The sequence below is a fragment of the Pseudomonas sp. LS.1a genome (assembly GCF_022533585.1).
Classification (GTDB): domain Bacteria; phylum Pseudomonadota; class Gammaproteobacteria; order Pseudomonadales; family Pseudomonadaceae; genus Aquipseudomonas.
Genome location: NZ_CP092827.1, coordinates 943,924 through 1,056,852, shown reverse-complemented (window position 1 = coordinate 1,056,852; position 112,929 = coordinate 943,924). Strand labels below are relative to the sequence as shown.

109 protein-coding genes (2 of these 109 cut by a window edge) are annotated in these 112,929 nt (G+C 63.6%); 45 read left to right on the top strand and 64 right to left on the bottom strand.

Going from position 1 to position 112,929, the window contains the following annotated elements:
• On the bottom strand, positions 1 to 297 hold the 5' portion of the coding sequence (gene lptF / locus MKK04_RS04900) for an LPS export ABC transporter permease LptF (protein ID WP_063911380.1). Its footprint begins 819 nt before the window's first position; 297 of the gene's 1,116 nt are visible here — the first part of the coding sequence; the start codon lies at positions 295 to 297; the stop codon falls past the left edge of the window.
• A gap of 301 nt (positions 298 to 598) precedes the next feature.
• Between lptF and MKK04_RS04895 the strand changes: the two genes are divergently transcribed.
• From MKK04_RS04895 to rlmF, 5 genes are all read left to right on the top strand, one after another.
• A complete protein-coding gene (locus MKK04_RS04895; RefSeq protein WP_207836054.1) occupies positions 599 to 2,092 on the top strand; it encodes a leucyl aminopeptidase in 1,494 nt (497 codons plus the stop codon).
• Between the two features lie 49 nt (positions 2,093 to 2,141).
• Positions 2,142 to 2,573, top strand: coding sequence for a DNA polymerase III subunit chi (locus MKK04_RS04890; protein ID WP_233693888.1), 432 nt, complete (start codon positions 2,142 to 2,144; stop codon positions 2,571 to 2,573).
• Positions 2,574 to 2,578: 5 nt separating this feature from the next.
• Positions 2,579 to 2,938, top strand: coding sequence for a hypothetical protein (locus MKK04_RS04885; RefSeq protein WP_063911378.1), 360 nt, complete (start codon positions 2,579 to 2,581; stop codon positions 2,936 to 2,938).
• A gap of 210 nt (positions 2,939 to 3,148) precedes the next feature.
• Positions 3,149 to 5,995: a valine--tRNA ligase gene (locus MKK04_RS04880; RefSeq protein ID WP_241106299.1), complete on the top strand. Its 2,847-nt coding sequence runs from the start codon at positions 3,149 to 3,151 to the stop codon at positions 5,993 to 5,995.
• 178 nt (positions 5,996 to 6,173) lie between these two features.
• Positions 6,174 to 7,127 (top strand): 23S rRNA (adenine(1618)-N(6))-methyltransferase RlmF, encoded by a 954-nt coding sequence (gene rlmF / locus MKK04_RS04875; RefSeq protein WP_207836064.1) that lies wholly within the window; start codon positions 6,174 to 6,176, stop codon positions 7,125 to 7,127.
• 50 nt (positions 7,128 to 7,177) lie between these two features.
• On the opposite strand, the gene MKK04_RS04870 is transcribed toward rlmF, so the two are convergent.
• Positions 7,178 to 7,459 carry an HU family DNA-binding protein gene (locus tag MKK04_RS04870; protein ID WP_003257928.1) on the bottom strand — a complete coding sequence of 94 codons (282 nt, stop codon included), beginning with the start codon at positions 7,457 to 7,459 and terminating at the stop codon, positions 7,178 to 7,180.
• Between the two features lie 369 nt (positions 7,460 to 7,828).
• On the opposite strand from MKK04_RS04870, the gene yejK reads away from it, so the two are divergent.
• Positions 7,829 to 8,836 carry a nucleoid-associated protein YejK gene (gene yejK / locus MKK04_RS04865; RefSeq protein WP_207836067.1) on the top strand — a complete coding sequence of 336 codons (1,008 nt, stop codon included), beginning with the start codon at positions 7,829 to 7,831 and terminating at the stop codon, positions 8,834 to 8,836.
• 13 nt (positions 8,837 to 8,849) lie between these two features.
• On the opposite strand, the gene MKK04_RS04860 is transcribed toward yejK, so the two are convergent.
• Positions 8,850 to 9,164, bottom strand: a complete 315-nt coding sequence (locus MKK04_RS04860; RefSeq protein ID WP_207836086.1) for a GIY-YIG nuclease family protein — start codon at positions 9,162 to 9,164, stop codon at positions 8,850 to 8,852.
• A 61-nt stretch (positions 9,165 to 9,225) separates the two neighbouring features.
• Here MKK04_RS04860 and MKK04_RS04855 point away from each other — a divergent pair, with 61 nt between their 5' ends.
• On the top strand, positions 9,226 to 10,074 hold the full coding sequence (locus MKK04_RS04855; protein WP_207836070.1) for a hypothetical protein: 849 nt from the start codon (positions 9,226 to 9,228) through the stop codon (positions 10,072 to 10,074).
• Here the strand turns inward: MKK04_RS04855 and MKK04_RS04850 are convergent.
• From MKK04_RS04850 to MKK04_RS04790, 13 genes are all read right to left on the bottom strand, one after another.
• Positions 10,053 to 10,538 (bottom strand): nuclear transport factor 2 family protein, encoded by a 486-nt coding sequence (locus tag MKK04_RS04850; RefSeq protein ID WP_241106298.1) that lies wholly within the window; start codon positions 10,536 to 10,538, stop codon positions 10,053 to 10,055. The two genes, MKK04_RS04855 and MKK04_RS04850, sit on opposite strands and share 22 nt — an antisense overlap.
• Positions 10,539 to 10,717: 179 nt before the next feature.
• A complete protein-coding gene (locus tag MKK04_RS04845; RefSeq protein ID WP_241106297.1) occupies positions 10,718 to 12,001 on the bottom strand; it encodes a CynX/NimT family MFS transporter in 1,284 nt (427 codons plus the stop codon).
• Positions 12,002 to 12,014: 13 nt separating this feature from the next.
• A complete protein-coding gene (locus tag MKK04_RS04840; protein WP_207834665.1) occupies positions 12,015 to 12,665 on the bottom strand; it encodes a FadR/GntR family transcriptional regulator in 651 nt (216 codons plus the stop codon).
• A 151-nt stretch (positions 12,666 to 12,816) separates the two neighbouring features.
• The gene (gene hisC / locus MKK04_RS04835) at positions 12,817 to 13,863 is read right to left on the bottom strand and encodes a histidinol-phosphate transaminase (RefSeq protein WP_233693883.1); all 1,047 of its coding nucleotides are present in this window, start codon (positions 13,861 to 13,863) and stop codon (positions 12,817 to 12,819) included.
• Positions 13,864 to 13,865: 2 nt separating this feature from the next.
• The gene (gene hisD / locus MKK04_RS04830) at positions 13,866 to 15,191 is read right to left on the bottom strand and encodes a histidinol dehydrogenase (RefSeq protein ID WP_241106296.1); all 1,326 of its coding nucleotides are present in this window, start codon (positions 15,189 to 15,191) and stop codon (positions 13,866 to 13,868) included.
• A gap of 134 nt (positions 15,192 to 15,325) precedes the next feature.
• The gene (gene hisG, locus MKK04_RS04825; RefSeq protein ID WP_003257924.1) at positions 15,326 to 15,961 is read right to left on the bottom strand and encodes an ATP phosphoribosyltransferase; all 636 of its coding nucleotides are present in this window, start codon (positions 15,959 to 15,961) and stop codon (positions 15,326 to 15,328) included.
• Positions 15,962 to 16,063: 102 nt separating this feature from the next.
• Positions 16,064 to 17,329: a UDP-N-acetylglucosamine 1-carboxyvinyltransferase gene (gene murA, locus MKK04_RS04820; protein WP_207834682.1), complete on the bottom strand. Its 1,266-nt coding sequence runs from the start codon at positions 17,327 to 17,329 to the stop codon at positions 16,064 to 16,066.
• 23 nt (positions 17,330 to 17,352) lie between these two features.
• Complete coding sequence (locus tag MKK04_RS04815) at positions 17,353 to 17,592, bottom strand: BolA family protein (protein ID WP_003255121.1); 240 nt, start codon at positions 17,590 to 17,592, stop codon at positions 17,353 to 17,355.
• A gap of 117 nt (positions 17,593 to 17,709) precedes the next feature.
• Entirely contained in the window at positions 17,710 to 18,012 is a 303-nt protein-coding gene (locus MKK04_RS04810) for an STAS domain-containing protein (RefSeq protein ID WP_063911368.1), read from the bottom strand.
• The gene (locus MKK04_RS04805; protein WP_063911367.1) at positions 18,009 to 18,656 is read right to left on the bottom strand and encodes an MlaC/ttg2D family ABC transporter substrate-binding protein; all 648 of its coding nucleotides are present in this window, start codon (positions 18,654 to 18,656) and stop codon (positions 18,009 to 18,011) included. Before MKK04_RS04805 ends, MKK04_RS04810 begins: the two co-directional genes overlap by 4 nt.
• Before the next feature lie 9 nt (positions 18,657 to 18,665).
• A complete protein-coding gene (mlaD, locus tag MKK04_RS04800; protein WP_003257921.1) occupies positions 18,666 to 19,151 on the bottom strand; it encodes an outer membrane lipid asymmetry maintenance protein MlaD in 486 nt (161 codons plus the stop codon).
• A complete protein-coding gene (mlaE, locus tag MKK04_RS04795) occupies positions 19,151 to 19,948 on the bottom strand; it encodes a lipid asymmetry maintenance ABC transporter permease subunit MlaE (protein WP_063911366.1) in 798 nt (265 codons plus the stop codon). The genes mlaD and mlaE overlap by 1 nt, the downstream gene beginning before the upstream one ends.
• Positions 19,948 to 20,757 (bottom strand): ATP-binding cassette domain-containing protein, encoded by an 810-nt coding sequence (locus MKK04_RS04790; RefSeq protein ID WP_012270662.1) that lies wholly within the window; start codon positions 20,755 to 20,757, stop codon positions 19,948 to 19,950. Before MKK04_RS04790 ends, mlaE begins: the two co-directional genes overlap by 1 nt.
• A 248-nt stretch (positions 20,758 to 21,005) precedes the next feature.
• Here MKK04_RS04790 and MKK04_RS04785 point away from each other — a divergent pair, with 248 nt between their 5' ends.
• The 10 genes from MKK04_RS04785 to MKK04_RS04740 all read left to right on the top strand — a co-directional run bounded on the left by MKK04_RS04785 (position 21,006) and on the right by MKK04_RS04740 (position 28,019).
• A complete protein-coding gene (locus MKK04_RS04785) occupies positions 21,006 to 21,980 on the top strand; it encodes a KpsF/GutQ family sugar-phosphate isomerase (protein WP_063911365.1) in 975 nt (324 codons plus the stop codon).
• A gap of 12 nt (positions 21,981 to 21,992) precedes the next feature.
• Positions 21,993 to 22,517 (top strand): KdsC family phosphatase, encoded by a 525-nt coding sequence (locus MKK04_RS04780; RefSeq protein ID WP_207834684.1) that lies wholly within the window; start codon positions 21,993 to 21,995, stop codon positions 22,515 to 22,517.
• 8 nt (positions 22,518 to 22,525) lie between these two features.
• On the top strand, positions 22,526 to 23,098 hold the full coding sequence (lptC, locus tag MKK04_RS04775) for an LPS export ABC transporter periplasmic protein LptC (RefSeq protein WP_207834686.1): 573 nt from the start codon (positions 22,526 to 22,528) through the stop codon (positions 23,096 to 23,098).
• Positions 23,085 to 23,609, top strand: a complete 525-nt coding sequence (lptA, locus tag MKK04_RS04770; RefSeq protein ID WP_063911362.1) for a lipopolysaccharide transport periplasmic protein LptA — start codon at positions 23,085 to 23,087, stop codon at positions 23,607 to 23,609. Before lptC ends, lptA begins: the two co-directional genes overlap by 14 nt.
• Complete coding sequence (lptB, locus tag MKK04_RS04765; protein WP_003255132.1) at positions 23,610 to 24,335, top strand: LPS export ABC transporter ATP-binding protein; 726 nt, start codon at positions 23,610 to 23,612, stop codon at positions 24,333 to 24,335. It abuts the gene before it with no gap.
• Between the two features lie 176 nt (positions 24,336 to 24,511).
• Positions 24,512 to 26,005 carry an RNA polymerase factor sigma-54 gene (locus tag MKK04_RS04760; RefSeq protein WP_063911361.1) on the top strand — a complete coding sequence of 498 codons (1,494 nt, stop codon included), beginning with the start codon at positions 24,512 to 24,514 and terminating at the stop codon, positions 26,003 to 26,005.
• A gap of 79 nt (positions 26,006 to 26,084) precedes the next feature.
• Complete coding sequence (hpf, locus tag MKK04_RS04755) at positions 26,085 to 26,393, top strand: ribosome hibernation-promoting factor, HPF/YfiA family (protein ID WP_003255135.1); 309 nt, start codon at positions 26,085 to 26,087, stop codon at positions 26,391 to 26,393.
• Between the two features lie 12 nt (positions 26,394 to 26,405).
• On the top strand, positions 26,406 to 26,870 hold the full coding sequence (ptsN, locus tag MKK04_RS04750) for a PTS IIA-like nitrogen regulatory protein PtsN (protein WP_015269060.1): 465 nt from the start codon (positions 26,406 to 26,408) through the stop codon (positions 26,868 to 26,870).
• 2 nt (positions 26,871 to 26,872) lie between these two features.
• The gene (rapZ, locus tag MKK04_RS04745; RefSeq protein ID WP_207834688.1) at positions 26,873 to 27,727 is read left to right on the top strand and encodes an RNase adapter RapZ; all 855 of its coding nucleotides are present in this window, start codon (positions 26,873 to 26,875) and stop codon (positions 27,725 to 27,727) included.
• 19 nt (positions 27,728 to 27,746) lie between these two features.
• On the top strand, positions 27,747 to 28,019 hold the full coding sequence (locus MKK04_RS04740) for an HPr family phosphocarrier protein (RefSeq protein WP_013971075.1): 273 nt from the start codon (positions 27,747 to 27,749) through the stop codon (positions 28,017 to 28,019).
• A gap of 365 nt (positions 28,020 to 28,384) precedes the next feature.
• Here MKK04_RS04740 and MKK04_RS04730 read toward each other — a convergent pair whose 3' ends face one another.
• The 4 genes from MKK04_RS04730 to pmbA form a co-directional block, all read right to left on the bottom strand.
• Positions 28,385 to 28,996 carry a superoxide dismutase gene (locus tag MKK04_RS04730; protein WP_207834691.1) on the bottom strand — a complete coding sequence of 204 codons (612 nt, stop codon included), beginning with the start codon at positions 28,994 to 28,996 and terminating at the stop codon, positions 28,385 to 28,387.
• 75 nt (positions 28,997 to 29,071) lie between these two features.
• A complete protein-coding gene (locus MKK04_RS04725) occupies positions 29,072 to 30,448 on the bottom strand; it encodes a class II fumarate hydratase (RefSeq protein WP_207834693.1) in 1,377 nt (458 codons plus the stop codon).
• Positions 30,441 to 30,842 carry a hypothetical protein gene (locus MKK04_RS04720; protein WP_063911358.1) on the bottom strand — a complete coding sequence of 134 codons (402 nt, stop codon included), beginning with the start codon at positions 30,840 to 30,842 and terminating at the stop codon, positions 30,441 to 30,443. The genes MKK04_RS04725 and MKK04_RS04720 overlap by 8 nt, the downstream gene beginning before the upstream one ends.
• Before the next feature lie 227 nt (positions 30,843 to 31,069).
• The gene (pmbA, locus tag MKK04_RS04715; protein ID WP_039612741.1) at positions 31,070 to 32,416 is read right to left on the bottom strand and encodes a metalloprotease PmbA; all 1,347 of its coding nucleotides are present in this window, start codon (positions 32,414 to 32,416) and stop codon (positions 31,070 to 31,072) included.
• 108 nt (positions 32,417 to 32,524) lie between these two features.
• Between pmbA and yjgA the strand changes: the two genes are divergently transcribed.
• Entirely contained in the window at positions 32,525 to 33,046 is a 522-nt protein-coding gene (gene yjgA / locus MKK04_RS04710; protein WP_207834694.1) for a ribosome biogenesis factor YjgA, read from the top strand.
• A 138-nt stretch (positions 33,047 to 33,184) separates the two neighbouring features.
• On the opposite strand, the gene tldD is transcribed toward yjgA, so the two are convergent.
• From tldD to mreB, 8 genes are all read right to left on the bottom strand, one after another.
• Positions 33,185 to 34,624, bottom strand: coding sequence for a metalloprotease TldD (tldD, locus tag MKK04_RS04705; protein ID WP_207834703.1), 1,440 nt, complete (start codon positions 34,622 to 34,624; stop codon positions 33,185 to 33,187).
• Positions 34,625 to 34,626: 2 nt separating this feature from the next.
• A complete protein-coding gene (locus MKK04_RS04700; protein WP_015269054.1) occupies positions 34,627 to 35,478 on the bottom strand; it encodes a carbon-nitrogen hydrolase family protein in 852 nt (283 codons plus the stop codon).
• Positions 35,479 to 35,486: 8 nt separating this feature from the next.
• The gene (locus MKK04_RS04695) at positions 35,487 to 39,320 is read right to left on the bottom strand and encodes a YhdP family protein (RefSeq protein WP_233693879.1); all 3,834 of its coding nucleotides are present in this window, start codon (positions 39,318 to 39,320) and stop codon (positions 35,487 to 35,489) included.
• An 82-nt stretch (positions 39,321 to 39,402) separates the two neighbouring features.
• Entirely contained in the window at positions 39,403 to 40,860 is a 1,458-nt protein-coding gene (gene rng / locus MKK04_RS04690) for a ribonuclease G (protein WP_207834714.1), read from the bottom strand.
• A gap of 54 nt (positions 40,861 to 40,914) precedes the next feature.
• Positions 40,915 to 41,616 (bottom strand): Maf family protein, encoded by a 702-nt coding sequence (locus MKK04_RS04685; RefSeq protein ID WP_241106295.1) that lies wholly within the window; start codon positions 41,614 to 41,616, stop codon positions 40,915 to 40,917.
• Positions 41,617 to 41,649: 33 nt separating this feature from the next.
• Positions 41,650 to 42,138, bottom strand: a complete 489-nt coding sequence (gene mreD, locus MKK04_RS04680; RefSeq protein ID WP_063911352.1) for a rod shape-determining protein MreD — start codon at positions 42,136 to 42,138, stop codon at positions 41,650 to 41,652.
• Positions 42,138 to 43,124: a rod shape-determining protein MreC gene (gene mreC, locus MKK04_RS04675; RefSeq protein WP_063911351.1), complete on the bottom strand. Its 987-nt coding sequence runs from the start codon at positions 43,122 to 43,124 to the stop codon at positions 42,138 to 42,140. The genes mreD and mreC overlap by 1 nt, the downstream gene beginning before the upstream one ends.
• 226 nt (positions 43,125 to 43,350) lie before the next feature.
• Entirely contained in the window at positions 43,351 to 44,388 is a 1,038-nt protein-coding gene (mreB, locus tag MKK04_RS04670) for a rod shape-determining protein MreB (protein WP_003255163.1), read from the bottom strand.
• Between the two features lie 205 nt (positions 44,389 to 44,593).
• Here mreB and gatC point away from each other — a divergent pair, with 205 nt between their 5' ends.
• From gatC to MKK04_RS04640, 6 genes are all read left to right on the top strand, one after another.
• The gene (gatC, locus tag MKK04_RS04665; protein ID WP_003255165.1) at positions 44,594 to 44,881 is read left to right on the top strand and encodes an Asp-tRNA(Asn)/Glu-tRNA(Gln) amidotransferase subunit GatC; all 288 of its coding nucleotides are present in this window, start codon (positions 44,594 to 44,596) and stop codon (positions 44,879 to 44,881) included.
• Positions 44,882 to 44,896: 15 nt separating this feature from the next.
• On the top strand, positions 44,897 to 46,348 hold the full coding sequence (gene gatA / locus MKK04_RS04660) for an Asp-tRNA(Asn)/Glu-tRNA(Gln) amidotransferase subunit GatA (protein WP_207834723.1): 1,452 nt from the start codon (positions 44,897 to 44,899) through the stop codon (positions 46,346 to 46,348).
• 11 nt (positions 46,349 to 46,359) lie between these two features.
• A complete protein-coding gene (gatB, locus tag MKK04_RS04655; RefSeq protein ID WP_207834725.1) occupies positions 46,360 to 47,805 on the top strand; it encodes an Asp-tRNA(Asn)/Glu-tRNA(Gln) amidotransferase subunit GatB in 1,446 nt (481 codons plus the stop codon).
• A 144-nt stretch (positions 47,806 to 47,949) separates the two neighbouring features.
• A complete protein-coding gene (locus MKK04_RS04650; protein ID WP_207834728.1) occupies positions 47,950 to 48,330 on the top strand; it encodes a septal ring lytic transglycosylase RlpA family protein in 381 nt (126 codons plus the stop codon).
• Positions 48,331 to 48,390: 60 nt separating this feature from the next.
• A complete protein-coding gene (locus MKK04_RS04645) occupies positions 48,391 to 49,434 on the top strand; it encodes a calcium/sodium antiporter (RefSeq protein WP_233693979.1) in 1,044 nt (347 codons plus the stop codon).
• A gap of 10 nt (positions 49,435 to 49,444) precedes the next feature.
• Complete coding sequence (locus MKK04_RS04640) at positions 49,445 to 49,816, top strand: carboxymuconolactone decarboxylase family protein (RefSeq protein WP_063911346.1); 372 nt, start codon at positions 49,445 to 49,447, stop codon at positions 49,814 to 49,816.
• A gap of 117 nt (positions 49,817 to 49,933) precedes the next feature.
• Here MKK04_RS04640 and MKK04_RS04635 read toward each other — a convergent pair whose 3' ends face one another.
• The 4 genes from MKK04_RS04635 to MKK04_RS04620 form a co-directional block, all read right to left on the bottom strand.
• Positions 49,934 to 51,292 carry an amino acid permease gene (locus MKK04_RS04635; protein ID WP_207834730.1) on the bottom strand — a complete coding sequence of 453 codons (1,359 nt, stop codon included), beginning with the start codon at positions 51,290 to 51,292 and terminating at the stop codon, positions 49,934 to 49,936.
• Positions 51,293 to 51,348: 56 nt separating this feature from the next.
• The gene (locus tag MKK04_RS04630; protein ID WP_241106294.1) at positions 51,349 to 52,290 is read right to left on the bottom strand and encodes an AEC family transporter; all 942 of its coding nucleotides are present in this window, start codon (positions 52,288 to 52,290) and stop codon (positions 51,349 to 51,351) included.
• A 263-nt stretch (positions 52,291 to 52,553) separates the two neighbouring features.
• Positions 52,554 to 53,114 carry a response regulator transcription factor gene (locus MKK04_RS04625; protein WP_025337806.1) on the bottom strand — a complete coding sequence of 187 codons (561 nt, stop codon included), beginning with the start codon at positions 53,112 to 53,114 and terminating at the stop codon, positions 52,554 to 52,556.
• Positions 53,114 to 54,370 (bottom strand): ATP-binding protein, encoded by a 1,257-nt coding sequence (locus MKK04_RS04620; RefSeq protein WP_087502527.1) that lies wholly within the window; start codon positions 54,368 to 54,370, stop codon positions 53,114 to 53,116. The genes MKK04_RS04625 and MKK04_RS04620 overlap by 1 nt, the downstream gene beginning before the upstream one ends.
• Positions 54,371 to 54,571: 201 nt before the next feature.
• Here MKK04_RS04620 and MKK04_RS04615 point away from each other — a divergent pair, with 201 nt between their 5' ends.
• The 13 genes from MKK04_RS04615 (at position 54,572) to MKK04_RS04555 (ending at position 70,469) form a co-directional block, all read left to right on the top strand.
• Positions 54,572 to 55,288: an SIMPL domain-containing protein gene (locus MKK04_RS04615; protein ID WP_015269044.1), complete on the top strand. Its 717-nt coding sequence runs from the start codon at positions 54,572 to 54,574 to the stop codon at positions 55,286 to 55,288.
• Positions 55,289 to 55,674: 386 nt separating this feature from the next.
• The gene (locus MKK04_RS04610) at positions 55,675 to 57,300 is read left to right on the top strand and encodes an ABC transporter substrate-binding protein (RefSeq protein ID WP_207834734.1); all 1,626 of its coding nucleotides are present in this window, start codon (positions 55,675 to 55,677) and stop codon (positions 57,298 to 57,300) included.
• A gap of 146 nt (positions 57,301 to 57,446) precedes the next feature.
• A complete protein-coding gene (locus tag MKK04_RS04605; protein ID WP_241106293.1) occupies positions 57,447 to 59,039 on the top strand; it encodes an ABC transporter substrate-binding protein in 1,593 nt (530 codons plus the stop codon).
• A gap of 219 nt (positions 59,040 to 59,258) precedes the next feature.
• The gene (locus tag MKK04_RS04600; protein WP_063911341.1) at positions 59,259 to 60,638 is read left to right on the top strand and encodes an OprD family porin; all 1,380 of its coding nucleotides are present in this window, start codon (positions 59,259 to 59,261) and stop codon (positions 60,636 to 60,638) included.
• Between the two features lie 77 nt (positions 60,639 to 60,715).
• Complete coding sequence (locus tag MKK04_RS04595) at positions 60,716 to 62,326, top strand: ABC transporter substrate-binding protein (RefSeq protein ID WP_172827466.1); 1,611 nt, start codon at positions 60,716 to 60,718, stop codon at positions 62,324 to 62,326.
• A gap of 91 nt (positions 62,327 to 62,417) precedes the next feature.
• Positions 62,418 to 63,428: an ABC transporter permease subunit gene (locus MKK04_RS04590; protein ID WP_012316108.1), complete on the top strand. Its 1,011-nt coding sequence runs from the start codon at positions 62,418 to 62,420 to the stop codon at positions 63,426 to 63,428.
• A 10-nt stretch (positions 63,429 to 63,438) separates the two neighbouring features.
• Entirely contained in the window at positions 63,439 to 64,365 is a 927-nt protein-coding gene (locus MKK04_RS04585; protein WP_063911340.1) for an ABC transporter permease subunit, read from the top strand.
• A 10-nt stretch (positions 64,366 to 64,375) separates the two neighbouring features.
• The gene (locus MKK04_RS04580) at positions 64,376 to 65,344 is read left to right on the top strand and encodes an ABC transporter ATP-binding protein (RefSeq protein WP_144170662.1); all 969 of its coding nucleotides are present in this window, start codon (positions 64,376 to 64,378) and stop codon (positions 65,342 to 65,344) included.
• Positions 65,344 to 66,312: a peptide ABC transporter ATP-binding protein gene (locus tag MKK04_RS04575; protein WP_024086321.1), complete on the top strand. Its 969-nt coding sequence runs from the start codon at positions 65,344 to 65,346 to the stop codon at positions 66,310 to 66,312. The genes MKK04_RS04580 and MKK04_RS04575 overlap by 1 nt, the downstream gene beginning before the upstream one ends.
• 371 nt (positions 66,313 to 66,683) lie before the next feature.
• On the top strand, positions 66,684 to 67,493 hold the full coding sequence (locus MKK04_RS04570; protein WP_144170661.1) for an AraC family transcriptional regulator: 810 nt from the start codon (positions 66,684 to 66,686) through the stop codon (positions 67,491 to 67,493).
• Positions 67,494 to 67,556: 63 nt separating this feature from the next.
• Positions 67,557 to 68,963 (top strand): NAD(P)/FAD-dependent oxidoreductase, encoded by a 1,407-nt coding sequence (locus tag MKK04_RS04565; RefSeq protein ID WP_207834748.1) that lies wholly within the window; start codon positions 67,557 to 67,559, stop codon positions 68,961 to 68,963.
• A gap of 32 nt (positions 68,964 to 68,995) precedes the next feature.
• Positions 68,996 to 69,337: a cupin domain-containing protein gene (locus MKK04_RS04560; protein WP_063911335.1), complete on the top strand. Its 342-nt coding sequence runs from the start codon at positions 68,996 to 68,998 to the stop codon at positions 69,335 to 69,337.
• Positions 69,338 to 69,389: 52 nt separating this feature from the next.
• The gene (locus MKK04_RS04555) at positions 69,390 to 70,469 is read left to right on the top strand and encodes a polyamine ABC transporter substrate-binding protein (protein WP_241106292.1); all 1,080 of its coding nucleotides are present in this window, start codon (positions 69,390 to 69,392) and stop codon (positions 70,467 to 70,469) included.
• Between the two features lie 133 nt (positions 70,470 to 70,602).
• On the opposite strand, the gene MKK04_RS04550 is transcribed toward MKK04_RS04555, so the two are convergent.
• Positions 70,603 to 72,186: a peptide chain release factor 3 gene (locus MKK04_RS04550; protein WP_003257876.1), complete on the bottom strand. Its 1,584-nt coding sequence runs from the start codon at positions 72,184 to 72,186 to the stop codon at positions 70,603 to 70,605.
• A 557-nt stretch (positions 72,187 to 72,743) separates the two neighbouring features.
• Between MKK04_RS04550 and MKK04_RS04545 the strand changes: the two genes are divergently transcribed.
• The 4 genes from MKK04_RS04545 to MKK04_RS04530 are packed head-to-tail and all read left to right on the top strand — an operon-like array spanning position 72,744 to position 76,189.
• Positions 72,744 to 73,457, top strand: a complete 714-nt coding sequence (locus tag MKK04_RS04545; protein ID WP_063911333.1) for an ABC transporter permease — start codon at positions 72,744 to 72,746, stop codon at positions 73,455 to 73,457.
• Between the two features lie 13 nt (positions 73,458 to 73,470).
• Complete coding sequence (locus tag MKK04_RS04540; protein ID WP_144170657.1) at positions 73,471 to 74,385, top strand: glycine betaine ABC transporter substrate-binding protein; 915 nt, start codon at positions 73,471 to 73,473, stop codon at positions 74,383 to 74,385.
• Positions 74,382 to 75,035 (top strand): ABC transporter permease, encoded by a 654-nt coding sequence (locus MKK04_RS04535; RefSeq protein WP_063911331.1) that lies wholly within the window; start codon positions 74,382 to 74,384, stop codon positions 75,033 to 75,035. The genes MKK04_RS04540 and MKK04_RS04535 overlap by 4 nt, the downstream gene beginning before the upstream one ends.
• Positions 75,032 to 76,189 (top strand): osmoprotectant ABC transporter ATP-binding protein OsmV, encoded by a 1,158-nt coding sequence (locus tag MKK04_RS04530; protein WP_144170656.1) that lies wholly within the window; start codon positions 75,032 to 75,034, stop codon positions 76,187 to 76,189. The genes MKK04_RS04535 and MKK04_RS04530 overlap by 4 nt, the downstream gene beginning before the upstream one ends.
• A gap of 104 nt (positions 76,190 to 76,293) precedes the next feature.
• Here the strand turns inward: MKK04_RS04530 and MKK04_RS04525 are convergent, their stop codons facing one another.
• From MKK04_RS04525 to MKK04_RS04515, 3 genes are all read right to left on the bottom strand, one after another.
• The gene (locus tag MKK04_RS04525; RefSeq protein WP_241106291.1) at positions 76,294 to 78,723 is read right to left on the bottom strand and encodes a TonB-dependent siderophore receptor; all 2,430 of its coding nucleotides are present in this window, start codon (positions 78,721 to 78,723) and stop codon (positions 76,294 to 76,296) included.
• Between the two features lie 108 nt (positions 78,724 to 78,831).
• A complete protein-coding gene (locus MKK04_RS04520) occupies positions 78,832 to 79,794 on the bottom strand; it encodes a FecR family protein (RefSeq protein ID WP_144170654.1) in 963 nt (320 codons plus the stop codon).
• A 20-nt stretch (positions 79,795 to 79,814) separates the two neighbouring features.
• Positions 79,815 to 80,312, bottom strand: coding sequence for a sigma-70 family RNA polymerase sigma factor (locus tag MKK04_RS04515; protein WP_144170653.1), 498 nt, complete (start codon positions 80,310 to 80,312; stop codon positions 79,815 to 79,817).
• 493 nt (positions 80,313 to 80,805) lie between these two features.
• On the opposite strand from MKK04_RS04515, the gene MKK04_RS04510 reads away from it, so the two are divergent.
• On the top strand, positions 80,806 to 81,969 hold the full coding sequence (locus MKK04_RS04510) for a type III PLP-dependent enzyme (protein WP_054901082.1): 1,164 nt from the start codon (positions 80,806 to 80,808) through the stop codon (positions 81,967 to 81,969).
• Between the two features lie 155 nt (positions 81,970 to 82,124).
• Here MKK04_RS04510 and MKK04_RS04505 read toward each other — a convergent pair whose 3' ends face one another.
• Complete coding sequence (locus tag MKK04_RS04505) at positions 82,125 to 82,874, bottom strand: tetratricopeptide repeat protein (RefSeq protein ID WP_207834756.1); 750 nt, start codon at positions 82,872 to 82,874, stop codon at positions 82,125 to 82,127.
• Positions 82,875 to 82,877: 3 nt separating this feature from the next.
• Positions 82,878 to 83,558, bottom strand: a complete 681-nt coding sequence (locus MKK04_RS04500; protein ID WP_063911325.1) for a Fe2+-dependent dioxygenase — start codon at positions 83,556 to 83,558, stop codon at positions 82,878 to 82,880.
• Between the two features lie 222 nt (positions 83,559 to 83,780).
• On the opposite strand from MKK04_RS04500, the gene MKK04_RS04495 reads away from it, so the two are divergent.
• Both MKK04_RS04495 and MKK04_RS04490 read left to right on the top strand, forming a co-directional pair.
• On the top strand, positions 83,781 to 86,063 hold the full coding sequence (locus MKK04_RS04495; protein ID WP_207834758.1) for a TonB-dependent receptor: 2,283 nt from the start codon (positions 83,781 to 83,783) through the stop codon (positions 86,061 to 86,063).
• A gap of 254 nt (positions 86,064 to 86,317) precedes the next feature.
• A complete protein-coding gene (locus tag MKK04_RS04490) occupies positions 86,318 to 88,873 on the top strand; it encodes a PepSY domain-containing protein (RefSeq protein ID WP_241106290.1) in 2,556 nt (851 codons plus the stop codon).
• A gap of 129 nt (positions 88,874 to 89,002) precedes the next feature.
• Here MKK04_RS04490 and MKK04_RS04485 read toward each other — a convergent pair whose 3' ends face one another.
• From MKK04_RS04485 to trmJ, 21 genes are all read right to left on the bottom strand, one after another.
• Positions 89,003 to 89,794, bottom strand: coding sequence for an amidohydrolase (locus MKK04_RS04485; protein ID WP_207834762.1), 792 nt, complete (start codon positions 89,792 to 89,794; stop codon positions 89,003 to 89,005).
• Positions 89,782 to 90,930, bottom strand: coding sequence for a pyridoxal phosphate-dependent aminotransferase (locus tag MKK04_RS04480; protein WP_241106289.1), 1,149 nt, complete (start codon positions 90,928 to 90,930; stop codon positions 89,782 to 89,784). The genes MKK04_RS04485 and MKK04_RS04480 overlap by 13 nt, the downstream gene beginning before the upstream one ends.
• Positions 90,931 to 91,142: 212 nt before the next feature.
• Positions 91,143 to 92,606, bottom strand: coding sequence for a ribosome biogenesis GTPase Der (gene der, locus MKK04_RS04475; RefSeq protein ID WP_013971029.1), 1,464 nt, complete (start codon positions 92,604 to 92,606; stop codon positions 91,143 to 91,145).
• A 117-nt stretch (positions 92,607 to 92,723) separates the two neighbouring features.
• Positions 92,724 to 93,866 (bottom strand): outer membrane protein assembly factor BamB, encoded by a 1,143-nt coding sequence (gene bamB / locus MKK04_RS04470; RefSeq protein ID WP_063911321.1) that lies wholly within the window; start codon positions 93,864 to 93,866, stop codon positions 92,724 to 92,726.
• Entirely contained in the window at positions 93,867 to 94,505 is a 639-nt protein-coding gene (locus tag MKK04_RS04465) for a tetratricopeptide repeat protein (RefSeq protein WP_207834772.1), read from the bottom strand.
• 39 nt (positions 94,506 to 94,544) lie between these two features.
• Entirely contained in the window at positions 94,545 to 95,834 is a 1,290-nt protein-coding gene (gene hisS, locus MKK04_RS04460) for a histidine--tRNA ligase (RefSeq protein WP_063911319.1), read from the bottom strand.
• Positions 95,835 to 95,859: 25 nt separating this feature from the next.
• The gene (ispG, locus tag MKK04_RS04455) at positions 95,860 to 96,969 is read right to left on the bottom strand and encodes a flavodoxin-dependent (E)-4-hydroxy-3-methylbut-2-enyl-diphosphate synthase (RefSeq protein WP_003257869.1); all 1,110 of its coding nucleotides are present in this window, start codon (positions 96,967 to 96,969) and stop codon (positions 95,860 to 95,862) included.
• A 3-nt stretch (positions 96,970 to 96,972) separates the two neighbouring features.
• On the bottom strand, positions 96,973 to 98,022 hold the full coding sequence (locus MKK04_RS04450) for a RodZ domain-containing protein (RefSeq protein WP_241106288.1): 1,050 nt from the start codon (positions 98,020 to 98,022) through the stop codon (positions 96,973 to 96,975).
• Positions 98,019 to 98,780 carry a type IV pilus biogenesis/stability protein PilW gene (pilW, locus tag MKK04_RS04445; protein ID WP_207834797.1) on the bottom strand — a complete coding sequence of 254 codons (762 nt, stop codon included), beginning with the start codon at positions 98,778 to 98,780 and terminating at the stop codon, positions 98,019 to 98,021. Before pilW ends, MKK04_RS04450 begins: the two co-directional genes overlap by 4 nt.
• A gap of 14 nt (positions 98,781 to 98,794) precedes the next feature.
• A complete protein-coding gene (gene rlmN / locus MKK04_RS04440) occupies positions 98,795 to 99,940 on the bottom strand; it encodes a 23S rRNA (adenine(2503)-C(2))-methyltransferase RlmN (protein ID WP_046615810.1) in 1,146 nt (381 codons plus the stop codon).
• Between the two features lie 24 nt (positions 99,941 to 99,964).
• Complete coding sequence (gene ndk / locus MKK04_RS04435; protein ID WP_023382208.1) at positions 99,965 to 100,396, bottom strand: nucleoside-diphosphate kinase; 432 nt, start codon at positions 100,394 to 100,396, stop codon at positions 99,965 to 99,967.
• Between the two features lie 89 nt (positions 100,397 to 100,485).
• A complete protein-coding gene (gene iscX, locus MKK04_RS04430) occupies positions 100,486 to 100,686 on the bottom strand; it encodes a Fe-S cluster assembly protein IscX (protein WP_023382209.1) in 201 nt (66 codons plus the stop codon).
• Positions 100,687 to 100,696: 10 nt separating this feature from the next.
• The gene (gene fdx / locus MKK04_RS04425; RefSeq protein ID WP_063911316.1) at positions 100,697 to 101,038 is read right to left on the bottom strand and encodes an ISC system 2Fe-2S type ferredoxin; all 342 of its coding nucleotides are present in this window, start codon (positions 101,036 to 101,038) and stop codon (positions 100,697 to 100,699) included.
• A 3-nt stretch (positions 101,039 to 101,041) separates the two neighbouring features.
• Complete coding sequence (gene hscA, locus MKK04_RS04420; protein WP_087503087.1) at positions 101,042 to 102,904, bottom strand: Fe-S protein assembly chaperone HscA; 1,863 nt, start codon at positions 102,902 to 102,904, stop codon at positions 101,042 to 101,044.
• Between the two features lie 42 nt (positions 102,905 to 102,946).
• On the bottom strand, positions 102,947 to 103,468 hold the full coding sequence (gene hscB / locus MKK04_RS04415; protein ID WP_233687267.1) for a co-chaperone HscB: 522 nt from the start codon (positions 103,466 to 103,468) through the stop codon (positions 102,947 to 102,949).
• An 8-nt stretch (positions 103,469 to 103,476) separates the two neighbouring features.
• On the bottom strand, positions 103,477 to 103,800 hold the full coding sequence (iscA, locus tag MKK04_RS04410) for an iron-sulfur cluster assembly protein IscA (RefSeq protein ID WP_003257854.1): 324 nt from the start codon (positions 103,798 to 103,800) through the stop codon (positions 103,477 to 103,479).
• A gap of 28 nt (positions 103,801 to 103,828) precedes the next feature.
• Positions 103,829 to 104,215, bottom strand: a complete 387-nt coding sequence (gene iscU / locus MKK04_RS04405) for a Fe-S cluster assembly scaffold IscU (protein WP_003248539.1) — start codon at positions 104,213 to 104,215, stop codon at positions 103,829 to 103,831.
• A 46-nt stretch (positions 104,216 to 104,261) separates the two neighbouring features.
• On the bottom strand, positions 104,262 to 105,476 hold the full coding sequence (locus MKK04_RS04400; protein WP_013971017.1) for an IscS subfamily cysteine desulfurase: 1,215 nt from the start codon (positions 105,474 to 105,476) through the stop codon (positions 104,262 to 104,264).
• A 46-nt stretch (positions 105,477 to 105,522) separates the two neighbouring features.
• Positions 105,523 to 106,014, bottom strand: a complete 492-nt coding sequence (gene iscR, locus MKK04_RS04395) for a Fe-S cluster assembly transcriptional regulator IscR (protein WP_008092572.1) — start codon at positions 106,012 to 106,014, stop codon at positions 105,523 to 105,525.
• A 179-nt stretch (positions 106,015 to 106,193) separates the two neighbouring features.
• Entirely contained in the window at positions 106,194 to 106,979 is a 786-nt protein-coding gene (cysE, locus tag MKK04_RS04390) for a serine O-acetyltransferase (RefSeq protein WP_207834799.1), read from the bottom strand.
• Positions 106,980 to 106,982: 3 nt separating this feature from the next.
• Positions 106,983 to 107,738, bottom strand: coding sequence for a tRNA (cytosine(32)/uridine(32)-2'-O)-methyltransferase TrmJ (gene trmJ / locus MKK04_RS04385; protein WP_241106287.1), 756 nt, complete (start codon positions 107,736 to 107,738; stop codon positions 106,983 to 106,985).
• A gap of 151 nt (positions 107,739 to 107,889) precedes the next feature.
• Between trmJ and suhB the strand changes: the two genes are divergently transcribed.
• Positions 107,890 to 108,708: a type III secretion system regulator SuhB gene (suhB, locus tag MKK04_RS04380; RefSeq protein WP_003257850.1), complete on the top strand. Its 819-nt coding sequence runs from the start codon at positions 107,890 to 107,892 to the stop codon at positions 108,706 to 108,708.
• A gap of 186 nt (positions 108,709 to 108,894) precedes the next feature.
• On the opposite strand, the gene MKK04_RS04375 is transcribed toward suhB, so the two are convergent.
• The 5 genes from MKK04_RS04375 to tgt all read right to left on the bottom strand — a co-directional run.
• A complete protein-coding gene (locus MKK04_RS04375; RefSeq protein WP_013971012.1) occupies positions 108,895 to 109,437 on the bottom strand; it encodes a glycine zipper 2TM domain-containing protein in 543 nt (180 codons plus the stop codon).
• Between the two features lie 119 nt (positions 109,438 to 109,556).
• Positions 109,557 to 110,465: a protein translocase subunit SecF gene (gene secF, locus MKK04_RS04370; RefSeq protein WP_013971011.1), complete on the bottom strand. Its 909-nt coding sequence runs from the start codon at positions 110,463 to 110,465 to the stop codon at positions 109,557 to 109,559.
• A gap of 10 nt (positions 110,466 to 110,475) precedes the next feature.
• The gene (gene secD, locus MKK04_RS04365) at positions 110,476 to 112,338 is read right to left on the bottom strand and encodes a protein translocase subunit SecD (protein WP_207834804.1); all 1,863 of its coding nucleotides are present in this window, start codon (positions 112,336 to 112,338) and stop codon (positions 110,476 to 110,478) included.
• Positions 112,339 to 112,401: 63 nt separating this feature from the next.
• Positions 112,402 to 112,737 (bottom strand): preprotein translocase subunit YajC, encoded by a 336-nt coding sequence (yajC, locus tag MKK04_RS04360; protein WP_003259111.1) that lies wholly within the window; start codon positions 112,735 to 112,737, stop codon positions 112,402 to 112,404.
• A 42-nt stretch (positions 112,738 to 112,779) separates the two neighbouring features.
• On the bottom strand, positions 112,780 to 112,929 hold the 3' portion of the coding sequence (gene tgt, locus MKK04_RS04355; RefSeq protein ID WP_172827479.1) for a tRNA guanosine(34) transglycosylase Tgt. Its footprint extends 966 nt past the window's final position; 150 of the gene's 1,116 nt are visible here — the last part of the coding sequence; the start codon falls outside the window, past its right edge — the gene reads right to left on this strand; it ends in the stop codon at positions 112,780 to 112,782.

The window sequence follows — 112,929 nt, the reverse complement described above, 5'->3', positions numbered from 1 at the left end:
CAGCAGGCGCTGCTGGCTCATGCCGGTGGCCGACAGCACGGTCATCTCGCTTTCCAGGTACAGGCGCCCGTACGCCAGGAGAATGCCGAGGAACAGCCCCAAAGGCAGGATAAGCTGCAGGAAGCCCGGCAGGCGGAAGCCCATGATCAGGAACAGCACGCTCGGGTCGAGCACGCCCTGGGCAGCCTGGGCCAGGTACTTGATGAAGCGCCCACTCATGATGATCACCAGCAGCACGGCGCTGACGGCGCTCAAGGTCACCAGGACCTCGCGGGACAAATAACGAAAGACGATCAAACCAGACACTCCTGGGTTGTCAGGGCGGACTGCCAATCTATGGCGCCAGACAATGACTTAGTACAGCCAAGACCAATGCCGGTTCGCCAAAGGCGAACCTCCATGTAAAGTGCGCGCATTATCCTGTGATTGACCGCCCCTGTCACTTCGCCGCGCATGAAGGCGCATGACGGGGTTGTCAGCACGCTTGCCGCAGGCTCAAACTGGCAGCTTTTCCGCTGGCGCGCGACGACGCGGCCTGGCCCGTCCAGAGCGCTGGAATACACAGCGCCGACTGTATCGATCATTCGGGGATCCTGACATGGAACTGGTTGTAAAAAGCGTAGCTGCTGCATCCGTAAAAACCGCCACCCTGGTCCTCCCGGTAGGTGAAAACCGCAAGCTCGGCGCCGTGGCCAAGGCCGTGGACCAGGCCAGCGAAGGCGCCATCAGTGCCGTGCTCAAGCGTGGCGACCTGGCCGGCAAGCCGGGCCAGACCCTGCTGCTGCAGAGCCTCCCGGGCCTTAAGGCCGAGCGCGTGCTGCTGGTGGGCAGCGGCAAGGACGAAGCCCTGGGCGACCGCGCCTGGCGCAAACTGGTCGCCAGCGTCGCCGGCGTGCTCAAGGGCCTGAACGGCGCTGATGCCGTGCTGGCCCTGGACGACATCGCGGTCAGCAACCGCGACGCTCACTACGGCAAGTACCGCCTGCTGGCCGAAACCCTGCTCGACGGCGAGTACGTGTTCGACCGCTTCAAGAGCCAGAAGGCCGAGCCACGCACCCTGAAGAAGGTCACCCTGCTGGCCGACAAGGCCGGTCAGGCCGAGGTCGAACGTGCCGTCAAGCACGCCAGCGCCATCGCCACCGGCATGGCCTTCACCCGCGACCTGGGCAACCTGCCGCCCAACCTGTGCCACCCAAGCTTCCTCGCCGAACAGGCCAAGGACCTGGGCAAGGCGCACAAGGCGCTGAAAGTCGAAGTACTGGACGAGAAGAAGATCAAGGACCTGGGCATGGGCGCGTTCTACGCCGTCGGCCAGGGCAGCGACCAGCCGCCACGCCTGATCGTGCTCAACTACCAGGGCGGCAAGAAGGCAGACAAGCCGTTCGTGCTGGTGGGCAAGGGCATTACCTTCGACACCGGCGGCATCAGCCTCAAGCCTGGTGCCGGCATGGACGAGATGAAGTACGACATGTGCGGTGCCGCCAGCGTGCTCGGCACCCTGCGTGCGGTGCTCGAACTGCAGCTGCCGGTCAATCTGGTGTGCCTGCTGGCCTGCGCCGAGAACATGCCAAGCGGCGGCGCCACCCGCCCGGGTGACATCGTCACCACCATGAGCGGGCAGACCGTGGAAATCCTCAACACCGACGCCGAAGGCCGCCTGGTGCTGTGCGACACCCTGACCTACGCCGAGCGCTTCAAGCCACAGGCAGTGATCGACATCGCCACCCTGACCGGCGCCTGCATTGTCGCCCTGGGCAGCCACACTACCGGCCTGATGGGCAACAACGACGACCTGGTCGGCCAGTTGCTCGACGCCGGCAAGCGCGCCGACGACCGCGCCTGGCAGCTACCGCTGTTCGATGAATACCAGGAGCAGCTGGACAGCCCGTTCGCCGACATGGGCAACATTGGCGGGCCGAAGGCCGGCACCATCACCGCCGGCTGCTTCCTGTCGCGCTTTGCCAAGGCCTACGACTGGGCACACATGGACATCGCCGGCACCGCCTGGGTCAGCGGCGGCAAGGACAAGGGCGCCACTGGCCGCCCTGTGCCCCTGCTGACCCAGTACCTGCTGGACCGCGCTGGCGCCTGACGCCGTGAAGCCGGTGGCGCCCCACGCGCCACCGGCCGGCGATACCACCATGAGCAAAGTCGATTTCTACATCCTGCCCACCGACTCGCTGTCGGCACGGCTCGATTTCGCCTGCAAGCTGTGCGAAAAGGCCTGGCGCCTTGGCCATCGGGTCTACCTGCATTGCCAGGACGCCGAGCAGCGCAGCGAGCTGGACCAACGCCTGTGGCGCTTCAAGGGCGAGGCCTTCGTGCCCCACGACCTCGCGGAAGTACATGCCGATGCCGGCGTGGCATTGGGCCTGGCCGCCGACAGTGCAGGCGATCACCACGACCTGTTGATCAACCTGGGCGCCAGCGTACCGGGCTTTGTCGGCCAGTTCGAACGGGTGGCCGAAATCGTGGTTGAGGAGCCTGGCATCCGCCAATCGGCCCGTGACCGATTCCGTTTCTACCGTGAACAGGGCTATGCTCTGCAAGACCACCGCTTACAGCGACTTTGACGACGATGGACAAGCCCTCCCCCCTGCCCGACTCCGCCCATCTGCTCGATGACCTCGAGTCGATACGCCAGCTGCTTGGCGACGCCGACCTGCAACCACCGCTGCTGACCGAGACGGTGGAGCAGATCCCGCTGCTGCTGGAAGAAGCGCCCGGCAACCCCGCGCCTGTGGCCGAACCGGTCGAGCCCGAAGACGATCCGCAGACCCGCCGCCAGGATACCCTGCTGCACCTGGAAAGCGAGCTGCGTGCAGCGGCGCAGATGATCATGCAGGACGTGATCAACGACTTCACCCCGCACATCGAGAACGAGATCAAGCGCCGGCTGGATGCGCGGATCGAGCGGTTGATCAAGCGTTCCGAGTAAAACCGAGATTCGGCGGTACCTTCTTCGCGGGTAAACCCGCTCCCACAGGACCGGCGCAAGCTTTGAGACTTGCGCCGGTCCTGTGGGAGCGGGTTTACCCGCGAATAGGCCATCCCTGCCGTGCCAGATAGCAGCAGCTTGTCGCCTGCGGCCCCCAGCTTGGTTATACTTCCCGGCTTTCCCGAATAAATGCACAGGGTCCCGCCGCGCATGGATAAGACCTACCAGCCGCACGCCATCGAAACTTCCTGGTACAACACCTGGGAGTCCGAGAACTATTTCGCCCCACAAGGTGCAGGCGAGTCCTACACCATCATGATCCCGCCGCCGAACGTGACCGGCAGCCTGCACATGGGCCACGGGTTCAACAACGCGATCATGGACGCCCTGATCCGTTTCCGCCGCATGCAAGGCCGCGACACCCTGTGGCAGCCAGGCACCGACCACGCCGGTATCGCCACCCAGATGCTGGTCGAGCGCCAGCTCGAGGCCAAGGGCCAGAACCGGCATGACCTGGGCCGCGAAAAGTTCCTGGAAAAGGTCTGGGAATGGAAGGACCAGTCCGGCGGCAACATCAGCCGTCAGATCCGCCGCCTGGGCTCGTCGGTCGACTGGAGCCGCGAGCGCTTCACCATGGACGACGGCCTCTCCGAAGCGGTCAAGGAAGCCTTCGTGCGCCTGCACGAAGACGGCCTGATCTACCGCGGCAAGCGCCTGGTCAACTGGGACACCAAGCTGCACACGGCCATCTCCGACCTCGAAGTGGAAAACCACGACGAGAAGGGCCACCTGTGGAACCTGCGCTACCCGCTGGCCGACGGCGCCAGGACTGCCGAAGGCAAGGACTACCTGGTCGTCGCCACCACCCGTCCGGAAACCCTGCTGGGTGACGCCGCCGTGGCGGTCAACCCGAACGACGAGCGCTACCAGGCACTGATCGGCAAATTCGTCGAACTGCCGCTGGTCGGCCGCCGCATCCCGATCATCGCCGACGACTACTGCGACCCCGAGTTCGGTACCGGCTGCGTGAAGATCACCCCGGCCCACGACTTCAACGACTACGAAGTCGGCAAGCGCCACAACCTGCCGCTGCTGAACATCTTCGACAAGAACGCCTTCGTGCTGGCCAGCGCACAGGCCTTCAACCTCGACGGCAGCGTCAACGAGCAGGTCGACACCCGCCTGCCGGCCCAGTACGCCAACCTCGACCGCTTCGTCGCGCGCAAGCAGATCGTCGCCGACCTGGATGCCCAGGGCCTGCTGGTGAGCATCGACGACCACGCCCTGAAAGTGCCGAAAGGCGACCGTTCGGGCACCGTCATCGAGCCGTGGCTGACCGACCAGTGGTACGTTTCCACCAAGCCGCTGGCAGAACCTGCCATCGCCGCCGTGGAAGATGGCCGCATCCAGTTCGTGCCCAAACAGTACGAGAACATGTACTTCTCCTGGATGCGTGACATCCAGGACTGGTGCATCAGCCGCCAGCTGTGGTGGGGCCATCGCATCCCGGCGTGGTACGACGAGGCCGGCCAGGTCTATGTCGGCCGCAACGAGGATGAAGTGCGCGCCAAGCACAACCTGGGCGCCGACGTGGCCCTGCGCCAGGACGATGACGTACTCGATACCTGGTTCAGTTCGGGCCTGTGGACCTTCTCCACCCTGGGCTGGCCGGAGCAGACCGAGTTCCTCAAGAAGTTCCACTCCACCGACGTGCTGGTGACCGGCTTCGACATCATCTTCTTCTGGGTTGCGCGCATGATCATGCTGACCATGCACCTGATCAAGAACGAGGACGGCACCCCGCAGGTACCGTTCAAGACCGTGTACGTGCACGGCCTGGTGCGTGACGGCCAGGGCCAGAAGATGTCCAAGTCCAAGGGCAACGTGCTGGACCCGCTGGACATCGTCGACGGCATCACCCTTGACGCCCTGCTGGAAAAGCGCACCAGCGGCATGATGCAGCCCAAGCTTGCCGAGAAGATCGCCAAGCAGACCAAGGCCGAGTTCCCCGAAGGTATCGCCAGCTACGGCACCGACGCCCTGCGCTTCACCTTCTGCTCGCTGGCTTCCACCGGCCGCGACATCAAGTTCGACATGGGCCGCGTCGAAGGCTACCGCAACTTCTGCAACAAGATCTGGAACGCCGCCCGCTACGTGCTGGACAAGGGCGAGGACTGCGGCCAGAACGGCGAAGCCGTCGAGCTGTCGCTGGCCGACCGCTGGATCATCTCGCAGCTGCAGCGTACCGAAGCCGAAGTGACCCGCCAGCTGGAACAGTTCCGCTTCGACCTGGCCAGCCAGGCGCTGTACGAGTTCATCTGGAACCAGTACTGCGACTGGTACCTGGAGCTGTCCAAGCCGGTGCTGTGGGACGAGAACGCCCCGGTCGAGCGCGCCCGTGGCACCCGCCGCACCCTGGTGCGCGTGCTGGAAGTGGCCCTGCGCCTGGCGCACCCGTTCATGCCGTTCATCACCGAAGAAATCTGGCAGCGCATCGCGCCGCTGGCCGGCATCCAAGGCAAGACCATCATGCTGCAGCCGTGGCCGGTGGCCAATGAAGCACGCATCGACGCTGCTGCCGAAGGTGACATCGAGTGGCTCAAGGAACTGATGGTCGGCCTGCGCAACATCCGCGCCGAGATGAACATCGGTCCGGGCAAGCCGCTGCCGCTGTTCCTGAAAAACGCCAATGCCGACGACCAGCGTCGCCTGCAGGAAAACGAAGCCCTGCTGAAGAAGCTGGCCAAGGTCGAATCGTTCACCATACTGGGCGATGCCGACGAAGCGCCGCTATCGGCCACTGCCCTGGTCGGCGACCTGCAAGTGCTGGTACCAATGGCCGGCCTGATCGACAAGGATGCCGAGCTGGCGCGCCTGAACAAGGAAATCCAGCGCCTGCAGGGTGAAGTGGCACGCGTGGGTGGCAAGCTGTCCAACGCCGCCTTCGTCGACAAGGCACCGCCTGCGGTGATCGAGAAGGAACGCGCCAAGCTGGCCGAGTCCGAACAGGCCCTGGCCAACTTCACCGAGCAGCATGCGCGGATTGCAGCGCTGTAATCACTAGAGAGACCGTTGGGGCCGCTGTGCGGCCCTTTCGCGACACAAGGCCGCTCCCACAGGACGGCGCCAACCTTCAAGGCGCTACCATCCTGTGGGAGCGGCCTTGTGTCGCGAAAGGGCCGCACAGCGGCCCCAGGCTCTTCAAGCCACCGCTCGTATAGGGCTGGACACTGCCATGACCCCGAACAAACCCACCCTGCACCCGCGCAACCGCCACCAGGGTCGCTACGACTTCCCCAGCCTGATCAAGGCCCACCCTGACCTGGCGCGCTTCACCATCACCAACCCCCACGGCAAACCCAGCATCGACTTCGCCAACCCCGAGGCCGTGCGGGTGTTCAACCGAGCCTTGCTCAAGGCCCAGTACGGCATCCAGCACTGGGACATCCCCGCTGATTACCTGTGCCCGCCAATTCCCGGCCGCGCCGACTACATCCATGTGGCCGCCGACCTGCTGGCCGACGACAATGCCGGCGAGATCCCCAAGGGCGCCCAGGTGCGCGCACTGGACATCGGCGTTGGCGCCAACTGCATCTACCCGCTGCTGGGCCACAGCGACTACCGCTGGCGCTTCCTGGGTTCGGACATCGACCCCGTGGCCCTGGCTTCGGCCAAAGCCATCGTCCAGGCCAATGGCCTGGGCAAGGCCATCACCCTGCGTCAGCAGGCCAACCGTGCGCACATACTCAGCGGCTTGCTGCAGGAAGACGAACGCTTCGACCTGACCCTGTGCAACCCGCCCTTCCATGCCTCACGTGACGAAGCCACCCGTGGCAGCCAGCGCAAATGGAAGAATCTTGGCAAGCAGGACCCCAAGCGCAAGCTGCCGGTGCTCAACTTCGGCGGCCAGAACAATGAACTATGGTGCGAAGGTGGCGAGATCCGCTTTGTCACCCAACTGGTTGGCGAAAGCGTGCAGTACGCCGAGCGGGTACTGTGGTTCACCAGCCTGGTGTCCAAGGCCAGCAACCTGCCAGGGATCGAGGCCGCGCTCAAGAAAGCGGGCGCCAAGGCCGTGCGCATCAGTGAAATGGGCCAGGGGCAGAAGCAAAGCCGCATGGTCGCCTGGAGCTTCCACGACGACACCGCGCGCCAGGCCTGGCACGCCCGGCGTAAATCCCAGGCATGAAAAAACCGCGCCCGGGCAAGCCGGGCGCGGTTTCGTCAAAGCTTCAACAATTACTTGTTGATGGCGTCGGTCAGCACTTTGGCTGGAACGAACTTGACGACTTTCTTGGCAGCGATTTCGATGGCAGCGCCAGTCGAAGGGTTACGGCCGGTACGGGCAGGACGCTCAGCGACTTTCAGCTTGCCGATGCCTGGCAGAGTGATTTCAGCGCCGTTTTCCAGTTGGTCGGCAACGATCTGGCCCAGTTGCTCCAGAGCGTTCTTGGCGGTGGCTTTTGGCGCGGCGATCGATTCGGCGATGTCGGCAATCAGTTGGTCTTTGGTCAATGCCATGGTGGTGTTCCTTCCCTATCAAATTCGATGGTTATGCAGCGGACTACGACGTTATCGGGCCAGCCCCTGAAAGTGGAGGGCCGCGCCAATCGCGTATGTAGATACGTAAATCGACGTTTGGTTCGACACGACGACAGCACGCTGCCAGCAATGCGCCACACAAGGGGCGCAAGACCGCGCAAAGCTACCACAGGAACGGATAAATATCCGCTGCGCACTTCGATTTAATGCAGGTTTTTCGGGGGTTTTAGCCTAAAACGCACAAATTTGAACAAAAAACGAACAACCGACATTTCTGCCAACATCCGGCCACTGCATCACCTTGTGTCTAAGGTAAACTGGACGACTTTTGCAGCTCGCGAGAATTCCATGCCAATCCGTCATTGCATCGTTCACCTGATCGACAAAAAGCCCGATGGCAGCCCCGCCGTGCTGCATGCCCGCGATTCCGAACTGGCCGCCTCCGACGCCATCGAAAACCTGCTGGCCGACCTCAATGACAGCTACAACGCCAAGCAAGGCAAGGCCTGGGGCTTTTTCCACGGTGAGTCTGGCGCCTACCCGCTGAGTGGCTGGCTGAAACAGTACCTGGACGAAGAAAAGGACTTTACCGCCTTCAGCCGCGTGGCCGTGGAACACCTGCAGAAGCTGATGGAAGAGTCCAACCTGTCCACCGGCGGCCACATCCTGTTTGCCCACTACCAGCAAGGCATGACCGAATACCTGGCGATCGCCCTGCTGCACCACAGCGAAGGCGTGGCGGTGAACGCCGAGCTCGACGTGATGCCTTCGCGCCACCTCGACCTTGGCCAGTTGCACCTGGCAGCGCGCATCAACCTGTCGGAGTGGAAGAACAACCAGAACTCCAGACAGTACATTTCGTTCATCAAGGGCAAGAACGGCAAGAAGGTCTCGGACTACTTCCGCGACTTCATCGGCTGCCAGGAAGGCGTCGACGGCCCGGGTGAAACCCGCACCCTGCTCAAGGCCTTCAGCGACTTCGTCGAGAGCGAAGACCTGCCGGAAGAGTCCGCCCGCGAAAAAACCCAGACCCTGGTCGAGTACGCCACTACCCAGACCAAGCTGGGCGAGCCGGTAACCCTTGAAGAGCTGTCCAGCCTGATCGACGAGGACCGGCCCAAGGCGTTCTACGACCACATCCGCAACAAGGACTACGGCCTGTCGCCGGAAATCCCCGCGGACAAGCGCACTCTCAACCAGTTCCGCCGTTTCACCGGGCGTGCCGAGGGGCTGTCGATCAGCTTCGAAGCGCACCTGCTGGGGGATAAGGTCGAATATGACGAAGCGGCAGGGACCTTGATCATCAAGGGCCTTCCGACCACCTTGGTGGATCAGTTGAAGCGGCGCAAGGACTGAGCGCGAAGCGGCCCTAAATAGCGGAAGACACAGCCTCATAGGAGGCCACCAGCGCCTCCTTCGCCGACTTGCGCAGCCGCTTCACCAGCCGCTCCTGGCGCAATGCTTCGCCCTTGTCCGGCCATTGCTCCACATACACCAGCGCCTGGGCCGGGCTGGTCTTGAAGTAACGCGCGCCCTGCCCTTTCTGGTGCGCCAGAAAACGCCGCTGCGGGTCATCGCTGATACCGCAATACAGCGATCCATTGGCAGCCCTTACCAAGTAGACATACCAGGGTTTTACTGCCTGATCCGGCACTTTTTCACTCACGACGCCTGCTCTTTCCATCATTAATTTGGTGAGCCCACCCCAAAAGGGCTTCATCATGCTCACTTCAGTATCCCGCACCTTGCTTGCCGCTGCCCTCTGGGCCGGCGTATCCACCGCCCAGGCCTCCATCGGCGCCCAGACCGCCAAGCAGTTGCAGAAAAACTACGACTCCACGCCCGCGCAGTGCCAGGGCAACGCGGTACCTGCCCACGCCTGTTCGGGCGTTTTACTAAGGTCAACCAGACCTTCACCGCTTTATCACTCCTGGCATCATAGCCAGAACAGCAAGGACAAAGGCGGCGTATCGTTCTCTTACCTGCGCGCCGACATTCCCACCACGCAGCTGGCTGCCGACGGCCGTAGCGGCTTTACCCTGTACCCGCTGCTGCAACGCCCGAAAGAGAGCTTGCGCTACGAAATGCTATGCGCCTGGCCCACTGACGGTGATACCTGGGAGCGTGACAACCGCGGTTGCGGCGACAATCGGCAGACAGCCGCAACCGAAGCGGCCTGCCATGAACAGGGGGTACTCACTGCCGAGCAGTGGATGGAGCGCTTCCGGCAAAGCGGCGACTACAAGGCCCAGTGTGCATTCGATATCCGCCGGGCGCGGGTGCCTGAGCGGGCTGACGCCTTCTACCAGAGCATACGTGCCAAACAGTTGTTTGCGCCTGAATTACCTTTCCCGTGGAACGAAGTAGTGATCGGTGCGTGGGACGAAGAGCAGTCCAGCAGGCTGCCAATCCAGTCGTTCTTCCATATCGAAGGTGCTTACGGCGCATTGCAACAAGCTCAGGCCGATCAGCAGGATTGGCACAGGACCAACGGCACATTCATACCCGTCATTCGTATTCGCCTACCGAACGGCCTCGATGAACGTGCCGCCTTCAGCTATCACGAGAGTGATCAGGCAGTAGCGCTGCCTTGAGCATGCTGGTACGCCCGCAGGCCTTTGAATGCCTGCTGGCGTACCTTGTTCTGCACCAGCGGCGTCCAGCCCAGCAGCACGCCAGGCACTCCCAGCGCCTGGCGCGTCCAGCGCCACAAGTCGAAGTGGTCATCGTGCTGGCAGATCAGCCCGTCACGGATCACGAAACGCGCCTGGATATCGTTGACCACGGTGCGACCGGTCTGGCTGAACAGGTAGGTGGCCACCCAGTGCGCTCCACCACTGCGCTCGTCAGCGCGGACGTTATCGAAGGTCAGGGTGAAGTCCTTGGCGCGGCTGGTCAGCATCCGCCACATGTCGCCTGCATCCTTGCCACGCAGGGTGCCGAAGACCGGGTCGCTGAAGACGATATCATCGCTGTAGCAGGCGACCATGGCCTCGGCGTCCAGGCGCTGGAAGGCCTGGTAGAAACGGGTGATCAGGTCGTGGTTGGCATCGCTCATGAGGGCTGGTCCATCCTGGGAGTCAAAGCAGCACGATAATCTGCCCCGGTTGCTTATGCCAGTACCGGCCCCTTCGCGGGTGAACCCGCTCCCACAGGGATCGCACACATCTTGAAAATTGTGCAGTAGCTGTGGGAGCGGGTTCACCCGCGAAAGGGCCGGCACTGCCAACATCAACTTCAGACTTTCTCGCTGCTCACCTGCACACCATGCAAAGCCCGCCCGGCCCCCAGGCCGAACACGAGGGCACCCGCCCCCAGCACGGCGAAAATCCACCCCACTGCCGCCCAGCCCCCGGTCAGGTCATGCACCAGCCCCACCGCGAACGGTCCCATCGACGCCAGCGTGTACCCCACTCCCTGCGCCATGCTCGACAGGTTTGCCGCCACATGGGCATCCTTCGAGCGCAGCACGATCAAGGTCAGCGCCAGGGCAAAGGTACCGCCCTGCCCCAGGCCCAGCACCACCGCCCAGCCCCACAGCCCGGAAAGTGGCGCATACAGGCAACCGAACAGGCCAGCCAGGGTAATCAGCATGACCAGCACGATCGCCAGGCGCTGGTCCTTGCCGCGCGTGGCCAGCCAGGGCGCACTGAGCGAACTGACCAGTTGCACGATCACCGACCCCGACAGCACCAGCCCCGCTTCGGTCGGGCTCAGGCCGCGGCCGATCAGGATCGATGGCAACCAGCCGAAGACGATGTAAGCCAGCGAAGACTGCAGGCCCATGTACAGGGTCACCTGCCAGGCCAGCGGATCACGCCAAAGCCCACGCACGCGATAGGCCACCTTGTGCAGACCATGGCCCTGGCGGGCTTGCGGCAGCCATACCAGCATGGCCAGCACGGCCGGCAGCACCCAGAAACCCAGCCCCAGCGCCCAGCTGTCGTAGAAATGCCGGGCCAGAGGTACCGTGGCACCCGCCGCCATGGCGGCGCCCAGGCACAACGCCATGGTGTACACGCCGGTCAGGGTGCCAGCATGCTGCGGGAAGTCGCGCTTGACTATACCCGGCAACAGCACGCCAATAATGCCAATACTGGCCCCCGCCATCAGGCTGCCAAGGAACACCCCGATAGCGCCAAAGGTGCTGCGCACCAAAATGCCCAGCGCCAGGGTGACGAGGATGCCGAGGATCACCCGCTCGCTGCCAAAGCGCCGCGCCAGCACCGGCGCCAAGGGGGCGAACAGGCCCAGGCACAGCACCGGCAGGGTGGTGAGCAAACCGGCCTGCGCAGCATTCAGCCCCAAACCTTCGGATACCTGGCCCAGCACCGGCGCCATGCTCGACAGCGCCGGACGCAGGTTCAAGGCCACCAGCACCAGGCCCAGCAGCAACAGCCAGGGCCGCCGCACGACCACTGGCTGCTGCTGGACCTGCTCGTCGTCCGCCTCGGCGTCGATCAGCAGCTCATCGAGGTCCCGCTCGTTCGGTGGGGTGTTACGGGTGATGGATTCAGCCATGGCCTTCTCAGAGTCAGGATTCGATAAGGGTACGGCTCAGGCGCTTGGCCTGCTCCGCATCGCGTTGCTCGATGGCGGCGAGGATTTGCCCATGCAGGTCGAACGTGGCCTGGCAGCGCGGCACAGTCGCCATGTTGTGCTGCAGCGCGGCAGCCACCACACCGGAAAAGTACCGGTACAGTTCACTCAGGGCCGGGTTATGGGCGGCATCGACCAGCCGCTGGTGAAACACCAGGTCGCAGGCCACATAGGCATCGATATCACCGTGAAAATGTCCGGCACTGCTGGCCAGAGCATCACGCAGCGCTTGCAGGTCGGCGTCGGTACGGCGCAGTGCGGCCAGGCCGATGGCTTCGGCTTCGAGGATGTGCCGGGTTTCACGGGCCTGCTCGTGCGTGCAACGGGACATCGCCTGCACCGCCTGCAGCGGATCCTGGGCCGTGCGCAGGTAACTGCCGTCGCCCTGGCGGATCTCCACCAGGCCACTGAACGCCAGCACGCGCATGGCCTCGCGTACGGTGTTGCGGCTGATGCCCAACTGCAGGGCAAGTTCCGGCTCGGTCGGCAAACGCTGGCCAACCTGCCAGTCGCCCAGCTCGATGCGTTCACGCATGCGCTCGACGGCCAGTTCGACCAGGGAGCGCTTGGTCAATTCGGTACTCATGCAACTCAACCAATCATCCGATGAATCTGGTCAGCATAATGTATACCGGCAATACAGCAAACACTGATGGTTTCTGCCGATAGCGGAAATCCCTGTGGGAGCGGGCACGCCCGCTCCCACAAGGGCCGCGTCACGGCAGCTTGCAATACCGTCAGTTCAACGCATCAAGCAGCGCCTGGTTCATCTCTGGCGTACCGATGGTAATGCGCAGGAACTGGGCAATGCGCGGCTGCTTGAAGTGGCGCACGATCACGCCCTGCTCGCGCAGGCGTGCAGCCAGCTCGCCAGCATCCTGCTGCGGATGGCGGGCGAAGATGAAGTTGGCAGCCGAAGGCAGCACTTCAAAGCCCTTGGCCCGCAGCTGCCCGACCAATACCTCGCGGCTGTCGATCACCTTGCGGCAGGTTTGCTCGAAGTATTCGCGGTCCTCGAACGCCACCGCCGCGCCGACGATCGCCGCACGGTCCAACGGGTAGGAGTTGAAGCTGTTCTTGATACGCTCCAGCGCCTCGATCAGGTCCGGGTGCCCCACCGCCAGGCCAACCCGCAGCCCGGCCAGCGAACGCGACTTCGACAGGGTCTGGGTGACCAGCAGGTTGTCGTAGCGGTTGACCAGGCTGATGGCCGTTTCGCCACCGAAGTCGATGTAGGCCTCATCGATCACCACCACCGAATCACGATTGGCCTGCAGCAACTGCTCCACCGCCTGCAGCGGCATCAGGCAGCCGGTCGGCGCGTTGGGGTTGGGGAAGATGATGCCGGCGTTGGGCTTGTTGTAGTCCTCGATGCGGATCTGGAACTGCTCGTCCAGCGCCACCTGCTCGAAGGCGATACCGTACAGGCCGCAGTAGACCGGGTAGAAGCTGTAGCTGATGTCCGGGAACAGCAGCGGTGCGTCGTGCTGGAACAGGCCGTGGAAGATGTGCGCCAGTACCTCGTCCGAGCCGTTACCGACAAACACTTGTGCCGGAGTCACGCCGTAGTACTCGGCCACCGCCTGCTTCAGCCGGTCACCGTTCGGGTCCGGGTACAGGCGCAGGTTGTCGTTCAGCTCGCCGCGCATGGCCTCCAGCGCCTTGGGTGACGGGCCGTAGGGGTTTTCGTTGGTGTTCAGCTTGACCAGACGGGCCAGCTTGGGCTGCTCGCCCGGCACGTAAGGCACCAGGTCCTTGACGAAGGGGCTCCAGAATCGACTCATGCTCAGTTCCCCTTCTCTTGGGTCAGGATGCGGTATTCAGCGCTGCGGGCGTGGGCGGTCAGCGACTCGCCACGGGCCAGGACCGAGGCGGTATGGCCCAGTTCGGACGCGCCCTGCTCGGAGCAGTAAATGATCGACGAACGCTTCTGGAAGTCATACACCCCCAGCGGCGACGAGAAACGCGCGGTGCCGGAAGTCGGCAGCACGTGGTTGGGGCCGGCGCAGTAGTCGCCCAGCGCTTCGCTGGTGTGGCGGCCCATGAAGATCGCGCCAGCGTGGCGGATGTGTGGCAGCCAGGCCTGCGGGTCGGCCACCGACAGCTCCAGGTGCTCCGGTGCGATGCGGTTGGCCACTTCCATGGCCTGCTGCATGTCGCGCACCTGGATCAGCGCGCCACGGCCATTGATCGACTTCTCGATGATCTCGGCACGCTCCATGGTCGGCAGCAGCTTGTCGATGCTGGCGGCAACGCGGTCGAGGAAGGCGGCATCGGGGCTGACCAGGATGGCCTGGGCATCTTCGTCGTGCTCAGCCTGGGAGAACAGGTCCATGGCGATCCAGTCCGGGTCGGTCTGGCCGTCGCACACCACAAGGATTTCCGACGGGCCGGCGATCATGTCGATACCCACCTGGCCGAACACGTGGCGCTTGGCGGTGGCGACGTAGATGTTGCCCGGGCCGACGATCTTGTCCACCTGCGGCACGCTTTCGGTACCGTAGGCCAGCGCGGCCACAGCCTGGGCGCCACCGACGGTGAACACCCGGTCGACACCGGCGATGCAGGCAGCCGCCAGCACCAGCTCGTTGACCTCGCCACGCGGGGTCGGCACCACCATCACCACCTCGGCCACTCCGGCAACCTTGGCCGGGATGGCGTTCATCAGCACCGACGACGGGTACGACGCCTTGCCGCCCGGCACATACAGGCCGGCGCGGTCCAGCGGGGTGACCTTCTGGCCGAGCACGGTGCCGTCGGCTTCGGTGTACTGCCAGGAGTCCTGCTTCTGCCGCTCGTGGTACATGCGCACACGGTTGGCGGCCTTTTCCAGGGCTTCACGCTGGGCCGGGGTAATGCGGGTCAGGGCCAGTTCCAGGCGCGCGCGATCGAGGATCAGGTCGTCAATCGACTTGGCGTCGACACCATCGAAACGCTGGGTGAACTCCACCAATGCCGCATCGCCACGCTCACGCACGGCCTTGATGATGTCGAGCACGCGCTGGTTGACCGCGTCATCGGACACACTTTCCCAGCTCAGCAGATGATCCAGATGTCGGGCGAAATCCGGATCAGCAGCGTTGAGACGGGCAATTGCAGTGGACACGGTCATGGCGAGGGCCTCGATTATTGGCGAATGCTCAGGCGCCCTAGGCTACCAGTCCATCCGCGCGGGCACCCGAGAAAAATGGCTATGACGCGGATAGACGGGCGCGACAGCAAAGGCCGCGCACAGTCGGTAGAGAGTCAGCCGCGGTGTCGCGATTCGACCGCACCGCGCAGCGTGTCGATCAGGCTCTGGATACGGGCGTGCTGCATTTTCATGGAGGCCTTGTTGACCACCAGGCGCGAGCTGATCGTGGCGATCAGTTCCTGGGGCTCCAGGCCGTTGGCACGCAGGGTATTGCCGGTGTCGACCACGTCGATGATCTTGTCGGCGAGGTTGATCAGCGGTGCCAGTTCCATCGAGCCGTACAGCTTGATGATGTCGACCTGGCGGCCCTGTTCGGCGTAGTAGCGCTTGGCTACGTTGACGAACTTGGTTGCCACGCGCAGACGGCCCTTGGGCTCGGGTGCGCCGACCACGCCAGCGGTCATCAGCTTGCAACGGGCAATCTGCAGGTCCAGGGGCTCGTACAGGCCCTGGCCGCCGTACTCCATCAGCACATCCTTGCCGGCCACACCCAGGTCGGCGGCACCATGCTCGACATAGGTCGGCACGTCGGTGGCACGCACGATCAGCAGGCGCACATCGTCCTGCGTGGTGGGGATGATCAGTTTGCGGCTCTTGTCCGGGTTCTCGGTCGGCACGATACCGGCCTCGGCCAGCAACGGCAGGGTATCGTCGAGAATACGGCCTTTGGAAAGCGCGATGGTCAACATTGGAACGTCGGTCCTTAAGCGGCTACTGCCGGCCGGGCGTCGAGCCCGACCGCATTCAATTCGTTATGCGGGAGCGGGCAAGCCCACTCCCGCAGCAGACGACTAGCCCGGTACGCGACGAATCTTCGCGCCCAGCATCTGCAGTTTTTCTTCGATGCACTCGTAACCACGGTCGATGTGGTAGATGCGATCGATCAGGGTATCGCCTTCGGCTACCAGCGCCGACAGCACCAGGCTGGCGGAAGCACGCAGGTCGGTGGCCATTACCGGGGCCCCCTTCAGCGCCTTGACGCCAGTGACGATGGCAGTGTTGCCTTCGACCTGGATCTGCGCGCCCATGCGGTGCATTTCGTAGACGTGCATGAAGCGGTTTTCGAAGATCGTCTCGATCACCGCGCCAGTACCTTCGGCAATGGCGTTGAGCGAGATGAACTGCGCCTGCATGTCGGTCGGGAACGCCGGGTACGGGGCAGTACGCAGGTTGACGGCTTTCGGCCGCTTGCCGTGCATGTCCAGCTCGATCCAGTCCTCGCCGGTGTTGATGTCGGCGCCGGCTTCCTTGAGTTTTTCCAGTACGGCTTCAAGGATGGTCGGGTCGGTGTCCTTGACCTTGACGCGGCCACCGGTCACGGCAGCGGCAACCAGGTAGGTACCGGTCTCGATACGGTCCGGCATCACGCGGTAGCTGGCCGAGTGCAGGCGCTCGACGCCATCGATGGTGATAGTGTCGGTACCAGCGCCCTGGACCTTGCCGCCCATGGCGTTGATGAAGTTGGCCAGGTCGACCACTTCCGGCTCGCGCGCGGCGTTCTGCAGCACGCTGCGGCCGTTGGCCAGGGCAGCGGCCATCATGATGTTCTCGGTACCGGTCACGCTGACGGTGTCGAAGAAGAAGTGCGCACCGCGCAGGCCACCCTCAGGTGCCTTGGCCTTGATGTAGCCGCCTTCGACTTCGATCTTCGCGCCCATGGCCTCGAGGCCACGGATGTGCAGGTCGACCGGGCGCGAGCCAATGGCGCAACCGCCAGGCAACGCCACTTCGGCCTCACCGAAACGGGCGACCATCGGCCCCAGCACCAGGATCGAGGCGCGCATGGTCTTGACCAGCTCGTAAGGCGCGACCAGGGTCTTGATGGTGCGTGGGTCGATCTCCACCGCCAGCTTTTCGTCGATCACCGGCTCGATGCCCATGCGGCCGAACAGCTCGATCATGGTGGTGATGTCGTGCAGGTGCGGCAGGTTGCCCACGGTGACCGGGCCGTCAGCCAGCAGGGTCGCCGCCAGAATCGGCAGGGCTGCGTTCTTCGCGCCCGAAATACGGATCTCGCCATCAAGGCAAGCGCCGCCAGTAATAATCAGTTTGTCCATTGGAATCTCGCCGCCACGTTGGCTCAGGTGCGCTCAGCCCAGGCTGCGCTGCTGAAAAATTTCATGGTTACCGCATGGATGCTGCCATTGGCGATCCACGGATTCAGGTGAGCATAGATCGCCTGCTGGCGTTTGACCGGGCTCAGGCCAGCCAACTCGTCGCTGATCACGTTCAACTGGAAGTTGCAGCCTTCGCCTTCAACTTCGACCCGGGAACCCGGCAATTTCTCTTCAAGGAAGCTTTTAACTTCTACGGCCTGCATGCTCAACCTCAATCGGCGCCCGATGCGCACGGGTCGGCCATCATACAAAAAAGCCCCTCGCCTGCGAAGCCCAACGAGGGCTTCGCTGACCGAGGGGCCATCACAGGTGGCGAGCCATCAGGTTGCCAGCACTTCATCGAGGTCATAGACCTCGGCAATTTCCCGCATGTCGTCGGGCATGCTGCGTACCTGGCAGCCCTTGCCGGCGGCCTGGGCATCGCGCATGAAGGCCAGCAGCAACGACAGGCCGACACTGGTGGAGCGCTGCACCGCCGAGCAATCGAGTACCAGCTGCACCTCGCGGCAGGCCGCGATCAGTGCCTTGCCCTGCTTGCGCAGGGCCGGCCCGCTGCGGTAGTCCAGCACACCGGCCAGGCGCAACACGCCCGGCTCGGCCATGCTTACACCGGCCTCACTCATTTGACGGTCTTCTCTGGCGAGTTGTCGGCGGCCTGCTTGGCCTTGGCCACTTCGCCGGCCCAGCCGTCGATGGTCTTGTCCAGATCGTTGCCATTGCGCTGCATGGCGTCGGCGAACTGGTCGCGGAACAGCTTGCCGATGTTGATGCCGTTGACGATCACGTTACGCACCTTCCACTCGCCGCCGATGTTTTCCATGGTGTACTGCACCGGATACACGGCACCGTTGTTGCCAGTGACCTTCATGCCGACGCTGGCGCGTTTGCCGTCATCAGCCTTGGCCGGGTCGACTGCGATGCCCTGGTTGTTGTACTCGAGCAGGGCATTGCCATAGAACTGCATCAGGCTGCGCTTGAAGTTTTCCTGGAAGCGCTGCATCTGCTCAGGGGTGGCCTTGCGCGAGTACTTGACGGTCATGATGCTTTTGGAAATACCGTCGGCATCCACCACGGGGCCGAGGATGCGGTTCAGCGCATCGTAGAAGGCATTGGGGTTGGACTTGTACTGTTCCTTGTTGGCCTTCAGGTCACCCAGCAGTTCCGTGGTTGTGCCCTGGATCACATCGTGTGGGGTCTGCGCAGCCATGGTCAGCAGGGGGAAGGCCGCCAGCAGGACCAGCAGGCCACGTCGCAGGATGGAAATCATGGAAACTCCTTAATTAGCCGGTTGCGCTTCTTTAGGTTCCTTGCCAACGGAGTTGAGCAGGAACTTGCCAATCAGATCTTCCAGCACCAGCGCCGACTGGGTGTCGTGGATGGTCCCGCCATCCTTGAGCACCTGGTCTTCACCGCCCACGCTGATGCCGATGTACTTCTCGCCAAGCAACCCGGCGGTCAGGATCGAGGCAGTGGAGTCGGTCGGCAGGTTGTCCACCGACTTGTCCAGCTGCAGCGTCACCCGACCGGTGTAGGAATCACGGTCCAGATCGATGGCGGTAACCTTGCCGATGGTCACACCGGCCATGGTCACTTTAGCTCTGACCGTCAAACCGGCGATATTGTCGAAGTAGGCATAAACTTTATAGGTATCGCTGCTCGGGCTGGCCGACAGCCCGCTGACACGCAGTGCCAGCAGCAGCAGCGCCAGGATCCCGGCCAGGAGGAACAGGCCGACACCGATTTCCAGGGTGCGGTTTTGCATCAGAAATCTCCAAACATCAAGGCGGTCAGAATAAAGTCCAGACCCAGCACTGCCAACGAGGCATAGACCACGGTCTTGGTGGTGGCACGGCTGATCCCTTCTGAGGTGGGCTCACAGTCGTACCCCTGGAATACGGCGATCCAGGTCGTGACAAAGGCGAATACCAGGCTCTTGATCAGCCCGTTGAGCACGTCGTCGGTAAACGAAACACTGTTCTGCATGTTGGCCCAGAACGAGCCCTCGTAGACGCCCAGCCAGTCCACCGCCACCCACGAGCCACCCCAGATGCCGACCACGCTGAAAATCAGCGCCAGCAACGGCAGCGAGATGAAGCCGGCCCACAGGCGTGGCGCGACGATGTACTTGAGCGGGTCGACGCCGATCATTTCCAGGCTCGACAACTGCTCGGTCGACTTCATGTTGCCGATTTCGGCGGTCAGCGCCGAACCGGCACGGCCGGCAAACAGCAGCGCCGTCACCACCGGGCCGAGCTCTCGCAACAGGGTCAGGGCGACCATCTGCCCCACCGCCTGCTCCGAGCCGTACTTGGTCAGGATGCTGAAGCCCTGCAGCGCCAGCACCATGCCGATGAACACGCCGGACACGACGATGATCGCCAGCGACAGCACGCCCACCGAGTACAGCTGCCTGATCAGCAGCTGGAAGCCGCCGCCGATACCGCCACGGCCAATCAGCGCATGGAACAGGAACAGGCAGGAACGCCCCAGCACCGCCAGCACGTCGATTGCCGAGCGGCCCAGCAGGCGGACACGTTCGAGTAAGGATTTTCTGCGCATCAACGCGCCCCCAGCAAGTCGGCGCGGTAGTCAGGCGCAGGGAAGTGGAAAGGTACCGGGCCGTCCGGGTCGCCCTTCATGAACTGGCGAATGCGCGGGTTGTCCGAGCCCATCAGCTCGTCAGGCGTCCCCTGGCCCAGCACCTGGCCGTCACCTACCACATAGATGTAGTCGGCGATGCTGGCGGTTTCCGCCAGGTCGTGGGAAACGACGATGCTGGTGATACCCAGGGCATCATTGAGCAGGCGGATCAGGCGCACCAATACACCCATGGCGATCGGGTCCTGGCCGACGAACGGTTCGTCGTACATGAGGATCTGCGGGTCCAGGGCAATCGCCCGGGCCAGTGCCACCCGGCGTTTCATGCCACCGGACAGTTCGTCGGGCATCAGGTCGATGGCACCGCGCAGCCCCACGGCCTGCAGTTTCATCAGCACGATATCGCGGATCATTTCGTCCGACAGCTGGGTGTGCACGCGCAGCGGGAACGCAACGTTCTCGAACACATCGAGATCGGTGAACAGCGCGCCGCTCTGGAACAGCACCCCCATTTGCTTGCGGGCGTCGAACAGGTCGCTGCGCGACAACGTCGGCAGGTTCTGCCCGGCAACCCAGACCTCACCGCTGGAAGGGCGCAACTGCGCGCCCATCAGGCGGAGCAACGTGGTCTTGCCGCAACCCGATGGCCCCATGATACCGGTGACCTTGCCGCGCGGGATGCGAATGTCGACGTTGCTGAAAATGCTGCGCGAACCGCGTTTGAAGGTAACCCCCTTCAACTCGACCGCGTAGGCGCTATCCACACTCATCTAGACTCCTTGCTGGTGCAGCCTCGTCCTTATGGACGTCGGCCTCCATCTGGAAGGCACAAGCGCCCCTGGCAGGCCGAATAGCGGCGAACTATAGCACCGCTGGCAGCGCCGCCCCAAGGTCGGCTAACGAGTCGTTCAGCCCTGCGACAGGCTGACGAGACATTCGCCACGGCAATCGAAAGCGTGAGGGTTTCTTTCATTGCAGCTATAATCGCCGCCTTTTCATCAGGCATTGCTTTTTCGACATGAGCCAATCCAGCGAGCTGATCCAATCCGCCCAACGCACCCTGCGCCTGGAACTCGAGGCCGTAGAGGCCCTGCTGGCGCGCATCGACGACAATTTCGTCAAGGCCTGCGAACTGATCCTGGCCAGCAAGGGCCGGGTCGTCGTGGTCGGCATGGGCAAGTCCGGACACATCGGCAACAAGATCGCCGCCACCCTGGCCAGCACCGGCACACCGGCGTTTTTCGTGCACCCGGCCGAAGCCAGCCATGGCGACATGGGCATGATCACCCGCGATGATGTCATCCTTGCCCTGTCGAACTCCGGCAGCACCGCCGAAATCGTCACCCTGCTGCCGCTGATCAAGCGCCTGGGCATCAAGCTGATCAGCCTGACCGGCAACCCGGACTCACCCCTGGCCCAGGCTGCCGAGGTCAACCTCGACGCCCGCGTCGAGCAGGAGGCCTGCCCGCTGAACCTGGCCCCCACCTCCTCCACCACCGCATCGCTGGTGCTGGGCGATGCGCTCGCCATTGCCCTGCTCGAAGCCCGCGGCTTCACCGCCGAGGACTTTGCCTTCTCGCACCCGGGTGGTGCGCTGGGCCGCCGCCTGCTGCTCAAGGTGGAGAACGTGATGCACGCCGGCGACGAACTGCCCAAGGTGCCCCGTGGCACCCTGCTCAAGGACGCACTCCTTGAAATGTCCCGCAAAGGCCTGGGCATGACCGTGATCGTCGAAGCCGACGGCAAGCTGGCCGGGATCTTCACCGACGGCGACCTGCGCCGCAGCCTGGACCGCAACATCGACGTCCATACCACCCTGATCGACCAGGTCATGACCGTGCACGGCAAGACGGCCCGCGCCGAAATGCTCGCGGCCGAGGCCCTGAAGATCATGGAGGACCACAAGATCGGCGCCCTGGTGGTGGTGGACCGCGAGGACCGCCCGACCGGTGCCCTGAACATGCACGACCTGCTGCGCGCCGGCGTAATGTAAAGGAGCGATGGAATGAACCAGGACCTCATGCAACGCGGCAAGCACGTCAAGCTGGCAGTGTTCGACGTGGACGGCGTGCTCACCGACGGGCGCCTGTACTTCCTCGAGGACGGCAGCGAGTTCAAGACCTTCAACACCCTCGACGGCCAGGGCATCAAGATGCTCATGGCCTCGGGCGTGACCACGGCGATCATCAGCGGGCGCAAGACCCCGGTGGTCGAGCGCCGGGCGAAGAACCTCGGCATCCCGCACCTGTACCAGGGCCGCGAGGACAAACTGGTGGTGCTGGACGGCCTGCTCGCCGAACTGGGCCTGAGCTATGCTGAAGTGGCCTACCTGGGCGACGACCTGCCCGACCTGCCGGTGATTCGCCGGGTCGCCCTGGGCATGGCGGTGGCCAACGCCGCGCCGTTCGTTCGCCAGCACGCCCATGGCGTGACCCAGGCACGTGGCGGCGAAGGCGCGGCCCGTGAATTCTGCGAACTGATCATGCAGGCCCAGGGCACCCTGGACGCTGCCAACGCCAACTACCTGTAAGGCTGCCCATGTTCAGCAAGAAAGCCCGCAACATTGCGCTGCTCGCGGTGATCGCCGCCCTGCTGGTGGCGATCGGCTACTGGAATGTCAGCCCGGAAAGCTTCCTCGACAAACCGGTGGCCCAGGTCGACGCAAGCGCCATCGACTACTACGCGGTCAACGCCCACAGCGTGCAGTTCCTGCCCGACGGCAAGCTGCAGTACGAAATGACCGCCGACAAGGTCGAACACCTCAAGGCCAGCGAAATCACCCTGCTGACCACGCCGGACCTGCACCTGTACCGCGGTACCGAATACCCGTGGCACGTGCAGAGCACCCGCGCCGAGGTCAACCCGGACGGCAGCGAGGTCGAACTGATCGACAAGGTCCGGGTTGCCCGCACCGACGAAAAGCAGCGTGAAACCATCATTACCAGCTCACGCATGACCGTGTTCCCGCAGAAGCAATATGCGCAGACCGAGCAAGCCGTTAGAATCGACGGCGCCGGTGGCACAACTACGGGCAAAGGAATGAAAGCGTATTTGAAAGAAGGCAAGATGGACTTGCTCTCTAACGTAAGAGGACAGTATGAGGCTCGTTAAAACCCTCCCCCTTTTGCTCAGCCTGAGCGCAGCACTGGGAAGCGCGAGCGCCCTCGCCCTGCCGAATGACCGTGACCAGCCTATCCGCATCCAGGCCGACAACGCCCACCTGGACGACAAGCAGGGCGTGGCCACCTACACCGGCGACGTGATCATCACCCAGGGTTCGATGATGATCAAAGGCAACACCGTGACCATCACCCGCTCCGCCTCCGGCGATATCGACGTGGTGACCTCGGTGGGCAACCTGGCCTACTTCGAGCAGCAGCAGAGCGCGGCCAAGCCGGACAAGATGAAAGGCTGGGGCGTGACCATCCAGTACCAGTCGCAGAAGGACCTGGTGATCCTCACCGACCGCGCCAAGGTCGAGAACGAAGGCAACACCACCGAAGGCGAGAAGATCGTCTACAACACCCAGACCCAGGTGGCGACCGCCGGTCGTGGTGGCAACGTGACCTCGCCGCGTCAGCGTATCGACATGGTGATCCAGCCCAAGAAGAAGGCCGAGTAAATGGCAACCCTCAAAGCCCAGCACCTGGCCAAGAGCTACAAGGGGCGGCAAGTCGTACGTGATGTCAGCCTGTCGATCGACAGCGGCCAGATCGTCGGCCTGCTCGGCCCCAACGGCGCCGGCAAGACCACTTGCTTCTACATGATCGTCGGCCTGGTCCAGGCCGAGCAGGGGCGCGTGCTGATCGACAACCTCGATGTCAGCCACCAGCCCATGCACGGGCGCGCCCGCGCCGGCATCGGCTACCTGCCGCAGGAAGCCTCGATCTTCCGCAAGCTGTCGGTGGCCGACAACATCATGGCCATCCTCGAGACCCGCAAGGACCTCGACCGCGACGGCCGGCGCAAAGAGCTGGAAAGCCTGCTGCAGGAGTTCCACATCAGCCACATCCGCGACAACCTCGGCATGAGCCTGTCCGGCGGTGAGCGCCGCCGCGTGGAAATTGCCCGCGCGCTGGCGACCGCGCCCAAGTTCATCCTGCTGGACGAACCCTTCGCCGGTGTCGACCCGATCTCGGTCGGCGACATCAAGCAGATCATCCACCACCTCAAGGCCAAGGGCATCGGTGTACTGATCACCGACCACAACGTGCGTGAGACCCTGGATATCTGCGAAACCGCCTATATCGTCAATGATGGCCGGTTGATCGCCGAAGGCGACGCCGAAACCATCCTGGCCAACGACCTGGTCAAAGAGGTTTACCTGGGCCACGAGTTCCGGCTCTGAGCCCGGCACGCGCCTGGAGTACTGGCAAATCGCCCTGAAACAGCGGGTAAAGTTGTTACAGTGCTCTAGGCAAACGCTACAATTTAAGGCATAAAACTTGCTTGATCTGGCGCCCCGGCGCCCTCGTGTAGTGGATGGCGCATGCGCGCCGGCGAACAAGGTATTAAGCCCCAGCCATGAAACCATCGCTCGTCCTAAAAATGGGCCAGCAACTGACGATGACACCGCAGTTGCAACAGGCCATCCGCCTGCTCCAGCTCTCCACCCTGGACCTCCAACAGGAAATCCAGGAAGCGCTGGAGTCGAACCCGATGCTCGAACGTCAGGAAGACGGCGACGACTTCGACAACAGCGACCCGATGGCGGACAACGCCGAGAACAAGCCGGCCGCCGAAGTCCAGGACAACAGCTTCCAGGAAAGCACCACCAGTGCCGACACCCTGGAAGACGGTGAGTGGAGCGAGCGCATCCCCAACGAACTGCCAGTCGACACGGCCTGGGAAGACATCTACCAGACCAGTGCCAGCAGCCTGCCAAGCAACGATGACGACGAGTGGGACTTCACCACCCGCACATCGGCCGGCGAAAGCCTGCAAAGCCACCTGCTGTGGCAGCTGAACCTGGCACCGATGTCCGACACCGACCGCCTGATCGCCGTCACCCTGATCGACAGCATCAACGGCCAGGGCTACCTGGAAGACACTCTCGAGGAAATCTGCGCCGGTTTCGACCCGGAGCTGGATATCGAACTGGACGAGGTCGAAGCGGTGCTGCACCGCATCCAGCAGTTCGAGCCCGCCGGCATTGCCGCCCGCAGCCTGGGCGAATGCCTGTTGCTGCAACTGCGCCAGCTGCCCGCCAACACCCCGTGGATGACCGAAGCCAAGCGCCTGGTCACAGATTTCATCGACCTGCTCGGCAGCCGTGACTACAGCCAGCTGATGCGTCGCATGAAAATCAAGGAAGACGAGCTGCGCCAGGTCATCGAGCTGGTACAAAGCCTCAACCCGCGCCCTGGCTCGCAGATCGAGTCCAGCGAGCCTGAGTACGTGGTGCCCGACGTCATCGTGCGCAAGGATAGCGACCGCTGGCTGGTGGAACTGAACCAGGAGGCCATCCCGCGCCTGCGCGTCAACCCGCAGTACGCCGGGTTCGTGCGCCGGGCCGACACCAGCGCCGACAACACCTTCATGCGCAACCAGCTGCAGGAAGCGCGCTGGTTCATCAAGAGCCTGCAAAGCCGCAACGAAACCCTGATGAAGGTGGCCACGCAGATCGTCGAGCACCAGCGCGGCTTCCTTGACCACGGTGACGAAGCGATGAAGCCGTTGGTGCTGCATGACATCGCCGAAGCGGTGGGCATGCACGAGTCGACCATTTCGCGGGTTACCACGCAGAAATACATGCATACACCGCGTGGCATCTACGAACTGAAATACTTTTTCTCCAGCCACGTCAGCACCTCCGAAGGCGGAGAATGCTCGTCCACGGCGATCCGCGCGATCATCAAGAAACTGGTTGCGGCGGAAAATCAGAAAAAGCCATTGAGTGACAGCAAGATCGCTGGTTTACTGGAGGCACAAGGCATCCAGGTAGCCCGTCGCACCGTCGCCAAGTACCGCGAGTCCCTCGGCATCGCACCGTCGAGCGAGCGCAAGCGACTGATGTAGCCCCTGAGATGTACCACAGCGTTTGTGGGGCAGGTGCAAGACCTGCCTCTTTATGCACGGGCAACAAAGGAGAAGCTGTATGCAAGTCAATATCAGTGGACAGCATGTAGAAGTCACCCAGCCACTGCGCGATTATGTGCTTGAAAAGCTCGCTCGCGTGGAAAGTCACTTCGACAAGATCACCAACGTGCAGGTCATCATGAAAGTCGAGAAGCTGCAGCAGAAGGTCGAGGCGACCTTGCAGATTCCCGGCGGCGAAGTGGTTGCCAACGCCGAACACGAAGACATGTATGCAGCGATCGATGCCTTGGCCGACAAGCTCGACCGCCAACTGAAAAAACACAAGGAAAAACAGCAAAGCCTGCTGCAAGGTGCAGCTGCCCGCTGATCCCCCTCATCCATGATCCGACTTGAAACCATCCTGACCCCCGGCCGTTCCCTCGTGAACGTGCCGGGCGGCAGCAAGAAGCGCGCCCTGGAAAAGGTCGCCACCGTCATCGCCGAACAAGTGCCAGAACTGGAGATGCAGGATGTCTTCGAAAAACTGGTCGCCCGGGAAAAACTCGGTTCGACCGGTTTCGGCAATGGCATCGCCATCCCGCACTGCCGGCTGGAAGGATGTTCCGCTCCGGTCAGCGCCCTGCTGCACCTGGAAGCCCCTATCGACTACGACGCCATCGATGGCGCGCCGGTGGACCTGCTGTTCGTCCTGCTGGTGCCGGAAGCCGCCACCGATGCCCATCTGGAACTGCTGCGCCAGATTGCCAGCATGCTCGATCGCAAGGAGGTCCGTGATCGCCTGCGTGCGGCCACCAGCAGCGAGGCCCTGTTCCAGGTTGTCCTGGACGTACAGAACGAGCACTGAACATGCGCCTGATCATCGTCAGCGGCCGGTCCGGCTCCGGCAAGAGCACCGCCCTCGATGTCCTGGAAGACAACGGTTTCTACTGCATTGACAACCTGCCCGCCGGGCTGCTGCCGCAGCTGGCGGAAAATGCGCTGATCAACACCGAATTGCAGCAACCCAAGGTCGCCGTGTCGATCGACGCGCGCAACCTGCCCAGCCACCTGACACGCTTCCCCGAACTGCTCGAAGAAGCCCGCGCCCGGCACATCCAGTGCGACGTGCTGTACCTGGATGCCGATGAAGACATGCTGCTCAAGCGCTTCTCGGAAACCCGCCGACGCCACCCGCTGACCAACGCCAACCGCTCGCTCGCGGAAGCGATTCGTGTGGAAAGCGAATTGCTGGGGCCGATTGCGGACCTGGCCGACCTGAAGATCGATACCACCAACCTGAACCTTTACCAGCTGCGCGATTCGATCAAGCTGCGCCTGCTCAACCAGCCCGAGCCTGGCACCGCGTTCCTGGTCGAGTCGTTCGGTTTCAAGCGCGGAATGCCGGTCGATGCCGACCTGGTGTTCGATGTGCGCTGCCTGCCCAACCCCTACTGGAAGCCCGAGTTGCGTGAGCACTCCGGCCTCGACCAACCGGTGATCGACTACCTGGCCGCACAGCCGGATGTCGAAGAGATGTTCAACGACATTTCCAGCTACCTGCTCAAATGGCTGCCCCGTTTCGCCGCCAGCAACCGTGCCTACGTTACCATTGCCATTGGCTGCACCGGCGGCCACCACCGCTCGGTGTATATCACCGAACGCCTTGGCCAGTTGCTGCAGCAATCCCTGAAAAACGTCCAGGTCCGCCACCGCGACCTCTAGCCCAAGGATCCACCCCACGATGCCCGCCCGTGAAATAACCATCATCAACAAGCTGGGTCTGCATGCCCGGGCGGCAGCCAAGTTCGTCGGCGTTGCCGGCCGCTTCCCCTGCCAGGTCAGGGTTGGCCGTGCGCCGGACAAGCTGGTGGATGGCAAGAGCATCATGGCGGTGATGATGCTGGCGGCCGGCAAAGGCACCCAGGTGCACCTGCATACCGAAGGTGAGCAGGACGACGATGCCATGGCAGCGCTGGTCGAGCTGATCAACAATTATTTCGACGAAGGCGAATGAATTTCGCTGGCCCGCACGGTCCTTGTGGGAACAGCTAGATTGTCCAGTCCTTTGGGCTGCGCAAGCGGTCCGCGTACCCTGTGGGAGCGGCTTTAGCCGCGAAGAATCCAACGCGGTGATGGCACCGGCTGCGCCGGTGTTCGCGGCTGAAGCCGCTCCCAAAGCGAAGCCGGTGCCCCCCCATCATCAAGCGCAAGCCAATACACAGCCCCAAGCCGACCAGACCAGGTCCAACCAGGCGAAACCGCGCGCCAATAGCAGAGCAGTGCCTGCCAGCAACAGCAAAGTCCCAAGCGTCAGGCGAAACAGGCGAAACAAGCGCACACGGCTGACAGCCATCATCCCGGAGCGCATAACGGTGCGACTCACTTCAGGGCTTCGAGGTAGCGGCGCTCCACTTCCGCCCAGGCAATGACGTTGTAGAAGGCACCGATGTATTCCGGACGACGGTTCTGGTACTTCAGGTAGTAGGCATGCTCCCACACGTCCAGGCCGAGGATAGGCGTATTGCCGTGCATCAGCGGGCTGTCCTGGTTGCCGCTGCTTTCCACTGCCAGGGTTTTCTGCGGGGTCACGCTGAGCCAGGCCCAGCCACTGCCGAAGCGGGTCAGCGCAGCCTTGGTGAAGGCCTCCTTGAAGGCGTCGAAACCGCCCAGCTGCGCGCTGATGGCTTGCGCCAGCGAGCCCTGCGGCTCACCCCCACCCTGCGGCGACATCACGGTCCAGAACAGGCTGTGGTTGGCGTGCCCGCCGCCATGATTGGTCACCGCACCACGCAGGTTTTCCGGCAGTTGCCTGACCGCACCGACCAGTTTTTCCACCGGCCACTCAGCCCACTCGGTGCCTTCGATGGCGGCGTTGAGTCCATTGACGTAGGTCTGGTGGTGCCTGGTGTGGTGGATTTCCATGGTCTGCGCGTCGATGTGCGGCTCCAGCGCAGCGTAGGCATAAGGCAGTGCAGGCAAGGTATGAGGCATGTCAGCAAATTCCGTAGGCATGGGTTGGGCGATGGCCAGCGCGGCCATCGCAGGCGCTTGGGCCGTGACTCCGGGTCAGATACCACCGGCGGTGAGTTTTTCCGGGTCAAGCAGCGCTTCCAGCTGGTCGCGCGACAGGTCGGTGTGCTCCAGCGCCACATCGATGATCGGTCGGCCCTGCTTGTAGGCGGTCTTGGCGATTTCGGCGGCCTTGAGGTAGCCGATGATCGGGTTCAGCGCGGTGACCAGGATCGGGTTGCGCGCCAGGGCTTCCTTGAGCTTGCTTTCGTTGACCTTGAAGCTGGCGATGGCCTTGTCGGCCAGCAGGCGGCTGACGTTGGCCATCAGCTCGATGCTCTCCAGCAGGTTGCGGGCGATCACCGGTAACATCACGTTCAGCTCGAAGTTGCCGGACTGACCGGCGATGGCGATGGTGGCATCGTTGCCGATCACTTGGGCGGCGACCATGGCGGTGGCCTCCGGAATCACCGGGTTGACCTTGCCTGGCATGATCGAAGAGCCCGGCTGCAGGCCTTGCAACTCGATTTCGCCCAGCCCGGCCAGCGGGCCGGAGTTCATCCAGCGCAAGTCGTTGGCGATCTTCATCAGCGCCACGGCAGTAGTCTTGAGCTGGCCCGACAGCGCCACGGCGGTGTCCTGCGAGCCGATCAGGGCGAACAGGTTCTGCCCGGGGGTGAACTCGACCTGCGTCAGGCCGCTGAGCTGGCGGGCGAAGCCGGCAGCGAACTGTGGGTGGGCGTTGATGCCGGTGCCCACGGCAGTGCCCCCCTGGGCCAGCGCCTGCAGGCTCGGCAGGCTCGCTTCGATGTGTGCCTTGGCGCCTGTGATCTGCGCCGCCCAGCCATCCAGCACCTGGCTCAGGCGCACGGGCATGGCGTCCATCAGGTGGGTGCGGCCGGTCTTCACGTACTGATGCACCTGTGCCGACTTGGCCTCGATCACCTGCACCAGGTGCGCCAAGGCTGGCAGTAATTGCTCGTGCAGGGCCAGGGCGGCGCTGACGTGGATGGTGGTCGGGATGATGTCGTTGCTGCTCTGGCCGCAGTTGACGTGGTCGTTGGCGTTGACGGCGTCACCCAGCACGCGGCTGGCCAGGGTGGCGATCACCTCGTTGGCGTTCATGTTCGAGCTGGTGCCAGAACCGGTCTGGAACACATCCACCGGGAAGTGCTGGATGAAATCTTCAGCCAGCAGCTGCTCGACTGCCTTGACGATGGCCTGTCCCTGCGCAGCCGACAGCTGTTCCAGTTCGACGTTGGCCTTGGCCGCGGCAGCCTTGGCCAGCAGCAACGCACGAATGAACTGGGCCGGCATGCGCTGGCCGCTGATCGGGAAGTTGTCGACCGCGCGCTGGGTCTGGGCACCGTACAGGGCCTGGGCCGGCACCTGCAGTTCGCCCATGCTGTCACGCTCGATACGGGTATCACTCATCATCAAATCCTTGCATCAGTTCATCGGGAGAAATCGACGGCAGCAGGCGGCAGTTGGCCAACTGCAGGGCGTAGGGCTGCCAACGCGGGTTCTGTGCCTCGCGGTCGAGGTTGCGCAGGTCCAGCAGCGGGCGCCAGGCCTGGTCCAGGCACAGGCAGCGCCAATGCCAGGGCAGCATGCGGTCGCAGGCGGTATCCAGCAGCAGGCGAAAGGAAGTCAGCGCCACCGTCCATGGCGAGGTCTCGGTGCAGCACACCAGGTAGCGCCCTTCGGCCAGGTAATGCTCGATCAGGCGCGGCTCGTCGGGTTCGAGCGCGCAGCGTATGCGTCGGCTGAGCCAACGCCAGTTTTCCAGGTAGGGCAGTTCGCGGAGGACGGGTTTCATGAACATCATCGCCGAGTTACCGGATAATGATATTCATTATTATGTGATAACTAGAATCACTTCAAGAAAAAGGTGATGAAACAAAAACCCGGCGCGGGGGCCGGGTCTTCGGTTTCATTGAAAATTCTGTAGTGCCTGCGCCGGCCTCTTCGCGGGTAAACCCGCTCCCACAAGGACCGCGCCACGGTACCTGTGGGAGCGGGCAAGCCCGCGAAGAGGCCGGTGCAGGTTATGGATCAACTGCCTGCTACAGTCATCCGCTCGATCAGCACCGAACCGGTGTGAATGTTGCTGCGGGTCTCAAGATCGCTGCCAATCGCGACAATCTGCTGGAACATGTCTTTCATGTTCCCGGCAATGGTCACTTCCTGCACCGCGTGCTGAATCTCGCCATTCTCGACCCAGAACCCTGCCGCGCCACGGGAATAATCCCCCGTCACCATGTTCAGGCCATGCCCCATCAGCTCGGTCACCAGCAGCCCGCGACCCATGCGGCGGATCAGCGCCGCCTGGTCTTCGACACCGTGGCTGACGAACAGGTTGTGCACGCCGCCGGCGTTGGCCGTGCTTGGCAACCCCAGCTTGCGCCCGGAATAGGTACCCAACAGGTACGACACCAGTTCGCCCTTGTCGACAAACGGCTTGGCATAGGTAGCCAGGCCATCGCCATCGAATGCGGCACTGCCCAGTGCCCGCGGAATGTGCGGACGCTCGTCGAGGGTCAGCCAGGTGGGGAACAGGCGCTGGCCAATGGTCCCCTCCAGGAACGAGGATTTGCGGTACAGGTTGCCGCCGGAGATGGCCGACAGGAAGCTGCCGAACAGGCCACCGGCCAGCTCGGCCGAGAACAGCACCGGCACCTCGCAGGTGGGCACCGGCCGCGCACCCAGGCGGCTGGCGGCACGCTGGGCGGCGCGCACGCCGATGCTACGCGGGTCGGCCAGCAGGTTGCCCTGGCGGTTCACGTCGTACCAGTAGTCACGCTGCATTTGCCCGTCGCCTTCGGCGATCATCACACAGCTCAGGCTGTGCCGGGTCGAGGCGTAGCCACCGATGAAGCCATGGCTGTTGCCATACACGCGGCAGCCCTGATGGGTATTGAGGGTGGTACCGTCGGCATTGAGGATCCGTGGGTCGGCGTCGAACGCCGCCGCCTCGCAGGCCAGGGCCATCTCGATGGCCTTCTCCGGCTCCAGGTTCCAGTCGTGGTACAGGTCCAGGTCCGGAATCTCGCGGGCCATCAGCGCTGCGTCGGCCAGGCCGGAACATTCGTCCTCGGAGGTATGCCTGGCAATTGCCAAGGCGGCGGCGACGGTTTCGCGGATCGCTTCCGGGCCACTGGCCGAGGTGCTGGCCGAGCCTTTGCGCTGGCCAACATAGAGGGTGATGCCAAAGCCCTGGTCGCGGTTGAACTCGACCGTTTCGACCTCACGCTGGCGTACCGTGGTGGACAGGCCCTGCTCCAGCGACACCGCCACTTCGCAGGCACTGGCCCCCTGGCGGCGCGCTTCGGCGATGATCGCCTCGACCTGCTCCTGCAATGCTGGCAGGTCCTTGGGACCTACGCTCTGGACTGCACTCATGGTTCTCTCCACTCAAATTCTGCGTTCGGCAAGGGTCATTCTACGACCGGGCCGGACAAGCGGCCCCCGACTGGTTATCATGGCGGCGATTTCTAGCGGACTGCCACCATGGTTGATTCAAACGACGACGCCTTCGACGGCGAAAAAAGCAAAACCCAGATCAAGCGCGAGCTGCATGCGCTGGTCGAACTCGGCGAGCGCCTTACCACGCTCAAGGCCGATACCCTGGCCCGCCTGCCGTTGACCGACGAGCTGCGCAAGGCCCTGGCCGAAGCCAGCAAGCACACCGCACACGGTGCCCGCAAACGCCACATGTCGTTCGTCGGCAAGCTGATGCGCGTGCAAGACCTGGATGCCATCCACGCCTTGCTCGAACAGATGGACAGCTCGACCCGCCAGTACAACGAACGCTTCCACAACCTGGAGCGCTGGCGCGACCGGCTGATCGACGGCAATGACGAAGACCTCGAGCGCTTCGTCAGCGAGTACCCCGACACCGACCGCCAGCAGCTGCGCTCGCTGGTACGCCATGCCCAGCACGAGAAGGCGCGGAACAAACCGCCTGCCGCCGCGCGCAAGGTGTTCAAGTACATCCGCGACCTGGACGAGCTGCAACGCGGCTTGCGCTGAATCGCCGGGGCCGCTTGGCGGCCCAATCGCCGCACAAGGCCGCTCCCACAGTAAGTGCGCTGCCATTTCTGCACGGCGCGGTCCCTGTGGGAGCGGCCTTGCGTCGCGAAAGGACCGCAAAGCGGTCCCAGATGGCCATCACGCCCCTGTACCGCCCACGGTAATCGCATCCAGCTTCAGGGTCGGCTGCCCGACCCCGACCGGCACCGACTGCCCGTCCTTGCCGCAAGTCCCTACCCCACTGTCCAGCGCCAGGTCGTTACCGACCATCGACACCCGGCTCATCGCCTCCGGGCCATTGCCGATCAGGGTTGCCCCCTTCACCGGCGCGGTAATCTTGCCGTCTTCGATCAGGTAGGCCTCACTGGTCGAGAACACGAACTTGCCGCTGGTGATGTCCACCTGGCCACCGCCGAGGTTGGCACAGTAGATGCCCTTCTTCACCGAAGCGATGATTTCCTGCGGGTCGCTTTCGCCAGCACGCATGTAGGTGTTGGTCATGCGCGGCATCGGCAGGTGCGCGTAGGATTCACGGCGGCCGTTGCCGGTCACCGCCATGCCCATCAGGCGCGCGTTCAGCTTGTCCTGCATGTAGCCCTTGAGCACACCGTTCTCGATCAGCGTGGTGCACTCGGTCGGGGTGCCTTCATCGTCCACGCTCAGCGAACCACGGCGGCCTTCGAGGGTGCCGTCGTCGACGATGGTGCACAGGCTCGACGCCACCTTCTCGCCAATGCGGCCGCTGAACGCCGAGCTGCCCTTGCGGTTGAAGTCACCTTCCAGGCCATGGCCGACAGCCTCGTGCAGCAGCACCCCTGACCAGCCCGAACCCAGCACCACCGGCAGGGTACCGGCCGGCGCCGGGATCGCTTCCAGGTTCACCAGGGCCTGGCGCAGCGCTTCGCGGGCATAGCCCATGACCCGTTCTTCGGTGAAGAAGCGGTAGTCGGTACGCCCGCCACCGCCCTGCCCGCCACGCTCGCGGCGGCCGTTCTGCTCGACGATGACGCTGACGTTGAAGCGCACCAGCGGGCGCACGTCGGCGGCCAGGCTGCCATCGGCCGCAGCGATCAGGATGCGCTCCCAGACCCCGGCCATGCTCACACTGACCTGCTGGATACGCGGGTCCAGGGCACGAGTAGCGGCGTCGACACGCTTGAGCAGCTCGACCTTTTCGGCACGGCTGAGCACATCCAGCGGGTTGTCCGCCGAATAAAGGGCGGTCACGTCCTGGCTGCGGAAGGCCTGTACCTTGCCGTTCTGCCCGGCACGCGAGATCGAACGGGCGGCCCGGGCGGCCGAGGTCAGCGCCTCGAGGTTGATCGCGTTGCTGTAGGCGAAGCCAGTCTTCTCACCGGACTGGGCACGCACGCCCACGCCCTGGTCGAGGTTGAAACTGCCCTCTTTGACGATGCCGTCTTCCAGCGCCCAGGTTTCCGAGATCTGGCCCTGGAAATACAGGTCGGCGGCATCGATGCCGGGGCCAGCCAACTCACCCAGCACGCTCTGCAGGCTGTCCAGGGTCAAGCCGCCTGGGGCCAGGAGCTGCTCACTGACGGTGGATAACATCTGGCTCATAGTCACTCCGAGGTGTGCGCAGGCCGCAACGCGCCCTGCGAGAAAAAGCGCCGGTGCGATACCACCGGCATGCGCGCCCGGATGGACGCTTGTTCGTCAATGTCGCGCTCGGCGAGCAGTACCGCTTCACCTTGCGCCTGTTCCGCGACGATGCGCCCCCAGGGGTCGACGATCGCCGCATGGCCATGGGTTTCCCGTGGCCCCGGGTGGGTACCACCCTGGGCCGCAGCCAGCAGGTAGCACTGGGTCTCGATGGCACGGGCGCGCACCAGCACTTCCCAGTGCGCCGCGCCCGTTACCGCAGTAAACGCGGCCGGCGCAGTGATCAGCTCCGCGCCGGCGGCGCGCAGCGCGCTGTACAGTTCGGGGAAGCGCAGGTCGTAGCACACGCTCAGCCCCAGCCGCCCCACCGGCGTATCAGCCACCACCACCTGGGCGCCGTGTGCGTAGTCGTCGGACTCGCGATAGCGGCCACGGTTGTCGGCAACGTCGACGTCGAACAGGTGCAGCTTGTCATAGCGTGCCGCTACCTCGCCGTGTTCGTCGATCAGCAGCGAGCAGGCATGAGCCTTGGCCTCGGGCTGGCCGACCGGTGGCAATGGCAAGGTACCGGCGACAATCCATAACTTGAGGTCGCGGGCGGTGCGTTTCAACCATGGCAGGATCGGCCCTTCGCCCAACGCTTCGGCGCGCCCGATGGCAGCGGCGTCCTTGCGGCCCATGGCGGCGAAGTTTTCCGGCAGCACGGCCAGCCGTGCACCGCCAGACGCGGCCTGCTCCAGCAGGGCACCGGCGCGCTGCAGGTTAGCCAGCACATCGTCCTGGCTGACCATCTGGATTACCGCTGCCTTCATGGGCACTCCTAGCGGGATTTCTCGAAAGGTTTCACAAATGTGATTCTAGGCTCTTTCACCGGCCCTTCGACACGGTAGTGCACGCTGGCGAAGCGCGACACGCGATCACCGATCAGCCGGTCGACCAGGAACAGCGCCCCGCCAACGGCCGGCGCGCCGACAATCAGGGCCGCCAGCGGCAGGTTGTTGGTCACCGGCAGGCTCACCTGCAGGTTGGCATCGACCCGGTCGCGTACAAGGTCCAGGGTACCGTCCAGCTCGAAGTTGCTCGACGGGCCGGTCACGGCGATTGGCTCGCGGGTCACGTAGACACCATCACTGGCCACCAGCAAGCCCTTGACCCGGTCGTAGGCCAGGCCCTTGTCGAACAGGTCGGAGAAGTCCAGGCGCAAGCGCCGGCCGATGGAGTTGAAGTTGAGCAGGCCGAACACCCGCAGCGCCTGGGCACTGCCTTCGACCTCGACGAACTGGCCGGTGCGCAGCGCTGCGTCCATGCTGCCGGAGAAGCGCTTGAGGCTCACCGAGGCCGGCGAACCCGGCCAGCGGCCATCCACATCCAGGCGGAAGTCGCGGCTGGTCACGGTCGGGGCAAAGCCCCAGGCCTTGAGCACATCCGCCAGGTTCTTGCCGTCCAGGCGCCCTTTGTACCAGCTGCTGGTGCTGCCCGGTTCGCCTTCCCAGCCGCCGCCACCATCGATACGCAGGCCCTTGAAGTCGAGGTCGATATCGCTGGCGGTCACGCCGCGCGCGGTCGGCCGCAGCTTGAGTGACGCGCTGCCGAACAGGTCGTCACCGCGGTAGAGCTTGTCGATGCTCAGGTCCAGCGCCGGCACCTTGCGCGGGTCGAACGAGGCCAGCGGGTCCGGGCCCTCCTCGGCCTGTGCCTCGGCCTGCTTTTCAGCAGCGCTGGCGGCGGGCAGGCGCAAGGTCTGCATGCGCACGACCATGGGCGCGCCCTTGGCGTCCGGCACCCGGGCGTTGCCGATGACCTCCTTGCTGTCGAGGCGCAGATCCCAGGCCGGGCCACCACGGGCCAGACGCACCACGGCCTGGTTCAGGTCCAGGCCAAAGGCTTTCAACTGGCCGATGCTCAGGTCGACGCCCTGCAGGTTCTGCCGCGCGCTACCGCCCGGATCGTCACCGGCCAGCCGCGCCGCCTGCTCTTGCCAGGGCGCCAGGTCCAGTGCCTCCAGGCGCCCGCGTACCCGCAGGCCCTGGCCGGCAGGTAGCTGGGCGTCACCTGCGCCCAGCAACAATTCGCCACGGCCCTGGGCCAGTTTGTCAGCCGGCGCAGCATAGGCGAAGCGGGCAAGGTCGGTGTAAGCAGCATCGAAGCGCCGTTCCGGGCCTTGCAGACTCATGCTGAACCGGCTGTCACGGGTATCTGCGGCCGCCTTGCCGAACGGTGCCGGCAGGTCGATGGCCAGGCCCTTGAGGCTGGAGGTGACACTCAGGCGGTTGTCCCGGCTACCCAAGCTGACCTGCAACTGGTACGGCAGGTCGCCGGACGCAGGCAAGGCCTGGTTGAACTGCAGCCAGTCGGTCAGCGCCTTGAGCGCGACCCGACCATTGGCGTTGATGCGGGTCTGCATCTGCCCTGGCTGGCCTTCGGCGGTGATTTGCGCCGTTACCGGCTTGCCGAAGGCCTGCAGGCTGATGCCCTTGCCGCTCAGGCCCTTGTCGAAATCGAAACTGAAGTCACCCTTCAGGCGGCTCAACTCCAGGCTCGGCGGCGCGACTTTCAGCCGCGCATCGCTGGTGGCAAAGTCCACCTGCACTTTCGGCCGCTCCCCGCGGACCAGCGGAATGTCGAGCTTGACCTTGCCCTTGAGCGGCCCCTCGCCCTCCCAGCCTGCGAAGATCTCGCCAGTGCCGATTGGCGCTTCCTTGAGGATCTTCAGGCCATCGCCCAGGCTGCCGTCGAAGTCGCCATCGAGGTACAGGTGGCTTTGCTGGCCCTCGTCGACATGCGGGATATCGACGCTCACATCACTGACCTTGGTGTCGAGCAGCACGCCGCGCTGGGCCTTGATGCGCACACCGCTGTCCTCGATGAACACATCACCATCCACGTGCTGCACCTGTGGCCAGCCCGGCTGGAAGTCCAGGGCTGCATCACGCACCTTGAAGAACAGGCTGATGCTGCGGGCTTCCGGTGCGGCGCCATGGTTCAACGAGCCCTGGTACTGGAAGTAGCCTTCGTCCACCGTGCCCTTGACGATCGCGCTGCGCAGCCATTCGTCGAGGGCCGGGCTGAGCACCTCGGGCAGGTACTTGGCGGTGTAGCGACCATCGCCTTCGGTCAGGCCGACGCGCAGGTCCATGTAGTCCTCGCGGCCCTCTTCGAACAACAGGCGAATGAGGAAGTCACCGGCGATCTTGCCCTCTTCGCCCAGTACCTTGAGGTAAGGCGCGACCAGGGTGAAACCTTCCTTGTCCAAGGCCCAGGTCAGGCGCGCATTGGCCTTCTGGTAGTGCCAGGGTTTGGCGAAGATCGGGTACAGGTGCAGCATGAATGCCTCGGTATCCAGGCGCAGTTCACCATGGCCAAGGTCACCGCTGATGCTGCCGCTGACATTACCGGCCGCCGGGGCATTGTGATAGGCATCGAAACCGACCTTCTCCAGGTTGGCCTCGAACTGCAGGCGCTGGTCACCCTCGGCCTTGGGCCGTGCTTGCAGGCGCACATTGCGCAGTGCGCCGGTCACCTTCAGGCCATCGACCACGGCCATGACCTTGTCCGGCAACGGCGCCAGGGCATCGATCAGCGGGGTCAACGGCGTGAGGTCGAGGCGGTCGGCCTGCACTTGCCAGCTTTCCGCGGCTGCATCCTCGCCAGGACGCTGCTGCAATTGCAGGTGCGATTCCCAACGGGTCTTGCCGATATCCATGGCCAGGGAATCGACCACTACATCGAAGCCTTGCTCCCGGCGCTGGAACCAGGCACCCAGGGCCAGGTTGTTCAGTGTGGCCGCCTTGCGCCCGGCATAGGCGCCCTGCAGCTCGGGTGCATTGAGGCGCACCACGCCCTGCTGCAACTGCCCGTTGCGCCAGTCGACCCAGAACTCGCCGCCCGCCCGCAAGGCGTCGGCATGCCACTGGCCCAGCAGGCGAGGCGGCAGCCAGCGCGCCCAGTCACTCTGCGGCAGGCTCAGGTAGGCTTCGACCTGGCCGTCGCGCCAGGCGTTGGCCGACGCACGGCTGCGCAGGTTCAGCGCCAGGGGCTGGCCATCGGGCAGGGTCGCGCGCAGGTCCAGGGCCTGGCGCGAAGCCCCGGCCTGCAGGCCGGCGCTCACGTAAGTCAGGGTCAGCGGGTCGCGCTGCCAGGGGTGCAGGGTGACCTGGCTGTCGAACACATCGATGCGGCCCAGCTGGCGCAGGCGCTGCAGCAACTCGGCCGGGTCGAGCGGCGCATCGTTCTGCTTTGGCAAGCCTTCGAGGCTCCAGGCCCCCTGCTCGTTCTCGCGCAGGATCAGTTGCAGACCGCCCAGCTGAATGCGTGCCAGGCGTACTTCGCGGGCGGTGAGGCTGGCCCAGACATCGGGTACTACCTTGACGTCGTCCAGGCGCAGGGCCGTGGCCCCATCGCCCAGTTGCAGGTCGCGCACCCGCAGCACCGGCGCCAGGCCGCTCCAGCGGCCTTCCAGGGCACCGACGTGCACGGGCAACCCCAAGGCTTGCTCGGCCTTGGCCTCCACATCGGCGCGGTACTCGGCCACCAACGGCACCAGTTCGCGACCGAGGCTGACATACAGCGCCACCAGTACCGCCAGCAGGGCGCAAACGCCCAGGCCCCAGCGGGTCAAGGCGACAAGAACGCGGGTCAGACGTCCCATGGCCATGGCCCTCCAGGTCGTTTATCCATGATGGCCCGTCGTACCGGTTTTGCCAGCCCGGGCCACCCGTGGCGCGTTTCAGAAGGCCTCAGAGCAGCACCACATCGTATTGTTCCTGCGAATACATCGACTCCACCTGGAAACGAATGGTTCGGCCGATGAAGGCCTCCAGCTCCGCGACGTTACCGGACTCTTCATCCAGCAACCGGTCGACTACCTTCTGGTTGGCCAGCACGCGGTAGCCTTCGGCCTGGTAGGCACGGGCCTCGCGCAGGATCTCGCGGAAGATTTCGTAACAGATGGTCTCGGGGGTTTTCAGCTTGCCGCGGCCCTGGCAGGCCAGGCAGGGCTCGCACAGCACTTGTTCCAGGCTTTCCCGCGTGCGCTTGCGGGTCATCTGTACCAGGCCCAGTTCGGTGATGCCGATGATGTTGGTCTTGGCGTGATCGCGCTCCAGCTGCTTTTCCAGGGTGCGCAGCACCTGGCGCTGGTGCTCTTCGTCTTCCATGTCGATGAAGTCGATGATGATGATGCCGCCAATGTTGCGCAGGCGCAGTTGCCGGGCGATGGCGGTGGCGGCCTCGAGGTTGGTCTTGAAGATGGTCTCTTCAAGGTTGCGATGGCCGACGAAGGCGCCGGTGTTCACATCGATGGTGGTCATCGCTTCAGCCGGATCGACCACCAGGTAGCCACCGGACTTGAGCGGTACCTTGCGCTCCAGCGCGCGCTGGATCTCGTCCTCGACACCGTACAGGTCGAAGATCGGCCGTTCGCCCGGATAGTGTTCGAGGCGGTCGGCGATTTCCGGCATCAGCTCGCCAACGAACTGCGTGGTCTTCTGGAAGGTTTCCCGCGAGTCGATGCGGATCTTCTCGATCTTCGGGTTGACCAGGTCGCGCAGGGTACGCAGGGCAAGGCCCAGGTCCTCGTAGATGACCGTGGGCGCGCCGCAGGTCTTGATCTGGGTGCCGATCTGCTCCCACAAGCGGCGCAGGTAGCGGATGTCCTGCAGGATCTCTTCGGCGCGCGCGCCTTCGGCCGCAGTGCGCAGGATGAAGCCGCCAGCGTCCTTGATGTTCTCGCTTACCATGCAGTCGCTGACCACCTGCTTGAGGCGCTCGCGCTCGGCTTCGTCTTCGATCTTCAGGGAAATACCGACATGGCTGCTGCGCGGCATGTACACCAGGTAACGCGACGGGATCGACAGCTGGGTGGTCAGGCGCGCGCCCTTGGTGCCGATCGGGTCCTTGGTCACCTGTACCACCAGGGCCTGGCCTTCATGCACCAGGGCGGTGATGTTCTCTACCGCCGAGCCTTCACGCTGGGATATTTCCGAGGCATGGATGAACGCCGCACGCTCCAGGCCGATGTCGACGAAGGCCGCCTGCATGCCCGGCAGCACGCGCACCACCTTGCCCTTGTAGATGTTGCCGACGATGCCCCGGCGCTGGGTGCGCTCGACGTGCACTTCCTGCAGCACCCCGTTTTCCACCACCGCCACGCGTGACTCCATCGGGGTGATGTTGATCAGGATCTCTTCACTCATGGCAGGCTCTCGTCAAAGGTCTTGGGTAATGATGGATGGCGTATGCAGTGCTGGCTACCGCTGGTTTGTTACCTCTGGCGTATGCGCGGGCGATTGCCAGCAGGCGATGCCGAACTGGCCAAGCAGCTCGGCCGTTTCACTGAGGGGCAGGCCGACCACCGCCGAGTAGCTGCCGGAAAGGCCGGTGACGAACACCGCGCCCAAGCCCTGGATGGCATAGCCGCCGGCCTTGTCCGTGGGCTCGCCGCTGGCCCAGTAGCGTTGCGCTTCATCGGCGCTGATCACACGGAAGCGCACCTTGCTGGTGACGCACAGGCTGTGCACGCGCTGGCCATCGCTGACGGCGACCGCGGTCAGCACCTGGTGCTCGCGGCCCGACAGGTCGGCCAGCATGGCCAGGGCATCTTCGCGGTTTTCCGGTTTGCCGAGAATACGACCATCGAGCACCACGGCGGTGTCTGCGCCCAGCACTACAGCGGGCCCCTTTGGGGCCTTCGCGGGCACGCCCGCTCCCACAGGATCGGCGCTGTACCTGTGGGAGCAGGCATGCCCGCGAACGGCCTGCACTGGAGGTTCCAGGCTAGCCAGGCCGGCGGCAGCCTTGGCCCGGGCCAGGCGCTCGACGTAGGCCGGGGCGCTTTCATTGGGCAGCGGGGTTTCATCGATGGGGGCACTGACGACGCTGAACGGCACACCGATCTGGGTCAGTAGTTCACGACGACGGGGCGAGCCGGAGGCCAAGTATAGTGGGTTCATGCAGACATCTCCCTGTCAGTCGCGGCGGCGCCGTCAATTGATATGCAAGCGTCGGCGCAGGTCGCGCAGGGCGAAGCTGATCCACGGCCAGAGCAAGGCACTGATCACCGCCGACCAGACCAGCGCCAGGGTGGGCAGGCGATTGCCGGTCAGCGCGCTGAGCCACAGCTGGATCAGCTGGGCGATGCCGAAGATCACCAGGATCACCAGGCTCTGCTGCCACATGGGGAACATGCGCAGGCGCTGCTGCAAGGACAGCACCAGGAAGGTGATGAGGGTGAGGATCAGCGCGTTCTGCCCCAGCAGGGTGCCGTACAGCACATCCTCGGCCAGGCCCAGCACGAACGCGGTGGTCATGCCGACCTTGTTCGGCACGGCGAGGGTCCAGAACGACACCAGCAAGGCCAGCCACATGGGCCGGAACACGTCCATGAACTGCGGCATGGGCGAGACGCTGAGCAGCAGGCCGATGGCGAAAGTCAGCCAGATGACCCAGCCGTTGTTGCGGCGTGATGCAGCCATCATTGCCTCCGGGTGTGAGCGGGTGCGGCAGCCGGCGTAGCAGGTGCGGCCGCCGGGGCTGCAGGCTGCGCAGCCGGGGCTACCGGGGCCGCAGGTGTGGCCGGCGCGGCAGGCGCCGGTGCAACGTGCTCGCCCGTCGTGGCCGGCTGGCCTGGGGCCGAGGCGCCCTTGCGGTCAGCCTCTTCCTGGGCGATGCCGGCATCGGTGGCGCGCTGCTCCGGGGTACGTCGGTCACTGAACACCAGCAGCATGTAGCGGCTGCGGTTGAGCGCGGCGGTGGGGATGGCGCGAACGATGGCGAACGGCTGGCCGGAATCGTGAATCACTTCGTTGACCGTGGCCACCGGGTAGCCGGCCGGGAAACGTTGCCCCATGCCGGAACTGACCAGCAGGTCGCCTTCCTTGATGTCGGCGGTATCGGCCACATGGCGCAGCTCCAGGCGCTCCGGGTTGCCGGTGCCGCTGGCGATGGCGCGCAGGCCATTGCGGTTGACCTGCACCGGGATGCTATGGGTGGTATCGGTCAGCAACAGTACCCGCGAGGTGTAGGGCATCAGCTCGACCACCTGGCCCATCAGGCCACGGGCATCAAGCACCGGTTGGCCCAGGAACACGCCATCACGCTCGCCCTTGTTGATCAGGATGCGGTGGGTGAACGGGTTGGGGTCGACACCGATCAGCTCGGCCACTTCGACCTTTTCATTGACCAGCGCCGAGGAGTTGAGCAACTCGCGCAGGCGCACGTTCTGCTCGGTCAGGGCTGCCAGCTTCTGCAGGCGCCCCTGCAACAGCAGGGCTTCGGTCTTGAGCTTTTCGTTTTCGGCGATCAGTTCGGTGCGGCTGCCGAACTGGCCGGCCACACCTTGCCACGCACGCTGCGGCAGGTCGGTGATCCAGTACGACTCCATGAGTACCAGGCCCATCTGGCTGCGCACCGGCTTGAGCACGTCGAAGCGCGCGTCGACAACCATCAACGCGACCGACATCACCACCAGGACGAGCAGGCGAACGCCCAGCGAAGGGCCCTTGGAGAAAAGCGGTTTAATGGGCCGTTCCTCGTGGACGACTCAGGAGGTCATTGGACATGGGACAACGCACCAGCCTGGTTGCGGGTTGACGGATACGGCGCCCCGAACGGGCGCCAGCCCAGCACATACAGGTAGCACTGTGCGTACTACCTGTAAACCGGGCGCTCGTGAACAGCGAGCGGGATCACTCGCTGGAGAGCAGGTCCATCGCGTGCTTGTCCATCATCTCCAGGGCGCGACCGCCGCCACGGGCGACACAGGTCAGCGGGTCTTCGGCGACGATCACCGGCAGGCCGGTTTCCTGGGCCAGCAGCTTGTCCAGGTCACGCAGCAGCGCGCCACCACCGGTCAGCACCAGGCCACGCTCGGCGATGTCCGAGGCCAGCTCGGGCGGCGATTGCTCCAGGGCGCTCTTGACCGCCTGGACGATGGTCGCCAGGGATTCCTGCAGCGCTTCGAGCACTTCGTTGGAGTTCAGGGTGAAGGCACGTGGTACGCCCTCGGCCAGGTTGCGGCCGCGCACGTCGACTTCGCGTACTTCGCCGCCCGGGTAGGCAGTACCGATTTCCTGCTTGATGCGCTCGGCGGTGGACTCGCCGATCAGGCTGCCGTAGTTGCGGCGCACGTAGGTGACGATGGCTTCGTCGAAGCGGTCGCCGCCAACGCGGACAGATTCGGCATAGACCACGCCGTTCAGGGAGATCAGCGCGATTTCAGTGGTACCACCACCGATATCGACGACCATCGAACCGCGGGCCTCTTCGACCGGCAGGCCGGCACCGATGGCGGCGGCCATCGGTTCTTCGATCAGGAACACTTCACGGGCACCGGCCCCCAGGGCCGACTCGCGAATGGCGCGGCGCTCTACCTGAGTCGACTTGCATGGCACGCAGATCAGCACGCGCGGGCTCGGCTGCAGGAAGCTGTTCTCATGCACCTTGTTGATAAAATATTGCAACATTTTTTCGCAGACGCTGAAGTCGGCGATGACGCCGTCCTTCATCGGACGAATGGCAGCAATGTTGCCAGGCGTACGGCCCAGCATGCGCTTGGCTTCGGTACCGACGGCGACGACGCTTTTCTGGTTGCCATGGGTACGGATGGCAACAACCGAGGGCTCATTCAGGACGATACCGCGCTCACGCACGTAAATAAGGGTGTTGGCAGTACCCAGGTCGATGGACAGATCGCTGGAAAACATGCCACGCAGTTTCTTGAACATGGGAAAGTGACCCTGGGGAAAGCGTGGGTAAAAAAGTGCGGCAAACTCTAACAATGGCAGGGATTTTGGGCAAGGAGCCAATATGTTAAATTGGCTGTTTTTCCGAGCACGCCAGCAGAATTTCGCGGCCGTTAGACCGCCAGAAAGCTGACATGTTCCTCACTCCGGAGCCAAATTCCGGTCTTTGTTTCCCCTGGAGATCCCCATGGCGCTTGAACGCTGCGACGTGGAAAAGATCGCCCATCTGGCCCGTCTGGGCCTGAATGATGGCGAACTGCCACGCATTACCGACGCACTGAACAGCATTCTCGGGCTGGTCGACCAGATGCAAGCGGTCGACACTACTGGCATCGAGCCACTGGCCCACCCCCTGGAGGCCAGCCAGCGTCTGCGTCCCGACCAGGTCACCGAGAGCAACCAGCGCGACGCCTACCAGGCCATCGCGCCATCGACCGAAAGCGGTCTGTACCTGGTTCCCAAAGTCATCGAGTAAGGGATAGAGCCTGCCATGCATCAATTGACCCTGGCCGAGATCGCCCGCGGACTCGCCGACAAGTCGTTTTCCTCCGAAGAGCTGACCGGCGCCCTGCTGGCGCGCATCAAGCAGCTCGACCCGCAAATCAACAGCTTCATCAGCGTCACCGAAGACCTGGCCCTGGGCCAGGCGCGTGCCGCCGACGCCCGTCGCGCCGCTGGCGAAACCGGCGCGCTGCTGGGTGCCCCGATCGCCCACAAGGACCTGTTCTGCACCAACGGCGTACGCACCAGCTGCGGCTCGAAGATGCTCGACAACTTCAAGGCGCCGTATGACGCCACCGTGGTTGCCAAGCTGGCCGATGCCGGCATGGTCACCCTGGGCAAGACCAACATGGACGAATTCGCCATGGGTTCGGCCAACGAATCCAGCTACTACGGCGCGGTGAAGAACCCCTGGAACCTCGAGCACGTCCCGGGCGGCTCGTCGGGCGGTTCGGCCGCGGCGGTGGCTGCGCGCCTGCTGCCGGCCACCACCGGCACCGACACCGGCGGCTCGATCCGCCAACCGGCGGCACTGACCAACCTCACCGGCCTCAAGCCGACCTACGGTCGCGTGTCGCGCTGGGGCATGATCGCCTACGCCTCCAGCCTCGACCAGGGTGGCCCGCTGGCCCGCACCGCCGAAGACTGCGCCCTGCTGCTGCAAGGCATGGCCGGCTTCGACGCCAAGGACTCCACCAGCATCGAAGAGCCGGTGCCGGACTACAGCGCCAACCTGAATGCTTCGCTGCAGGGCCTGCGCATCGGCCTGCCGAAGGAATACTTCGGGGCCGGCCTGGACCCACGCATTGCCGACCTGGTCCAGGCCAGCGTCAAGGAACTGGAAAAGCTCGGCGCGGTGGTCAAGGAAATCAGCCTGCCGAACATGCAGCACGCCATCCCGGCCTACTACGTGATCGCCCCCGCTGAAGCCTCGTCCAACCTGTCGCGTTTCGACGGCGTGCGCTTCGGCTACCGCTGCGAAAACCCGAAAGACCTCACCGACCTGTACAAGCGTTCCCGTGGCGAAGGCTTCGGCGTCGAAGTGCAGCGCCGCATCATGGTCGGCACCTACGCCCTGTCGGCTGGCTACTACGACGCCTACTACGTGAAGGCGCAACAGATCCGCCGCCTGATCAAGAACGACTTCATGGCAGCCTTCAACGACGTCGACCTGATCCTCGGCCCGACCACGCCAAACCCGGCCTGGAAGCTCGGCGCCAAGAGCAGCGACCCGGTCGCCGCCTACCTGGAAGACGTCTACACCATCACCGCCAACCTGGCGGGCCTGCCGGGCCTGTCGATGCCAGCCGGCTTCGTCGACGGCCTGCCGGTCGGCGTGCAACTGCTGGCGCCATACTTCCAGGAAGGCCGCCTGCTCAACGTCGCGCACCGCTACCAGCAAGTGACCGACTGGCACACCCGCGCCCCCAACGGCTTCTGAGGAATTCACACATGCAATGGGAAGTTGTGATCGGGCTGGAAATCCACACTCAGCTCGCCACCCAGTCGAAGATCTTCTCCGGCAGCGCCACCACCTTCGGTTCCGAGCCGAACACCCAGGCCAGCCTGGTTGACCTGGGCATGCCAGGCGTACTGCCGGTACTGAACCAGGAAGCCGTGCGCATGGCGTGCATGTTCGGCCTGGCCATCGATGCCGAGATCGGCAAGCGCAACGTGTTCGCACGCAAGAACTACTTCTACCCCGACCTGCCCAAGGGCTACCAGATCAGCCAGATGGACCTGCCGATCGTCGGCAAGGGCCACCTGGACATCGCCCTGGAAGACGGCACCATCAAGCGCATCGGGGTAACCCGCGCGCACCTGGAAGAAGACGCCGGCAAGAGCCTGCACGAAGACTTCAGCGGCTCCACCGGCATCGACCTGAACCGTGCCGGCACCCCGCTGCTGGAAATCGTTTCCGAGCCGGACATGCGCAGCGCCAAGGAAGCGGTGGCCTACGTCAAGGCGATCCACGCGCTGGTACGTTACCTGGGCATCTGCGACGGCAACATGGCCGAAGGCTCGCTGCGCTGCGACTGCAACGTGTCGATCCGCCCGAAAGGCCAGACCGAGTTCGGCACCCGCTGCGAGATCAAGAACGTCAACTCGTTCCGCTTCATCGAGCGCGCGATCAACAGCGAGATCCAGCGCCAGATCGACCTGATCGAGGACGGCGGCAAAGTGGTGCAGGAAACCCGCCTGTACGACCCGAACAAAGACGAGACCCGCTCCATGCGCAGCAAGGAGGAAGCCAACGACTACCGTTACTTCCCCGACCCGGACCTGCTGCCGGTGGTCATCGAGGACAGCTTCCTCGAAACCGTCCGTGCCGGCTTGCCGGAGCTGCCAACGCAGAAGGTCGAGCGCTTCCAGAGCCAGTACGGTCTGTCGGCCTACGACGCCAACGTGCTGGCATCCAGCCGCGAACAGGCGGACTACTTCGAGGAAGTGGTGAGAATCGGTGGCGACGCCAAGCTGGCTGCCAACTGGGTCATGGTCGAACTGGGCAGCCTGCTGAACAAGCTGGGCATCGAGATCGACCAGGCGCCGGTCAGCGCCGCGCAGCTGGGCGGCATGCTGTTGCGTATTCGCGACAACACCATCAGCGGCAAGATCGCCAAGACTGTGTTCGAGGCCATGGCTGCCGGTGAAGGCGATGCCGACAGCATCATCGAAAGCAAAGGCCTGAAGCAGGTCACCGATACCGGTGCGATCGACAAGATGCTCGACGAAATGCTGGCGGCCAACGCCGAGCAGGTCGAACAGTACCGCGCAGCCGACGAGGCCAAGCGTGGCAAGATGTTCGGCTTCTTCGTCGGCCAGGCGATGAAAGCCTCCAAAGGCAAGGCCAACCCGGGGCAAGTGAACCAATTGCTCAAGGCCAAGCTCGAAGGGTGATTGTTTTATCCCTGTAGTCCTGCGAGGGCTTCGCCCTCGTTCGCGGCTGAAGCCGCTCCCACAGGTACAGCGCTGCTCTCGACAGCGGTGATATCCCTGTGGGAGCGGCTTTAGCCGCGAATGGGCCATATCGGAGCATCTGAATTGCTAAAACGATCCCTGAGCACCCTCGCCCTCCTCTCCCTGCTGGCCGGCTGCGCCAGCCAGGACGTCGACGTCGACCCCGACGGCTACGACAAGACCGGCACCGCCTCCTATTACGGCGCGCGCCATCATGGCAAACGCACCGCCAGCGGCGAACCGTTCAACCAGCACGGCCTCACCGCCGCCCACCGTAGCCTGCCCTTCGGCACCCGGGTACGGGTGACCAACCTGGCCAATCAGCGCAGCGTCGTGGTACGTATCAACGACCGCGGCCCACATACCCGCGGCCGCCTGATCGATCTATCACGTGCCGCCGCAGAAAAAATCGGCATGATCCGTAGCGGAACCGCACGCGTGCGGGTACAAGGGCTTAGCAACTGACGCGACAGGAGTCCGACCATTTTCGACCTCGCCACCCTTCCCACCTTCAGCCTCCTGCAACTGGGTATCGCCCTGCTGTTGCTGGCCGGCGGTGCCGAACTGCTGGTGCGCGCAGCCCTGCGCCTGGCCCAGCGCCTGCACGTACGCCCGCTGATCATCGGCCTGAGCCTGGTGGCCTTCGGCAGCACCGCTCCACAAATGACCGTGAGCCTGCAGGCTGCCTACCAGGGCGTGCCGGATGTGGCGGTGGGCAGCGTAATCGGCAGCAATATCTTCAACGTACTGGTCATTCTCGGCCTGGCCGCCCTGATCATCCCGCTGCGCGTGTCGCGGCAACTGGTACGCCTGGACATTCCACTGATGATCGTCGCCAGCGCCCTGGTCTACGCGTTATCCGCCAACGGCCACCTGGGCCGGGTCGAAGGCGTGTTGCTGCTGATCGGCCTGGCCGGCTACCTGGCGATACTCTGGCACCAGTCGCGCCACTACGCACGCACCTACCCCGCTCCGGCCGCCGTCACAAACGGCGCCGGGCGCTTCTGGTCGGGCACGCTGCTGCAGGTGCTGGCCGGCCTGGGCCTGTTGAGCCTGGCGGGCCATTTGTTGCTAGAGGCCGCCGTAGAAGTGGCCACCGACCTGGGCCTGTCCGAGCGCATCATCGGCCTGACCGTCGTTGCCATCTGCACCTCCCTGCCGGAACTGGCCGCCGCGCTGATCGCCGCCCTGCGCGGCGAACGGGAAATCGCCGTAGGCACAGTGATCGGCAGCAACCTGTTCAACCTGCTGGCCGTGCTGGGCCTGACCGCAGTGGTCACCCCCGAGCCACTGTCGATCTCGCCCAACGCCCTGGCCTTCGACCTGCCGGTGATGCTCGGTGTTGCCGCGCTGAGCCTGCCGGTGTTCTATTCCGGCTACCGCATCACCCGCGCCGAAGGCCTGGTGTTCCTCTGCCTGTACCTGGCCTATGGGCTGCACGTCGCGGCGTTTACCATGGGCATGCCACTGGCCGGCCGCCTGGAGCGGTTGATGCTGTTCTACGTACTGCCGGTGCTCGCCATGGTGTTGCTGTACACCACCATACGAGCCTGGCGCCGCCAACACTAAGGAAAACAACATGGCTGATAGCAAGAAAACCGGCGAACAGATTCGGCGCCAGGTGATGGGCGATGTGTTCGTCGACCGCGCCTTGGGCAATGCCACCGACTTTACCCAGCCACTGCAGGACTTCGTCAACGAACATGCCTGGGGCAGCGTGTGGGCTCGCGACGGGCTGCCGTTGAAAACCCGCAGCCTGATTACCCTGGCCACGCTGACGGCACTCAAGTGCCCGCAGGAACTCAAGGGGCATGTGCGTGGGGCGTTGAACAATGGCTGTACGGTGGAGGAAATTCGCGAAGCGCTGCTGCATTGCGCGGTGTATGCGGGGGTGCCGGCGGCAATCGATGCTTTCCGTGCAGCGCAGGAAGTGATCGACAGTTATCAATAGGTAGCCTGTACCGGCCTCTTCGCGGGTAAACCCGCTCCCACAGGTACCGCACAGCTTTCGGAGCCTGTGGGGTCGCTGTGGGAGCGGGTTTACCCGCGAAGAGGTCGGTACTGGTACTTACCTGGCCTGGCGAGCCTTCTTCATCTTGAAGGCCACCCACAGCACCAGGATCCACCCCGGGATCAGCATCACGGAAATGCGAATCGGCGGGGTCAGGTACATCACCACCAGGATCAGCACGATGAATGCCAGGCACAGGTAGTTGGTAACCGGGTGCCCCCAGCTCTTGTAGAACGGGTTAATCCCGGCCGCCAGCTTGGCCTTGCGGAACTTCAGGTGGGTAATGCTGATGCTCGCCCAGTTGATCACCAGCGCCGACACCGCCAGGGCCATCAGCAAACCAAAGGCTTCACCCGGCATCAGGTAGTTGATCAGCACGCACAGCCCGGTGGCGAAAGCAGACACGCCCAGCGCGGTCAGCGGCACACCGCTACGGCTTACCTTCAGCAACTGACGCGGTGCATCGCCCTGGCTGGCCAGGCCGAACAGCATGCGGCTGTTGGCGTACACGCAGCTGTTGTACACCGACAGCGCGGCCGTCAGCACCACGATATTGAGGATGGTTGCCACCAGGTCACTGTCCAGCTCGTGGAAGATCATCACGAACGGGCTGCCACCCTGCACCACCTTCTGCCACGGGTACAGCGACAGCAGCACTGCCAGGGCACCGATATAGAAGATGAGGATGCGGTACACCACCTGGTTGGTGGCCTTGGGGATGCTCTGGCGCGGGTTGTCGGCCTCGGCAGCGGTGATACCCACCAGCTCCAGGCCACCGAACGAGAACATGATCACCGCCAGCGCCATCACCAGGCCGGTGACACCGTTGGGGAAGAAGCCGCCGTATTGCCAGAGGTTAGCCACGCTGGCGTCCGGGCCACCATGGCCGCTGGTCAGCAACCAGGCGCCGAAGCCGATCATGCTGACGATGGCCACCACCTTGACCAGGGCGAACCAGAACTCCATCTCGCCGTAGACCTTCACCTGGGTCAGGTTGATCAGGTTGATCACCACGAAGAAGATCGCCGCCGTGGCCCAGGTGGGGAAGCCGGGCCACCAGTACTGCACGTAGATGCCCACCGCCGTCAGCTCGGCCATGCCGACCAGCACGTACACCACCCAGTAGTTCCAGCCCGAGACGAAGCCGGCGAACTCGCTCCAGTACTGGTGGGCGAAGTGGCTGAAGCTGCCAGCCACCGGCTCTTCCACCACCATTTCGCCGAGCTGGCGCATGATCAGGAAAGCCATCAGGCCGGCAATGGCATAGCCCAGCAGCACGGAGGGGCCGGCCAGCTGGATGGTCTGGGCGATACCCAGGAACAACCCGGTACCGATGGCCCCGCCCAGCGCGATCAGCTGGATATGGCGATTCTTCAGCCCGCGCTGTAACCGCTCGGGCGTGCTCTGGTCTTGCATGAAGTGTCCTTTAGCTCAGTGAGGCTGTGTTTTTTGTGTTGTTTGCAGTCAAGGATCTAGATCCATCCGCCCCACTGCAAGATGAAAATACTAATGTTGGTGGTGATCGCCGCCATTAGCGTGGTAATCACGATGATCGACGCCGCCAGCTCATGGTTGCCCTTGGCCGCCCGCGCCATGACGTAGCTGGCCGCTGCGGTCGGGCTGCCGATATACAGGAACAGGATGCCCAGCTCGGCCCCACGGAAGCCGCATAGCCAGGCGCCGAGGGTGCCTAACAGCGGGAGCCAGACCACCTTCACCAGGCTGGCGTCGATGGCCAGCCTGCCGCTGGTGCGCAGCGCCGCCAGCGACAGCGTGCCGCCGATGCAGATCAGCGCCAGCGGCAGGGTCATCTGCGCCAGGTAGTCGCCCGAGGTCAGCAGCCAGTTGGGCAGCGGCACCTGGCCGTAGGCCATGGGCGTGGCCACCAGCACACTGATGATCAGCGGGTTGCTGAAAATGCTCTTGCAGATGCTCCACGGGTCGGACTTAAGGTCCGGGCTGTACACCGCCAGCACCACTGCCGACAGCGAGTTGTACAGAAGGATGACCAGGCCGGCGAGCACCGCCCCCAGGGAGATGCCGTAGTCGCCGTACAGGCTGGCGGCCAGCGCCAGGCCGATCACACCGTTGTTGCCGCGAAATGCGCCCTGGGTATAGATGCCCCGGTCTGCCCGCGGGCTGCGCCAGATGGCCAGGCCCCAGGCAATGGCGAAACCGACCAGGGTGGCGACGATGAAATAGAGGAGGACGCCGGGTTTGACCGCCGTGGCCAGGTCGGCGTGGTAGATGCCGAGGAACAGCAGCGCCGGCATGCACACGTTGAACACCAGCTGCGAGGCGACGCGGTTGAAATTGTCATCGATCAGGCGGATACGTTTGAGCAGCATGCCCATGAACAGCATGGCGAAGACCGGGGCCGTGATGTTCAGTGTCTGGATAAGAAGGGCGAGCATGCGCAAGCGATCCTGGAGGGGGTTGCCGTTAGGGGGCTAATGATACGCCAACGGCCGGGACTTGCGGGGATCGCGGGGTGATAAAGAGAAGTTTCTGTCAGTTGCGGCCCTTTCGCGGGTAAACCCGCTCCCACAGGTACTGCACAGGTCTTGAGGCTTGTGAAATACCTGTGGGAGCACAGGTACTGCACAAGTCTTGAGGCTTGTGAAATACCTGTGGGAGCGGGTTTACCCGCGAAGAGGCCAGTACTGTCAGTACTGAATCAGCGCCGGACCGGGCGCTTCTGCAGTTTGCGCTGCAAGGTCCGTCGGTGCATGCCCAGCGCCCGCGCGGTGGCCGAGATATTGCCCTCGTGTTCGTTCAGCACGCGCTGGATGTGCTCCCACTGCAGGCGGTCGACCGACATCGGGTTTTCCGGCACCAGGGTGTCCAGGTCGGTGTGCTCCGACAGCAGCGCCGCCAGCACGTCATCGGCATCGGCCGGCTTGCACAGGTAGTTGCAGGCCCCGCGCTTGACCGCCTCCACCGCAGTGGCAATGCTCGAGTAACCGGTCAGGATCACCACGCGCATTTCCGGGTCCAGCTCCAGCAGCTTGGGCAGTAGCACCAGCCCGGAGTCGCCGTCCATCTTCAGGTCCAGTGTGGCGTAGTCCGGCAGGTCCTGCTGGGCCAGGATCAACCCTTCCTCGGCAGAGCTGGCAGTGCTCACGCGGAAACCGCGGCGGCTCATGGCACGGGCCATGACCCGGGTGAAGGTGGCATCGTCATCCACCAGCAACAGGTGCGGCAGCTCTTCGCCTTCGACCTGGTTTTCTTCGCTCATCATTCATCTCCTCGCTTGCCATAGGGCAGGCGCAGTTCGGTCAGGGTGCCACCCTGTTCATGACTATAGAGTTTCACCGAACCGCCCGCACGGGTCACGCTGGCCTTGCTCAAGAACAGGCCCAGGCCGAAGCCTTTGCCTTTGGTGGTAATGAAGGGTTTGCCGATGGCTTCGGCGATGGCCGGCGGCACGCCGGGGCCATGGTCGCGGATGCTGATGACGATGTCATGGGTGTCCCAGTCCAGGCGCACTTCAAGGTCATCGGGGCAGGCATCGGCGGCATTGTTCAACAGGTTCAGCAGTGCCTGGGTCAGGTCCGGCGGCGGCGTCAGGCGCGGCACCTGGCCATCGCGCAGGCGCTGGAAGCGGTAGCTGGCTTCCGGGCGCATCAGGTGCCAGCGGTTGAGCGCTTCGTCCAGCCAGGCCGTCACGTCCTGCTCCACAACGGCCAGGCGGCGGTTGGCTTCGGCGGCGCGTACCAGCTGCTGCAGGGTTTCCTTGCACAGCTTCACCTGGTCCTGAAGGATCTGCAGGTCTTCCTGCAGCAGCGGGTCGGCGTGGTCCTGGCGCATTTCGTTCAGCAGCACGCTCATGGTCGCCAACGGTGTACCCAGCTCATGGGCGGCACCGGCGGCCTGGGTGGCCACGGCCAGCAGTTGCTCGTCGCGCAGGCTCTCTTCACGCCGCTCGGAACGCAGCTGCTCCTGGCGGCGCAGCTCTTCGGCCATGCGTGCGGCAAAGAAGGTAATCACTGCAGCGGCCAAGGCAATACTCAGCCACATGCCGTACACCTGCATCTTGTCCCGCGCCATCGGCAGGCCTTCGAGGGGGTAGAACTGCACCAGCAGCAGGCTGTAGGCGGTCAGGGCAATGCCGGAAAGGATCAGCGAATACAGCCACGGCAAGGTAACTGCGGCAATCGCCAGCGGCACCAGGTAATACGACACGAACGGGTTGGTCGAGCCGCCGGAGTAATACAGCAAGGCACTGTGGATCAGCAGGTCGCAGGCCAGTTGCAGGGCATACTCCAGTTCGGTGACCGGCAACGACAGGCGCAGGCGCAGGGCCGTGAAGGCACACAGCAACGAAGACAAGGCCAGGGTGCCGGCCAGTGACAGCCAGGGCAAGGGCAGCAGTTCGGTCCAGTAGGCGACGCCCACGGAGCCGGCCTGGGCAGCCAGGACCAGGACCCGAATGATGGTCAGGCGCCAGAGATTCTGACGGGTAGCGGACAGCGGTTGTACGGCGGCGAGCATGAGCTCTCCTGATGAGTGCTCCAGAAAATCGGCTGGAGTATACCGAAGCCGGGCGCCTCGCTGCAGCGATGCGGCAAAGCGCCACACTTTGTCACAGGTTGATGATGGCACTTTTGAACCCACTACACTGTTGCCGGTCTGATGGGCCATGCGTGGAATGGATGACCAGAACCCACGCCTTATATTGCCAAGGAGTATCACATGCAAATCCCACGTCGCGGCACCGCCCTGATCCTGTCCTGCGGCCTGCTCGCCAGCCTGCCGGCGCTGGCTGCCGATGAGCCGCGTTACAACCAGGTCTCGCTGCGCGCCGAAGTCAGCAAGGAAGTGGCACGCGACCTGATGGTCGTGACCCTGTACAGCGAAGCGCAGAACACCGACCCGGGCAAGCTCGCCAAGCAGATCACCGAAACCATGAACAAGGCCGTACAGCAGTCGCGCCAGGTCAAGGACGTGAAGATCAGCCAGGGCAGCCGCAACAGCTACCCGGTGTATGACAGCAAGGGCCAGAAGATTACCGGCTGGCGCGAGCGTGCCGAGCTGCGCCTGGAAAGCGCCAACTTCCCGGCCCTGTCGCAGCTGACCGCCGACCTGCTGCAAGAGCTGAAAATGGGTGGCATGGACTTCTCCATCGCCCCGGCCACGCGCAAGGCCAGCGAGGATGCACTGCTCAAGGATGCGGTGGATGCCTTCAAGGCGCGCGCGCAGTTGGCTACCGAGGCGCTGGGTGGCAAGGGTTACAAAGTGGTCAGCCTGAACCTCAACAGCAGCGGTTACCCACGCCCGTACCTGCGCAGTGCGCCGATGGCGATGAAGGCCATGGGGGCTGATGAGTCGGCACCGGCGCCGGATATCGAGGCCGGGACCAGTGAAGTGAGCATGAATGCCGATGGCCTGATTGAAGTGCAGATGCCTTAACAGATCCACGAAATACCTGTGGGAGCGGGCGAGCCCGCGAAAAAGACACCGCGGTGGATGGCACGGGCTTCGCCCGTGTTCGCGGGCAAGCCCGCTCCCACAGGGATCGCGTCAAATTCAGGGTTTCAGAGCTTTCCTACGCACTAAAAAGGTGCTTCCTACAACTTCCCTCGCCCAGAAACATCCCGCAAAAAGCCATCATTTTGCCCGCGCAAACGTTTAACTTCGCTGAAAGTTATACCAATGCGACATCCATGTACGCCCGTACCACTTTTCTGACGCCAATCATCCGTCCCCATATTGCATTGGGAACGCCCCCTGCATAAGTATCCGCAGGTCGGCTCACGAGGCCACCTCAATCGAAAAATGACAAAAATGAGGCCACCATGCTCAAACACGCAGTCCTTCCGTTCCTGCTAGGTGCAGGCTTGCTCTCTGGCGCACCATCGGCCCTCGCCGCATCGAACCTGGTGTTCTGCTCCGAAGGCAGCCCGGCCGGCTTCGACCCGGGGCAATACACCACAGGGACTGACTTTGACGCCTCGGCCGAGACCGTGTTCAACCGCCTGACCCAGTTCGAACGTGGCGGCACTGCCGTCATCCCGGGGCTGGCGACCAAATGGGAAGTGTCGGATGACGGCAAGACCTACACCTTCCACCTGCGCGAAGGGGTCAAGTTCCACACCACCGACTACTTCAAGCCCACCCGCACCTTCAACGCCGACGATGTGCTGTTCACTTTCAACCGCATGCTCGACAAGGACCACCCGTTCCGCAAGGCCTACCCCACCGAGTTCCCGTACTTCACCGACATGGGCATGGACAAGAACATCGCCAGGCTGGAGAAGCTCGACGAGCACACGGTGAGGTTCACCCTCAACGAAGTCGACGCCGCATTCATCCAGAACCTGGCCATGAGCTTCGCCTCGATCCAGTCCGCCGAATACGCCGACCAGTTGCTCAAGGACGGCAAGGCCGCCGACATCAACCAGAAGCCGATCGGCACCGGCCCGTTCGTGTTCAGCAAGTATCAGAAGGACGCGCAGATCCGCTTCAAGGGCAACAAGGACTACTGGCAACCCGACGACGTGAAGATCGACAACCTGATCTTCGCCATCACCACCGACGCCTCGGTGCGCATGCAGAAGCTGAAGAAGAACGAGTGCCAGGTCACCCTGTTCCCGCGTCCGGCCGACATCCAGCCGCTAAAGCAGGACCCCAAGCTGCAGATGCCTGACCAGGCCGGCTTCAACCTCGGCTACATCGCCTACAACGTGATGGACAAGATCAAGGGCAGCAACGAGGCCAACCCGCTGGCCCAGCTGAAAGTCCGCCAGGCGCTGGACATGGCCGTGGACAAGAAAAAGATCATCGAGTCGGTCTACCAGGGCGCCGGCCAGCTGGCGGTCAACGCCATGCCGCCGACCCAGTGGTCCTACGACGACAGTATCAAGGACGCGCCATTCGACCCCGAAAAGGCCAAACAGCTGCTCAAGGAAGCCGGCATCAAGGAAGGCACCGAAATCACCCTGTGGGCCATGCCGGTGCAACGCCCGTACAACCCCAATGCCAAGCTGATGGCCGAGATGCTGCAATCCGACTGGGCCAAGGTCGGCATCAAGGCAAAGATCGTCAGCTATGAATGGGGCGAGTACATCAAGCGCTCCAAGGGCGGCGAACAGGGCGCCATGCTGATCGGCTGGAGCGGTGACAACGGTGACCCGGACAACTGGCTGGGCACCCTGTACGGCTGCGATGCCATGAGCGGCAACAACTTCTCCAAGTGGTGCTACAAGCCCTACGACGACCTGATCAAGCAGGCCAAGGCCACCTCCGACCAGGCCAAGCGCACCGAGCTGTATCAAAAGGCGCAGCACATCCTCAAGGAGCAGGTGCCGATAACCCCGATCGCCCACTCCACCGTGTACCAGCCCATGAGCGTCAAGGTGAAGGACTACAAGATCAGCCCGTTCGGCCTGAACTCCTTCTACGGCGTCAGCGTGGACAAATAGCCTAGCTACGGCACCCGCTAAACGGCGGGTGCCCGCCAACCTCGCCACCTCTTCATGTCGTCCCGCCGCTACCCGCAGCGGGGTCGGCGAACTGTTGCCGCCATTCGTACCCCGAGGCGGCGCAAACAGCCGTAACAGGACTTGCCATGCGCCATACCACCCGCCTTTCCGCCCTGCTGGCCCTGGGCCTGATCAGCCGATCGCCGGCCCTGCTGGCCAACAACCTGGTGTTCTGCTCCGAAGGCAGCCCCGCCGGCTTCGACACCGCGCAGTACACCAGCGCCACCGACAACGACGCCGCCGAACCGATCTACAACCGCCTGGTCGAGTTCGAGCGCGGCGGCACCGCCGTGCACCCTGCCCTGGCGACCCGCTGGCAGGTGTCCGACGATGGCCTGCGCTACACCTTCCACCTGCGCGAAGGGGTGAAGTTCCACAGCAACAAGGCCTTTACGCCGAGCCGCGACTTCAACGCCGACGATGTGCTGTTCACCTTCAACCGCATGCTCGACAAGAACCACCCGTTCCGCCAGGCCTACCCGACCGAGTTCCCCTATTTCATCAGCATGGGCCTGGACAAGAACATCGCCCGTGTCGAGAAAGCCGATCCACTGACCGTGATCTTTACCCTGAACAAGGTCGATGCCGCGTTCATCCAGAACCTGGCCATGAGCTTCGCTTCCATCCTCTCTGCCGAATACGCCGAACAGCTGATGGCCAGCGGGCGCCCCAGCGACATCAACCAGCAACCGATCGGCACCGGGCCGTTCGTGTTCCAGCGTTATCAAAAGGATTCGCAGATCCGCTACAAGGGCAACAAGGCCTATTGGGCACCCCAGGAGGTGAAGATCGACAACCTGGTGTTCTCGATCAACATCGACCCTTCGGTGCGCATCCAGAAGCTGCGCCGCAACGAGTGCCAGGTCACCCTGCACCCGCGTCCCGCCGACCTGCCGGCGCTCAAGGCCGACAGCAAGCTGCAGGTGCAGCAGCAGCCGGGCTTCAACCTCGGCTACATCGCCTACAACACCCAACACCCACCGTTCGACCGCCTGGAAGTGCGCCAGGCGATGGACATGGCGGTGAACAAGCAGGCGATCATCCAGGCCGTGTACCAGGACTCCGGCCAGTTGGCAGTCAACGCCATGCCGCCGACCCAGTGGTCCTATGACGACAGCCTCAAGGACGCGCCCTTCGACCCGGAAAAGGCCAAGCAGCTACTGCAGCAGGCCGGGGTCAAGCCGGGTACCGAGATCACCCTGTGGGCCATGCCGGTGCAGCGCCCGTACAACCCCAACGCCAAGCTGATGGCGGAAATGCTCCAGGCCGACTGGAGCAAGCTCGGCTTCAAGGTGCGCATTGTCAGCTACGAATGGGGCGAGTACCTCAAGCGCATGAAAAGCGGCGAGCACGATATCGCCCTGATCGGCTGGACCGGGGACAACGGCGACCCGGACAACTGGCTGGGCACCCTCTACAACTGCGATGCCATCGGCAGCAACAACTACTCGCTATGGTGCGACCCGCAGTACGACAGCCTGGTCAAGCAGGCCAAGCAGGTCACCGACCGCGCGCAGCGCACCGCCCTGTACCAGCAGGCCCAGCAGCGGCTCAAGCAACAGGTGCCGATTACCCCGGTGGCGCACTCCACGGTCAACCAACCGCTCAGCGTCAAGGTTTCCGGGTTCAAGGTCAGCCCGTTCGGGCGCAATGATTTTTCCGGTGTGAGTGTCGACTGATCTTTAACCCTCAAGGGCCTCTTCGCGGGTAAACCCGCTCCCACAGGTACGGCGCACATGCCGAAACCTGTGGTGCCCCTGTGGGAGCAGGTTTACCCGCGAAAGGGCCAACACAACACCCCGATTCAGCCCGGCAACCCCGGGCAACCCTGGCAACACCGCAGCAATCACCCGGCCCACAAGGCCGGCAATAACTAGAAAAGAAAGGGAGCTTTAACCTTGAGAGTATTCACCTTGACCGCACTGGCATTATCCATCAGTGCCTTATCCACCGTGGCCCAGGCCGACCCGCAAAGCCAGGACTACATCCCCATTACCCTCAAAGGCAGCAGCGAGCAGGAGCAGGCCAGTGGCTTCATCGACGGCCAGAGCCTGTCCGGCAGCACCCGTAACTGGTACGCCCGCGAACGCGCCGCACGCGCCCCGCTGTGGAAGTACTACAAGAGCGACGGCACCCGCCACGACACCCACAGCCGCGAGAACTGGGTGCAGGGCACCATCCTCAACTACAGTTCTGGCTTCACCCAGGGCACCGTCGGTTTCGCCGTCGAAGCCGCCGGCTACAACGCCATCGCCCTGCAGCAGAGCCGCGAAGCCGTCGCCGGCCCCAACAACCGCACCCTGACCCACAGCGACGGCGACCCGATCGGCCAGTGGAGCAAGATGGGCCTGGCCAACGTCAAGGCGCGGGTGTCCAACACCACCCTCACCGTCGGCCGCCAGTCGGTGGACACACCGATGATCGCCTACATTGGTAACCGCGCCCTGCCGTCGAGCTTCCAGGGCGCGTTCCTGCACAGTGCCGAATTCGACAACCTGAGCTTCGACCTGGGCACCTTCGACCGCGTCTCGCCGCGTACCGAACAGAGCCTCAGCAAGTTCCGCAGCGAGTACAGTGCCACCGGCGTGGAAACCGACCGCGCCAGCACCGCCGGTATCAACTACCAGCCGTTCAAGAGCCTGAGCACCAGCCTGTACGCCACCAAGGTCGACGACTTCTGGAACCAGTACTACTTCGGCGCCAACCACGTGCTCGGCGATAGCGCTGTACTCAGCCTGAGCACTGGCCTGAACTACTACAAGACCGTCGACGCCGGCAGCAAGAAGATGGGCGAGATCGACAACGACACCTACAGCCTGTCGCTCGGTCTGACCCACCAGGCCCATACCCTCAGCGCCTCCTGGCAGCAGGTCAACGGCAACGAGTACTTCGACTACCTGCACGAAACCAACGGCATCTACCTGGCCAACTCGCTGCTGTCGGACTTCAACGGCCCCAACGAGAAGTCGCTGCAGATCTCCTACGTGCTGAACATGGCGCCGTACGGCGTGCCGGGCCTGAAGTTCAACCTGTACAACGCCCGCGGCTGGGGCATCGACGGTACCCATTACCGCGGCACCGCCTACGACGTGAACGGCCTGGATGGCGAAACCCACTACGAGTGGGGCATCGGCACCAGCTACGCGGTGCAGAGCGGGCCACTGAAAGACACCAGCATCCGCGCCACCTACACCGCGCACCGCGCCAGCAAGGCCCAGGGCGATGGCAGCCTGGATGAGTTCCGGGTGGTGACCACCATTCCATTCAACATTCTCTGACGGCCGGCGCCACGGCCCGCTTCGTTGCGGGCCGTGGCGGCTACGCTGGAATCAATGCAAGCAGGGAGTTTCAACCCATGCAGAAAGCTTTCATGAAATCGCTGCCGCTGCGCCTAGCCCTGGCAGCGCTGGTCCTGGGCAGCGCCACGCAACTGGCGGCCAAACCGCTGGTGGTGTGCACCGAAGCCAGCCCGGAAGGGTTCGACATCGTCCAGTACACCACTGCGGTTACCGCCGATGCCTCGGCCGAGACGGTATTCAACCGCCTGGTCGACTTCAAGCCCGGTACCACCGAAGTCCAGCCGGCCTTGGCCGAGCGCTGGGACATTTCAGCAGACGGCCTGACCTACACCTTCCACCTGCGCCAGGGCGTGAAGTTCCACACTACCGACTACTTCAAGCCCACCCGCGACTTCAACGCCGATGACGTCCTGTGGAGCCTCAATCGCCAGCTCGATCCGAACCATCCATGGCATGACAAGACCAGCGTCGGGTACCCGTACTTCGAGAGCATGGGCTTCAAGGACCTGCTCAAGTCGGTCAGCAAAGCCGACGAGCACACCGTGGTGATTACCCTTAACCGACCGGAAGCGCCATTCCTGCGCGACATGGCCATGGGCTTCACCTCGATCTACTCCGCCGAGTACGGCGACCAGCTGCTCAAGGCCGGCAAGGCTGCCGAGTTGAACAGCAAGCCAATCGGCACCGGCCCGTTCATCTTCCAGCGTTACAACAAGGATGCCCAGGTTCGCTTCAAGCCTAACCCGGACTATTTCCGCGGCAAGCCGCCTGCCGATGCGCTGGTCTTCGCTATCGCTACCGACAGCAACGTGCGCCTGCAGAAACTGCGCGCCAACGAATGCCAGGTGGCACTCTATCCCAAGCCCGATGATGTACCGTCGATCAAGCAGGACCCGAAACTCAAGGTCGAGGAGATCGAGGCCTTGGTCACCGGTTACATCTCGATGAACACCGAACACAAATACCTGAGCGACGTTCGCGTGCGCAAAGCCATCAACATGGCCTTCGACCGCCAGACCCATGTCGACCAATTGTTCGGCAAAGGCAATGCACTGGTCGGCGTGAATCCGTACCCGCCGACCATGATCGGCTACAACAACGAGAACAGAAACCCGCCCCGCGACCTGGCCAAGGCGCGCGATCTGCTCAAGCAGGCGGGCGTGCCCGAAGGTACGGTAATCACCCTGTTCACGCGCAACGGCGGCGGCCCGACCAACCCCAACCCGCGTTTGTCTGCCGAGATGCTGCAGGCCGACCTCAAACAGATCGGCCTGAAGCTGGACATCCGCGTGATGGAGTGGGCCGAAATGCTGCGCCGGGCCAAGAAAGGCGAGGCCGACCTGGTGTCCACCGGCTGGGCCGGCGACAACGGCGACCCGGACAACTTCCTCAGCCCGCTGCTCAGTTGCGATGCCGCCAAAAGCGGCGAGAACTATGCGCGCTGGTGCAACCCTAAGTTCCAGGAGTTGATCAGCCGCGCCCGCGAAGTGATCGACAACGACGAGCGTGCAAGGCTCTATAACGAGGCATTGAAAGTGTACGATGACGACCAACCCTGGATCAGCATGGCCCATCCAAAGATGTTCACCGCCATGCGTGACAACGTGGAGGGCTACGTGATCAACCCTCTGACCAACAACAACTTCGCCACCACCAAGGTGAAGTAGAACAACAACGACCGCCGGCAACCCACACGGGAACCGGCGGCACCACCGTAGCGGGCTGATCGCCCCACGGCCTGATGAGGTAACCCCGACAATGTTGAGCTTTATTGCCCGGCGCCTTGGCCTGCTGATACCGACCTTTTTCGGTATCACCTTGCTGACCTTCGCGCTCATACGCCTGATCCCCGGTGACCCGGTGGAAGTGATGATGGGCGAGCGCAGGGTCGACCCCGAAATGCATGCCCAGGCCATGGAGCGCCTGGGCCTGAACAAGCCGCTGCCGGTCCAGTACCTGGACTACGTCGGCAAGCTGGCCCAGGGTGACCTCGGTGAATCGCTGCGCACCCGCGAGAGCGTGTGGAGCGAGTTCCTCACCCTGTTCCCGGCCACCCTCGAACTGGCCTTCGCCGCCCTGCTGTTCGCCGGCATCGTCGGCCTGCTGGCCGGGGTGATCGCCGCGCTCAAGCGCGGTTCGCTGTTCGACCACGGGGTGATGGGCATTTCCCTGGCGGGTTACTCGATGCCGATCTTCTGGTGGGGCCTGATCCTGATCATGTTCTTCTCGGTAAGCCTGGGCTGGACCCCGGTATCCGGGCGCATCGACCTGCTCTACGACATCGAGCCGAAGACCGGCTTCATGCTCATCGATACCCTGCTCAGCGACGAGGAAGGCGCGTTCAAGGACGCGGTGATGCACCTGATCCTGCCGGCCATCGTGCTCGGCACCATCCCGCTGGCGGTGATTGCCCGCATGACCCGCTCGTCGATGCTCGAAGTGTTGCGCGAGGACTACATCCGCACCGCCCGCGCCAAAGGCCTGTCACCGGCCCGCGTGGTGTTCGTGCACGGCCTGCGCAACGCGCTGATCCCGGTACTGACCGTGTTCGGCCTGCAGGTCGGCACGTTGCTGGCCGGTGCAGTGCTGACCGAAACCATCTTTTCCTGGCCGGGCATCGGCAAGTGGCTGATCGAAGCCATCGGTGCCCGTGACTACCCCGTGGTCCAGAACGGCATCCTGTTGATCGCCTGCCTGGTGATCCTGGTCAACTTCGTGGTGGATATCCTCTACGGCCTGGCCAACCCACGCATCCGTCATCAGCGCTGAGGCCCTCGCCATGACTAGCCCGATTCCGAAATCCGTCACGCCGGCCAGCCCGGTGGACCAGAGCCTGCTCTACCCCTCGCCGTACAAAGAATTCTGGCAAGCCTTCGCGCGCAACAAAGGCGCGGTGATGGGCCTGGCCTTCATGTGCCTGGTGGTGTTCTGCGCGCTGTTCGCGCCGTGGGTCGCCCCGCACGACCCGAGCGAGCAGTACCGCGACTTCCTGCTGACCCCGCCGGTGTGGCTCGAAGGCGGCAGCTGGCAGTTCATCCTCGGCACCGACGAGCTGGGCCGCGACCTGCTTTCGCGGCTGATCCAGGGCGCGCGGCTGTCGCTGCTGATCGGCCTGTCGTCGGTAGTGATGTCGTTGATCCCGGGCATCCTGCTCGGCCTGCTGGCTGGTTTCTTCCCGCAACTGCTCGGCCCGTCGATCATGCGCCTGATGGACGTGATGCTGGCGCTGCCCTCGCTGCTGCTGGCGGTGGCCATCGTCGCCATCCTCGGCCCAGGCCTGATCAACACCGTGATCGCCATCGCCATCGTATCGTTGCCATCCTATGTGCGCCTGACCCGCGCCGCCGTGATGGGCGAGCTGAACCGCGATTACGTCACCGCCGCACGCCTGGCCGGTGCCGGGCTGCCACGGCTGATGTTCGTCACCGTGCTGCCCAACTGCATGGCACCGCTGATCGTGCAGGCCACCCTCAGCTTCTCCTCGGCCATCCTCGACGCTGCCGCCCTGGGCTTCCTCGGCCTTGGCGTGCAGCCGCCGACCCCGGAGTGGGGCACCATGCTGGCTTCGGCCCGTGACTACATCGAGCGCGCCTGGTGGGTGGTGAGCCTGCCCGGCCTGACCATTCTGCTCAGTGTGCTGGCAATCAACCTGATGGGCGACGGCCTGCGCGATGCGCTGGACCCGAAACTCAAGAACGCCGCCTGAGGAGAACGCCATGTCACTGTTGCAGATCAACAACCTGAACGTGCGCTTCGGCGACGCCACTGCGGTACCGGTGGTCGATGGCCTGGACCTGACGGTGGAGGCCGGCGAGATCCTGGCCATCGTCGGCGAATCGGGCTCCGGCAAGTCCGTGACCATGATGGCCCTGATGGGCCTGATCGATGCCCCGGGGCGCATCACTGCCGACGCGCTCAACTTCGACGGCACCGACATGCTCAAGCTCAGCGGCCGCCAGCGACGCAAGGTGGTGGGCAAGGACATCGCCATGGTCTTCCAGGACCCGATGACCGCGCTCAACCCCAGCTACACCGTGGGCTACCAGATCGAGGAAGTGCTGCGCCAGCACCTGGGCCTGAAGGGCAAGGCCGCGCGCCAGCGTGCCCTGGAGCTGCTGAAAAAGGTCGAGATCCCGGCGGCCGAAAGCCGCCTGGACGCCTACCCGCACCAACTGTCCGGCGGCATGAGCCAGCGCGTGGCGATTGCCATGGCGATTGCCGGCGAACCCAAGCTGCTGATCGCCGACGAACCCACCACTGCACTGGACGTGACCATCCAGGCGCAGATCATGGAGCTGCTGGTCAACCTGCAGAAAGAGCGCAACATGGCGCTCATCCTGATCACCCACGACCTCGCCGTGGTCGCCGAAACGGCCAGGCGCGTATGCGTGATGTACGCCGGCCAGGCCGTGGAAGTGGGCCAGGTGCCGGAGCTGTTCGACGTGCCTGCCCACCCCTACAGCGAAGCACTGCTGGCGGCGATTCCCGAGCACAGCATCGGCGCCGAGCGCCTGGCCACCCTGCCCGGTATCGTCCCCGGCCGCTACGACCGCCCCGAGGGTTGCCTGCTGTCACCGCGCTGTCCGTACGTGCAGGACAACTGCCGGCGCCAGCGCCCGCCCCTCGATCCCCAGGCCCATGGCCTGGTGCGTTGCTTCTACCCGCTGAACCAGGAGGTGGCGTGATGGCCGTCGTTCTATCCGCCCGGGAGCTGACCCGGCATTACGAAGTCTCTCGCGGGCTGTTCAAGGGCCACGCCCTGGTCCGCGCGCTGAATGGCGTGTCGTTCGAACTGGAGGCCGGCAAGACCCTGGCCGTGGTCGGCGAGTCCGGCTGCGGCAAGTCGACCCTGGCCCGCGCCCTGACCCTGATCGAAGAGCCGTCGTCCGGCTCGCTGCAAATTGCCGGCACCGAAGTGAAAGGCGCCAGCAAGAGCGAACGCAAGCAACTGCGCCGCGACGTGCAGATGGTGTTCCAGAGCCCCTACGCCTCGCTCAACCCTCGGCAGAAGATTGGTGACCAGCTGGCCGAGCCGCTGCTGATCAACACCTCGCTGAGCAAGGCCGAGCGGCGAGAAAAGGTGCAGAAGATGATGGAACAGGTCGGCCTGCGCCCCGAGCATTACCAGCGCTACCCGCACATGTTCTCCGGCGGCCAGCGCCAGCGTATCGCCCTGGCGCGGGCGATGATGCTGCAGCCCAAGGTGCTGGTGGCGGACGAGCCGACCTCGGCGCTGGACGTGTCGATCCAGGCCCAGGTGCTGAACCTGTTCATGGATTTGCAGAAGGAGTTCAACACCGCCTATGTGTTCATCTCGCACAACCTGGCGGTGGTGCGGCATGTGGCCGATCAGGTGCTGGTGATGTACCTGGGGCGGCCGGCGGAGATGGGGCCGAAAGAGGATATCTACGAAAGGCCGTTGCACCCGTATACCCAGGCGTTGCTGTCAGCCACGCCGGCGATTCACCCGGACCCGTTGAAGCCGAAGATCCGTATTGCCGGGGAGCTGCCCAACCCGCTGAACCCGCCGGATGGCTGTGCGTTTCACAAGCGCTGCCCGTATGCGACCGAGCGGTGTGCCAAGGAGGTGCCGGCGTTGCGGCAGGTGAGTACCCGGCAGGTGGCCTGCCACTATGCGGAGCAGTTCCTCTAGATCGGTATGACCTTCTTCGCGGGTAAACCCGCTACCACAGGTGTTTCACAGCATTCGAAATCTGTGCGCTCCCTGTGGGAGCGGGTTTACCCGCGAAGGGCCGCAAAGCGGCCCCGGGGATCTCAATGCATGAAGAACCAGATCAGGATAATCACCGGAATCGGCACCCCAATCATCCAGAGCAGTATCGAGCGCATGGTCTTTCTCCTTGTTCGATGTTGAACAGACCGGTGCACTCGCCATGCCATCCCTGTCAAAAAATTACACTCAACCGAATCAACGGCTTACTCCCCAAGCCGCTTGGCGAAACCGTGCAATATGCCGGATCCACACCCTTGCAGCTGGGTGTTCTGCAATGCACTATCAGGCTCATGACCGCCACTACCCTCCCCGACGGCCCCGAGCAGACCCCGCTCACCGCCGACACCGTGCTGCGCTACCACCTGTGCTGGAAGCACCGCGACCTCGACGGCGTCATTGCGCTCTACCACCCCGACATCCAGTACCACGACTTCTTCCAGAACCGCGTGCTCGGCTACCAGGAACTGCGTGACTACGTGCGCGCCTGCCTGCCCCATGAAGCCGGCGAAGACATCGTCCACAGCGACCGCATCCGCGTCGACGGCTGCACCGCGTTCATCCAGTACCAGGTCACGGTCCAGGGCGGCGATGGCCTGGTAGCGTTCCAGTCCAGTGAGGCGATCACCGTCAAGGACGGCCTGATCTGGCAAGTCAACGAGTACGCCACGCTGGTCCGCCAGAACGGCAGCGGCCACACCAGCAGCGGCCCGCGCCCAGCCACCAGCCGCCTTGGCCTGTCCCCCCGACAACTGTCGACCATGGCCCAGGACCTGGAGCACTACTTCCAGCGCCAGCGCCCCTACCTGGACCCGGAGCTAGACCTGCAGCAGGTGGCCGACGCCAGCGGCTACAGCCGCAACCAGATCTCCTACCTGCTCAACCAGGTGCTCGGGCAAAGCTTCTACCGCTACGTCAACCAGGCCCGCCTGCAGCACCTGATGGCCAGCCTCGATGACGACAGCGTCGAGGCGACGATCGACGAGCTGGCGTTCAATGCCGGTTTCAACTCGCTGTCGGCGTTCTACAAGTGTTTCCGCGAACACACCGGGCTTACGCCCAAGGCCTACCTGAAGCAAATTTCCCTGCGTGCACGCACGTAGGACAGCCGCCCGCCGACACCACTAGGATCGCCACAGACCTTGACGGATGTGGAGCCGAACCCGATGCAACCCCTGCGCACGCTCAGCCTGTGGATGGACCAGCTTGACGAGCCGCTGTGCGCCCGCCCGGCCCTGCGCGACGACCTGGAAGCGGATGTGTGCATCATCGGCGCTGGCTACACCGGCCTGTGGACCGCCTACTACCTCAAGCGTCAGGCGCCACAGCTGAACATCGCCGTGATCGACGCCAACATCGCCGGCTTTGGCGCCTCGGGGCGCAACGGCGGCTGGCTGATGGGCAACCTGCTCGGCGAAAACCGCCTGCTCGCGACCCTGTCGCCGCAACAGCGGCGCACCAGCATCGACCTGCTGCATGGCATTCCTGATGAAGTACACCGCGTGCTGCAACGCGAGGGCATTGACTGCGATTACCGCAAAGGCGGCGTGCTGTACTGCGCCGCACGCTACCCGGAACAGGAGCGTAGCCTGCGCGCCTACCTCGACGACCTTTATCGTCAGGGCATGACCGAGGACGACTACCGCTGGCTGCGCCCCGAACAGCTGGACGCCCAGTTGCGGGTCAGCAATGCCTATGGGGCCATCTACAGCCCGCACACCGCAACTATCCAACCCGCCAAGCTGGCGCGTGGCCTGGCCCGAGCGGTAGAAGCGCTGGGCGTACCCATCTACGAAAACACCCCGGCCATCGACTGGCAGCCCGGTGAGGTGCGTACCCCGTTGGCGCGCATTCGCTGCCAATGGATGGTACCCGCCGTGGAGGGCTACGCCGCCAGCCTGCCGCCACTGGGCAAACATCAGCTGCCGGTACAGAGCCTGTTGGTGGCCACCGAGCCATTGCCGGAGGCCACCTGGGAACAGATCGGCCTGAACCAGGGCCAGGCGTTCAGCGAAAGCAGCCGCCAGGTCACCTATGGCCAGCGTACCGCCGACAACCGCCTGGTATTCGGCGCCCGTGGCGGCTACCGCTTCGGTGGCCGCCTGCGCGAAAACTTCAACCTCACTGAACAGGAAATCGAGCTGCGCCGCTATCTGTTCAGCGAACTGTTCCCGCAGCTGAAGCACGTGCGCATCACCCATTCGTGGGGCGGCAACCTGGGCATGGCACGGCGCTTCCACCCGCACATGCTCTGCGACCGCCAGCGCGGCATCGCCCTGGCCGGCGGCTACGGCGGCGAGGGTGTCGGCGCCACCAACCTGGGCGGGCGCACCCTGGCGGCGCTGATCCTCAACCAGCACAACGAACTGACTGCGCAACCCTGGGTGCTCGACAACCGCCCGCTTTCAAGCCTGGCCAGCTGGCCACCCGAGCCCTGCCGCTGGCTGGGCTACAACGCAATCATCCAGAGTTTCGTCCACGAGGACCGGACCCTCGCCAATCCCGCCTGCGCGTCGTGGAGGCGGCGCCTGGCCAGCAGTCTTGCGGACTTCATGGAAGGTTTCATGCACTGACTTCCCTTTCCCCGACACAGGATTCACCGGTCATGAACATCACCCAGTTCAAGAACAGCGACAGCGCCGTGCTGGATAGCTCCAACCCCGTTGCGGTACCACTCGGCGAGCCCGTGGCGGTGACCTCGGTCACCTGCGTGGAACGCAGCGACGGCGTCGAAACCGGCATCTGGGAGTGCACCCCCGGGCGCTGGCGGCGGCAGATCGTGCAGCAGGAGTTCTGCCATTTCATCAAGGGCCGCTGCACCTTCACCCCCGACGGTGGCAAGCCGCTGCTCATAGAAGCCGGAGACGCACTGATGCTACCGGCCAACAGCACCGGCACCTGGGACATCCAGGAGACCGTGCGCAAGACCTACGTCCTTATTTTCTGATCCGCTGATCGCCTGCCTTCGACAACAACAGACAAAGCAAGGTAACCCCGACATGCGCACGCTCCTTCTCGCCCCCCTGATGCTGGCCGCCAGCGTGGCCGGCGCCGCCGAAACGGTGAAGATCTACAACTGGTCCAGCTACGTCGCCCCCGACACACTGAAGAACTTCCAGCAAGCCAGCGGTATCGTGCCCACCTACGATGTTTACGACAGCAACGAAACCCTCGACGGCAAGCTGATGACCGGCAACTCCGGCTACGACGTGGTGTTTCCATCCAACCATTTCATGGCCCGGCAGATCCAGGGCAAGGCCCTCAAGCGCCTGGACAAGTCGCAACTGCCCAACTGGCACAACCTCAACCCGGTGCTGCTCAAGGCGCTGGAGGTGAACGACCCGGGCAACCAGTACGGCTTCCCCTACCTGTGGGGCAGCACCGGTATCGGCTACAACATCGACAAGGTCAAGGCGGTGCTCGGGGACAACGCGCCACTGGACTCATGGGACCTGATCTTCAAGCCCGAATACATGAGCAAGCTGAAAACCTGCGGCGTCGCCGTGCTGGACAACGGCCCCGAACTGTTGCCGATCGCCCTGCACTACCTGGGCCTGCCGCACCACAGCCAGAACCCGGCGGACTACGACAAGGCCAAGGCGCTGTTGATGCAGGTGCGGCCGTACATCAGCTACTTCCACTCATCGAAGTACACCGGCGACCTGGCCAATGGCGATATCTGCGTGGTGGTGGGTTTCTCGGGGGATGTGCTGCAGGCGAAGAATCGCGCCGAAGAAGCGAAGAACGGAGTGAACGTGGGGTACTCGATCCCGAAGGAAGGCGCGCCGATGTGGTTCGACATGGTCGCCATGCCGGCCGATGCGCCGGATGAAAAGGCCGGGTATGCCTACATGAACTACCTGCTGCAGCCGCAGGTGATGGCCAACATCAGCAACCATGTGCAGTACGCCAACGGCAACCTCGAAGCGGACGGGCTCGTGGAACCGGCGATGAAGGACAACACGATGGTTTACCCGAGCGAGGAAGTGATGGGCAAGCTGTATGCGCTGGAGGCAATGCCGGCGAAGATCGACCGTATCAGAACCCGGATCTGGACCAGTATCAAGGCCGGGAATTAATTTCGGTCTTAGCACGGTCCCTGTGGGAGCGGGTTCATCGGAGCGCCGAACCGCCGCGAATGCGATATTGAATTCACCGACGCATTCGCGGGTGAACCCGCTCCCACAGGGTCAGTTGGCAGGCTCTCGAAAATCAGTGGTGCTCGCGGGTAGCGCGGAACTTGATGTCCGGCCAGCGCTCTTCCATCAGCGACAGGTTGACCCGGGTCGGCGCCAGGTAGGTCAGGTGCCCGCCACCGTCGATGGCCAGGTTTTCCATGGCCTTGTTCTGGAATTCCTCGAGCTTCTTCTTGTCGTCGCAGCCGATCCAGCGCGCCGACCAGACGGTGATCGGCTCGTAGGCGCACTCGACCTTGTACTCTTCCTTCAGGCGGCTGGCGACCACGTCGAACTGCAGCACACCGACCGCACCGAGGATGATGTCGTTGCTGCGCTCCGGGAAGAACACCTGGGTCGCGCCCTCTTCGGCCAGCTGCTGCAGGCCCTGACGCAGCTGCTTGGATTTCAGCGGGTCCTTCAGGCGTACGCGGCGGAACAGTTCCGGGGCGAAGTGCGGGATACCCGTGAAGCCCAGCGCCTCGCCTTCGGTGAAGGTGTCGCCGATCTGGATGGTGCCGTGGTTGTGCAGGCCAATGATGTCGCCGGCATAGGCCTCTTCCAGTTGCTCACGCTCGGAGGAGAAGAAGGTCAGCGCATCGCCGATACGCAGGTCCTTGTTGATCCGCACGTGGCGCATCTTCATGCCTTTCTCGTACTTGCCCGAGCAAATGCGCATGAAGGCGATGCGGTCGCGGTGTTTCGGGTCCATGTTCGCCTGGATCTTGAACACGAAGCCGGTGAACTTCTCTTCCACAGGCTCGACGGTACGCTCGTGGGCAACACGGCCCAGCGGGCGCGGCGCCCAGTCGACGACTGCGTCGAGCACGTGGTCGACACCGAAGTTGCCCAATGCAGTACCGAAGAACACCGGGGTCAGCTGGCCGTTGATGAACTCTTCCTGGTTGAACTCGTGGCAGGCACCCTGCACCAGCTCCAGCTGCTCGACGAACGAGTCGTACTGGTCGCCCAGATGGGCGCGGGCCTCGTCCGAATCCAGCTTCTGAATGATCTTGGCTTCGGTGCGCTCGTGGCCGTGGCCCGGGGTGTACACCACGATGTAGTCACCGGTCAGGTGGTACACGCCCTTGAAGTCGCGGTAGCAACCGATCGGCCAGGTGATCGGTGCCGCCTTGATCTTCAGTACCGCTTCGATCTCGTCGAGCAGTTCGATCGGGTCGCGGATGTCACGGTCGAGTTTGTTGATGAAGCTGACGATCGGCGTGTCGCGCAGGCGGCACACGTCCATCAGGGCGATGGTGCGTGGCTCTACACCTTTACCGCCATCGAGCACCATCAGCGCCGAGTCCACCGCGGTCAGGGTGCGGTAGGTATCTTCCGAGAAGTCTTCGTGACCGGGGGTGTCGAGCAGGTTGATCATGTGCTCGCGGTACGGGAACTGCATCACCGAGGTGGTGATGGAGATGCCGCGCTGCTTCTCCATTTCCATCCAGTCGGAGGTGGCGTGGCGGTCGGACTTGCGCGACTTCACGGTACCGGCGACGGCAATGGCCTTGCCCATCAGCAGCAGCTTCTCGGTGATGGTGGTCTTACCGGCGTCGGGGTGGGAAATGATTGCGAAAGTGCGGCGCTTCGCGACTTCGGCGGCCTGGTTGGTCATGGGAAATCGCCTGACTGGGGGATTTAAAAGGGGCGATATCATACCTGAAGTTGGGCCGGGACCAAAACCTGAGGAATGAGTGGTGCTGTGCCGGCCTCTTCGCGGGTAAACCCGCTCCCACAGGGACTGCACAGCGTCCAGGTGCGGTGCAGTCCCTGTGGGAGCGGGTTTACCCGCGAAAGGGCCGGCTCAGGCAAAGCCGATTCCACAGGCAATCGCTTTATCACGATAAATGGCCACAGGTCAGTTATTTCAACGCTTGTAGCGAATCAATACGCTGTTTTTTCTCGCCATATTTCGATACACCCAGTGATTAGCACTGGCCAAATGCCGCCCCAGATGGGAACCTTTACACCCACGGAGACGTCCACTCCCCTGCAACCCGCTTCGGTTGGGGAGCTGTTTTCATCAGCATTTTCGGGCCCGACGGGGTTCGGCTCATGGCCTGATCGCAGCCTTCGGCGTGCGTCATGCTGCTACTCGCGAACACACCACCCGCCGCCAGGACTGGCCGGCAACCAAGAAGTGTGCTCGCCGACTACACAAGGAGTCCGCCTGTGGCAAAACGCTACGGAAAAGGGCTGTTGGGATGGGCCGCCGTGCTCGTCATCCTGGCCCTGCTGGTCCACTGGATCGGCATCGACACGATCACGCGTTATCGCGACGATCTTGGGTTCTACCTGCAAGCGCACCTGGTCCTGGTGCTGGCTTCGATGGCGGCGGCGCTGGCCGTGGGCATCCCCGCCGGCATTGCGTTAAGTCGACCGCAGCGGGTCGACAAAGCCGAGCGCTTCATGCAGTTGTTCAACGTTGGCAACACCATCCCTCCCCTGGCCGTTCTGGCCATCGCCCTGAGTATCCTGGGCATCGGCGCCGGGCCTGCAATCTTCGCCCTGTTCCTCGCCTCCCTCCTGCCCATCGTGCGCAACACCTACGAGGGCCTGAAAAACGTCCCCGCCTCGCTCAAGGAAGCCGCCACCGGCATCGGCATGACCCCGCGCCAGCAACTCTGGCAGGTTGAGTTGCCCAACGCCGTGCCGATCATCGTCGGCGGCGTGCGCGTGGCCCTGGCGCTGAACGTGGGCACCGCACCGCTGGCCTTCCTGATCGGCGCCAACAGCCTGGGCAGCCTGATCTTCCCCGGCATCGCCCTGAACAACCAGCCACAGCTGCTGCTGGGTGCCGCCTGCACCGCGCTGCTGGCGCTGGTGCTGGACGCGGCGGTGAGTTTCTCCAGCAAGCGCTGGCTGGAACGTGGCCTGGCTGGATAACAAGAGGGAACGTATGAACAAGAAAATCGCCTTGCTGCTGGGCGCGGCCCTGCTGTTCGCAGGATTTGCCCAGGCAGCGGAAAAACCGCTGATCCGCATCGGCGCGCGGGTGTTCACCGAACAGACCGTGCTCGCCGAAATCACCGCGCAATACCTGCGCGCCAACGGTTTTGACGTGCGCGTCACCAGCGGCCTTGGCAGCAGCATCGCGCGCCAGGCCCAGGAAACCGGCCAGCTCGACCTGATGTGGGAATACACCGGCGTGTCACTGGTGTCGTACAACCATATCGATGAGCGCATGCCCAGTGCCGAGGCCACCTACGCCAAGGTCAAGGCACTGGACGCGAAGAAAGGCTTGATCTGGCTGACCCCGTCGAAGTTCAGCAACACCTACGCGCTGGGCCTGCCCAAGCAGGTCGCCGAGGCTTATCCACAGATCAACTCGATCAGCGACCTCAACCAGGTGCTGCGTGACGAAAGCCGACGCAACCACCTGGTGGCGCTGGACACCGAGTTCGCCAACCGCCCGGACGGCCTGGTCGGCCTGAAGGCGATGTACGACTTGCAAGTGGGCCGCGCCAACATCCGCCAGATGGATGCCGGCCTGGTCTACACCGCCATGCACAACAACCAGGTGTTCGCCGGCCTGGTGTACACCACCGATGGCCGCCTGAACGCGTTCAACCTCAAGTTGCTGGAAGACGACAAGCACTACTTCCCCGACTACACCGCCGCGCCGGTGGTGCGCAAAGCCGTGCTCGACGCCAACCCGCAGCTGGCCGGCCTGCTCAAGCCACTGGCCGAGCAACTGGATGACGCAACCATGCGCCAGCTCAACGCCAAGGTCGATGTCGAGCACCAGAACCCGACCGCCGTGGCTGCCGCTTTCCTGCGTGAGCATCCACTGAACAGCGAGGGCCAGCCATGAACCTGATCGATACCTTCAACCATCTGGACTGGGCCCAGGTGCTGCATCTGACCTGGCAACACATCATGCTGGTCGGCGTCGCCGTGGGCCTGGCGATCATCGTCGGCGTACCGCTGGGCATCCTGATGACCCGCTTCCCGGCCGTCGCCGGCCCATTGCAGGCCAGTGCCACGGTGCTGCTGACCATCCCGTCCATCGCCCTGTTCGGCCTGCTGCTGCCGTTCTACTCCAGGTTCGGCCAGGGCCTCGGGCCGCTGCCGGCGATCACTGCGGTGTTCCTCTATTCACTGCTGCCGATCCTGCGCAACACCTACCTGGCCCTGACCAACGTCGAGCCCGGCATCCGTGAAGCCGCGCGCGGCATCGGCATGACCTTCGGCCAGCGCCTGCGCATGGTCGAACTGCCCATCGCCGTGCCGGTGATTCTCGCCGGCGTGCGCACCGCCGTGGTGATGAACATCGGCGTCATGACCATCGCCGCCACCATCGGCGCCGGCGGCCTCGGCGTACTCATCCTTACCTCCATCAGCCGCAGCGACATGTCGATGCTGCTGGTCGGCGCCGTGCTGGTCAGCCTGCTGGCGATCATCGCCGACCTGCTGCTGCAAACCCTGCAACGTGCCCTGACTCCAGAAGGACTGCGCTCATGATCGAACTGAAGAACCTCAGCAAAACCTTCAACGTCAACGGCAAGGACGTCAAAGCCGTCGACGCGGTAAGCCTCACCGTCAACGAAGGGGAAATCTGCGTGTTCCTCGGCCCCTCGGGCTGCGGCAAGAGCACTACCCTGAAAATGATCAACCGCCTGATCACCCCCACTTCCGGCCAGGTGTTCATCAATGGCGAAGACACCACCGGGCTGGACGAAGTCACCCTGCGCCGGCACATCGGCTACGTGATCCAGCAGATCGGCCTGTTCCCCAACATGACCATCGAGGAGAACATCACCGTGGTGCCGCGCCTGCTCGGCTGGGACAAACAGAAGTGCCATGAACGCGCCCGCGAGCTGATGCACATGATCAAGCTGGAGCCCAAGCAGTACCTGCAACGCTACCCGCGCGAGCTGTCCGGTGGCCAGCAGCAGCGTATCGGCGTGATCCGCGCCTTGGCGGCGGAAGCGCCGGTGCTGCTGATGGACGAGCCGTTCGGCGCGGTCGACCCGATCAACCGCGAGATGATCCAGAACGAGTTCTTCGAGATGCAGCGGGCGCTGAACAAGACGGTGATCATGGTCAGCCACGACATCGACGAAGCGATCAAGCTGGGCGACAAGATCGCCATTTTCCGTGCCGGCAAGCTGTTGCAGCTGGACCACCCGGACACCCTGCTGGCGCATCCGGCGGATGAGTTCGTCAGCAACTTCGTCGGCCAGGACAGCACCCTCAAGCGCCTGCTGCTGGTGCGTGCCGAGGATGCGGCAGACAACGCGCCATCGGTGAGCCCGCAGACGCCGGTGAGCGATGCGCTGGAGCTGCTGGACGAGCACGACCGCCGTTACGTGGTGGTGACCGATGCGCAGAACAAGGCACTGGGCTACGTGCGCCGGCGTGATATGCATCGCCAGCAAGGGACCTGTGGCGACTTCCTGCGGCCGTTCAATGCAACCGCGGCGCATGATGAGCATTTGCGCATCCTGTTGTCGCGGATGTACGAATTCAACCGGGCGTGGCTGCCGGTGCTGGATGCCGAGCAGGTGTTCCTGGGTGAAGTGACCCAGGAGTCGATTGCGGCTTACCTGAGTTCGGGGCGTTCGCGGGGGGCCAAGACCAGCATCGTTTCGCCGGCCGAGGCGGTGATTTCCTGAATCGGCCTCTTCGCGGGTAAACCCGCTCCCACAGGGACTGCGCAAGCTGATGACCTGCGCGATACCTGTGGGAGCGGGTTCACCCGCGAACAGGCGACGCGGTGTCAGAACCCTACACTGGCCTGCACATAGAAGGTCCGTGGCTCACCCACATAGATGCCGGCATTGTTGTCGCTGGAGCGGGTGAAGTACTGCTTGTCGAACAGGTTCTTCACCCCCGCCGCCAACTTCAGGTTGGACATTTCCGGTCCGAACTCATAGCCGCCACGCGCATGCCAGGTCACGTAACCCGGAATGTCGCCGAACTGCCCGTCCGCACTCGGCTCGGTGATGTAGTCGCCGTTGAAGCTGCCATCGGCATTGATCCCCGTACCCGGTGCACGCTGTTTGGATTGGGCGTAGGCATCCAGGTTCCAGGTCCAGTGGTTGACCGCGTAGCGCACCCCGGCAGTGGCCACCTGGCGTGAATAGAACGGCAGGTCACGGCCCTTGAAGCCAGGAATGTCCCCTTCATAAGTAGCGCGGGTATAGGTGTAGCCACCGCTCACCGACAGCCCTTCCAGGCGCGGGTCAAGCCCCGCCAGGTCATAGCGCACCGAAGCCTCGATACCCTGGTGCTTGGTCGCGCCGAGGTTGGTCCAACCCACGTCGTTGCTGATGTACTGCAGTTCGTCGTCGAAGTCGATGTAGAACGCCGTCAGCTCACCGGCAAAGGCGCCATTGTCATAGCGGGTACCGATTTCGTAGGTCTTGGCCTTTTCCGGTTCCAGGCCATTGGCCGTGCTGTTGCCAGTACCGCCCTGGCCCAGCTGGAAGTACTGCAGGCTGCCAAACGAGGTCTCGTAGTTGGCGAACAACTTCCACGCATCGGAGAGGTGGTACATCACGCTCAGCGCCGGCAGCGGCTCGTTGCTGGTGATGCTGCGTTTCTTCTCTGGCACCGGCTGGCCGTTGGCACCGAGCACCGGGCGGTCGCGCCAGTCGGTGTTGATGTGCTCGAAGCGGATGCCCGGGGTGATGGTCCAGTTACCCACGTCGATCTTGTCGTCGATGTAGTAGGCGCTGGCCTCGGTACCGCCACTGCGGTCCTGGAACACATGGCCGTCGGAGGTCGGGGTTGGCGTCGGCACATTGTCGATCAGCGCCAGGCGGGTCGACTGCTCACGCATCGCTTCCTTCAGGTAGCGGTAACCCACGCTGACTTCCTGGGTGGTCGGGCCGGCGAAGAAGATCCGCGACAGCCGTGGTTCGATGGCGAAGGTGTGGTAGTTGCGCGGGTACGACGACAGGGTCTTCATGTCGCGCGAGGCAATGGCGCTGCCGCGGAAGCTGTCGGTGTAGTAGGTCAGCACTTCGAACTGGGTGGCGTCGTCGAGCTGCCGCTGCCACTTGAACGACACATCCTTGCGCCGGCCGGCGAAGTAGTCGTAGTCGCGCAGCGACTGGTACGGGTTGCTGTCGTACTGGGCCTGGGTCAGGCCGCCGGGCATGTCGGCACGGCCATCGTAATAGTGGAAGTTGAGCCAGAACTCGTCGACGTCAGTCGGCGCCCAGTGGGTCTTGAGGATGACGTCATCGATATCGTTGCCGTTGTTGCTTTCACGGTAGCCGTTGCCATTCACCCCGGTGTACAGCAGCGCCACACCCATGCCGTTGTCCGCCGTGCCGCCGACGAAGGCCGATTCGGTATGCTTCCAGCCACCATGCCGGGAGGTTTCCAGGGTGGTGGACAGCTCCGCCGAGGCCTTCTCCGGGATCGCCCGGGTAACGAAGTTGATCACCCCGCCGACGTTCTGCGGGCCATAACGCACGGAACCGGCGCCACGTACCACGTCGATGCTGTCGAGGTTGCCCGAGGAAATCGGCGCCATCGACAACTGCGGCTGCCCATAGGGCGCGAAAGCGGCCGGGATACCGTCGATCAGTACCGTGGAGCGTGGCGACAGGCGTGAAGTCAGGCCGCGAACGCCCACGTTCAGCGACAGGTCGCTGCCGCCGGTGCCGTTGGAGTCCTGCACCTGCACGCCCGGGATGCCGCGCAGCACATCGCGCACGTTCATTGCGCCCTTCTCCACCATCGCCTCGCGGCGCACCACCGTGCGCGCGCCGGGGTGGTTCTGCACCACGCTCTGCTGGGCATCGCCCAGCCAGTCACCCACCACCTTGATGTCGGTGGGCGCCAGTTCCAGGCTGCCAGTGGTGAAGGTGCCATCAGCCTGCGCCGGCTTGACCACCACGGTGCCCTGGGACATCTCGTAGGTCAGGCCGCTGCCTTGCAGCAGCTGCTGCAGCGCCTGCTCGGGCGCCAGCTGGCCGGACACCGCCGGGGCTTGCTTGCCGGCCACCAGTTCGGGGCTGAAGAACAGCTGCAGGTTGGTCTGCTGGCCCAGCTGGTTCAGCGCCGAAGCCAAGGGTTGGGCCTGGATCTGGATGGTGCTGCCGGCCTCTGCGGCCTGGCCGTTGACGGCCACGGCACTGACCGCCAGGGCCAGCGCCAGAGCGCGGAAGCGTGGAAAGGGCTTGTTGTTGTTCACGTCGTCGAAACTTCCTGGAATACGGAATAAACGCCAACCGCATGCAAATGGAAATGCTTGGCAGTTGCAGCTGGCGGGGAAGACGAACGAGCGAAAAAAAACCTGAATCTATTTCGCGATTATTTCGCGCGAGCCATCTTCATGGGCCTTGATGGCCACCGGCAGGATGCTCGGCAAGGCGCGCAGCAGCGCGTCGGTGTCGTCGGTGCTGAAGGTGCTGGACAGCCGCAGTTGGGCGACTTTGCCGGGGGCGACCCGCAGCGGCTGGCTGCGGTAACGCGAAGCTTCTGCCACCACCTCGGCCAGGGTGGCGTTGTCGAACACCAGCCGGCCTTGGCGCCAGGCCGTCAGGGCATCGGTATTCACCGCATAGGGTGCGGCCACCTGGCCTTGTGCATCGATATGCGAGCCCTGGCCAGCCGTGAGCTGCGCCAGCGAGGCGCCCTTGCCCTGCACACGCACCGAGCCCTGCTCCACCGCCACGCGCGTGCTGGCCGGGTCCAGCCGGACATCGAAACGGGTACCGGTGACAGTCACGCTCCCCTGGGCGGTGTCGACCACGAACGGCCTGCCACTGTCATGGGCGACGGTGAACATCACTTCACCCGCCATCAGCCGGACATGCCGCTGGCCGGCGCTGAAGGCGACCTGCACTTGCGTACTGCCGTTGAGTTCAAGGTGCGAACCATCCGGCAGGTCAACCTGGCGGCGTTCGTTGAAGGCTGTCTGCAAACTGCCCTGGTGATTCAGTTGCTGGTAGTGCCAGCCACCCCAGCCCAGCCCCAACGCCAGTGCGGCCACACTGGCGGCCAAGGCCTGGCGCACAAAGCGTCGACGTGGCAACTGACGTACCGGGGCTGGCTGGCACAGCGCTTCCAGGCGCTGGCGGGGGATGAAGTCGGCGGCCTGCCACAGGCGGGCGAGCTGCTGGTACTCTTCACGGTGCCGTGCATCGCCTTCCAGCCAGGCGTGCAGTTGCGCCTGCAGCACGGCATCGCGAGGCGCATCCTGCACGCGGGCAAACCATGCGGCCGCCTGCTCGCGGACGGTACCGGTACCGTGCTGTTTCATCGAAAAGGTCTCCTGACTCATCATGCCGACACATCCAGGTGCTCACGCAGATGCCGGAGCGTGCGGATCATATACTTTTCGACCATGTTCTTGCTCAACCCCATGCGCTCGGCGATCTCGGCCTGGGTCAGGCCTTCGAGCTTCTGCCAGATGAACACCTGCCGGCAATTGAGCGGCAGTTCGGCCAGCGCCCGCTCGACCCTGTCGGCCAGCTCCAGCGCATGCACGTAGGCCTCGGGGTCGCCATTACCGGCCACGCCTTCATCGAAGGCTTCCAGCTCCAGGGCCTGGCGGCGGTCCTCGCGACGGAAACCGTCCACGGCAATGTTGCGCGCGGTCTGGTGCAGGTAGGCGCGGGGCTGCTCAACCTGCTCGCGCGGGTTTTCCAGTACCCGGACAAAGGCATCGTGGGTGAGGTCCTCGGCCTGCGGTCGACTGCGCAACTTGCGCGTCCAGGTGCCGATCAGCTCGTGGTAGTGGTCGAGGAAGCCTTTGGGTCCGGACACGGTCGGGGTCATCAGGGAGGCGGACAAGGGTGCGAATAGTAATGTTTCTCATCAAAACCGGCAATTCCGCCAGTCGGTAACAAAAAATTTATTGTCTTTTTCATGGACGGCAGTGCGAAGCATTGTGGCCATAAATATGAACACCACAGGACTCTTCGCGGGTAAACCCGCTCCCACAGGAAGCGTGAAAACCCTGTGGGAACGGGTTTACCCGCGAAGGGGCCAATTTGGTCCATTCCACAATTTTTTACGCTTGAAACACTGCGGGGAACATCAGCTGGTCACACGAGTCGGTTATTCAAATGGCTGGTCGTCGATCCACGTCGATCACGCCCGGATTGCCTGTTGATTCTGCATTCTTCACGCCCTAAAGTGCGCGCCGAACGTCCATGCTGGAAACGATCCATCCGGCTCAAGTACTGAGTAGGCGAACCAAAGTGGGGATACGGAGGACGTTCAGTTTGCAGCCACTTAATCTTTCAGTTTGCCCATGGAGTCCCTGAGCATGTCGATCCAGGTCGAAGACTATTTCGCGCGTGACACCTTCCAGAAAATGAAGGCGTTCGCCGACAAGCAGGAAACCCCGTTCGTACTCATCGATACCCAGATGATCAGCCAGGCCTATGACGACCTGCGTGCTGGTTTCGAATTCGCCAAGGTGTACTACGCGGTCAAGGCCAACCCGGCCGTCGAGATCATCGACCTGCTCAAGGAAAAAGGTTCGAGCTTCGACATCGCCTCGATCTACGAGCTGGACAAGGTGCTGGGCCGCGGTGTAACCGCCGACCGCATCAGCTACGGCAACACCATCAAGAAGTCCAAGGACATCCGCTACTTCTACGAGAAGGGCGTGCGCCTGTATGCCACCGACTCGGAAGCCGACCTGCGCAACATCGCCAAGGCCGCGCCGGGCTCGAAAGTGTACGTGCGTATCCTCACCGAAGGCTCGACCACTGCCGACTGGCCGCTGTCGCGCAAATTCGGCTGCCAGACCGACATGGCCATGGACCTGCTGATCCTCGCCCGCGACCTGGGCCTGGTGCCTTACGGCATTTCCTTCCATGTTGGCTCGCAGCAGCGCGACATCAGCGTATGGGACGCTGCCATCGCCAAGGTCAAGGTGATCTTCGAGCGCCTGAAGGAAGAAGACGGCATCGAGCTGAAGCTGATCAACATGGGTGGCGGCTTCCCGGCCAACTACATCACCCGGACCAACAGCCTGGAAACCTACGCCGAAGAGATCATCCGCTTCCTGAAGGAAGACTTCGGTGACGACCTGCCGGAAATCATCCTCGAGCCGGGCCGTTCGCTGATTGCCAACGCCGGTATCCTGGTCAGCGAAGTGGTACTGGTTGCACGCAAGTCGCGCACCGCTGTCGAGCGCTGGATCTACACCGACGTGGGCAAGTTCTCCGGCCTGATCGAAACCATGGACGAAGCCATCAAGTTCCCGATCTGGACCGAGAAGAAAGGCGAGGCCGAAGAAGTGGTCATCGCCGGCCCGACCTGCGACAGCGCCGACATCATGTACGAAAACTACAAGTACGGCCTGCCGCTGAACCTGGCCATCGGCGACCGCCTGTACTGGCTGTCGACCGGTGCCTACACCACCAGCTACAGCGCAGTGGAATTCAACGGCTTCCCGCCGCTGAAGGCTTACTACCTGTAATGCACAACGGGGCCGCAAGGCCCCGTTTTCATTTGTGCTTTGCTGTACCGGCCTCTTCGCGGGCACGCCCGCTCCCACAGGTACAGCGCAGCCTCAAGCCTTGTCCAGACCCTGTGGGAGCTGGCCTGCCGGCGATAGGGCCAGCACAGGCGACATCAGGCTTCGCGCCGCTCGATCTCCTCGGCATACCGCGCCGCAAAGGCCATCAATACCGGCCCCGCCCCCTGCAAGCTCACCAGCGCACTGCGCAGGAAATTCATGTTCCCCTCGACCCGCGCCCGCTCCAGCCAAGGCCCGGCTTCCGCCACCTGCCCACGCTCGACCAGCACCAGCCCCAGGCTGAACATGCCGCGAAAGTCCCCCGCCTCGGCCGAACGCCGATACCAGCGCACCGCCCGTGTCGGGTTGGGCGCCGTGGCGATGCCTTGCTCCAGGTAACGCCCGTACAGGTTCATCGACTTGGCATGCCCCATGTGCGCCGCTTTCTCGTAGCACATCAGCGCCTGCGCCTGGTTGGCCGGTACGCCGCGCCCGGTGGCCAGCAGGTTGCCCAGGTTGTACAGCCCCCAGTCCAGCCCGGCATCGGCCGCACGCGCATAGTGAACGGCCGCCTGCGCCGGGCTTGGCTCACCGCCCCAGCCATGCTCCAGGCAACGCCCCAGCATGTTGTGCGCCATGGCACTGCCGCCCTGTGCGGCAATGCCGAACCAGCGCCTGGCCACGGCGGCATCCGCCTGAATGCCGCGCCCGTCAAGCAGGATCTGCCCCAGCAGCAACTGTGCCTCGACCGCACCCTGCCCGGCCGCCGCCAGAATCGCCTGGGCAGCCTTGCCGGGGCTTTCTTCCAGCATGGCCTGCAAACGGGCCACATCCATCACTTCCTCACGCCGCAACTGATAGGACACGGTTCAGACCTCGGCCCAGCGGCGCAGCAGGTTGTGGTAGGTGCCGGTCAGTTGCAGCAGTGATGGATGGTCCGGCACATCGGCAGTCAGTTGCTGGATGGCATTGTCCATCTCGAACAGCAACGCCCGCTGGCTGTCCTCGCGCACCAGGCTCTGGGTCCAGAAGAACGCGGCGTAACGCTGGCCACGGGTCACCGGGTTGACCTTGTGCAGGCTGGTGCCGGGGTACAGCACCAGGTCACCGGCGGCCAGTTTGACCTGCTGCACGCCATAGGTGTCCTGGATCACCAGCTCGCCGCCGTCGTAGCTGTCCGGATCGCTGAGGAACAGCGTGGAGGACAGGTCGGTACGCACCCGCTCCGGGCTGCCCTTGGGCTGGCGCAGGGCGTTGTCGATGTGGAAGCCGAAATTGCCACCTTCGCGGTAGCAGTTGATCAACGGCGGGAACACCTTGTGCGGCAAGGCTGCGGACATGAAGCGCGGGTTCTGCCACAAGCGGTCGATCAGCGCACTGCCGATCTCCTTGGCCAGCGGGTGTCCTTCCGGCAGCTGCAGGTTGTGCTTGGCCTTGGCCGACTGGTAGCCGGCCGTGATCTTGCCGTCGGCCCAGTCGGCCTGCTCCAGCGCCTCGCGGATACGGGCCAGCTCATCGGTATCGAACAGGCCGGGGATGTGAAGCAGCATGGCGGCAGCACCGTTGGAAAATGTAAAGGCGCCAATGATATTGATTCCCTTTTGCGCTTCACAACCCCCATTCGCCGCTTAAGACGTTTCAGCTTGATGAAACCGTAAAGGGAAATTGTAAAGATTGTAAATTCTTCACGAATGGTAACGACTCTCAATTGTGAGTCACAATCGCTTACATTAAGATCCGCGGCCTTAACACCTTGGGGAAGGTCCTAAGCAATGCGCCAGTACGTACCATCTGCAGTGAGTTCACCACGCCTGATCGTGTCTGCCATCGGCGTCGCCCTCAGCGCCTCGTCGGCCTACGCCGCCGACCCGGCCGCCAGCAGCGCGATCACCCTCGACGCCACCAGCGTCAACGGCAAGGCTGAACAAGCCAGCACCGATTACAAGGTCGACAAGGCCTCCTCGCAGAAGTACACCGCGCCGCTGGTAGACACCCCACGCTCGATCACCGTGATCCCGCAGCAAGTGATCAAGGACACCAGCGCCCTGACCCTGCAGGACGCCCTGCGCACCGTGCCAGGGATCACCTTTGGTGCCGGCGAAGGCGGCAACCCGCAAGGCGACCGCCCGTTCATCCGCGGCTTCGACGCCCAGGGCGACACCTACCTGGACGGCGTACGCGACACTGGTGCACAAACCCGCGAAATCTTCGCCATCGAATCGGTAGAAGTAGCCAAGGGCCCGAACTCGGCCATCGGTGGCCGTGGTGCCGCCGGCGGCACCATCAACCTGGTGAGCAAACGTGCACACCTGGGCAACTCGCTCGATGGCGCCTGGACTTGGGGCAGCGACCAGACCCAGCGCTACACCTTCGATGGTAACTACCAGTTCAGCGATACCGTTGCCGGCCGCCTTAACCTGATGACCCACGAAAGCAACGTCGCCGGCCGCGACAAGGTCAACTACGACCGTTGGGGTATCGCCCCATCGCTGGCCTTCGGCCTGGGTACCCCGACCCGCGTGAACCTCGACTACTACCATCTGGAAAGCGACGACCTTCCGGATTCGGGCATCCCGTACACCATCCCGACCGGTGGCAACACTGCACGCACTTCGGCGCACCCGAGCAAGCCGACTGACGGCGGCGACAGCGACAACTTCTATGGCCTGACCGGTCGCGATTTCCGCAAGACCCGCGTTGACATCGCAACCATTGGCATCGAGCACGACCTGACGGACTCGCTGACCATCAAAAACACCCTGCGTCACGGCAACAGCATGCAGGACTACATCCTGACCCAGCCTGACGACAGTGTTGGCAACGTCAACAACAATGGGGTCTGGCGTCGCGCCAACACCCGTGTTGGCAACACCGCCACCACAACCAACCAGACCGACCTGTTCGGTGAGTTCTTCGTCGGCGGCTTCAAGAACAATTTCTCCACCGGTATCGAGTTCACCAAGGAAGAGTCCGACCGCCAGAGTTACACCGTCACGCCAAACAGCAAACTCAGCTGCACTGGGCCTGGCAACGGCGGTAGCTGCACCTCGCTGAGCGACCCGAACCCGGATGACGCTTGGGACGGCACGGTCTCGCGCAACTACGCCGGTACCAAAACCAGCGGCAAGACACGTGCGATCTATGCTTTCGATACACTGGAGCTCACGCCCCAGTGGCTGCTGAACATGGGCCTGCGTTACGACCATTTCGATACCAAGTTCCGTACCTACGACGCCAGCGGCGCAACCGTCGTGAACAAGAACGGCGTACCTACCAAAGGTCGCGACAAGAGTGAATTCTTCACAGGCCAGCTGGGTCTGGTCTGGAAGCCTGCCGAAAACGGCAGCATCTATGTTTCCTACGCCACGTCCGCGACCCCGCCAGGCGCCATGCTCGGTGAGGGTACCGAAACCAACACTCTGCCAGGCACCACTGACCGCAGCGGCAATATCTTGGGCAGCGACCTGGAGCCGGAAGAGACCACCAACTACGAAGTAGGTACAAAGTGGGACTTGCTGGACGAACGCCTGTCACTGGCAGCAGCGATCTTCCGCACAGAGAAGGAAAATGCCCGCGTTCAGGTGGACACCACCACCTACGAGAACGTCGGCGAAACTCGTGTACAGGGCATCGAGCTGTCGGCCAGCGGCAAGCTCACCGACAAGTGGCAGGTATTCGCCGGCTATACCTACCTTCAGGCACGTCAGATCGACGGCGGCCCGCTGAACAAGGCTAACGACGGCAATCAGCTGCCAAACACGCCGAACAACAGCGCCAGCCTGTGGACCACGTACTCCGTTACGCCGAAGCTGACCATCGGTGGCGGTGCGTTCTACGTCGATGACGTGTATGGCAACGTAGCCAATACCACAATGGTCGACAGCTACGTGCGCTATGACGCCATGGCTGCCTACAAGCTGACCAAGAACATCGACCTGCAGCTGAACGTGCAGAACCTGACCAACGAGGTGTACTACGACAAGGCCTTCTCCACCCACTTCGCCAACCAGGCAGCCGGGCGGACGGCTCTGTTGACCACCAGCGTCCACTTCTGATGCCAGGATGGGGTTGATCTGTTGAATGGGCTGCGCCTGTGCCGGCCCTTTTGCGGGTGAACCCGCTCCCACAGGTACTCCACTGGCCTCAGATCCAGTGATATCTCTGTGGGAGCGGGTTCACCCGCGAAGAGGCCGGCACAGGTAACAAGCAACCCGCTCCCCCCGCCCCGTTCATTCCCGTGAGCGGGGCTTTTGCGTATCAAGGCATAATGCACGCCGCGCAGTGTGCGGCAGAAACACAAGGTGATCATGTGGTGAAGAAGACGCTGTTCCAATTGCACTGGTTCTTTGGCATCACCGCTGGCCTGGTGCTGGCCTTGATGGGTATCACCGGGGCCTTGTACTCGTTTCAGGAAGAACTGCTGCGTGCGCTGAATGCCGATGTCCTGAAGGTCCAGGTGCGCCCGGAGGGCGTGCTGCCCCCGGCCGAACTGGTCCAGCGAGTCGAGGCCCAGCAGCACGACAAGGTGGCGATGCTGTGGGTCGATGTACGCGAAGGCAACGCCGCACGCGTCTCCTTCACCCCGCCACCAGGCGAGCGCCGTGGCCCGCTGCGCTACGCCGACCCGTACACTGGCGAACTCAAGGGAGAAGTGGCCGGGCAAGGCTTCTTCAACCTCATGCTCAACCTGCACCGCTTCCTGGCCATGGGCGACAGCGGCCGGCAGATCACCGGTGCCTGCACCTTGATGCTGGTGTTCTTCTGCCTCTCCGGCCTGTACCTGCGCTGGCCGCGCAAGGCGCTGGACTGGCGCACCTGGCTGACCTTTGACTGGGCCAGGAAAGGCCGCGCCTTCAACTGGAACCTGCACGCGGTGGCCGGCACCTGGTGCCTGCTGTTCTACCTGTTGTTCGCCCTGACCGGGCTGTTCTGGTCCTACGAGTGGTACCGCGAAGGCCTGAACAAGCTGCTGGCCGACGCACCGGCCGCCGGCCAGCAACAAAAGCGCGGCGAAGGCCGTGGCCGCCACGGGCCGCAGAAAATCGACAAGAACGCCCCGCCGCTGGTGGTCGACTACGACGCGATCTGGGCCAACCTCAAGGACGCCGCCGGCCCGGGCCTGGCCATGTACAACCTGCGCCTGCCACCGGCAGGTGGCCAACCGGCCAACCTGTTCTACCTGCTGGACGACGCCGACCACCCGCGTGCCTTCAACACCCTGGTGCTGGACCCGGCCAGCGGTCAGGTGAAAAAACATGACCGCTACACCGACAAATCCTTCAAGGCCCAGCTGCTGCAGAGCGTCTACGCCCTGCACGTGGGCGAATACTTCGGCCTGCCGGGGCGCATCATCGTCACCATCGCCAGCCTGACCATGCCGCTGTTCTTCGTCACCGGCTGGTTGCTGTACCTCGACCGCCGCCGCAAGAAGCGTCAGGTACGCGCCGCCCGTGGCAACGTCACCAGCAACACGGCCAGTGGCGACAGCTGGCTGATCGGCTTTGCCAGCCAGAGTGGCCTTGCCGAACAACTGGCCTGGCAGAGCGCCGGCCAGTTGCAGGCGGCCGGCCTGCCGGTGCAGGTGCGCGCCCTGGCCGAACTGGGTGAAGACGACCTGCGCCAGGCCCGCCGTGCGCTGTTCGTGGTCAGCACCTTCGGCGACGGCGAAGCCCCCGACAGCGCCCGCGCCTTCGAGCGCAAGGTGCTCGGCCAGCCCTGGGCGCTGAACAACCTCAACTATGCCCTGCTCGCCCTCGGTGACCGCCAGTACCCGCACTTCTGCGGCTTCGCCCGCCGCTTGCAGGCATGGCTGGGTGAGCGCGGTGCCAGCAGCGCGTTCAGCCCGGTGGAAGTGGACAACGCCGACCAGGCCGCGCTGCAGCAGTGGCAGCAGGAACTGGCGCAACTGACCGGCGCCCAGCCGGCGGCCGCCTGGCAGCCGCCGAGTTTCGGCAACTGGTCACTGGTGCGCCGTGAACTGCTCAACCCGGGCAGCCAGGGCCAGCCGGTGTACCTGCTCGGCCTGCGACCGCAAGCGCCCGCCAGCTGGGAAGCCGGTGACCTGGTGGAGATCCTGCCGCTCAACGGCCAGCCAAGGATCGAGGCCTTCCTCGATGGCATGGCGCTGGACGCCGGGGCCAAGGTGCAGGTGAATGGCCTGGGCGAAACCCTCGCCCAGGCCCTGGCTGGCCGCCAGTTGCCGACCCGTCGCGATCACCTGATCGGCTTGCAGCCGCAAGCGCTGGTCGATGCATTGGTGCCGATCGGCAGCCGCGAGTACTCGATCGCCTCGATCGCCAGCGATGGCGTACTGGAGCTGATCGTGCGCCAGGAACGCCACGCCGATGGCAACCTGGGCCTGGGTTCCGGCTGGCTGACCGAATACCTGCCGCTGAACGGTACGCTGAGCCTGCGCTTGCGGCGCAACAGCAGCTTCCACCTGCCGGAAACGGCTGCACCACTGGTGTTGATCGGCAACGGCACCGGCCTGGCCGGCCTGCGCAGCCTGCTCCGTGCGCGGGTGAATGCGGGCGAGCAGCGCAACTGGCTGCTGTTCGGCGAGCGTAACCGCGCCCATGACCTGCTGTGTGGCAGCGAGCTGCAAGGCTGGCTGGACAGCGGCGACCTGGCACGTCTGGACCTGGCATTTTCGCGGGACCAGGCGGAGAAGGTGTATGTGCAGGATGTGTTGCTGCAGCAGGCTGAAGAGTTCAAGCGCTGGGTCGCGGATGGCGCCTGTGTGTATGTCTGTGGCAGCCTGCAAGGGATGGCGGCGGGAGTGGATGCGGCGCTCAACGGTATCCTCGGGGAGGCCACTGTGCAGCAGCTTATCGAGGATGGGCGGTATCGGCGGGATGTGTACTGATCGGAGACTGATGTAACCAGCACCGGCCTCTTCGCGGGTAAACCCGCTCCCACAGGGTCCTCACAGATTTTGAATACTGTGCGGTACCTGTGGGAGCGGGTTTACCCGCGAAGTGGCCGGTACAGGCTGTCAGTGCAGCTCGAAGGTATCGGCATCCAGGTTGGCCGGGAACTTGGCCCGGTAGGCCGCCAGCTCCGCCGCGCTCAACACCGCGGTAAACACCCCGTCGGCCTCCCCGGCGCTGAGCAGGCTCTCGCCCTGGAAGTCCAGCACCTGGCTGTCGCCGGAATAGGCAAAGCCCTTGCCATCGGTGCCCACCCGGTTCACCGCCGCCACATAGCACAGGTTCTCGATACCCCGCGCCGGCAACAGCCGGTTCCAGTGCTGGCGGCGCGCAGCCGGCCAGTTGGCGGTGTACAGCAACAGGTCGGTGTCCTGGGCATCGCGGCTCCACACCGGGAAGCGCAGGTCGTAGCAGATCAACGGACGAATCCGCCAGCCCTTGAGCTCGAACTGCACCTGGCGCTCGCCCGGTGTGTAATGCTTGTGCTCGCCGGCCATGCGGAACAGGTGGCGCTTGTCGTAGTGCAGGACTTCGCCATCCGGCCGCGCCCACAGCAGGCGGTTGCGGTGGCTGCCATCGGCGGCCTGGATAATCACGCTGCCGGTAATTACCGTGTCGTACTTCTTCGCCTGGGCCTTCAGCCATTTGTAGGTCGGGCCATTCTCCGGCTCGGCCAGGCTCTCGGACTGCATCGAGAAGCCGGTGGTGAACATTTCCGGCAAAATCACCAGGTCCACTTCGCCCACCTGCTCCAGCAGCACTTCGAAGTGCGCATGGTTGGCCTCGCGGTCGTGCCAGGCCAGGGTGGTCTGCACCAGGGCGACTTTCAGGTTCGGCAGTGTGCTCAGATCGCGCATAGTCTTTCCGCTGCCTGACGCAGCGTCTCCTCTCGTTTGGCAAAGCACAGGCGGACCAGGCGTTGCTCGGGGATGGGTTGCTGGTAGAACACCGACACCGGGATGGTCGCCACGCCGTGCTCACGGGTCAGCCACAGCGACATGTCGACATCGTTCAGGTCCGGGCGGATCTGCGAATAGTCCACCAGCTGGAAATAGGTACCCGCCGTGCGGGTGAAACGGAACCGCGAGCCCTCCAGCAAGCCGCAGAACAGGTCACGCTTGGCCTGGTAGAAGGCCGGCAGTTCATCGATATGCTCGGGGTGCTCGGCCATGAAATCGGCCAAGGCGCACTGCAGCGGGGTCACGCCGCAGAAGTTCACGTACTGGTGCACCTTGCGCAGCTCGGCGCTCAGCGCCGGCGGGGCAATCACGTAGCCGGTCTTCCAGCCGGTAACGTGGTAAGTCTTGCCGAACGAGCTGACCACGAAGGCACGCGGGTACAGCTGCTCGTGGGCCAGCACGCTGGCATGGCGCACACCGTCATACACCAGGTGCTCGTAGACCTCGTCGCTGACCAGGTAGATATCGCGATCAGCGATAAACCGGGCCAACTGGTCGAGGTCTTCTCGGGTAATCAGCGCGCCGCTGGGGTTGTGTGGCGAATTGAGGATGACCATGCGCGTACGCGGGCTGAGGGCATCGCTGAACTTCTGCCAGTCGATGCGGAAATCGCCGTCGCTCAGCTGTACATGCACGCAGCGGCCACCGGCCAGTTCCACGGACGGCTCGTAGCTGTCGTAGCAAGGGTCGAAGACAATCACTTCATCGCCAGCCTGTACCACTGCCTGGATGGCACAGAAGATCGCCTCGGTGGCGCCTGGTGTAATGGTCACTTCCTGATCGGCATCCACCTGTGCACCATACAGCCGCGCGACCTTGGCCGCCACCTGCTGGCGCAGGGCCGGCAGGCCGGTCATCGGCGAATACTGGTTATGCCCGGCGGCTACATGCCGGCCGACTGCATCGAGCAGCGCCTGCGGGCCGTTGAAGTCGGGGAAACCTTGCGACAGGTTGAGCGCGCCCGTCTGCACGGCGAGCTGGGACATGGTGGTAAAGATGGTCGTGCCGACATTCGGCAGTTTGCTGCGAATCATGGAGCCCTCTTTCCTGGGGTGTATCCGGCACGGGGTGGAGTCCGAGCATAGCGGATCGAGCGGTCAGGAAAAAGGTTGAAACAATAGGGGGATTTGCGCTGGATCAAAGGGCCTGTTCGCGGGTAAACCCGCTCCCACAGGTACTGCACAGCATTCGAAAACTGTGTGGGACCTGTGGGAGCGGGTTTACCCGCGAAGAAGCTGACGCGGAATCAGCGCTTGTCGCGGCGCTTCTTCTCGGCCTTCTTGTGGTGCGACATCAGGCGGCGCTTCTTGTTGACCTGGCGGTCGGTGAGGGTGTTCTTCTTGCCCTCGTACGGGTTCTCACCGCCCTTGTACTCGATGCGGATCGGCGTACCGACCAGCTTGAGGACGCGGCGGTAGGTGTTCTCCAGGTAACGCGAGTACGACTTCGGAATCTTGTCGGTCTGGTTGCCGTGGATCACGATCAGCGGCGGGTTGGCACCGCCGAGGTGGGCATAGCGCAGCTTGATGCGGCGGCCGTTGACCAGCGGTGGCTGGTGCTCGCTCACGGCATCTTCGAGGATCTGCGTCAGGCGGCTGGTCGGCCAGCGGGTGACCGCCGACTTGAACGCGGCCTGTACCGACTTGTACAGGTGGCCCACGCCGGTGCCGTGCAGGGCGGAGATGAAGTGGATGTCGGCAAAATCGACGAAGAACAACCGGCGCTCCAGCTCGGTCTTCACGTAATCGCGCTCGCCCGGCTCCATGCCGTCCCACTTGTTCAGGGCGATGACGATGGCGCGGCCGGCTTCCAGGGCGAAGCCCAGCAGGTTCAGGTCGTGGTCCACCACACCTTCGCGGGCGTCCATGACGAAGATCACCACGTTGGCGTCCTTGATCGCCTGCAGCGTCTTCACCACCGAGAACTTCTCGACTTCCTCGTGGATCTTGCCGCGCTTGCGCACGCCAGCGGTGTCGATGAAGGTGTACTTCTCGTCATCGCGCTCGAACGGGATGTAGATACTGTCGCGGGTGGTGCCCGGCTGGTCGTACACCACCACACGCTCTTCGCCGAGCATGCGGTTGACCAGGGTCGACTTGCCGACGTTGGGGCGACCGATGATGGCGATCTTGATGCCATCCTTTTCGCTCGGGCCCGGGATGCGCACCGCTTCTTCGCCTTCGGCGACTTCGGCGTCCAGCGCTTCCTCGACCTGGTCACGCGGCAGGTGGCCGAGCACGGCCTCCATCAGCGCGTTGATGCCACGGCCCTGGGAGCCGGCCACCGGGATGGCGTTGCCCATGCCCAGCGGCGAGAACTCGGCGCGGGCGACGTCGGCGTCGATGTTGTCGATCTTGTTGGCAACCAGGATCGCTTCCTTGTTCCGCTTGCGCAGGTGCTCGGCGATCATCTGGTCGGCGGCGGTCATGCCGGCGCGGGCATCGACCAGGAACAGTACATAGTCGGCTTCTTCGATGGCCATGAGCGACTGCTCGGCCATTTTCTCGTCCATGCCCACTTCGTCACCGGTGATACCGCCGGTGTCGATCAGGATGAAGGAACGACCCTGCCAGGTGGCATCACCATACTGGCGGTCACGGGTCAGGCCCGACAGGTCACCGACGATGGCATCGCGGGTCTTGGTCAGGCGGTTGAACATGGTGGATTTGCCGACGTTCGGGCGGCCCACCAGGGCGATTACGGGAACCATTCGGCTCTCCACTCTTGAATTCTTGAAAATGCAAAGGCCGCTGCAAGGCAGCGGCCGGAGTTCGGGCGGCGTGTCCTACGCCGCGGCTTGAAGCCCGCCAAGGCTTCAAGCATAGCTTCAGCGGATGGTCAGTGCCTCGAGCTTGCCGCTGTTGCCGAAGACGTAGATGGTGTCGCCGACCACAAGTGGGCGGGCACGCAGGCCATCGCTGTCGATACGTTCACGGCCAACGAAACGGCCATCGACCTGGCTCAGCAGGTGCAGGTAACCCTCGAAGTCACCCACAGCCACGTAGCTGGAGAACACCTCAGGCGCCGTCAGCTGGCGGCGAGCCATGGTGTCGTTGGTCCACAGGGCGCTGGACGAGCGCTCGTCGACGCTTTCGACAGTACCCGAAGCTTCGCTGACGTAGACGTTGCCGAAGCCCTGGGCGACACCCACATAGCTGGAGGCATCGCGCTGCCACAGCACGCGGCCGCTTTCCAGGTCCAGGCCCGCGACGCGGCCCTGGTAGGTGCTGACGTACAGGGTACCACCAGACAGCAGCAGGCCGCCGTCGATATCGACCACACGATCCAGCTCGGAACGGCCCTGCGGAATCGCCACACGGCTTTCCCACACAGGAACACCGTTGTTGATATCCACCGCCACCACCTTGCCGGTGGACAGGCCGGCGACGGCCAGGCGGTTGGTGGCGATCGGTGCGCCGGTACCACGCAGGGTCAGCACGGCCGGGGTGTTTTCATAGATCCAGCGGCGGTCGCCAGTCGTGGCATCCAGGCCGATCAGGCGGTCGTCCTGGGTCTGCACCACCACCACGTCACCGTTGTTGGCAGGCGGGGCCAGCACTTCGCTGGTCACGCGGGAGCGCCAGCGCTCCTCGCCGGTGCTGGAATCCAGGGCGATGACTTCACCCTTGAGGGTGCCGATCATGACCAGGCCGTAGCCTACGCCGACAGCGCCGGATACCGGCAGTTCGAGGTCCTTCTTCCACACCACGTCGCCGGTGATGCGGTCGAGGGCGAAGACTTCGCCGTTGACGTCGGAAGCGTAGATACGGTCGTTCTCGATGGCGGGTACCAGGGTATTGTAGGTCTCGCCCTGGCCGTCACCGATCGAACGGCTCCACTGCTTCTTCAGCACCACTTCCTCGGTGAACTTGGTCAGCTCGGCCGGGGGCAGTTCCTTCTTGCTGTTGCTGCTGCAACCTGCGGCCAGTACGGCCAGGGTCAGCACTGCTGCATGTTTCCAACCGATCACTTACGCGTCCCCTTTGGCCAAGTCATCCAGCTTCAATTGCAGGCCACCGACCGCCGCCTCATCGGACAGCGCAGCCTTGGCTTTCTCGTAAGCGCTGTGCGCGTCGTCGGCGCGCCCCAGTTGCACCAGCAGGTCACCTTTCAACTCTTCACGGCTGGCCAGGAAGGCTTTGTCAGCGTCGCCGTCGAGCAGCTTGAGGGCTTCCTCGGCCTTGTTCTGGGCGGCCAGAACACGTGCCAGGCGCTGACGCGAAATTTCGCCCAGGGTGGCATCGGCCGGTTTGTCCAGCACGCCCTTCAGCTCGGCAGCAGCGTCGTCGAGCTTGCCGCTCTCGACCGCAACCTTGGCCACGAACAGGCTGCCGTACTGGGCGTAGGCTGTACCGCCGAACTCGCTCTTGAGCTTGCCGGCCAGTTCCGCGACCTTGGTCGCGTCAGGCTGGCCAGTCGGCGTCAGGCTGGTCTCCAGCAAGGCCTGGTACAGCTGCGAGGCACCTTGCGACTGATTGTTCTGGTACTTGTGCCAGGTATTCCAGCCCAACACCACCACGCCAGCCAGCAGGGCACCGGTCAGCAGCGGCTTGCCGTTGCGGTTCCACCAGTCCTTGACCCCTGCCAGTTCATCATCGGTACTCGACACCCCAATACTCCTTTTCGCCTATTCGCTTGTTGAACCGCGTTACGCCTGCGCGATCGCGGTTTCCAGGTGCTCAGCCAGAGCATCCCAGGCAATGTTCTGTTGTTCGCCCTGACCACGCAGGGGCTTGAAGCCGATCTCTTGCTTGGCCAGCTCGTCGTCGCCGAGGATCAGGGCGAACAGCGCGCCGCTCTTGTCGGCTTTCTTGAACTGGCTCTTGAAGCTGCCACCGCCGGCGTTGACCGCCAGGCGCAGGCCCGGCAGGCGGTCGCGCAGGCCTTCGGAAAGGCGCAGGCCGGCCAGCTCCGCCTGTTCGCCAAAGGCGCACAGGTAAACGTCGATCTGGCGGCTGATGGACTCGGGCACCTTGCCCAGGGTTTCCAGCAGCAGGATCAGGCGCTCGATGCCCATGGCGAAACCGACGCCCGGGGTCGGCTTGCCGCCCATCTGCTCGACCAGGCCGTCGTAGCGGCCACCGGCGCAGACAGTGCCCTGGGCGCCGAGCTTGTCGGTAACCCACTCGAACACGGTCTTGCTGTAATAGTCCAGGCCACGCACCAGCTTGGTGTTGATCACGAACGGGATGCCGGCAGCGTCCAGGCGGGCCTTGAGGCCCTCGAAGTGCACGCGCGACTCTTCGTCCAGGTAGTCTTCCAGCTTCGGCGCGCCGACCAGCACCGCCTGGGTGTTCTGGTCCTTGCTGTCGAGGATGCGCAGCGGGTTGCTCTTCAGGCGGCGCTGGCTGTCTTCGTCCAGTTGCTCCAGGCGCGCCGAGAGGAACTCGACCAGCGCGTCACGGTAGCGTGCACGGGCTTCGCTGGTGCCCAGGCTGTTGAGTTCCAGCTTGACTGCGTCCCGGATGCCCAGCTGGCCCCACAGGCGCCAGGTCAGCATGATCAGCTCGGCGTCGATGTCCGGACCGTCCAGGTTGAATACTTCCACGCCAATCTGGTGGAACTGGCGGTAGCGACCCTTTTGCGGGCGCTCGTGGCGGAACATCTGGCCGATGTACCACAGTTTCTGCACCTGGCCGTTGCCGGTGATGCCATGCTCGAGCACGGCACGCACGCACGCAGCGGTGCCTTCGGGGCGCAGGGTCAGCGAATCGCCGTTGCGGTCCTCGAAGGTGTACATCTCTTTTTCGACGATGTCGGTCACTTCACCGATGGAGCGCTTGAACAGCTCGGTGAACTCGACGATCGGCGTGCGGATCTGGCTGTACCCGTAGGTGTCCAGCAGGCCGGCCACGGTGCCTTCGAAGTAGCGCCACAGCGGCGACTGTTCTGGCAGGATGTCGTTCATGCCACGGATGGCTTGCAGCGATTTGCTCACGAAAAGTCCTTACGAATTCTGTGTGTCAGCCACGGACGATCAGCGCCGCGTCGGCCTCGGCCTTTTCGGCCGCTTTCTGGCGGATGAGTTTTTCCAGCTCATCGACCAGGTTGTCGTTGGTCAGTTTCTGCGCCGGCTTGCCGTCGATGTAGATCAGGTTCGGCGTGCCGCCGGTCAGCCCCACGTGGGCCTCCTTGGCTTCACCCGGGCCGTTGACCACGCAACCGATCACCGCCACGTCCAGCGGCACCAGCAGGTCTTCCAGGCGCCCTTCCAGCTCGTTCATGGTCTTGACCACATCGAAGTTCTGCCGCGAGCAGCTCGGGCAGGCGATGAAGTTGATGCCGCGCGAGCGCAGGTGCAGCGACTTGAGGATGTCGTAGCCGACTTTCACTTCTTCGACCGGGTCGGCCGCCAGCGAGATACGGATGGTATCGCCAATGCCTTCGGCCAGCAGCATACCGAGGCCGACAGCGGATTTCACCGTCCCCGAACGCAGGCCACCGGCTTCGGTGATGCCCAGGTGCAGCGGCTGTACGATCTGCTTGGCCAGCAGGCGGTAGGCTTCGACGGCCATGAACACATCGGAGGCCTTGACGCTGACCTTGAAGTCCTGGAAGTCCAGGCGGTCGAGGTGCTCGACGTGGCGCAGGGCCGACTCGACCAGCGCCGCCGGGGTCGGCTCGCCGTACTTCTTCTGCAGGTCCTTTTCCAGGGAACCGGCGTTGACGCCGATACGGATCGGGATACCCCGGTCGCGGGCGGCATCTACAACCGCGCGCACACGGTCTTCACGGCCGATGTTGCCCGGGTTGATACGCAGGCAGTCGACGCCCAGTTCGGCCACGCGCAAGGCGATCTTGTAGTCGAAGTGGATGTCGGCCACCAGCGGCACGCTGACCTGCTGCTTGATGCGGCCGAACGCCTCGGCGGCGTCCATGTCCGGCACCGAGACACGCACGATGTCCACGCCGGCATCGACCAGGCGCTGGATTTGCGCCACGGTGGCGGCCACATCGTTGGTGTCGGTGTTGGTCATGCTCTGCACCGCGATGGGGGCATCACCACCCACCGGCACATTGCCGACCCAGATTTTGCGGGATTCGCGACGTTTGATCGGAGATTCGCCGTGCATGACTTACTGTCCCAACTTCAGGCGAGCGGTCTCGCCACTGGTGAACGGGGCAACATCGACGGCCTGGCCGTTGTAGCTGACCTGGGCGCCACGGGCAAAGCCCAGGCGTACCGAGAACGGCGGCTTGCCGGTCAGCTCGAGGTTGTCCCCCTTGCGCTTGATGGCGCTGAACAGCACCTTGCCGTTGCCGTCGGTGACCTGGGTCCAGCAATCGGCGACGAACTGGATGGCGACCTTGGCGCTGCCAGCCGGCACTGCGGCTGGCACGACAGGCTCGGCGGCGGCCACTGCCGCTACAGGCGTGGCAGGTACAACGGCCGCCGGGGCCGGGGCAACCGGGGCAACCGGCGCTGGCGCGACAGCAGGGGCGCTGGCACCGGGTGCCACAGGCGCCTGCTGGGCCGGTGCTGGCACTGCGTTAGTGGTAGCGGCAGGTGCCGGGCTTGCCGGTGCCTGTTCGGCGGCGGCAGGCTGCTCGGCAGCGCCCTGCTCCAGCGGCAGCGGCGCGCTCTCGGGCTGCTGGCCAGCGGAAACGGCCTGGTCTTCAGGCTCATCGAGCGGGTGAATCTGGGTGGTACCGTCGGCGCTTTCGACTTCGACGTGCTCCAGGGCAATCTTGGCCAGGTCCTTGCCACGCAGGCTGCCCTGGTCCTGCCACCAGACAAAGCCGCCGCCGATCACCGCCACCAGCAGCAGCAGGCTGACGCCGCGCAGGATATTGTGCGACAGGCGCACCGGCTCTTCGATACGGCCCAGCGAGTGCACGTCGCTGCCTTTGGCGTGGGTGCCGGTGTAACGGTCGAAGGCGTCCACCAGGGCAGCCTGGTCCAGGTCCATCAGCTTGGCATAGGCGCGGATATAACCACGGGCGAAGGTATGCCCCGGCAGCTTGTCGAAGGCGCCGGTTTCCACGTGGTTCAACGAACTGACAGTGAGGTTGAGCTTGCGGGCCACCTCGGCTTGTGACCAGTCCCGGTTCTCACGGGCCTGACGCAAAAGCTCACCGGGGTTCTGGCCAGGCGCTACTGCTACTTCGGGATGCGCGGCTTTCATCGTTGCTCCGACAGGTATTGCTGATATTCCGGCGTACCGGGATAAAGTCGTTGTAATTGCTGGCCCAGCTCGGCCAGGGTGCCCTGCTCGTCGAATACCCGGGCAAGGCGGCTGCCCAGCAGCAGGCTACGGGCATCATGGTCGCTCAACTGGCTGAAACGATCGTAGTAGTCCCGGGCCGGCACATAATGCCTGTTTTCGTAGGACAACTCAGCCATTTCCAGCAACGCTTTCGGTTGCCGCTGGTTGAGTTGCAAAGCTTTCAGCAGATACGCCTGCGCCTGGTCGCGGCGCTCGAGCTTCAGGGCGGTCAGGCCCAGGTTCTCGTACACGCGTGAGCGTTCAGGATACAGGGTATCGGCGCTGGCCAGGCGAAACATCTGCTCGGCCTCGGCAAATCGCCCCTGAGCATAAAGGAAACTGCCGTAATTGTTGCGAATTCGCGTGTCGCCCGGGCGTGCCTGCAGTGCCTTGCGAAAGTGCGCTTCGGCCAGCGCCGGCTCGCCTTCGGCCTGGAACACCAGCGCCAGGGCGGCGTGCGCGTCGGCATCACCGCCATTCAGGGCCAGGGCCTTGCCCAGCGGCGCCTTGGCCTGCTCGGTCAAACCCTGTTGCAAATAACCCAGCCCAAGCTGCACATAGGCCCGCCCCGCCTCTGCCCTGCCCTGGCGGCTGGCCAGGGGGTCGCCCGCGCCGCCCGACACGCAGCCGGCCAGCAGCAAAAGCGCAAGGATCGACAGCGCGGCGCGCAGGCTCATGGGCAAGGTCCCGGTCAGTGGCTGGCGGGGCTGTCTTGCAGCTCGGCGTCCGCCGACAGCTGGCGCACGGCGATGTAGCGCTCGCTGCGGCGGGTTCGGTCGTTGACCTGGCCAACCAGCTGGCCACAGGCGGCGTCGATGTCATCACCACGGGTGGTGCGGGTGGTGACGTTGAAGCCACCGTGGTGCAACAGGTCCTGGAAGCGGCGAATGGCGTTGTTGCTCGGCCGCTCGTAGCCCGAGTGCGGGAACGGGTTGAACGGGATCAGGTTGATCTTGCACGGCACGTCGCGCAGCAGCTCGATCATTTGCGCAGCATGCTCAGGCTGGTCGTTGACGTCCTTGAGCAGGGTGTACTCGATGGTCAGCACGCGCTTGCCACCCAGGGTGGACATGTAGCCCATGCACGATTCCAGCAGCATCTTCAGCGGGTACTTCTTGTTGATCGGTACCAGCTTGTTGCGCAGTTCGTCGTTCGGTGCGTGCAGCGACAGGGCCAGCGACACGTCGATGTGCTTGGCCAGCTCGTCGATCATCGGCACCACGCCCGAGGTGGACAGGGTGACGCGACGCTTGGAAATGCCATAGCCCAGATCTTCCATCATGATCTTCATGGCGGCGATGACATTGTCGAAATTCAGCAGGGGTTCGCCCATGCCCATCATGACCACGTTGGTAATGGCGCGGTCGATCTTGGCCGGAACGGTCCCGAAGGATTTGTTGGCAAGCCACACCTGGCCGATCACTTCGGCGGCGGTGAGATTGCTGTTGAAGCCTTGCTTGCCGGTGGAGCAGAAGCTGCAGTCCAGGGCACAGCCGGCTTGCGACGACACGCACAGGGTGCCGCGATCGTCGGTGGGGATGTAGACGGTTTCGACGCAGCTGCCGGAGGCAACGCGGACCACCCACTTGCGGGTACCGTCGGCGGAAATGTCTTCACTGACCACTTCCGGGCCCCGAATCTCGGCAACGGCCTCGAGCTTTTCGCGCAAGGCCTTGCCGACATTGGTCATGGCGGCGAAATCGTCGACGCCAAAGTGGTGAATCCATTTCATGACCTGACCGGCACGAAAACGCTTCTCTCCGATCGACTCGAAGAATTTTTCCATTTCCTGCAGGGTCAGGCCCAACAGGTTGATCTTGCCAGTCATGTCACTCATGGAATCACCCAAGACCTGCTTCGCTTAGCGAATGCGGTCGCACAGCTCGGTAGCGGAGAAGAAGTAAGCGATTTCGCGGGCAGCCGAAGCTTCCGAGTCGGAACCGTGAACAGCGTTTTCGTCGATGGAAACAGCGAAGTCAGCACGGATGGTGCCGGCAGCAGCTTCTTTCGGGTTGGTGGCGCCCATCAGCTCGCGGTTGGCCAGAACGGCGTTTTCGCCTTCCAGAACCTGAACGATGACCGGACCGGAAGTCATGAAGGCAACCAGGTCAGCGAAGAAGCCGCGCTCTTTGTGCTCGGCGTAGAAGCCTTCGGCTTCGGCTTTGGACAGTTGCTTCATTTTCGAAGCGACGACGCGCAGGCCGGCTTTCTCGAAACGAGTGGTGATCTCGCCGATGACGTTCTTGGCAACGGCGTCAGGCTTGATGATGGAGAAAGTACGTTGAACAGCCATGGAAAACTCCAGAAAAATGAGTGTTGCGAAAAATTAAACCCGCGAATTATACGCGGGTTCCAGGGGATTGCCTAACCTGCAGGATGCGTTCAGTCGGCTTCTTCGATCCAGGCCGCCTGGATGGCCTCGAGCACTTTCTCACCGCCGCGTGACGGATCGTCGCTGAATTCTGGCAAGGCCAGCACCCAGCGGTGCAGATCGACGAAATTCACATAACGAGGATCGACGTCCGGCTTGCTTTCTGCAAGCTGGATGGCGATCTCAAGTACATCAATCCATTTCAGGCTCATGGGGCAAACCTCAGTGCGGCGCTTCGGCGGCGTGGTTGAGCGAATACTTGGGGATCTCGATGACCAGGTCCTGGTCAGCGACAACCACCTGGCAGCCGAGGCGCGACTGAGCCTCCAGGCCCCAGGCCTTGTCCAGCATGTCTTCTTCCAGCTCGTCGGCTTCTTCCAGCGAGTCGAAACCCTTGCGGATGATGCAGTGGCAGGTGGTGCAGGCCTTGACGCCGCCGCAGGCGCTTTCCATCTCGATGTGATGGTCGTGGGCCAGCTCCAGGATGTTGGTCCCGGGCTCGACTTCCACGGTCAGCCCTTCGGGGCAGAACTTCTCGTGCGGCAGGAATGTCACCAGCGGCATCGGTTACTCCTCGATCTCATTCAGGTTGCGCCCGGCCAGTGCGGCTTTGACCGTCGAATCAAGGCGACGGGCGGCAAATGCGTCGGTCACCTGCGACAGACGCTTGGTCTGTTGCTCGATGGCAGCGCCATCGGTGCCGGCCAGCAAATCACGTAATTCTTGCATCTGGAATTCGATGGCGTCGCGCTCGTCACTGCTGAGCAGGCGCTCACCGTCGGCGTCCAGGGCGCCCTGTACCGCTTCCAGCAGGCGCTCGCCGTCCACCTGGTGCTCGCGCAGCTGGCGGGCCTGCTTGTCGGAACCTGCGTGTTCGAAGGAGTCCTTGAGCATGCGGGCGATTTCGCCGTCGGTCAGGCCGTAGGACGGCTTGACCTGGATGCTGGCTTCCACGCCCGAGCCCAGCTCGCGGGCGGCGACGCTGAGCAGGCCATCGGCGTCTACCTGGAAGGTGACGCGGATTTTCGCCGCACCGGCGACCATGGCCGGGATGCCACGCAGCTCGAAGCGCGCCAGCGAGCGGCAGTCGCTGATCAGCTCGCGCTCGCCCTGCAGCACGTGGATCATCATGGCCGTCTGGCCATCTTTATAAGTGGTGAACTCCTGGGCACGCGCTACCGGGATAGTGGTGTTGCGCGGGATTACCTTCTCCATCAGCCCGCCCATGGTCTCAAGACCGAGCGACAGCGGGATGACATCCAGCAGCAGCAGTTCGCCACCTTCGCGGCGGTTGCCGGCCAAGGTATCGGCCTGGATGGCAGCACCGATGGCCACCACCTGGTCGGGGTCGATCGAGGTCAGCGGGGTGCGCCCGAACAGTGCACCGACGGCTTCACGCACACGCGGGACGCGGGTCGAACCGCCGACCATGACCACGGCGCTGACTTCTTCAAGCTCGATACCGCTGTCGCGCACGGCGCGGCGGCAGGCCTTGAGGCTGCGGGCGACCATGGGCTCGATCATGGCTTCGAAGCCGGCGCGGCTCAGTTGGCCCTGCCAGGCGCCATGGCTGACGCTGACCACGTCGGTGTCGGTCAGGGCTTCCTTGGCAGCGCAGGCGGTTTGCAGCAGCGCGCGCTGGGTGGCCGGGTCCAGGTCGGACGACAGCCCGGCCTGTTCGATGATCCAGCCGGCAATGGCGTGGTCGAAGTCGTCACCGCCCAGGGCAGTATCGCCACCGGTGGCCAGCACTTCGAATACGCCGGCAGTCAGGCGCAGGATGGAAATGTCGAAGGTACCGCCGCCCAGGTCATAGATGGCCACCACGCCTTCGGCGTTCTGGTCCAGGCCGTAAGCCACGGCAGCGGCAGTCGGCTCGTTGAGCAGGCGCAGCACGTTCAGGCCGGCCAGGCGCGCAGCGTCCTTGGTGGCCTGGCGCTGGGCATCGTCGAAATAGGCCGGCACGGTGATCACCGCCCCCACCAGCTCACCGCCGAGGGTGGCTTCGGCACGCTCGCGCAGAACCTTGAGGATATCGGCGGACACTTCCACCGGGCTTTTCGGCCCCTGCACGGTGTCGATGAACGGCATGTGCGACTCACCGCCAACGAAGCGGTAAGGCAGCTGCTCGCCCAGTTGCTTGACGTCGGCCAGGCCGCGCCCCATCAGGCGCTTGACCGACAGCACGGTGTTCAGCGGGTCGCTGGAAGCGGCATCGCGTGCAGCCTGCCCCACTTCGTTGCGCCCTTCGAGGTAGCGCACCGCGGACGGCAGAATGACGTTGCCCTGCGCGTCGGGCAGGGGCTCGCTACGGCCGCTGCGCAGTGCGGCGACCAGAGAGTTGGTGGTACCCAGGTCGATCCCCACCGCCAGGCGGCGCTGGTGCGGCTGAGGGCTTTGACCGGGTTCGGCAATCTGCAGTAGGGCCATGCTTATCTGAATACCTTAGGTGCCATCACGGGCAGCACCGGGTTAATCGTCGAGGCGCTCTTCCAGTTGGCGCACTTCTTGGGCGAGCTTGTCGAGGAACTGCATGCGGCGCATCAGGCGTTCGGCCTTGTCGCGCTCGCCTGGGGCGTCCCAGCAGGCGGCAAAGTCCTCGTTCAGCGTGTCCTGGGCGACCTTCAGGCGCTTCTTGAACACGGCCACGCCATCGAGGTCGGCTTCGTCCTGCAGCTCTTCGAGCTCTTCACGCCACTGCATCTGCTGCAACAGGAAGTCCGGGTCGTGGACCGTGACCTCTTGGGGCACTTCGTGGCCGCTGATGGCCAGCAGGTAGCGGGCACGACGCGGCGCACTGCGCAGGGTCTGGTAGGCGTCGTTGAGGGCCGCGGACTTTTCCAGCGCCACGCGCTGCTCGCGCTCGGAGGCGTCGGCAAAGCGGTCGGGATGGACTTCGCGGGCCAGCTCGCGATAGCGAGTGGCCAGCTTGTCGAGATCCAGGCGGAAGCTTGGCTGGAGGTCAAACAATGCGAAATGACAAGGAGTACCCACAGCCAGCCTCAAACGTTGAAGCTTTCGCCGCAGCCACACTCACCGCGCACGTTAGGGTTGTTGAACTTGAAGCCTTCGTTCAACCCTTCCTTGACGAAGTCCAGTTCGGTGCCGTCGAGGTACACCAGGCTCTTGGGATCGATGATCACCTTGACGCCATGGTTCTCGAACACCTGGTCTTCGTCCGCCAGCTCGTCGACGAACTCCAGCACGTAGGCCAGGCCCGAGCAACCGGTGGTGCGCACGCCCAGGCGAATGCCTTCGCCCTTGCCGCGCCCTTCCAGGGAACGCCGCACATGGTTGGCGGCGGCTTCTGTCATGCTGATAGCCATCTGGACTCCTTACCTCGCAACAGGCGACTTAGATCAAGCCTTTCTTCTGCTTGTAATCGCGTACAGCTGCCTTGATGGCATCTTCGGCGAGTACCGAGCAGTGGATCTTGACCGGCGGCAACGCCAGTTCTTCGGCCAGCTGGGTGTTCTTGATGGTTTCGGCTTCGTCCAGGGTCTTGCCCTTCATCCACTCGGTGGCGAGGGAGCTGGAAGCGATGGCCGAACCGCAGCCGTAGGTCTTGAACTTGGCGTCTTCGATCACGCCCTGCTCGTTGACCTTGATCTGCAGGCGCATGACGTCACCACAGGCCGGGGCGCCGACCATGCCGGTACCGACGTCCGGGTCTTCGGCATTCATCTTGCCGACGTTGCGCGGGTTTTCGTAGTGGTCGATGACCTTTTCACTGTATGCCATGGTGCAATTCCTTCCTCATCAGGGAGCCGCTCTTGCCGGCGACTGCTTAGTGGGCGGCCCACTCGATCTTGGAGATGTCAACGCCGTCTTTGTACATGTCCCACAGCGGCGACAGCTCACGCAGTTTGTTCACGGCCTCGCAGACTTTCTGCGCGGCGTAATCGACTTCTTCTTCGGTGGTGAAGCGGCCGAAGGAGAAGCGGATCGAGCTGTGCGCCAGCTCGTCGTTGCGGCCCAGGGCGCGCAGTACGTAGGACGGCTCGAGCGACGCGGAGGTGCAGGCCGAACCGGACGATACGGCGATGTCCTTCAGCGACATCAGCAGCGATTCGCCTTCGACGTAGTTGAAGCTCAGGTTCAGGTTGTGTGGTACGCGGGCAGTCTTGCTGCCGTTGACGTACAGCTCTTCGAGGTCCGAGACCTGCTTGAAGAAGCGGTCGCTCAGGGCCTTGATGCGCACGTTTTCCGCGGCCATTTCCTGCTTGGCGATGGCGAAGGCTTCGCCCATGCCGACGATCTGGTGGGTCGGCAGGGTGCCCGAACGCATGCCACGCTCATGGCCACCGCCGTGAATGATGGCTTCCAGGCGTACACGCGGCTTGCGGCTGACGTACAGCGCGCCGATGCCTTTCGGGCCGTAGACCTTGTGCGCCGAGAACGACATCAGGTCGACCTTCAGCTTTTGCAGGTCGATTTCGACCTTGCCGGCCGACTGCGCGGCGTCAACGTGGAACAGCACACCGCGCGAGCGGGTCAGTTCACCGATGGCGGCGATATCGTTGATCGAGCCGACTTCGTTGTTCACGTGCATCAGCGAAACCAGGATGGTGTCGTCGCGCAGCGCCGCCTCGACCATGGCCGGGGTGACGATGCCGTCTTCGCCTGGCTCGAGGTAGGTGACTTCGAAACCTTCACGCTCCAGCTGGCGAGCGGTATCCAGGACCGCCTTGTGCTCGATCTTGGAGGTGATGATGTGCTTGCCCTTGGTCTGATAGAAGTGCGCGACGCCCTTGAGTGCGAGGTTGTCGGACTCGGTGGCACCGCTGGTCCAGACGATTTCGCGCGGATCGGCGTTGATCAGCTCGGCAACCTGGCGACGACCGTTCTCGACCGCTTCCTCGGCTTTCCAGCCAAAGACGTGGGAGCGCGAAGCCGGGTTACCGAAGTTCCCGTCGACCAGCAGGCAATCGGCCATCTTCTGGGCCACGCGTGGGTCGACCGGGGTGGTCGCGGAGTAATCGAGGTAGATCGGCAACTTCATTTGTCTCTCCTATCAGGCGGTGGCGTCGCTCGTCGTCCCGGTGGGATCAATCGACGGCGGACGTCTCAATCTTGTCCAGCTGGGCGGTTCGGCCTGCGACACGACGCAGGTCCTGGCGCTGGGCGACTTCCTGCACTTCACGGCGCATGACGAGGTCGGCCAGGCTGATGCCGCTGAGGAATTCATGGATTTGCTGGCTGAGGTCGCACCACAGGTGGTGGGTCAGGCAGGTGTCACCGGCATGGCAATCCCCGAGGCCCTGGCAACGGGTGGCATCGACCGATTCGTTGACCGCATCGATGACCTGGGCCACCTGGATGGTTTCCATGCCCCGCGACAGCTGGTAGCCACCGCCTGGACCACGCACGCTGGAGACCAGGCTGCTGCGGCGCAGCTTGGCGAACAGCTGTTCCAGATAAGAGAGGGAAATGCCCTGGCGCTCGGAAATGTCGGCCAAAGACACCGGCCCATGCTGCGCGTGCAACGCCAGGTCGAGCATGGCGGTCACGGCGTATCGGCCTTTGGTAGTCAGTCGCATGGCTATTGGGTACCACGGGAGTTACAGGATGTGAGCGAGTATGCGATTCCCGAGCATTTAAGTCAACTATTAGACCTAGTGCTTTAGTCGGGTTTGCATCGGGGAGGCGGGCGCGATTGTAGCAGACAGGGGGCGTGAGCACACGCCCCGTATGTCACCATGATTTCACCACGACGCAATCAATGCGACTGAGTGTCGCGCCGGGCCACCTGGGCAACTTCCTTGAAGTCATCTTCCGGCAGGGCTGGCAGCTCCTTGGCGCAGTAGTCGCTACCCATCCTGGTCAGGGCACCACACATACCCTCCAGCCGCTCGTCGACTGCCTGCAGGTGGTCGAGCATCTGGCCGATGGCACGGGCCACCGGGTCCGGCATGTCGCCACTGACACCATAGGCATCGAAGCCGATCTTCTCGGCCATGGCCTTGCGCTTGGCCTCGACCTCATCGTCTTCGTTCTTGACGATGATTCGCCCGGGGATACCGACCGCCGTCGCGCCGGCCGGCACTGCCTTGGTCACCACCGCATTGGAACCGATCTTGGCTCCGGCACCGACGGTGAACGGGCCCAGCACCTTGGCCCCGGCCCCTACCACCACGCCGTTTTCCAGGGTGGGATGGCGCTTGCCTTTGTTCCAGCTGGTGCCGCCCAGGGTCACGCCCTGGTAAAGGGTGACATCGTCGCCGATCTCGGCAGTTTCGCCGATGACGATACCCATGCCATGGTCGATGAAGAAGCGTCGGCCGATGGTGGCGCCGGGGTGGATCTCGATCCCGGTCAGCCAGCGGCCGAAGTTGGACACCAGGCGAGCCAGCCACTTGAAATCACGCTTCCACAGGGCATTGCCCAGGCGGTGCAGCCAGATGGCATGCATGCCCGGGTAGCAGGTCAGCACCTCGAAGGCGTTGCGCGCAGCCGGGTCACGATGGAATACGCTTTGAATATCTTCACGCAGGCGTTCGAACATCTGTCAGTCCTTCCGTTTATGCGGCTCGCCCCGGACCACTTTCTGGGTCTCGGTGAGGATGCCGCGCAAAATGCTCATTTCCGAACGTTCGACCGCAACCCGCCCATACAGCCGGCGCAGGCGCGGCATCAGGTGCTTGGGCTTGTCGGGGTCAAGGAAGCCGATGCCGACCAGGGTCTTTTCCAGGTGGTCGTAGAACAGCTCCATTTCGTCCATGGTCGCCAGCTCGCTGGCGTCAACCTTCTCGACCTTGCCCGGCGCTGCACCGGCAGCCAGCCAGGCCATGCGCACCTCGTACGAGAGCACCTGGACAGCGGCAGCCAGGTTCAGCGAGCTGAAGTCGGGGTTGGAGGGAATGTGCACGTGGAAGTGACATCGCTGCAGTTCTTCGTTGGTCAGGCCGGCGTGCTCACGCCCGAACACCAGGGCGATTTCCTCGCCACCCTTGGCATGCTCCACCGCCTTGGCCCCGCACTCGCGCGGGCCAATCAGCGGCCAGGGGATGCTCCGCTCGCGGGCGCTGGTGCCCATCACCAGGTTGCAGCCGACCAGCGCCTGCTCGAGGCTGTCGACCACCTGGGCATTGGCCAGCACATCGTCGGCACCCGAGGCTCGGGCACTGGCATCCTCGGCGGGGAACGCTTTCGGCTGCACCAGCACCAGACGCGACAAGCCCATGTTTTTCATGGCTCGCGCAGCGCCGCCGATGTTGCCGGGGTGGCTGGTATTGACCAGAACAACACGAATATTTTGCAGCAAGGTGTTGTGCTCACAGATGCAGGAATCAGGGCCTTCGATCTTACAGAACCGACAGACGTAACGCCACGAAAGCAAATGTGACACTTCTGCCGCCAAAGTTTTCTGCTAGAATGATCGGCTTTCTTCTTTAACATCTCCAGGTGACCCGCCCATGCAGCCTATGCTGAATATCGCCCTGCGCGCCGCTCGCAGCGCCAGTGAACTGATTTTCCGCTCCATCGAACGCCTGGATAGCATCAAGGTCGATGAGAAAGAGGCCAAGGACTACGTTTCCGAAGTCGATCGCGCCGCCGAGCAGAGCATCGTCAACGCCCTGCGCAAGGCCTACCCGAACCACTCCATCCAGGGCGAGGAAACCGGCCTGCACGCGGGTAGCGGCGAAGAAGGCAAGGATTACCTGTGGATCATCGACCCGCTGGACGGCACCACCAACTTCCTGCGTGGCATCCCGCACTTCGCGGTCAGCATCGCCTGCAAATACCGTGGCCGCCTTGAGCACGCCGTGATCGTCGACCCGGTGCGCCAGGAAGAATTCACCGCCAGCCGTGGCCGTGGCGCCCAGCTCAATGGTCGCCGCCTGCGTGTCAGCTCGCGCACCAGCCTTGAAGGCGCCCTGCTGGGCACCGGCTTCCCGTTCCGCGACAGCCAGATGGCCGACCTGGACAACTACCTGGGCATGTTCCGTGCCCTGACTGGCCAGACCGCCGGCATCCGCCGCGCCGGCTCCGCCAGCCTGGACCTGGCCTACGTGGCTGCTGGCCGTTTCGACGCCTTCTGGGAGTCGGGCCTGTCCGAATGGGACATGGCCGCCGGCGTGCTGCTGATCCAGGAAGCGGGCGGCCTGGTAAGCGACTTCAACGGTGGCCATGACTTCCTCGAGAAGGGCCATATCGTTGCGGGCAACATCAAGTGCTTCAAGGCCGTGCTGACTGCTATCCAGCCGCACCTGCCAGAGAACATGAAGCGCTAAGCGCGGATTGCCGGCACAAAAAAAGCACCCCTCGGGGTGCTTTTTTTTTGCCTGCCAGTTTTGTACTGCCTGTGCTGGCCTCTTCGCGGGTAAACCCGCTCCCACAGTGATACGACAACCTCAGGGGCATTGGTGTATCTGTGGGAGCGGGTTTACCCGCGAAGAGGCCGGTTCAGGCAACATCAATCACTGGCCAGCTTCGCTGAGGATCAGCTTGCCATTCTTGTCCAGTGGAATGGTCGACCCGGGCTCGTGGTCCATCTTCACCTGCCCTACCTTGTCGCCAATGGTGTACTTCACGTTGTAGCCCACCACTTTCTCACTGATGTCGTTGACCGTGTTGCAGCGGGTTTGCGTGGTGGTGTAGGTGTCACGCTCCTGCATGCCTTCCTGCACCTTGTTACCGGCATAACCACCACCGACCGCACCAGCCACCGTGGCGATCTTCTTGCCGCTACCACCACCGATCTGGTTACCCAGCAGGCCACCGGCAATGGCGCCCACCACGGTACCGGCGATCTGGTGCTGGTCCTTGACCGGTGCCTGACGCGTCACGGCGACGTCCTTGCAGACCTCACGGGGGGTTTTCACCTGTTGTTTGATCGGTTGCACGTCGGTGACCTGCGCATACTCAGGCCCCTTGTTGACCAAGCTGTAGGTCGCGACAGCACCTCCGGCAGTCACACCGACAGCACCCAGTACCGCACCCACAAGCATTGATTTGTTCACATGAACCTCCTGATCATAACCCGCGGATCCAACCCGCCTTCTCCCAGCCTTGGAGTAAAAAAAAAGGCGCGAGTTCAACACTCGCGCCTTTCTGGCCGCCAAACGGCGTGGAACACGCCTTACGGGCGGTCGTCCACACCGTCGGTCTTGGCCGGCGGGATCAGGTCTTCACTGCTCAGGTTCAGCCAGATCAGTACCACGTTGGCGATATAGATCGACGAATAGGTACCGGCCATGACGCCGATGAACAGAGCCAGCGAGAAGCCGAACAGGTTGTCGCCACCGAAGAACAGCAGCGCGGCAATGGCCAGCAAGGTCGAAACCGAGGTGGCGATGGTCCGCAGCAGGGTCTGGGTGGTGGAAACGTTGATGTTCTCGATCAGCGAGGCCTTGCGCATGACGCGGAAGTTCTCGCGCACCCGGTCGAACACGACGATGGTGTCGTTCAGCGAGTAGCCGATGATCGCCAGCACCGCCGCCAGCACCGTCAGGTCGAAGGTGATCTGGAAGAACGACAGGATACCCAGGGTCACCACCACGTCGTGGATCAGCGAGACGATCGCGCCCACCGCGAACTTCCACTGGAAGCGGAAGGCCAGGTAGATGAGGATGCCGCCCAGGGCCAGGAGCATGCCCATGCCACCCTGGTCGCGCAGCTCTTCACCCACCTGCGGGCCCACGAACTCGACACGCTTGACCTTGGCCGGGTTGTCGCCGCCGGCCTTCTGCAGGGCTTCAGCCACCTTGTTGCCCAGCTGCGGGTCATCGCCCGGCATGCGCACCAGCAGGTCGGTGGTGGCGCCGAAGCTCTGCACCACGGCCTCGTGGAAGCCGGAGTTGACCAGCTCGGCACGCACCGCCTTGAGGTCGGCCGGGCGCTCGTAGGTCAGCTCGATCAGCGTACCGCCGGTGAAGTCCAGGCCGAAGTTCAGGCCCTTCTGCCACCAGCTGAACAACGCCAGCACGGTGAGGAGCACGGTAACGGCGAACGCGACATTGCGCACGCCCATGAAGTTGATGGTTTTCATCGCAGCTCCCTCAAACCCACAGCTTCTTGATGTCACGCCCGCCGCAGGTCAGGTTGACCATGGCGCGGGTCACCATGACGGCGGTGAACATCGAGGTGAAAATCCCGAGGGACATGGTGACCGCAAAGCCCTTGACCGGGCCGGTACCCATGGCGAACAGGATGCCGCCGACCAGCAGGCTGGTCAGGTTGGCGTCGATGATCGCGGTGTAGGCGCGGTTGAAGCCTTCGTGAATGGCGCGTTGCACCGACATGCCGGCGTTCAGCTCTTCGCGGATACGCGAGAAGATCAGCACGTTGGCGTCCACCGCCATACCCATGGTCAACACGATACCGGCAATACCCGGCAGGGTCAGGGTGGCGCCCAGCAGCGACATCAGCGCCAGCAGCAGGACCATGTTGCCCGCCAGGGCGATGGTGGCGATCACACCGAAGGCACGGTAGATGGCGATGATGAACAGCGAGACGAACAGCATGCCCCACAGCGACGCATCGATACCCTTGGTGATGTTGTCGGCACCCAGGCTTGGGCCGATGGTGCGTTCTTCAGCGAAGTACATCGGCGCGGCCAGGCCACCGGCACGCAGCAGCAGGGCCAGTTCGGACGATTCGCCCTGGCCGTTCAGGCCGGTGATGCGGAACTGGCTGCCCAGCGGCGACTGGATGGTCGCCAGGCTGATGATCTTCTTCTCTTCCTGGAAGCTCTGTACGGCAACGTCCTTCTCGACGCCGTCGACGGTCTGCTTGACGTAGCGGGTGACCGGCTTCTGCTCGATGAAGATCACCGCCATGCTGCGGCCGACGTTGCTGCGGGTAGCACGGGTCATCAGCTCGCCACCGTGGCCATCCAGGCGGATGTTCACCTGCGGGCGACCTTGCTCGTCGAAGCTGGCCTGGGCGTCGGTCACCTGGTCACCGGTGATGATCAGACCGCGCTCGACCGCGGCGGAACGGCCACCTTCACGGAACTCGAACACTTCGGTAGTGGCCTTGGACGCGCCCGGTTCGGCACCGAAGCGGAACTCCAGGTTGGCGGTTTTACCCAGGATGCGCTTGGCTTCGGCAGTGTCCTGCACGCCTGGCAGCTCGACCACGATGCGGTTGGCGCCCTGGCGCTGGACCAGCGGCTCGGCCACGCCCAGTTCGTTGACCCGGTTGCGGACGGTGGTGAGGTTCTGCTTGATCGAGTATTCGCGGATCTCGGCGACTTTCGCCTGGGTCAGCGCCAGACGCAGCACGGCGAGCTCGTTACGCTCGGTGGTGGTCAGGTCGAAGTCATTGAAATTCTTGCGGATCAGGGCACGTGCCTGTTCGCGGGTTGCATCGTCAGCGAAGCCCAGCATGATGCCGCCATCCTGCTGAGGCAGGCTGCGGTAGCGGATGCGCTCTTTGCGCAGCAAGGTCTTGACCTCGCCTTCGTAGACTTTCATGCGGGCGCTCATGGCCTTGTCCATGTCCACTTCCAGCAGGAAGTGCACACCACCGGACAGGTCCAGGCCCAGCTTCATCGGGCTTGCGCCCAGGTTGCGCAGCCATTGCGGGGTAGTCTGGGCCAGGTTCAGGGCCACGACGTAATCATCGCCCAGTGCCTTGCGCACGACATCCTTGGCTGGCAGCTGGTCTTCCTGATTGGTCAGGCGGATCAGCCCGCTGCCCTTCTCACCCAGGCTCGCGCCCTTGACGGCGATCTTGGCATCGACCAGCGCCTTGCTGACGCGGTCGAGGTCGGCCTGGCTCACCTGCAGCGCCGAGCTGGCACCACTGATCTGTACCGCCGGATCATCCGGGTAGAGGTTGGGAGCGGAATAAATGAAACCGACCACCAGTACCAGCACGATCAGTGCATATTTCCACAGAGGGTATTTGTTCAGCATCACGCCGCCCGTTCAAGACGCGGGGCGCGTTGCGCGCCCCGACTGGAAAGAAAAACCGGTAACTCAGATAGCCTTGAGCGTACCTTTTGGCAGGGTGGCCGCGATGGCACCCTTCTGGAACTTCAGCTCGACGTTGTCGGAAACTTCCAGGACCACGAAATCATCGGAAACCTTGACGATCTTGCCGGCGATGCCGCCGTTGGTGACAACTTCGTCACCCTTCTGCAAGTTGCTCAGCAGGTTCTTCTGCTCTTTTGCACGCTTGGCCTGCGGGCGCCAGATCATCAGGTAGAAGATGACCAGGAAACCGACCAGGAAAATCCACTCGAAGCCGGTACCGGCTGGGCCGGCGGCAGGTGCTGCAGCGTCCGCGTATGCGGCGGGGATCAAGAAGCTCATTGGGCACTCCTAATGTAATTTTCTAATAATGGATGCAGACAGTCAGTCCAAAGGCGGTACGGGAAGCCCGCGCTTGGCGTAGAAGGCGTCGACAAAGGCGGCCAATTTACCTTGTTGAATAGCCTCGCGTAAACCGGCCATCAAGCGCTGGTAATGGCGCAAGTTGTGGATGGTATTCAGCATGCTGCTCAG

Excerpts from the sequence above, each read along its gene's own strand:
- MKK04_RS04720 (WP_063911358.1), bottom strand. The coding sequence starts at position 30,842 with ATGATGTTCATGAAACCCGTCCTCCGCGAACTGCCCTACCTGGAAAAC.
- MKK04_RS04610 (WP_207834734.1), top strand. The coding sequence starts at position 55,675 with ATGCTCAAACACGCAGTCCTTCCGTTCCTGCTAGGTGCAGGCTTGCTC.
- MKK04_RS04725 (WP_207834693.1), bottom strand. The coding sequence starts at position 30,448 with ATGAGTGATACCCGTATCGAGCGTGACAGCATGGGCGAACTGCAGGTG.
- rng (WP_207834714.1), bottom strand. The coding sequence starts at position 40,860 with ATGAGTGAAGAGATCCTGATCAACATCACCCCGATGGAGTCACGCGTG.
- tldD (WP_207834703.1), bottom strand. The coding sequence starts at position 34,624 with ATGAGCCAGATGTTATCCACCGTCAGTGAGCAGCTCCTGGCCCCAGGC.
- MKK04_RS04535 (WP_063911331.1), top strand. The coding sequence starts at position 74,382 with ATGAACCTGATCGATACCTTCAACCATCTGGACTGGGCCCAGGTGCTG.
- MKK04_RS04510 (WP_054901082.1), top strand. The coding sequence starts at position 80,806 with ATGTCGATCCAGGTCGAAGACTATTTCGCGCGTGACACCTTCCAGAAA.
- MKK04_RS04570 (WP_144170661.1), top strand. The coding sequence starts at position 66,684 with ATGACCGCCACTACCCTCCCCGACGGCCCCGAGCAGACCCCGCTCACC.
- gatB (WP_207834725.1), top strand. The coding sequence starts at position 46,360 with ATGCAATGGGAAGTTGTGATCGGGCTGGAAATCCACACTCAGCTCGCC.
- MKK04_RS04580 (WP_144170662.1), top strand. The coding sequence starts at position 64,376 with ATGTCACTGTTGCAGATCAACAACCTGAACGTGCGCTTCGGCGACGCC.
- hisD (WP_241106296.1), bottom strand. The coding sequence starts at position 15,191 with ATGACCGTGTCCACTGCAATTGCCCGTCTCAACGCTGCTGATCCGGAT.
- MKK04_RS04605 (WP_241106293.1), top strand. The coding sequence starts at position 57,447 with ATGCGCCATACCACCCGCCTTTCCGCCCTGCTGGCCCTGGGCCTGATC.
- mlaE (WP_063911366.1), bottom strand. The coding sequence starts at position 19,948 with ATGCGCAGAAAATCCTTACTCGAACGTGTCCGCCTGCTGGGCCGCTCG.
- MKK04_RS04810 (WP_063911368.1), bottom strand. The coding sequence starts at position 18,012 with ATGAGTGAGGCCGGTGTAAGCATGGCCGAGCCGGGCGTGTTGCGCCTG.
- secD (WP_207834804.1), bottom strand. The coding sequence starts at position 112,338 with ATGCTGAACAAATACCCTCTGTGGAAATATGCACTGATCGTGCTGGTA.
- MKK04_RS04515 (WP_144170653.1), bottom strand. The coding sequence starts at position 80,312 with ATGACCCCGACCGTGTCCGGACCCAAAGGCTTCCTCGACCACTACCAC.
- MKK04_RS04685 (WP_241106295.1), bottom strand. The coding sequence starts at position 41,616 with ATGAACCCACTATACTTGGCCTCCGGCTCGCCCCGTCGTCGTGAACTA.
- MKK04_RS04700 (WP_015269054.1), bottom strand. The coding sequence starts at position 35,478 with ATGAAGGCAGCGGTAATCCAGATGGTCAGCCAGGACGATGTGCTGGCT.
- MKK04_RS04560 (WP_063911335.1), top strand. The coding sequence starts at position 68,996 with ATGAACATCACCCAGTTCAAGAACAGCGACAGCGCCGTGCTGGATAGC.
- pilW (WP_207834797.1), bottom strand. The coding sequence starts at position 98,780 with ATGAGCCTGCGCGCCGCGCTGTCGATCCTTGCGCTTTTGCTGCTGGCC.
- mreC (WP_063911351.1), bottom strand. The coding sequence starts at position 43,124 with ATGTCGGTCGCGTTGATGGTTGTCGACGCGCGCTTCGACGTGCTCAAG.
- MKK04_RS04785 (WP_063911365.1), top strand. The coding sequence starts at position 21,006 with ATGAGCCAATCCAGCGAGCTGATCCAATCCGCCCAACGCACCCTGCGC.
- MKK04_RS04845 (WP_241106297.1), bottom strand. The coding sequence starts at position 12,001 with ATGGCTGAATCCATCACCCGTAACACCCCACCGAACGAGCGGGACCTC.
- MKK04_RS04805 (WP_063911367.1), bottom strand. The coding sequence starts at position 18,656 with ATGATTTCCATCCTGCGACGTGGCCTGCTGGTCCTGCTGGCGGCCTTC.
- iscX (WP_023382209.1), bottom strand. The coding sequence starts at position 100,686 with ATGAGCCTGAAATGGATTGATGTACTTGAGATCGCCATCCAGCTTGCA.
- lptC (WP_207834686.1), top strand. The coding sequence starts at position 22,526 with ATGTTCAGCAAGAAAGCCCGCAACATTGCGCTGCTCGCGGTGATCGCC.
- yajC (WP_003259111.1), bottom strand. The coding sequence starts at position 112,737 with ATGAGCTTCTTGATCCCCGCCGCATACGCGGACGCTGCAGCACCTGCC.
- MKK04_RS04790 (WP_012270662.1), bottom strand. The coding sequence starts at position 20,757 with ATGAGTGTGGATAGCGCCTACGCGGTCGAGTTGAAGGGGGTTACCTTC.
- MKK04_RS04870 (WP_003257928.1), bottom strand. The coding sequence starts at position 7,459 with ATGGCATTGACCAAAGACCAACTGATTGCCGACATCGCCGAATCGATC.
- MKK04_RS04400 (WP_013971017.1), bottom strand. The coding sequence starts at position 105,476 with ATGAAGTTGCCGATCTACCTCGATTACTCCGCGACCACCCCGGTCGAC.
- MKK04_RS04730 (WP_207834691.1), bottom strand. The coding sequence starts at position 28,996 with ATGCCTCATACCTTGCCTGCACTGCCTTATGCCTACGCTGCGCTGGAG.
- der (WP_013971029.1), bottom strand. The coding sequence starts at position 92,606 with ATGGTTCCCGTAATCGCCCTGGTGGGCCGCCCGAACGTCGGCAAATCC.
- lptA (WP_063911362.1), top strand. The coding sequence starts at position 23,085 with ATGAGGCTCGTTAAAACCCTCCCCCTTTTGCTCAGCCTGAGCGCAGCA.
- MKK04_RS04565 (WP_207834748.1), top strand. The coding sequence starts at position 67,557 with ATGCAACCCCTGCGCACGCTCAGCCTGTGGATGGACCAGCTTGACGAG.
- yjgA (WP_207834694.1), top strand. The coding sequence starts at position 32,525 with ATGGTTGATTCAAACGACGACGCCTTCGACGGCGAAAAAAGCAAAACC.
- MKK04_RS04500 (WP_063911325.1), bottom strand. The coding sequence starts at position 83,558 with ATGCTGCTTCACATCCCCGGCCTGTTCGATACCGATGAGCTGGCCCGT.
- mreD (WP_063911352.1), bottom strand. The coding sequence starts at position 42,138 with ATGGCTGCATCACGCCGCAACAACGGCTGGGTCATCTGGCTGACTTTC.
- hisC (WP_233693883.1), bottom strand. The coding sequence starts at position 13,863 with ATGAGTCGATTCTGGAGCCCCTTCGTCAAGGACCTGGTGCCTTACGTG.
- MKK04_RS04640 (WP_063911346.1), top strand. The coding sequence starts at position 49,445 with ATGGCTGATAGCAAGAAAACCGGCGAACAGATTCGGCGCCAGGTGATG.
- MKK04_RS04575 (WP_024086321.1), top strand. The coding sequence starts at position 65,344 with ATGGCCGTCGTTCTATCCGCCCGGGAGCTGACCCGGCATTACGAAGTC.
- MKK04_RS04585 (WP_063911340.1), top strand. The coding sequence starts at position 63,439 with ATGACTAGCCCGATTCCGAAATCCGTCACGCCGGCCAGCCCGGTGGAC.
- hpf (WP_003255135.1), top strand. The coding sequence starts at position 26,085 with ATGCAAGTCAATATCAGTGGACAGCATGTAGAAGTCACCCAGCCACTG.
- MKK04_RS04540 (WP_144170657.1), top strand. The coding sequence starts at position 73,471 with ATGAACAAGAAAATCGCCTTGCTGCTGGGCGCGGCCCTGCTGTTCGCA.
- cysE (WP_207834799.1), bottom strand. The coding sequence starts at position 106,979 with ATGTTCGAACGCCTGCGTGAAGATATTCAAAGCGTATTCCATCGTGAC.
- MKK04_RS04880 (WP_241106299.1), top strand. The coding sequence starts at position 3,149 with ATGGATAAGACCTACCAGCCGCACGCCATCGAAACTTCCTGGTACAAC.
- iscR (WP_008092572.1), bottom strand. The coding sequence starts at position 106,014 with ATGCGACTGACTACCAAAGGCCGATACGCCGTGACCGCCATGCTCGAC.
- rlmN (WP_046615810.1), bottom strand. The coding sequence starts at position 99,940 with ATGAGTGACATGACTGGCAAGATCAACCTGTTGGGCCTGACCCTGCAG.
- MKK04_RS04620 (WP_087502527.1), bottom strand. The coding sequence starts at position 54,370 with ATGCTCGCCGCCGTACAACCGCTGTCCGCTACCCGTCAGAATCTCTGG.
- ndk (WP_023382208.1), bottom strand. The coding sequence starts at position 100,396 with ATGGCTGTTCAACGTACTTTCTCCATCATCAAGCCTGACGCCGTTGCC.
- MKK04_RS04555 (WP_241106292.1), top strand. The coding sequence starts at position 69,390 with ATGCGCACGCTCCTTCTCGCCCCCCTGATGCTGGCCGCCAGCGTGGCC.
- rapZ (WP_207834688.1), top strand. The coding sequence starts at position 26,873 with ATGCGCCTGATCATCGTCAGCGGCCGGTCCGGCTCCGGCAAGAGCACC.
- MKK04_RS04630 (WP_241106294.1), bottom strand. The coding sequence starts at position 52,290 with ATGCTCGCCCTTCTTATCCAGACACTGAACATCACGGCCCCGGTCTTC.
- MKK04_RS04485 (WP_207834762.1), bottom strand. The coding sequence starts at position 89,794 with ATGCGCGATCTGAGCACACTGCCGAACCTGAAAGTCGCCCTGGTGCAG.
- gatA (WP_207834723.1), top strand. The coding sequence starts at position 44,897 with ATGCATCAATTGACCCTGGCCGAGATCGCCCGCGGACTCGCCGACAAG.
- murA (WP_207834682.1), bottom strand. The coding sequence starts at position 17,329 with ATGGACAAACTGATTATTACTGGCGGCGCTTGCCTTGATGGCGAGATC.
- MKK04_RS04480 (WP_241106289.1), bottom strand. The coding sequence starts at position 90,930 with ATGATTCGCAGCAAACTGCCGAATGTCGGCACGACCATCTTTACCACC.
- yejK (WP_207836067.1), top strand. The coding sequence starts at position 7,829 with ATGCCAATCCGTCATTGCATCGTTCACCTGATCGACAAAAAGCCCGAT.
- MKK04_RS04590 (WP_012316108.1), top strand. The coding sequence starts at position 62,418 with ATGTTGAGCTTTATTGCCCGGCGCCTTGGCCTGCTGATACCGACCTTT.
- MKK04_RS04895 (WP_207836054.1), top strand. The coding sequence starts at position 599 with ATGGAACTGGTTGTAAAAAGCGTAGCTGCTGCATCCGTAAAAACCGCC.
- MKK04_RS04625 (WP_025337806.1), bottom strand. The coding sequence starts at position 53,114 with ATGAGCGAAGAAAACCAGGTCGAAGGCGAAGAGCTGCCGCACCTGTTG.
- MKK04_RS04840 (WP_207834665.1), bottom strand. The coding sequence starts at position 12,665 with ATGAGTACCGAATTGACCAAGCGCTCCCTGGTCGAACTGGCCGTCGAG.
- ptsN (WP_015269060.1), top strand. The coding sequence starts at position 26,406 with ATGATCCGACTTGAAACCATCCTGACCCCCGGCCGTTCCCTCGTGAAC.
- MKK04_RS04780 (WP_207834684.1), top strand. The coding sequence starts at position 21,993 with ATGAACCAGGACCTCATGCAACGCGGCAAGCACGTCAAGCTGGCAGTG.
- MKK04_RS04885 (WP_063911378.1), top strand. The coding sequence starts at position 2,579 with ATGGACAAGCCCTCCCCCCTGCCCGACTCCGCCCATCTGCTCGATGAC.
- iscA (WP_003257854.1), bottom strand. The coding sequence starts at position 103,800 with ATGGCTATCAGCATGACAGAAGCCGCCGCCAACCATGTGCGGCGTTCC.
- hisG (WP_003257924.1), bottom strand. The coding sequence starts at position 15,961 with ATGTTGACCATCGCGCTTTCCAAAGGCCGTATTCTCGACGATACCCTG.
- MKK04_RS04550 (WP_003257876.1), bottom strand. The coding sequence starts at position 72,186 with ATGACCAACCAGGCCGCCGAAGTCGCGAAGCGCCGCACTTTCGCAATC.
- MKK04_RS04890 (WP_233693888.1), top strand. The coding sequence starts at position 2,142 with ATGAGCAAAGTCGATTTCTACATCCTGCCCACCGACTCGCTGTCGGCA.
- suhB (WP_003257850.1), top strand. The coding sequence starts at position 107,890 with ATGCAGCCTATGCTGAATATCGCCCTGCGCGCCGCTCGCAGCGCCAGT.
- MKK04_RS04495 (WP_207834758.1), top strand. The coding sequence starts at position 83,781 with ATGCGCCAGTACGTACCATCTGCAGTGAGTTCACCACGCCTGATCGTG.
- pmbA (WP_039612741.1), bottom strand. The coding sequence starts at position 32,416 with ATGAGTGCAGTCCAGAGCGTAGGTCCCAAGGACCTGCCAGCATTGCAG.
- MKK04_RS04635 (WP_207834730.1), bottom strand. The coding sequence starts at position 51,292 with ATGCAAGACCAGAGCACGCCCGAGCGGTTACAGCGCGGGCTGAAGAAT.
- MKK04_RS04695 (WP_233693879.1), bottom strand. The coding sequence starts at position 39,320 with ATGGCCATGGGACGTCTGACCCGCGTTCTTGTCGCCTTGACCCGCTGG.
- MKK04_RS04615 (WP_015269044.1), top strand. The coding sequence starts at position 54,572 with ATGCAAATCCCACGTCGCGGCACCGCCCTGATCCTGTCCTGCGGCCTG.
- MKK04_RS04760 (WP_063911361.1), top strand. The coding sequence starts at position 24,512 with ATGAAACCATCGCTCGTCCTAAAAATGGGCCAGCAACTGACGATGACA.
- MKK04_RS04850 (WP_241106298.1), bottom strand. The coding sequence starts at position 10,538 with ATGAGCGATGCCAACCACGACCTGATCACCCGTTTCTACCAGGCCTTC.
- lptB (WP_003255132.1), top strand. The coding sequence starts at position 23,610 with ATGGCAACCCTCAAAGCCCAGCACCTGGCCAAGAGCTACAAGGGGCGG.
- iscU (WP_003248539.1), bottom strand. The coding sequence starts at position 104,215 with ATGGCATACAGTGAAAAGGTCATCGACCACTACGAAAACCCGCGCAAC.
- MKK04_RS04520 (WP_144170654.1), bottom strand. The coding sequence starts at position 79,794 with ATGAAACAGCACGGTACCGGTACCGTCCGCGAGCAGGCGGCCGCATGG.
- MKK04_RS04450 (WP_241106288.1), bottom strand. The coding sequence starts at position 98,022 with ATGAAAGCCGCGCATCCCGAAGTAGCAGTAGCGCCTGGCCAGAACCCC.
- MKK04_RS04530 (WP_144170656.1), top strand. The coding sequence starts at position 75,032 with ATGATCGAACTGAAGAACCTCAGCAAAACCTTCAACGTCAACGGCAAG.
- ispG (WP_003257869.1), bottom strand. The coding sequence starts at position 96,969 with ATGCACGGCGAATCTCCGATCAAACGTCGCGAATCCCGCAAAATCTGG.
- MKK04_RS04740 (WP_013971075.1), top strand. The coding sequence starts at position 27,747 with ATGCCCGCCCGTGAAATAACCATCATCAACAAGCTGGGTCTGCATGCC.
- MKK04_RS04595 (WP_172827466.1), top strand. The coding sequence starts at position 60,716 with ATGCAGAAAGCTTTCATGAAATCGCTGCCGCTGCGCCTAGCCCTGGCA.
- gatC (WP_003255165.1), top strand. The coding sequence starts at position 44,594 with ATGGCGCTTGAACGCTGCGACGTGGAAAAGATCGCCCATCTGGCCCGT.
- hscA (WP_087503087.1), bottom strand. The coding sequence starts at position 102,904 with ATGGCCCTACTGCAGATTGCCGAACCCGGTCAAAGCCCTCAGCCGCAC.
- secF (WP_013971011.1), bottom strand. The coding sequence starts at position 110,465 with ATGAAAACCATCAACTTCATGGGCGTGCGCAATGTCGCGTTCGCCGTT.
- fdx (WP_063911316.1), bottom strand. The coding sequence starts at position 101,038 with ATGCCGCTGGTGACATTCCTGCCGCACGAGAAGTTCTGCCCCGAAGGG.
- mreB (WP_003255163.1), bottom strand. The coding sequence starts at position 44,388 with ATGTTCAAGAAACTGCGTGGCATGTTTTCCAGCGATCTGTCCATCGAC.
- mlaD (WP_003257921.1), bottom strand. The coding sequence starts at position 19,151 with ATGCAAAACCGCACCCTGGAAATCGGTGTCGGCCTGTTCCTCCTGGCC.
- MKK04_RS04815 (WP_003255121.1), bottom strand. The coding sequence starts at position 17,592 with ATGCAGGCCGTAGAAGTTAAAAGCTTCCTTGAAGAGAAATTGCCGGGT.
- rlmF (WP_207836064.1), top strand. The coding sequence starts at position 6,174 with ATGACCCCGAACAAACCCACCCTGCACCCGCGCAACCGCCACCAGGGT.
- MKK04_RS04860 (WP_207836086.1), bottom strand. The coding sequence starts at position 9,164 with ATGGAAAGAGCAGGCGTCGTGAGTGAAAAAGTGCCGGATCAGGCAGTA.